This window comes from Enterobacter cloacae complex sp. XAL002, assembly GCF_049236805.1.
GTDB lineage: Bacteria > Pseudomonadota > Gammaproteobacteria > Enterobacterales > Enterobacteriaceae > Enterobacter > Enterobacter intestinihominis.
The window spans coordinates 1-111,836 of record NZ_JBMKJN010000017.1 but is presented as its reverse complement, the minus strand read 5'-3'; the positions used below and the strand labels follow the sequence as shown (position 1 = coordinate 111,836).

General features: G+C 56.3%; 102 protein-coding genes and 1 riboswitch. Of the genes, 47 read left to right on the top strand and 55 right to left on the bottom strand.

Going from position 1 to position 111,836, the window contains the following annotated elements; translation table 11 throughout:
• Window positions 1-111 precede the first annotated feature (111 nt).
• Window positions 112-615, bottom strand: coding sequence for a molybdopterin-guanine dinucleotide biosynthesis protein MobB (gene mobB, locus ACOT0L_RS16840; protein ID WP_421637267.1), 504 nt, complete (start codon window positions 613-615; stop codon window positions 112-114).
• Window positions 612-1,196 carry a molybdenum cofactor guanylyltransferase MobA gene (mobA, locus tag ACOT0L_RS16835; protein WP_058677722.1) on the bottom strand — a complete coding sequence of 195 codons (585 nt, stop codon included), beginning with the start codon at window positions 1,194-1,196 and terminating at the stop codon, window positions 612-614. Before mobA ends, mobB begins: the two co-directional genes overlap by 4 nt.
• Window positions 1,197-1,264: 68 nt before the next feature.
• Between mobA and ACOT0L_RS16830 the strand changes: the two genes are divergently transcribed.
• The 3 genes from ACOT0L_RS16830 to dsbA all read left to right on the top strand — a co-directional run bounded on the left by ACOT0L_RS16830 (window position 1,265) and on the right by dsbA (window position 3,247).
• A complete protein-coding gene (locus tag ACOT0L_RS16830) occupies window positions 1,265-1,534 on the top strand; it encodes a YihD family protein (protein ID WP_003861904.1) in 270 nt (89 codons plus the stop codon).
• Window positions 1,535-1,609: 75 nt separating this feature from the next.
• Window positions 1,610-2,596 (top strand): serine/threonine protein kinase, encoded by a 987-nt coding sequence (locus ACOT0L_RS16825; RefSeq protein WP_022649859.1) that lies wholly within the window; start codon window positions 1,610-1,612, stop codon window positions 2,594-2,596.
• A 27-nt stretch (window positions 2,597-2,623) separates the two neighbouring features.
• Entirely contained in the window at window positions 2,624-3,247 is a 624-nt protein-coding gene (gene dsbA / locus ACOT0L_RS16820; RefSeq protein ID WP_022649858.1) for a thiol:disulfide interchange protein DsbA, read from the top strand.
• Window positions 3,248-3,268: 21 nt separating this feature from the next.
• Here the strand turns inward: dsbA and ACOT0L_RS16815 are convergent, their stop codons facing one another.
• Entirely contained in the window at window positions 3,269-4,177 is a 909-nt protein-coding gene (locus ACOT0L_RS16815; RefSeq protein WP_022649857.1) for an acyltransferase, read from the bottom strand.
• A gap of 439 nt (window positions 4,178-4,616) precedes the next feature.
• Between ACOT0L_RS16815 and polA the strand changes: the two genes are divergently transcribed.
• Complete coding sequence (polA, locus tag ACOT0L_RS16810) at window positions 4,617-7,409, top strand: DNA polymerase I (protein WP_126503589.1); 2,793 nt, start codon at window positions 4,617-4,619, stop codon at window positions 7,407-7,409.
• 311 nt (window positions 7,410-7,720) lie between these two features.
• Here the strand turns inward: polA and yihA are convergent, their stop codons facing one another.
• Window positions 7,721-8,350 carry a ribosome biogenesis GTP-binding protein YihA/YsxC gene (gene yihA, locus ACOT0L_RS16805; RefSeq protein ID WP_003861913.1) on the bottom strand — a complete coding sequence of 210 codons (630 nt, stop codon included), beginning with the start codon at window positions 8,348-8,350 and terminating at the stop codon, window positions 7,721-7,723.
• A 191-nt stretch (window positions 8,351-8,541) separates the two neighbouring features.
• Here yihA and ACOT0L_RS16800 point away from each other — a divergent pair, with 191 nt between their 5' ends.
• The 3 genes from ACOT0L_RS16800 to hemN all read left to right on the top strand — a co-directional run bounded on the left by ACOT0L_RS16800 (window position 8,542) and on the right by hemN (window position 11,008).
• Window positions 8,542-8,769, top strand: a complete 228-nt coding sequence (locus tag ACOT0L_RS16800) for a hypothetical protein (RefSeq protein WP_022649855.1) — start codon at window positions 8,542-8,544, stop codon at window positions 8,767-8,769.
• 161 nt (window positions 8,770-8,930) lie between these two features.
• Window positions 8,931-9,446, top strand: coding sequence for a Der GTPase-activating protein YihI (yihI, locus tag ACOT0L_RS16795; protein WP_022649854.1), 516 nt, complete (start codon window positions 8,931-8,933; stop codon window positions 9,444-9,446).
• Window positions 9,447-9,634: 188 nt separating this feature from the next.
• Window positions 9,635-11,008 carry an oxygen-independent coproporphyrinogen III oxidase gene (gene hemN / locus ACOT0L_RS16790; RefSeq protein WP_022649853.1) on the top strand — a complete coding sequence of 458 codons (1,374 nt, stop codon included), beginning with the start codon at window positions 9,635-9,637 and terminating at the stop codon, window positions 11,006-11,008.
• A 100-nt stretch (window positions 11,009-11,108) separates the two neighbouring features.
• On the opposite strand, the gene ACOT0L_RS16785 is transcribed toward hemN, so the two are convergent.
• From ACOT0L_RS16785 to glnA, 4 genes are all read right to left on the bottom strand, one after another.
• The gene (locus tag ACOT0L_RS16785; protein ID WP_017382667.1) at window positions 11,109-11,219 is read right to left on the bottom strand and encodes a YshB family small membrane protein; all 111 of its coding nucleotides are present in this window, start codon (window positions 11,217-11,219) and stop codon (window positions 11,109-11,111) included.
• 111 nt (window positions 11,220-11,330) lie between these two features.
• The gene (gene glnG, locus ACOT0L_RS16780; protein WP_022649852.1) at window positions 11,331-12,743 is read right to left on the bottom strand and encodes a nitrogen regulation protein NR(I); all 1,413 of its coding nucleotides are present in this window, start codon (window positions 12,741-12,743) and stop codon (window positions 11,331-11,333) included.
• 11 nt (window positions 12,744-12,754) lie between these two features.
• Window positions 12,755-13,804: a nitrogen regulation protein NR(II) gene (gene glnL, locus ACOT0L_RS16775; RefSeq protein WP_003861923.1), complete on the bottom strand. Its 1,050-nt coding sequence runs from the start codon at window positions 13,802-13,804 to the stop codon at window positions 12,755-12,757.
• A 167-nt stretch (window positions 13,805-13,971) separates the two neighbouring features.
• Complete coding sequence (gene glnA / locus ACOT0L_RS16770; protein WP_003861925.1) at window positions 13,972-15,381, bottom strand: glutamate--ammonia ligase; 1,410 nt, start codon at window positions 15,379-15,381, stop codon at window positions 13,972-13,974.
• Window positions 15,382-15,758: 377 nt separating this feature from the next.
• Here glnA and typA point away from each other — a divergent pair, with 377 nt between their 5' ends.
• Complete coding sequence (gene typA, locus ACOT0L_RS16765) at window positions 15,759-17,582, top strand: ribosome-dependent GTPase TypA (RefSeq protein WP_022649851.1); 1,824 nt, start codon at window positions 15,759-15,761, stop codon at window positions 17,580-17,582.
• A 79-nt stretch (window positions 17,583-17,661) separates the two neighbouring features.
• Here typA and ompL read toward each other — a convergent pair whose 3' ends face one another.
• From ompL to yihU, 7 genes are all read right to left on the bottom strand, one after another.
• On the bottom strand, window positions 17,662-18,348 hold the full coding sequence (gene ompL / locus ACOT0L_RS16760) for a porin OmpL (protein WP_032622016.1): 687 nt from the start codon (window positions 18,346-18,348) through the stop codon (window positions 17,662-17,664).
• A 74-nt stretch (window positions 18,349-18,422) separates the two neighbouring features.
• Window positions 18,423-19,847 (bottom strand): MFS transporter, encoded by a 1,425-nt coding sequence (locus ACOT0L_RS16755; RefSeq protein WP_022649849.1) that lies wholly within the window; start codon window positions 19,845-19,847, stop codon window positions 18,423-18,425.
• Window positions 19,848-19,890: 43 nt separating this feature from the next.
• A complete protein-coding gene (locus tag ACOT0L_RS16750) occupies window positions 19,891-21,273 on the bottom strand; it encodes an MFS transporter (RefSeq protein WP_048966004.1) in 1,383 nt (460 codons plus the stop codon).
• Between the two features lie 45 nt (window positions 21,274-21,318).
• Window positions 21,319-23,343: an alpha-glucosidase gene (locus ACOT0L_RS16745; RefSeq protein ID WP_126503587.1), complete on the bottom strand. Its 2,025-nt coding sequence runs from the start codon at window positions 23,341-23,343 to the stop codon at window positions 21,319-21,321.
• A gap of 16 nt (window positions 23,344-23,359) precedes the next feature.
• Entirely contained in the window at window positions 23,360-24,601 is a 1,242-nt protein-coding gene (yihS, locus tag ACOT0L_RS16740) for a sulfoquinovose isomerase (RefSeq protein WP_022649846.1), read from the bottom strand.
• Window positions 24,602-24,615: 14 nt separating this feature from the next.
• Entirely contained in the window at window positions 24,616-25,491 is an 876-nt protein-coding gene (gene yihT / locus ACOT0L_RS16735; RefSeq protein WP_058677378.1) for a sulfofructosephosphate aldolase, read from the bottom strand.
• A gap of 17 nt (window positions 25,492-25,508) precedes the next feature.
• Window positions 25,509-26,399 carry a sulfolactaldehyde 3-reductase gene (gene yihU, locus ACOT0L_RS16730; RefSeq protein WP_045308727.1) on the bottom strand — a complete coding sequence of 297 codons (891 nt, stop codon included), beginning with the start codon at window positions 26,397-26,399 and terminating at the stop codon, window positions 25,509-25,511.
• A gap of 155 nt (window positions 26,400-26,554) precedes the next feature.
• Between yihU and ACOT0L_RS16725 the strand changes: the two genes are divergently transcribed.
• The 6 genes from ACOT0L_RS16725 (at window position 26,555) to fabY (ending at window position 31,299) form a co-directional block, all read left to right on the top strand.
• Window positions 26,555-27,451 carry a sugar kinase gene (locus ACOT0L_RS16725; RefSeq protein ID WP_126503585.1) on the top strand — a complete coding sequence of 299 codons (897 nt, stop codon included), beginning with the start codon at window positions 26,555-26,557 and terminating at the stop codon, window positions 27,449-27,451.
• Between the two features lie 34 nt (window positions 27,452-27,485).
• A complete protein-coding gene (locus tag ACOT0L_RS16720; RefSeq protein WP_023298924.1) occupies window positions 27,486-28,286 on the top strand; it encodes a DeoR/GlpR family DNA-binding transcription regulator in 801 nt (266 codons plus the stop codon).
• Window positions 28,287-28,404: 118 nt separating this feature from the next.
• On the top strand, window positions 28,405-29,004 hold the full coding sequence (gene yihX / locus ACOT0L_RS16715) for a glucose-1-phosphatase (protein WP_003861947.1): 600 nt from the start codon (window positions 28,405-28,407) through the stop codon (window positions 29,002-29,004).
• Window positions 28,998-29,879 (top strand): virulence factor BrkB family protein, encoded by an 882-nt coding sequence (locus ACOT0L_RS16710; protein WP_023298923.1) that lies wholly within the window; start codon window positions 28,998-29,000, stop codon window positions 29,877-29,879. The genes yihX and ACOT0L_RS16710 overlap by 7 nt, the downstream gene beginning before the upstream one ends.
• Window positions 29,876-30,313 (top strand): D-aminoacyl-tRNA deacylase, encoded by a 438-nt coding sequence (dtd, locus tag ACOT0L_RS16705; RefSeq protein WP_015569909.1) that lies wholly within the window; start codon window positions 29,876-29,878, stop codon window positions 30,311-30,313. Before ACOT0L_RS16710 ends, dtd begins: the two co-directional genes overlap by 4 nt.
• 44 nt (window positions 30,314-30,357) lie before the next feature.
• A complete protein-coding gene (gene fabY / locus ACOT0L_RS16700) occupies window positions 30,358-31,299 on the top strand; it encodes a fatty acid biosynthesis protein FabY (protein WP_022649838.1) in 942 nt (313 codons plus the stop codon).
• Between the two features lie 8 nt (window positions 31,300-31,307).
• On the opposite strand, the gene ACOT0L_RS16695 is transcribed toward fabY, so the two are convergent.
• Window positions 31,308-32,228, bottom strand: a complete 921-nt coding sequence (locus ACOT0L_RS16695; protein WP_126503583.1) for an alpha/beta hydrolase — start codon at window positions 32,226-32,228, stop codon at window positions 31,308-31,310.
• A gap of 199 nt (window positions 32,229-32,427) precedes the next feature.
• Here ACOT0L_RS16695 and ACOT0L_RS16690 point away from each other — a divergent pair, with 199 nt between their 5' ends.
• Window positions 32,428-32,670 (top strand): ribbon-helix-helix protein, CopG family, encoded by a 243-nt coding sequence (locus tag ACOT0L_RS16690; protein WP_023298920.1) that lies wholly within the window; start codon window positions 32,428-32,430, stop codon window positions 32,668-32,670.
• Window positions 32,671-32,672: 2 nt separating this feature from the next.
• Window positions 32,673-33,044: a type II toxin-antitoxin system VapC family toxin gene (locus ACOT0L_RS16685; RefSeq protein WP_080339264.1), complete on the top strand. Its 372-nt coding sequence runs from the start codon at window positions 32,673-32,675 to the stop codon at window positions 33,042-33,044.
• 39 nt (window positions 33,045-33,083) lie between these two features.
• Here the strand turns inward: ACOT0L_RS16685 and fdhE are convergent, their stop codons facing one another.
• The 4 genes from fdhE to fdnG are packed head-to-tail and all read right to left on the bottom strand — an operon-like array spanning window position 33,084 to window position 38,607.
• Complete coding sequence (gene fdhE / locus ACOT0L_RS16680; RefSeq protein WP_022649835.1) at window positions 33,084-34,013, bottom strand: formate dehydrogenase accessory protein FdhE; 930 nt, start codon at window positions 34,011-34,013, stop codon at window positions 33,084-33,086.
• Window positions 34,010-34,645, bottom strand: coding sequence for a formate dehydrogenase cytochrome b556 subunit (fdoI, locus tag ACOT0L_RS16675; protein WP_006808711.1), 636 nt, complete (start codon window positions 34,643-34,645; stop codon window positions 34,010-34,012). The genes fdhE and fdoI overlap by 4 nt, the downstream gene beginning before the upstream one ends.
• Window positions 34,642-35,544 (bottom strand): formate dehydrogenase subunit beta, encoded by a 903-nt coding sequence (gene fdxH, locus ACOT0L_RS16670; protein WP_003861960.1) that lies wholly within the window; start codon window positions 35,542-35,544, stop codon window positions 34,642-34,644. Before fdxH ends, fdoI begins: the two co-directional genes overlap by 4 nt.
• A 12-nt stretch (window positions 35,545-35,556) precedes the next feature.
• Window positions 35,557-38,607, bottom strand: coding sequence for a formate dehydrogenase-N subunit alpha (gene fdnG / locus ACOT0L_RS16665; RefSeq protein ID WP_087878250.1), 3,051 nt, complete (start codon window positions 38,605-38,607; stop codon window positions 35,557-35,559).
• Window positions 38,608-38,978: 371 nt separating this feature from the next.
• On the opposite strand from fdnG, the gene fdhD reads away from it, so the two are divergent.
• A complete protein-coding gene (gene fdhD / locus ACOT0L_RS16660) occupies window positions 38,979-39,815 on the top strand; it encodes a formate dehydrogenase accessory sulfurtransferase FdhD (protein ID WP_045308722.1) in 837 nt (278 codons plus the stop codon).
• Between the two features lie 114 nt (window positions 39,816-39,929).
• Complete coding sequence (locus ACOT0L_RS16655; RefSeq protein WP_003861966.1) at window positions 39,930-40,142, top strand: DUF1471 domain-containing protein; 213 nt, start codon at window positions 39,930-39,932, stop codon at window positions 40,140-40,142.
• A gap of 40 nt (window positions 40,143-40,182) precedes the next feature.
• Here ACOT0L_RS16655 and ACOT0L_RS16650 read toward each other — a convergent pair whose 3' ends face one another.
• Both ACOT0L_RS16650 and ACOT0L_RS16645 read right to left on the bottom strand, forming a co-directional pair.
• Complete coding sequence (locus ACOT0L_RS16650) at window positions 40,183-40,506, bottom strand: AzlD domain-containing protein (RefSeq protein WP_022649832.1); 324 nt, start codon at window positions 40,504-40,506, stop codon at window positions 40,183-40,185.
• Window positions 40,506-41,165, bottom strand: a complete 660-nt coding sequence (locus tag ACOT0L_RS16645) for an AzlC family ABC transporter permease (protein WP_003861971.1) — start codon at window positions 41,163-41,165, stop codon at window positions 40,506-40,508. Before ACOT0L_RS16645 ends, ACOT0L_RS16650 begins: the two co-directional genes overlap by 1 nt.
• A gap of 103 nt (window positions 41,166-41,268) precedes the next feature.
• Here ACOT0L_RS16645 and ACOT0L_RS16640 point away from each other — a divergent pair, with 103 nt between their 5' ends.
• The 4 genes from ACOT0L_RS16640 (at window position 41,269) to ACOT0L_RS16625 (ending at window position 46,381) form a co-directional block, all read left to right on the top strand.
• Window positions 41,269-41,817 carry a helix-turn-helix domain-containing protein gene (locus tag ACOT0L_RS16640; protein WP_023305101.1) on the top strand — a complete coding sequence of 183 codons (549 nt, stop codon included), beginning with the start codon at window positions 41,269-41,271 and terminating at the stop codon, window positions 41,815-41,817.
• A 17-nt stretch (window positions 41,818-41,834) separates the two neighbouring features.
• Window positions 41,835-42,830, top strand: a complete 996-nt coding sequence (locus tag ACOT0L_RS16635; protein WP_045308721.1) for a LacI family DNA-binding transcriptional regulator — start codon at window positions 41,835-41,837, stop codon at window positions 42,828-42,830.
• Between the two features lie 105 nt (window positions 42,831-42,935).
• On the top strand, window positions 42,936-45,059 hold the full coding sequence (locus ACOT0L_RS16630) for an alpha-galactosidase (RefSeq protein ID WP_126503581.1): 2,124 nt from the start codon (window positions 42,936-42,938) through the stop codon (window positions 45,057-45,059).
• Window positions 45,060-45,103: 44 nt separating this feature from the next.
• Window positions 45,104-46,381 (top strand): MFS transporter, encoded by a 1,278-nt coding sequence (locus tag ACOT0L_RS16625; RefSeq protein ID WP_126503579.1) that lies wholly within the window; start codon window positions 45,104-45,106, stop codon window positions 46,379-46,381.
• Here ACOT0L_RS16625 and rhaM read toward each other — a convergent pair.
• From rhaM to rhaB, 9 genes are all read right to left on the bottom strand, one after another.
• Window positions 46,369-46,683 (bottom strand): L-rhamnose mutarotase, encoded by a 315-nt coding sequence (gene rhaM, locus ACOT0L_RS16620; RefSeq protein ID WP_063138142.1) that lies wholly within the window; start codon window positions 46,681-46,683, stop codon window positions 46,369-46,371. The genes ACOT0L_RS16625 and rhaM overlap by 13 nt on opposite strands.
• On the bottom strand, window positions 46,680-47,828 hold the full coding sequence (fucO, locus tag ACOT0L_RS16615) for a lactaldehyde reductase (protein WP_003861980.1): 1,149 nt from the start codon (window positions 47,826-47,828) through the stop codon (window positions 46,680-46,682). Before fucO ends, rhaM begins: the two co-directional genes overlap by 4 nt.
• A gap of 135 nt (window positions 47,829-47,963) precedes the next feature.
• Entirely contained in the window at window positions 47,964-48,965 is a 1,002-nt protein-coding gene (locus tag ACOT0L_RS16610; RefSeq protein WP_126503577.1) for an ABC transporter permease, read from the bottom strand.
• On the bottom strand, window positions 48,962-49,966 hold the full coding sequence (locus tag ACOT0L_RS16605; RefSeq protein WP_126503575.1) for an ABC transporter permease: 1,005 nt from the start codon (window positions 49,964-49,966) through the stop codon (window positions 48,962-48,964). Before ACOT0L_RS16605 ends, ACOT0L_RS16610 begins: the two co-directional genes overlap by 4 nt.
• The gene (locus ACOT0L_RS16600) at window positions 49,966-51,468 is read right to left on the bottom strand and encodes a sugar ABC transporter ATP-binding protein (RefSeq protein WP_023305095.1); all 1,503 of its coding nucleotides are present in this window, start codon (window positions 51,466-51,468) and stop codon (window positions 49,966-49,968) included. The genes ACOT0L_RS16605 and ACOT0L_RS16600 overlap by 1 nt, the downstream gene beginning before the upstream one ends.
• 99 nt (window positions 51,469-51,567) lie before the next feature.
• Window positions 51,568-52,554, bottom strand: coding sequence for a rhamnose ABC transporter substrate-binding protein (gene rhaS / locus ACOT0L_RS16595; RefSeq protein ID WP_032626938.1), 987 nt, complete (start codon window positions 52,552-52,554; stop codon window positions 51,568-51,570).
• Between the two features lie 82 nt (window positions 52,555-52,636).
• Window positions 52,637-53,467, bottom strand: coding sequence for a rhamnulose-1-phosphate aldolase (rhaD, locus tag ACOT0L_RS16590; protein WP_022649818.1), 831 nt, complete (start codon window positions 53,465-53,467; stop codon window positions 52,637-52,639).
• Between the two features lie 121 nt (window positions 53,468-53,588).
• Window positions 53,589-54,848: an L-rhamnose isomerase gene (gene rhaA, locus ACOT0L_RS16585; RefSeq protein WP_022649817.1), complete on the bottom strand. Its 1,260-nt coding sequence runs from the start codon at window positions 54,846-54,848 to the stop codon at window positions 53,589-53,591.
• Window positions 54,845-56,314 (bottom strand): rhamnulokinase, encoded by a 1,470-nt coding sequence (rhaB, locus tag ACOT0L_RS16580; RefSeq protein ID WP_048965903.1) that lies wholly within the window; start codon window positions 56,312-56,314, stop codon window positions 54,845-54,847. Before rhaB ends, rhaA begins: the two co-directional genes overlap by 4 nt.
• Window positions 56,315-56,615: 301 nt before the next feature.
• On the opposite strand from rhaB, the gene rhaS (ACOT0L_RS16575) reads away from it, so the two are divergent.
• Entirely contained in the window at window positions 56,616-57,452 is an 837-nt protein-coding gene (gene rhaS, locus ACOT0L_RS16575) for an HTH-type transcriptional activator RhaS (protein ID WP_022649815.1), read from the top strand.
• Between the two features lie 73 nt (window positions 57,453-57,525).
• Window positions 57,526-58,374, top strand: a complete 849-nt coding sequence (gene rhaR, locus ACOT0L_RS16570) for an HTH-type transcriptional activator RhaR (protein ID WP_022649814.1) — start codon at window positions 57,526-57,528, stop codon at window positions 58,372-58,374.
• Here the strand turns inward: rhaR and rhaT are convergent, their stop codons facing one another.
• Entirely contained in the window at window positions 58,375-59,409 is a 1,035-nt protein-coding gene (rhaT, locus tag ACOT0L_RS16565; RefSeq protein ID WP_022649813.1) for an L-rhamnose/proton symporter RhaT, read from the bottom strand.
• Window positions 59,410-59,697: 288 nt separating this feature from the next.
• Here rhaT and sodA point away from each other — a divergent pair, with 288 nt between their 5' ends.
• Both sodA and yiiM read left to right on the top strand, forming a co-directional pair.
• Window positions 59,698-60,318, top strand: a complete 621-nt coding sequence (gene sodA, locus ACOT0L_RS16560) for a superoxide dismutase [Mn] (protein WP_003861999.1) — start codon at window positions 59,698-59,700, stop codon at window positions 60,316-60,318.
• A 66-nt stretch (window positions 60,319-60,384) separates the two neighbouring features.
• On the top strand, window positions 60,385-61,059 hold the full coding sequence (gene yiiM, locus ACOT0L_RS16555; protein WP_038416933.1) for a 6-hydroxyaminopurine reductase: 675 nt from the start codon (window positions 60,385-60,387) through the stop codon (window positions 61,057-61,059).
• 99 nt (window positions 61,060-61,158) lie between these two features.
• Here the strand turns inward: yiiM and cpxA are convergent, their stop codons facing one another.
• Both cpxA and cpxR read right to left on the bottom strand, forming a co-directional pair.
• Window positions 61,159-62,532 (bottom strand): envelope stress sensor histidine kinase CpxA, encoded by a 1,374-nt coding sequence (cpxA, locus tag ACOT0L_RS16550; RefSeq protein WP_022649811.1) that lies wholly within the window; start codon window positions 62,530-62,532, stop codon window positions 61,159-61,161.
• Window positions 62,529-63,227 (bottom strand): envelope stress response regulator transcription factor CpxR, encoded by a 699-nt coding sequence (gene cpxR / locus ACOT0L_RS16545; protein ID WP_003862004.1) that lies wholly within the window; start codon window positions 63,225-63,227, stop codon window positions 62,529-62,531. Before cpxR ends, cpxA begins: the two co-directional genes overlap by 4 nt.
• A 150-nt stretch (window positions 63,228-63,377) precedes the next feature.
• On the opposite strand from cpxR, the gene cpxP reads away from it, so the two are divergent.
• The 6 genes from cpxP to ACOT0L_RS16515 all read left to right on the top strand — a co-directional run bounded on the left by cpxP (window position 63,378) and on the right by ACOT0L_RS16515 (window position 69,500).
• Entirely contained in the window at window positions 63,378-63,884 is a 507-nt protein-coding gene (gene cpxP / locus ACOT0L_RS16540) for a cell-envelope stress modulator CpxP (RefSeq protein ID WP_023298904.1), read from the top strand.
• Window positions 63,885-64,037: 153 nt separating this feature from the next.
• The gene (gene fieF, locus ACOT0L_RS16535) at window positions 64,038-64,922 is read left to right on the top strand and encodes a CDF family cation-efflux transporter FieF (protein ID WP_023298903.1); all 885 of its coding nucleotides are present in this window, start codon (window positions 64,038-64,040) and stop codon (window positions 64,920-64,922) included.
• A gap of 184 nt (window positions 64,923-65,106) precedes the next feature.
• Entirely contained in the window at window positions 65,107-66,069 is a 963-nt protein-coding gene (gene pfkA / locus ACOT0L_RS16530) for a 6-phosphofructokinase (protein ID WP_003862009.1), read from the top strand.
• 208 nt (window positions 66,070-66,277) lie between these two features.
• Window positions 66,278-67,267 (top strand): sulfate ABC transporter substrate-binding protein, encoded by a 990-nt coding sequence (locus ACOT0L_RS16525; RefSeq protein ID WP_126503573.1) that lies wholly within the window; start codon window positions 66,278-66,280, stop codon window positions 67,265-67,267.
• 111 nt (window positions 67,268-67,378) lie between these two features.
• Window positions 67,379-68,122 carry a CDP-diacylglycerol diphosphatase gene (locus ACOT0L_RS16520; RefSeq protein WP_185817713.1) on the top strand — a complete coding sequence of 248 codons (744 nt, stop codon included), beginning with the start codon at window positions 67,379-67,381 and terminating at the stop codon, window positions 68,120-68,122.
• 73 nt (window positions 68,123-68,195) lie between these two features.
• Entirely contained in the window at window positions 68,196-69,500 is a 1,305-nt protein-coding gene (locus tag ACOT0L_RS16515; RefSeq protein ID WP_032103451.1) for an SLC13 family permease, read from the top strand.
• A 47-nt stretch (window positions 69,501-69,547) separates the two neighbouring features.
• Here the strand turns inward: ACOT0L_RS16515 and tpiA are convergent, their stop codons facing one another.
• Window positions 69,548-70,315 (bottom strand): triose-phosphate isomerase, encoded by a 768-nt coding sequence (gene tpiA, locus ACOT0L_RS16510; protein ID WP_003862019.1) that lies wholly within the window; start codon window positions 70,313-70,315, stop codon window positions 69,548-69,550.
• Between the two features lie 111 nt (window positions 70,316-70,426).
• A complete protein-coding gene (locus tag ACOT0L_RS16505; RefSeq protein WP_022649805.1) occupies window positions 70,427-71,023 on the bottom strand; it encodes a DUF1454 family protein in 597 nt (198 codons plus the stop codon).
• 112 nt (window positions 71,024-71,135) lie between these two features.
• Here ACOT0L_RS16505 and ACOT0L_RS16500 point away from each other — a divergent pair, with 112 nt between their 5' ends.
• Window positions 71,136-71,555, top strand: a complete 420-nt coding sequence (locus ACOT0L_RS16500) for a DUF805 domain-containing protein (protein ID WP_022649804.1) — start codon at window positions 71,136-71,138, stop codon at window positions 71,553-71,555.
• Here the strand turns inward: ACOT0L_RS16500 and fpr are convergent, their stop codons facing one another.
• The 4 genes from fpr to ACOT0L_RS16480 all read right to left on the bottom strand — a co-directional run bounded on the left by fpr (window position 71,556) and on the right by ACOT0L_RS16480 (window position 75,955).
• Complete coding sequence (fpr, locus tag ACOT0L_RS16495; RefSeq protein WP_022649803.1) at window positions 71,556-72,302, bottom strand: ferredoxin--NADP(+) reductase; 747 nt, start codon at window positions 72,300-72,302, stop codon at window positions 71,556-71,558.
• Between the two features lie 96 nt (window positions 72,303-72,398).
• Complete coding sequence (gene glpX / locus ACOT0L_RS16490) at window positions 72,399-73,409, bottom strand: class II fructose-bisphosphatase (protein WP_023307187.1); 1,011 nt, start codon at window positions 73,407-73,409, stop codon at window positions 72,399-72,401.
• 170 nt (window positions 73,410-73,579) lie between these two features.
• On the bottom strand, window positions 73,580-75,088 hold the full coding sequence (glpK, locus tag ACOT0L_RS16485; RefSeq protein ID WP_022649801.1) for a glycerol kinase GlpK: 1,509 nt from the start codon (window positions 75,086-75,088) through the stop codon (window positions 73,580-73,582).
• Between the two features lie 21 nt (window positions 75,089-75,109).
• Window positions 75,110-75,955, bottom strand: a complete 846-nt coding sequence (locus tag ACOT0L_RS16480) for an MIP/aquaporin family protein (RefSeq protein WP_022649800.1) — start codon at window positions 75,953-75,955, stop codon at window positions 75,110-75,112.
• Window positions 75,956-76,355: 400 nt separating this feature from the next.
• Between ACOT0L_RS16480 and zapB the strand changes: the two genes are divergently transcribed.
• Window positions 76,356-76,595, top strand: a complete 240-nt coding sequence (zapB, locus tag ACOT0L_RS16475; protein WP_022649799.1) for a septal ring assembly protein ZapB — start codon at window positions 76,356-76,358, stop codon at window positions 76,593-76,595.
• A 583-nt stretch (window positions 76,596-77,178) separates the two neighbouring features.
• Here zapB and rraA read toward each other — a convergent pair.
• From rraA to priA, 7 genes are all read right to left on the bottom strand, one after another.
• Window positions 77,179-77,664, bottom strand: a complete 486-nt coding sequence (gene rraA / locus ACOT0L_RS16470) for a ribonuclease E activity regulator RraA (RefSeq protein WP_015569946.1) — start codon at window positions 77,662-77,664, stop codon at window positions 77,179-77,181.
• Window positions 77,665-77,756: 92 nt separating this feature from the next.
• On the bottom strand, window positions 77,757-78,683 hold the full coding sequence (gene menA / locus ACOT0L_RS16465; RefSeq protein ID WP_088581795.1) for a 1,4-dihydroxy-2-naphthoate polyprenyltransferase: 927 nt from the start codon (window positions 78,681-78,683) through the stop codon (window positions 77,757-77,759).
• Between the two features lie 62 nt (window positions 78,684-78,745).
• Entirely contained in the window at window positions 78,746-80,080 is a 1,335-nt protein-coding gene (gene hslU, locus ACOT0L_RS16460; RefSeq protein ID WP_022649796.1) for an HslU--HslV peptidase ATPase subunit, read from the bottom strand.
• Between the two features lie 9 nt (window positions 80,081-80,089).
• On the bottom strand, window positions 80,090-80,620 hold the full coding sequence (gene hslV / locus ACOT0L_RS16455) for an ATP-dependent protease subunit HslV (RefSeq protein ID WP_022649795.1): 531 nt from the start codon (window positions 80,618-80,620) through the stop codon (window positions 80,090-80,092).
• Window positions 80,621-80,714: 94 nt separating this feature from the next.
• Entirely contained in the window at window positions 80,715-81,683 is a 969-nt protein-coding gene (gene ftsN / locus ACOT0L_RS16450) for a cell division protein FtsN (protein WP_017383099.1), read from the bottom strand.
• 92 nt (window positions 81,684-81,775) lie between these two features.
• Window positions 81,776-82,801, bottom strand: coding sequence for a DNA-binding transcriptional regulator CytR (gene cytR / locus ACOT0L_RS16445; RefSeq protein ID WP_022649794.1), 1,026 nt, complete (start codon window positions 82,799-82,801; stop codon window positions 81,776-81,778).
• Window positions 82,802-82,920: 119 nt separating this feature from the next.
• Entirely contained in the window at window positions 82,921-85,116 is a 2,196-nt protein-coding gene (gene priA, locus ACOT0L_RS16440; protein ID WP_023298897.1) for a primosomal protein N', read from the bottom strand.
• A 200-nt stretch (window positions 85,117-85,316) separates the two neighbouring features.
• Here priA and rpmE point away from each other — a divergent pair, with 200 nt between their 5' ends.
• Window positions 85,317-85,529, top strand: a complete 213-nt coding sequence (gene rpmE, locus ACOT0L_RS16435; RefSeq protein WP_003862040.1) for a 50S ribosomal protein L31 — start codon at window positions 85,317-85,319, stop codon at window positions 85,527-85,529.
• A 48-nt stretch (window positions 85,530-85,577) separates the two neighbouring features.
• Here rpmE and metJ read toward each other — a convergent pair whose 3' ends face one another.
• Window positions 85,578-85,895 (bottom strand): met regulon transcriptional regulator MetJ, encoded by a 318-nt coding sequence (gene metJ, locus ACOT0L_RS16430; RefSeq protein ID WP_006179183.1) that lies wholly within the window; start codon window positions 85,893-85,895, stop codon window positions 85,578-85,580.
• 275 nt (window positions 85,896-86,170) lie between these two features.
• Between metJ and metB the strand changes: the two genes are divergently transcribed.
• From metB to katG, 4 genes are all read left to right on the top strand, one after another.
• Window positions 86,171-87,331, top strand: a complete 1,161-nt coding sequence (gene metB / locus ACOT0L_RS16425; protein WP_017383102.1) for a cystathionine gamma-synthase — start codon at window positions 86,171-86,173, stop codon at window positions 87,329-87,331.
• Between the two features lie 2 nt (window positions 87,332-87,333).
• Window positions 87,334-89,766, top strand: coding sequence for a bifunctional aspartate kinase/homoserine dehydrogenase II (locus ACOT0L_RS16420; protein WP_126503569.1), 2,433 nt, complete (start codon window positions 87,334-87,336; stop codon window positions 89,764-89,766).
• Window positions 89,767-90,036: 270 nt separating this feature from the next.
• Window positions 90,037-90,927 carry a methylenetetrahydrofolate reductase gene (metF, locus tag ACOT0L_RS16415; protein ID WP_022649792.1) on the top strand — a complete coding sequence of 297 codons (891 nt, stop codon included), beginning with the start codon at window positions 90,037-90,039 and terminating at the stop codon, window positions 90,925-90,927.
• A 144-nt stretch (window positions 90,928-91,071) separates the two neighbouring features.
• Window positions 91,072-93,252 carry a catalase/peroxidase HPI gene (katG, locus tag ACOT0L_RS16410; RefSeq protein ID WP_058677363.1) on the top strand — a complete coding sequence of 727 codons (2,181 nt, stop codon included), beginning with the start codon at window positions 91,072-91,074 and terminating at the stop codon, window positions 93,250-93,252.
• A gap of 91 nt (window positions 93,253-93,343) precedes the next feature.
• Here katG and gldA read toward each other — a convergent pair whose 3' ends face one another.
• The 5 genes from gldA to argE form a co-directional block, all read right to left on the bottom strand.
• Complete coding sequence (gene gldA, locus ACOT0L_RS16405) at window positions 93,344-94,447, bottom strand: bifunctional L-1,2-propanediol dehydrogenase/glycerol dehydrogenase (RefSeq protein ID WP_023298894.1); 1,104 nt, start codon at window positions 94,445-94,447, stop codon at window positions 93,344-93,346.
• A gap of 12 nt (window positions 94,448-94,459) precedes the next feature.
• Entirely contained in the window at window positions 94,460-95,122 is a 663-nt protein-coding gene (gene fsa / locus ACOT0L_RS16400) for a fructose-6-phosphate aldolase (RefSeq protein ID WP_038416924.1), read from the bottom strand.
• A 128-nt stretch (window positions 95,123-95,250) separates the two neighbouring features.
• On the bottom strand, window positions 95,251-96,015 hold the full coding sequence (locus ACOT0L_RS16395; RefSeq protein ID WP_023298892.1) for a helix-turn-helix transcriptional regulator: 765 nt from the start codon (window positions 96,013-96,015) through the stop codon (window positions 95,251-95,253).
• A gap of 102 nt (window positions 96,016-96,117) precedes the next feature.
• The gene (gene ppc / locus ACOT0L_RS16390) at window positions 96,118-98,769 is read right to left on the bottom strand and encodes a phosphoenolpyruvate carboxylase (protein ID WP_022649787.1); all 2,652 of its coding nucleotides are present in this window, start codon (window positions 98,767-98,769) and stop codon (window positions 96,118-96,120) included.
• 306 nt (window positions 98,770-99,075) lie between these two features.
• Window positions 99,076-100,227 (bottom strand): acetylornithine deacetylase, encoded by a 1,152-nt coding sequence (gene argE / locus ACOT0L_RS16385; protein ID WP_015569956.1) that lies wholly within the window; start codon window positions 100,225-100,227, stop codon window positions 99,076-99,078.
• A gap of 88 nt (window positions 100,228-100,315) precedes the next feature.
• On the opposite strand from argE, the gene argC reads away from it, so the two are divergent.
• The 4 genes from argC (at window position 100,316) to oxyR (ending at window position 104,805) form a co-directional block, all read left to right on the top strand.
• Window positions 100,316-101,320, top strand: coding sequence for an N-acetyl-gamma-glutamyl-phosphate reductase (gene argC / locus ACOT0L_RS16380; protein ID WP_045623064.1), 1,005 nt, complete (start codon window positions 100,316-100,318; stop codon window positions 101,318-101,320).
• 6 nt (window positions 101,321-101,326) lie between these two features.
• Window positions 101,327-102,103 carry an acetylglutamate kinase gene (argB, locus tag ACOT0L_RS16375; protein WP_096216668.1) on the top strand — a complete coding sequence of 259 codons (777 nt, stop codon included), beginning with the start codon at window positions 101,327-101,329 and terminating at the stop codon, window positions 102,101-102,103.
• A 105-nt stretch (window positions 102,104-102,208) separates the two neighbouring features.
• Complete coding sequence (gene argH, locus ACOT0L_RS16370) at window positions 102,209-103,582, top strand: argininosuccinate lyase (protein ID WP_023307180.1); 1,374 nt, start codon at window positions 102,209-102,211, stop codon at window positions 103,580-103,582.
• A 305-nt stretch (window positions 103,583-103,887) separates the two neighbouring features.
• Window positions 103,888-104,805, top strand: a complete 918-nt coding sequence (oxyR, locus tag ACOT0L_RS16365) for a DNA-binding transcriptional regulator OxyR (protein WP_126503567.1) — start codon at window positions 103,888-103,890, stop codon at window positions 104,803-104,805.
• On the opposite strand, the gene sthA is transcribed toward oxyR, so the two are convergent.
• Complete coding sequence (sthA, locus tag ACOT0L_RS16360) at window positions 104,788-106,188, bottom strand: Si-specific NAD(P)(+) transhydrogenase (protein WP_003862057.1); 1,401 nt, start codon at window positions 106,186-106,188, stop codon at window positions 104,788-104,790. The genes oxyR and sthA overlap by 18 nt on opposite strands.
• Window positions 106,189-106,384: 196 nt before the next feature.
• Between sthA and fabR the strand changes: the two genes are divergently transcribed.
• Window positions 106,385-107,023 (top strand): HTH-type transcriptional repressor FabR, encoded by a 639-nt coding sequence (gene fabR / locus ACOT0L_RS16355; RefSeq protein WP_003862059.1) that lies wholly within the window; start codon window positions 106,385-106,387, stop codon window positions 107,021-107,023.
• Between the two features lie 9 nt (window positions 107,024-107,032).
• Window positions 107,033-107,392 (top strand): YijD family membrane protein, encoded by a 360-nt coding sequence (locus ACOT0L_RS16350; protein WP_017383113.1) that lies wholly within the window; start codon window positions 107,033-107,035, stop codon window positions 107,390-107,392.
• Window positions 107,393-107,482: 90 nt separating this feature from the next.
• Here ACOT0L_RS16350 and trmA read toward each other — a convergent pair whose 3' ends face one another.
• On the bottom strand, window positions 107,483-108,583 hold the full coding sequence (trmA, locus tag ACOT0L_RS16345; RefSeq protein ID WP_023298887.1) for a tRNA (uridine(54)-C5)-methyltransferase TrmA: 1,101 nt from the start codon (window positions 108,581-108,583) through the stop codon (window positions 107,483-107,485).
• A gap of 104 nt (window positions 108,584-108,687) precedes the next feature.
• A riboswitch (cobalamin riboswitch) is annotated at window positions 108,688-108,863 on the top strand.
• Between the two features lie 66 nt (window positions 108,864-108,929).
• Between trmA and btuB the strand changes: the two genes are divergently transcribed.
• Both btuB and murI read left to right on the top strand, forming a co-directional pair.
• Window positions 108,930-110,777 carry a TonB-dependent vitamin B12 receptor BtuB gene (btuB, locus tag ACOT0L_RS16340; protein ID WP_023330102.1) on the top strand — a complete coding sequence of 616 codons (1,848 nt, stop codon included), beginning with the start codon at window positions 108,930-108,932 and terminating at the stop codon, window positions 110,775-110,777.
• The gene (gene murI, locus ACOT0L_RS16335; protein ID WP_023298885.1) at window positions 110,722-111,573 is read left to right on the top strand and encodes a glutamate racemase; all 852 of its coding nucleotides are present in this window, start codon (window positions 110,722-110,724) and stop codon (window positions 111,571-111,573) included. Before btuB ends, murI begins: the two co-directional genes overlap by 56 nt.
• Window positions 111,574-111,836: the final 263 nt, after the last annotated feature.

Below are 111,836 nucleotides of genomic sequence, written 5' to 3'. Positions count from 1 at the left end.
GAACTGCCAGGCATCAAACAAGTGAAGAGGCCATCCGCAAGGATGGCCTTTTTGCGTTTGTACGTCGAAAAACGATAGGCCGGGTCAGGCGAAGCCGTCACCCGGCAGATCTCAGACTGCACACCACGCCAAAATAAACTCTGCAATCCCCTCCACATTATTCAAATCCAGAACCGGTACTTCCAGCGTCAACGCAGCGTCACTGGCCACAGCAATCACATGTTCATCCAGCGTTAACTCACTTACATCATGCCCGGCACCGTTTCTGAACAGCAGGATCTTCGCAACAGCCTCGTGCTTAAACCCCTCAACCAGCACCAGATCCAGCGTGGAATGATCCATCCGGCTGACAAGATAAGCGAGATCCAGCGGTGCGTCATCCGGAGTTTCTGTCATTAACGCCCAGCGCTGGTTACTCGCCACCATCGTTTGTGCAGCGCCAGCCTTACGCAGCTCATAGCTATCTTTCCCCGGCTTATCGACATCCATGTTATGGTGCGTGTGCTTAATCAATCCGGGACGAATACCTTTAGCGCAAAGTGCAGGTATCAGCTTTTTTAGCAGCGTAGTCTTCCCGGTGCCGCTCCAGGCAGAGATCGCTAATACGGGTATCATTTCTTCTCCTGCATCATCTGCAAATCTTTCGTCGTGTTTACATTCACAAACGCCGATTTCATGTCGCTGAAATCAACGGAATGCCCTCCTGACTGGCGCATAAATACCATGACGCGTCGCTCTCCTGCGGCCAGGTAATCTTCCAGCGCAGATATTAAAGAGCGATTAATCAATGCGATCGTCGGATGGTCGCGTTCGCCGTCGTGTACCCAGACGACGGGAGCACCCTCGCACCGCTGCACCAGACGTTCAACCAGACAGGACGGGATGAAGGGCGTATCACATGAACAAAAGAGAAACCACTCTCCATGCGACTGCTGCATAACGGAAAGCATTCCCGCCAGCGGGCCGGGGTAGTCCACAAGCTTATCCTGATAAACCGGATATCCACTGCGCTGGTAAATATCAACATGTCGGTTAGCGCTGATCGCCATCGACGACACCTGATTTGCCAGGGTATCAGCAACATGCTGCCATAAGGGGGTGTTGTTCAGGAGCTGAAGACCTTTATCTTTTCCGCCCATTCGCGTTGCCCTGCCTCCGGCAAGAACGACCCCGATGATTTCCTGGCATTGATTCACGAATATCGCCTCTTTTATTGTGGGATTGACCCTGCTAACGTGTCTCTCTAAATGAAAGGAGCACTACCATGAAATGTAAACGTCTTAATGAAGTCATTGAGCTTCTCCAGCCGGCCTGGCAAAAAGAGCCAGAGCTGAATCTGATGCAATTTTTACAGAAACTGGCGAAAGAGTCAGGTTTTGATGGCGAACTGGCAGACCTTTCTGATGACATCCTGATCTACCACCTCAAAATGCGTGACTCGGCTAAAGATGCTGTTATTCCTGGTATTCAGAAAGATTATGAAGAGGATTTTAAAACCGCATTACTGCGCGCCCGAGGCGTAATTAAAGAGTAAAAGCTTGTAAGCGGAGCCACCGAAATCGCCACAAGATGATATCCTGAATCATTCGTATAATTTCCGGATGATCGGATGAACGACCAGGCTTTTACTTTCCAGACACTACACCCGGATACCATTATGGATGCGCTGTTCGAGCAGGGTATTCGGGTGGATTCCGGGTTAACCCCTTTAAACAGCTACGAAAACCGTGTCTACCAATTTCAGGACGAAGAGCGCCAGCGCTTTGTCGTAAAGTTTTACCGGCCACAGCGCTGGTCCGCAGAACAAATTCAGGAAGAGCATCAGTTTGCCCACGATCTGCTGGATGACGATGTTCCCGTTGCGGCACCGCTCAAATTTAATAACCAAACGCTGCTGACCCATCAGGGTTTTTACTACGCGGTATTTCCGAGCCTGGGCGGAAGACAGTTTGAGGCAGATAATATCGATCAGATGGAATGGGTTGCCCGTTATCTGGGGCGCATTCATCAGACGGGACGTAAAAAATCGTTTGTTGCCCGACCGACGATTGGTGTTCAGGAATATCTTATTGAGCCGCGAGAGGTATTCGAAACATCGGCGCTGATCCCAAAGGCGCTTAAGGATAATTTCCTCACGGCGACCGATAAGCTTATTGATGCTGTAAAAGCCTGCTGGCGGGATGATATTACCGCTCTACGCCTGCACGGTGACTGCCACGCCGGGAATATTCTCTGGCGCGACGGCCCGCTATTTGTCGATCTTGATGACGCTCGTATGGGACCTGCGGTGCAGGATCTGTGGATGCTGCTCAACGGTGATAAAGCCGAGCAGCGCATGCAGCTTGAGACCATAATTGAAGCTTATGAAGAATTTAGCCCCTTTAATTCAGACGAAATTGCCCTGATAGAGCCTTTACGTGCGATGCGATTTGTTTATTATCTCGCGTGGTTAATCAGGCGTTGGGAAGACCCGGCTTTTCCCCGAAATTTCCCCTGGCTTACCGGGGAGGATTACTGGCGCAACCAGATATCCACATTTACCGAGCAGGTTAAGGTTCTACAGGAACCCCCTCTGCAATTAACGCCGATGTATTAATTGGACACACCCAGGAGAGAGTTAATCATGAAAAAAATTTGGCTGGCGCTGGCTGGTATGATTCTGGCATTTAGCGCAACTGCTGCGCAGTTTACCGACGGCAAGCAGTACATTACGCTGGACAAGCCTGTAGCTGGCGAGCCTCAGGTGCTGGAGTTCTTCTCCTTCTACTGCCCGCACTGCTACGAGTTTGAGCAGGTACTTCATGTTTCTGACAACGTGAAGAAAAAGCTGCCGGAAGGCACCAAAATGACGAAATACCACGTTGAGTTCCTTGGCCCATTGGGTAAAGATCTGACTCAGGCATGGGCGGTTGCGATTGCGCTGGGTGTGGAAGATAAGATCACCGCGCCTATGTTTGAAGCCGTACAGAAAACCCAGACCGTACAAACTACGGCAGATATCCGTAAAGTGTTTGTTGATGCCGGTGTGAAAGGTGAAGACTACGACGCTGCCTGGAACAGTTTTGTGGTGAAATCTCTCGTGGCACAGCAGGAAAAAGCTGCCGCTGACTTCCAGTTGCAGGGCGTGCCGGCGATGTATGTTAACGGTAAATACCAGGTAAATATGCGTGGTATGGACACCACCAGTATGGATATCTTCGTACAACAGTACGCTGATACCGTGAAACACCTGGTTGAGATGAAGTAACAAACATAAAGAAAACGCCGGTCATTGACCGGCGTTTTTGTATGAAGATTTTAACTCCGCTATCTGTTCGTCTTTCTCTTTCCAGAGTGTATTGAGCCAAAGCTGGAAACGACGTTTGAAGTTTTTATCGTTAACGTAATCACCGTGCAGTTCCGTATCGATGGGCAACAGATCAACGCGGACTACGATACGCGTCAGCTTGCCGCTGAGCATATCGTAGAACGGCGTCCTGTCGTTTTCCGGATAGCAGAGCGTTACGTTCAACAATTTATCAAACTGCTCACCCAGCACGTTGAGGGCCATTGCGATACCCGCTGCCTTTGGCGGCAACAGGTGCTGATACGGAGAGCGAGTCTGCTGGCGCTTCTCTTCGGTAAAGCGCGAACCTTCGACGAAATTAACTATGGTGGTGGGATGCGCGCGAAACTTCTCGCAAGAACGGCGCGTAGTTTCCACGTCCATACCGCGGCGTTCCGGATGACGAATCAGATAGCTGCGTGAATAGCGTTTCATAAACGGCATATCCAGCGCCCAGCAGGCCAGACCAATGAAAGGCACCCATGCCAGTTGCTGTTTCAGAAAGTATTTGTTCATCGGAATATGTTTGCGAAACAGCACGCACAATACAACGATGTCGGCCCAGCTGTGATGATTGCAGATCAGCAGATACCAGTTCTTTTTATTCAGCTTCTCGAGGCCCTGAACGTCCCACTTTAACCAGGGGTTCAGATACAACAGGATCGCCAGCCCTTCACACCAGCAGTACATCATAAAATTACAAAAAGCAGACACTGCACGCCATACCGGAGGGACGGGCAGCAGGAGCTTAATTATTCCGGCAACGATGATTGGCACAGAACAGGCGATGGTAACCAGAATAGTTAAAATGACGCTTAGCAATAAGGTTATCGCAGCGAGTATTTTCGACATAATGAATTTTTTCAGATAGTTAGCTGTAATTAAGCAGCCGGCTATCCGGTGCTGGGCGCCGATCTTATCAGATATTGGCCCAGACCAGGGCGCTTTCGCACGAAGAGGCTGCGGCTTTTCCTGCCATGCAGCGAAATTTTCTATATAGACAGGGTGCTTACGTCTTATATCCACATAGACTAAATAACCATCAGCGGGGTGGGATCTTAAGTGATCTAATTTCAACTAATTGATTTTATTTGATAAATAAGTTTTCAGTATCAGTTTTATAGAACTGTTATTCACCTGTATTAAAAATATGCACAAACTTATCCACAGTTTGTTTTTGCGAGCGATCTTCACGATCGCAAAATCTTTTTCTGTATAAAGCGCTAAAACCTGATGTTTTCATCCTTCTGTGGCATCCTTTACCCATAAATTAATTAAAGGCACGGACATTATGGTTCAGATCCCAGAAAACCCACTTATACTCGTCGATGGCTCTTCTTACCTTTATCGGGCGTATCATGCGTTTCCTCCTCTGACCAACAGCGCAGGGGAACCTACCGGCGCAATGTACGGCGTGCTGAATATGCTGCGCAGCCTGATTCTGCAATACCACCCAACCCATGCGGCCGTGGTGTTTGATGCGAAGGGGAAAACCTTCCGCGATGAATTATTTGAGCATTACAAATCTCACCGTCCTCCCATGCCTGACGATCTGCGTGCGCAGATTGAACCGCTGCACGCTATGGTCAAAGCGATGGGGCTGCCTTTGCTGGCTGTCTCGGGCGTTGAGGCTGACGACGTTATTGGCACCCTGGCGCGCGAAGCTGAAAAGGCTGGCCGCTCGGTGCTGATCAGTACCGGTGATAAAGACATGGCGCAGCTGGTAACACCTGGGATCACGCTGATTAATACCATGACCAATACCATTCTTGGCCCGGAAGAAGTGGTTGCCAAATATGGCGTGCCGCCAGAACTCATTATTGATTTCCTCGCCCTGATGGGGGATTCCTCGGATAACATCCCTGGCGTGCCGGGCGTGGGCGAAAAAACAGCTCAGGCACTGCTGCAAGGGTTAGGTGGGTTGGATACGCTGTACGCTGAGTCCGACAAAATTGCCGGACTTACCTTCCGTGGTGCAAAAACCATGGCCGGAAAGCTCGCCGATAACAAAGAGGTGGCTTACCTCTCTTATCAGTTAGCCACCATCAAAACCGACGTCGAGCTGGAGCTTACCTGCGACCAGCTTGAAGTGCAGGAACCCGCCGCTGAAGAACTGCTTGGCCTGTTCAGAAAATACGAATTTAAACGCTGGACCACGGATGTCGAAGCCGGGAAATGGCTTCAGGCGAAAGGGGCAAAAGCTGCGGCGAAGCCGAAAGAAACTATCGTTGTCGATGCCGAAGAGCAGGCAGAAGAAGAAGCGGCAGCGCTCTCATTCGATAACTATGAAACCATCCTTGAAGAGTCGCAGCTCGTCGCCTGGATTGAAAAGCTGAAAAAAGCACCGGTATTTGCGTTCGATACCGAAACGGACAGTCTCGATAACATATCTGCCAATATGGTAGGTCTGTCATTCGCGACGGAGCCGGGTATGGCAGCCTATGTTCCGGTAGCGCATGACTATCTGGATGCGCCGGAGCAGATCTCGCGCGAGCGCGCCTTAGAACTGCTGAAGCCGATTCTGGAAGACGAGAAAGCGCTGAAGGTCGGGCAAAACCTGAAGTACGACCGCGGTATTCTGCAAAACTACGGCATTGAGCTACGTGGTATCGCTTTTGACACCATGCTGGAATCTTACATTCTGGACAGCGTGGCGGGCCGCCATGATATGGATTCCTTATCCGATCGTTGGCTGAAACACAAAACCATCACCTTTGAAGAAATTGCCGGTAAGGGCAAAAATCAGCTGACCTTTAACCAGATCGCGCTGGAAGAAGCAGGCCGCTACGCCGCGGAAGACGCTGACGTCACGCTACAGCTGCATCTCAAAATGTGGCCGAAATTGCAGAAGCACGAAGGGCCGCTGAATGTTTTCCAAAACATTGAGATGCCGCTGGTGCCTGTGCTGTCCCGCATTGAGCGTAACGGCGTCAAAATCGACCCAACGGTGCTGCATAATCACTCTGGCGAGCTGGCGCAGCGCCTGACCGAGCTTGAACAGAAAGCGCATGAGCTTGCTGGAGAGGCATTTAATTTGTCGTCACCGAAACAGCTGCAAACCATCCTGTTTGAAAAGCAGGGTATTAAACCGCTGAAGAAAACGCCGGGCGGCGCGCCTTCAACCTCTGAAGAGGTGCTGGAAGAGCTGGCGCTGGACTATCCGCTGCCAAAAGTTATCCTGCAGTACCGTGGTCTGGCGAAGCTGAAATCGACCTATACCGACAAACTGCCGTTGATGATTAACCCTAAAACGGGCCGCGTACACACTTCCTATCACCAGGCTGTAGCGGCGACCGGGCGACTTTCGTCAACCGATCCTAACCTGCAAAACATTCCGGTGCGTAATGAAGAGGGCCGCCGTATACGCCAGGCTTTCATTGCGCCAGAGGATTATCTGATTGTCTCCGCAGACTACTCGCAAATCGAACTGCGTATTATGGCGCACCTGTCGCGTGACAAAGGCCTGCTGACGGCATTTGCCGAAGGGAAGGATATCCACCGGGCGACAGCTGCCGAAGTGTTTGGCCTGCCGCTGGACAGCGTGACAAACGAACAGCGTCGTAGCGCAAAAGCGATTAACTTTGGCCTTATTTACGGCATGAGCGCATTTGGCCTATCACGCCAGCTCAACATTCCGCGTAAAGAGTCGCAGAAGTATATGGATCTCTACTTTGAGCGCTATCCGGGCGTGCTGGAATATATGGAGCGTACCCGCGCGCAGGCGAAAGAGAAAGGCTACGTTGAAACGCTGGATGGCCGTCGTCTTTACCTTCCGGACATCAAATCCAGCAACGCCGCGCGCCGTGCTGGCGCTGAACGTGCTGCTATCAATGCCCCGATGCAGGGCACTGCGGCAGATATCATCAAACGCGCGATGATCGCCGTTGATGCCTGGCTGGAAAAAGAGAAACCGCGCGTGAAAATGATCATGCAGGTACACGATGAACTGGTATTTGAAGTCCATAAAGACGACCTGGAAAAGGTCTCTCAGAAGATCCATGAACTGATGGAAAACAGCATGAAGCTGGACGTTCCGTTGCTGGTGGAAGTGGGTAGCGGCGAAAACTGGGATCAGGCTCACTAAGCGTTATCGGAATAACGCGCGTTTTATGTAAGTAAGCAACATAAGTACGCGCGTTTTGTGACGATCATTAGAATTCCCTATGTAAAGAATGAAAAAAAACTACAAAAAGTGCTTTTTCAAGAGACAAAAAAAGAGTAGAGTTAACGACGTAGGGTACAGAGGTAAGATGTTCTATCTTTCAGACCTTTTACTTCACGTAATCGGATTTGGCTGAATATTTTAGCCGCCCCAGTCAGTAATGACTGGGGCGTTTTTTATTGCGGGAAGGAAAGTTTCGGGCGAAAAAAACGCGGTCATCGCCGCGCCTGTTGTTACTCTGCTTCCGCTTCTGTCGCCGGTTCCAGATCGTTAAACCAGCTGTCTAGCTTCTGTCGCAGTTTGTCCACACCCTGCTTTTTCAGCGAGGAGAACGGTTCAACCTGTACATCACCGTTGAATGCCAGCACCGCTTCACGCACCTTGTTCACCTGCGCCTTGCGCGCGCCGCTCGCCAGCTTATCCGCTTTTGTCAGCAGCACCAGCACCGCAATATCGCTTGCCACCGCCCAGTCAATCATCTGCTGGTCGAGATCTTTTAGCGGGTGTCGAATATCCATCAGCACCACCAGACCTTTCAGACACATGCGTTTTTCCAGGTATTCACCCAGCGCACGCTGCCATTTGATCTTCATCTCTTCCGGTACCTGCGCGTAACCGTAGCCCGGTAAATCGACCAGGCGTTTGCCTTCAGCCACTTCAAACAGGTTAATCAGCTGAGTACGGCCAGGTGTTTTTGATGTACGCGCCAGGTTTTTCTGATTGGTCAGCGTATTCAGGGCGCTTGATTTTCCCGCATTGGAGCGGCCAGCAAATGCCACTTCAATCCCTGTGTCTGAGGGCAGGTGGCGAATATCGGGCGCACTGGTGACAAAATGCGTCTGTTGGTAGTTCCAGGTAGTCACGTGGTCGTCTCCAAAAATCGTAATCTGCGGGGGATTATACCTGAATGCGGGCGAAAGGCTTTTCCCTTCGTCATTGACGTGTAAGTGAAAGCCCTACGGAATGTAAGAGATCTGCCCTTAAGCGTATGAGAAATTTAAGAGAAATCGCAGGCGCTAAAAAACTCAAAATATTAAAATTCAAAGAGTTATTAATGAGTAATTATCTGAAAATCCGGTTTAGTACCTTTTCGTTGCTTGTTAGTTTAAGAGAACAAGGTAAAGTGTGCGTCAAGGCGAGGATGCCAGCAGGAAAACGACTTAAGGATAAGGGTCAGGAGCGCCAGGAGGCGAAGACTCAGGATTGTCAGGACGACCGGCGCCTGGAGGCGTTTTTAACAGGAAACGGAACCGTATCACGGACGGTAGTAGCCAAGGGATAAACAGGGTTTGTTGAAGGCAAACAGGGAATGTCTGACCCGTTAAGGGTTGTGAGTCAGGAAAAAAGGCGACAGATTGCTCTGTCGCCTTTTTTCTTTGCTTGCTTTCTGCTAGATTTCGCCGCAATTCTATACTGAAGAAAACGACTTAAAGATAAAACATCATGAAAAAACCGACCTCCGCTGCGGGCGCGAAACGCCCTGCAAAAGCACGCCGCAAAACGCGCGAAGAACTGAATCAGGAAGCGCGCGATCGCAAACGCGATAAAAAGCATCGTGGCCATACTGCGGGTAGCCGTGCTAACGGTGGCGGTGCCGCAGGCGCTTCTGCAAAAGGCAAACAGCAGAAAGATCCTCGTATCGGCAGTAAAACTCCCATTCCACTGGGCGTGACAGACACGCCGGTCACTAAGCAGCACAAACCAAAGAGCGAGAAACCTATGCTTTCACCGCAGGCTGAGCTGGATATGCTGGAGAACGATGAGCGCCTGGATGCGCTGCTGGAACGTCTTGAAGAGGGTGAAACCCTGACCGCTGAAGAGCAGTCCTGGGTAGATGCCAAACTGGATCGCATTGATGAACTGATGCAGAAGCTGGGTCTGTCCTACGATGATGAAGAAGACGAAGAGGAAGACGAAAAGCAGGAAGATATGATGCGTCTGCTGAAAGGTGGAAACTAACATTTGCACCCGGCAGGTACACTCGTCCTGCTTATAACCCTTCCGGTTATATGTTATCTGGTGTGGTTATTCGTTAAACTACGGCGGTTGTCGCGGCGACAGAAGTGGCTGCGCACCCGAATGATGGCCCGCAACGGGACCAGAACGGGCCGCCGTATACGAACGCGACACCAACGGAAGGAGTGAGCATGTCTGTACCATCTATCGACTGGGATTTGGCCCTGATCCAGAAATATAACTATTCCGGGCCGCGTTATACCTCATACCCCACCGCGCTGGAGTTTTCTGACGCTTTCGGCGAGGCGGATTTTCAGCATGCTGTGGCGCGCTATCCCGAGCGCCCGCTGTCGCTCTACGTCCATATTCCGTTCTGCCACAAGCTCTGCTACTTCTGCGGCTGCAATAAAATCGTTACCCGCCAGCAGCACAAAGCCGATCAATACCTCGATGCGCTTGAACAGGAAATTCTGCACCGCGCACCGCTGTTTAAAGGCCGTCACGTCAGCCAGCTTCACTGGGGCGGCGGTACGCCAACCTATCTGAATAAAGCGCAGATCAGCCGCCTGATGGCGCTACTGCGCGGCAATTTCAGTTTTAACGACGACGCTGAAATTTCGATCGAGGTCGATCCGCGTGAAATCGAGCTGGATGTGCTGGATCATTTACGCGCCGAAGGCTTCAACCGCCTGAGTATGGGTGTACAAGACTTCAACAAAGAAGTACAGCGCCTGGTCAACCGCGAGCAGGATGAAGCGTTTATCTTTGCCTTACTCAACCATGCGCGTGAAATCGGCTTTACCTCAACGAATATAGACCTGATTTATGGCCTGCCGAAGCAGACGCCGGAGAGCTTCGCCTACACGCTTAAACGCGTGGCTGAGCTCAACCCGGACCGTCTGAGCGTCTTTAACTATGCGCACCTGCCGACGCTGTTCGCCGCGCAGCGCAAAATCAAAGATGCGGATCTGCCTTCCGCCCAGCAGAAGCTGGACATTTTGCAGGAGACCATCGCCTCGCTGACCGAAACCGGCTATCAGTTTATCGGGATGGATCACTTTGCCCGCCCTGACGACGAACTGGCGATTGCCCAGCGCGAAGGTGTTCTCCACCGTAACTTCCAGGGATACACCACCCAGGGAGATACCGATCTGCTCGGAATGGGTGTCTCCGCTATCAGCATGATTGGCGACTGCTACGCCCAGAACCAAAAAGAGCTGAAGCTGTATTACCAGCAGGTTGATGAAACGGGCAACGCGCTGTGGCGCGGCATTGCGTTAACGCGCGACGACTGCATCCGTCGTGATGTGATTAAGGCGCTTATCTGCAACTTTCGTCTCGAATTCCGCGAGGTGGAGTCGCAATGGGATCTGCAATTCAGCGATTACTTTGCCGAAGACCTGAAGCTTCTGGCGCCGCTGGCGAAGGACGGGCTGGTGGATGTGTCGGAGAGCGCGGTGGTCGTCACGCCGAAGGGGCGTCTGTTGATTCGTAATATCTGCATGTGCTTCGATGCCTATCTGCGCCAGAAAGCGCGTTTACAGCAGTTCTCGCGCGTGATTTAAGTTGCAATGCCGGGAGGCGCTTCGCTTACCCGGCCTACAACTCGCAACTATGTAGGCCGGGTAAGGCGAAGCCGCCACCCGGCTTTTCATCGACAGCTCGTTAGCTAAACAGCCCAACCAGTGCCGCACACAATACCGCCGCAACGGCAGTTTGTGGCGTGTGGCTTTCTGCTGCACCGCTCGAAAGCAAGGTCACTAATGATTCCAGCATGATGCACCCCTCCAGTTTCCGGGCACGATCATACAAAACTCATCGGAACAGTAAAGCGCAAAATAACGGCACTTTGCGCTCAATTAGTAACCTTTACACAGCGGAGTAAGATCACTCCATTCCCAGCTCTTTCAGCTTGCGCGTCAGGGTGTTTCGACCCCATCCCAACAGGCGAGCCGCTTCCTGTTTGTGGCCCTGGGTATGACGAAGCGCGGTGGTCAACAGCGTGCGCTCCATTTCAGGCTGGGCTTCAGAGAGCAAGTTTTGATGACCGGAACGCAGCGCGCGATCTGCCCACTGCGCCAGCAGCGTCGCCCAGCTATCCGGCAACGTATGTCCTGCGGTGCTCTCGGGCACGGTGGCTTCAAACAGTTCTGCCGGTAAATCCTGAATCAGCACTTCCTGGCCGGCGGCCATCACCGTCAGCCAGCGACAGGTGTTTTCCAGCTGACGCACGTTGCCCGGCCACGCCAGACGGGTGAGGGCGGCATCCGTTTCCGGATGAAGCTGCTTGGCTTCCACGCCCAGCTCGCGGGCCGCCACCTGCAGGAAATGGCGCGCCAGACGCGGGATATCTTCCCGACGCTCGCGCAGCGGCGGCAGGTGGACGCGGATCACGTTCAGACGATGGAATAAATCCTCACGGAATTTCCCCTCCTGTACGCGCAGCTCCAGGTTCTGGTGCGTCGCGGCGATAATGCGTACGTCCACCTTCACCGGCGCATACCCGCCCACGCGGTAAAACTGTCCATCTGCCAGCACGCGCAACAGTCGGGTCTGTACATCCAGCGGCATATCGCCGATTTCATCCAGGAAAAGCGTGCCGCCGTCAGCCTGTTCAAAGCGTCCCTGACGAATGGTATTGGCTCCGGTAAACGCCCCTTTTTCGTGGCCGAACAGCTCAGATTCAATTAAATCCTTAGGGATCGCTGCCATGTTCAGGGCGATAAAGGGGGCTTTCGCCCGCGGGCTGTGGCGATGCAGGGCGTGTGCGACCAATTCTTTACCGGTCCCTGATTCACCGTTAATCAAGACGCTGATAGACGAACGCGACAGACGCCCGATGATGCGAAACACGTCCTGCATGGCCGGCGCTTCACCGATGATGTCCGTCGTCGGTCCAAAGTCGGGGGCATTGCGGGGCTGCTGTTGCTCCTGATAGTGGCTGATAGCGCGCTCAACCAGCGCAACGGCTTCGTCGATATCAAACGGTTTTGGCAGGTAATCAAACGCGCCCTGCTGGTACGCGCTGACGGCAGCATCCAGGTCGGAGTGGGCGGTCATTATGATGACCGGAAGCATAGGGTGGCGCTGTTTGATCTGCTTTAAGAGCGCCAGTCCGTCCATTCCCGGCATGCGAATATCCGAGAGCAGAACGTCCGGCGTTTTGGTGGTGAGTGCGTCGAGCACCTCGCTGCCACTCTCAAACGTCGTGCAGCTTAATCCCGCTCCTGTGAGCGCGCGTTCAAGCACCCAACGGATGGAGCTATCGTCATCGACTACCCAGACTATCCCTCGTTGCATAAACGTCACCTTTATTTTTTAATCGGCAGGAAAACCGAAAACTCGGTATGTCCCGGCCAACTGGTAAATTCAATTTTGCCGGAGTGTTGGTCAATCAAATTTCGGGCTATGGATAACCCCAGCCCGGTGCCGCCTTCGCGACCGCTGACCATCGGGTAGAACAGGGTGTCCTGGAGATGCGGCGGGATCCCCGGTCCGTTATCTTCCACATCAATACGTGCTGCCAGACGATAACGTACGCCGTGCAGCGTCAACTGGAACGCGGTGCGGGTACGCAGAATAATTTCGCCACCCTCCGGGCCCAGCGCCTGCAACGCGTTACGCACAATGTTCAACAGCACCTGTTCAATCTGGTCCGGATCGTGCGCCAGCTCCGGCAGGCTTGGGTCATAGTCACGCACCAGCGTGACGTTATCCGGCAGCTCCATCGAGACGAGTTTCACCACCCGCTCCGCGACCTTGTGAATGCTTTCTGAAACGTGCATCCCTGGCTGCTGCGGCCCGAGCAGGCGATCGACCAGATTACGCAGACGGTCCGCCTGCTCAATAATGACGTTGGTATACTCCGCCAGGGCAGGGTCAGGCAGCGCTTTGGTCAGAAGCTGTGCCGCACCGCGTAAGCCGCCCAGCGGGTTTTTGATCTCATGGGCCAGCCCGCGAACCAGGTCGCGCGCCGCAATCTGCTGCGCATGCTGAAGCTGCTCCTGGCTGAGACGACGCTGGTTATCCATCGGCGCCATTTCCAGCAGAATCATGCCATCTGGCAGACGCTGTGCGGTGAGGGACAAAATATGCGAGCGTCCGTCAATCACCAGCGTCACTTCGTTATCGGTGAAGCCCTGACCCGCCTGCAAACTCTCCTGCATCAGGCCAATATTCAGCGAGAAATAGCTCAGCAGTTCCGGCAGCGGCGTGCCAAATAGTTTACGGGCGCTTTGGGCGAGCAGCTGCTGCGCCGCCGGGTTGGCGTAATGCACCGCCAGCTCGTCGTCGACCAGCAAAATACTGTTAATTAAAGAATTGAGGATCTGCCCAGCATCGGGCAGCGTGCCAGTTGCCATTCAGCAGTCTCCTGGAGTCGTTGCACTATTATAGTGCAGTATAGCGTTTTAGAGGTAAAAAGCGCGTGAGATCAGGTTGTTGGTGGAGAAAAAAGCCCATCCGAAGATGGGCTAAAGTTTCCACGGCAACGACTCCCGACGCGTATGCGCCGGGTAAAACAAATCAATTAAACGCTGTAGTACAGTTCGAACTCAACCGGGTGCGGCGTCATGCGAACGCGGTCGTTTTCTTCGGTACGCAGCGCGATGTAAGCGTCGATAGCTTCATCGGTGAACACGCCGCCAGCGGTCAGGAACTCGCGGTCTGCGTCCAGCGCCTGGAGGGCTTCTTCCAGAGAGCCGGCAACCTGTGGGATCTCTTTCGCTTCTTCTGGCGGCAGGTCGTACAGGTTTTTGTCCATGGCTTCGCCCGGGTGGATCTTGTTCTTGATACCGTCCAGACCGGCCATCAGCAGTGCTGCGAAGCACAGGTATGGGTTAGCCGCCGGGTCCGGGAAGCGCACTTCGATACGACGCGCTTTCGGAGACGCAACCACCGGGATACGGATAGAAGCAGAACGGTTACGGGCAGAGTACGCCAGCATTACTGGTGCTTCGTAGCCAGGGACCAGACGCTTGTAGGAGTTAGTGGTTGGGTTCGCCAGGGCGTTGATCGCTTTAGCGTGTTTGATAACACCACCGATGTAGTGCAGCGCCTGCTCGGACAGACCCGCGTACTTGTCGCCAGAGAACAGGTTAGTGCCGTTCTTGGACAGGGACATGTGGCAGTGCATGCCGGAACCGTTGTCGCCAAACATTGGTTTTGGCATGAAGGTCGCGGTTTTACCGAAACGGTGCGCAACGTTGTGTACAACGTATTTGTAGATCTGAATCTCATCCGCTTTTTTGGTCATGGTGTTGAAGCGGGTAGCGATCTCGTTCTGGCCAGCCGTTGCCACTTCGTGGTGGTGCGCTTCAACAACCAGGCCCATCTCTTCCATGATCAGACACATGGTAGAACGGATGTCCTGAGAAGAATCGACCGGAGGAACCGGGAAGTAACCGCCTTTCACGCCCGGACGGTGACCTTTGTTACCACCTTCGTACTTGGTGGAAGAGTTCCATGCGCCTTCGATGTCATCGATAGCGACGTGGGAACCAGAAATGGAAGCACCAAAACGGATGTCGTCGAACAGGAAGAACTCTGGCTCTGGCCCGAACAGAACGGTGTCTGCAATACCGGTAGAACGCAGGTACTCTTCAGCGCGTTTTGCGATGGAGCGTGGGTCACGGTCATAGCCTTGCAGCGTGCCAGGTTCCAGGATATCGCAGCGGATGATCAGCGTAGGTTCTTCGTAGAACGGGTCAATGAGCGCAGTGGTTGCATCTGGCATCAGAACCATGTCGGATTCGTTAATGCCTTTCCAGCCGCCAATGGAGGAGCCGTCAAACATTTTGCCTTCTTCAAAGAATTCGGCGTTCACCTGATGAGCAGGGATCGTGACGTGCTGTTCTTTACCTTTGGTATCGGTGAAGCGCAGATCAACAAACTTCACTTCATGTTCGTTCAGCATCGTCAAAACGTGTTCAGCGGACATACTTAACTCTCCAGATTGGTCATTGTCGTCGTGGTAACGAGGTCTTCAAATCGGCTGGGCTGCCATATTTTTACTGTATTTCTGTAAAGCGAAATCTGTGCCAACTTTTAAAACACCCCAAAAAGGCGTTATCATGCGCACCATAGTGCAGAAGGGCTGCACCACATTGGATTCGTTGCACCATTATAGTGCTTCAGTGTGAACATTGAGCACCATATTGGTGCAATTTACGTTAAAGTGCCCTTTTACCGCTCCGTGAAAGCGATCACAAAGCATCTCTGCAATACTTGTTTGCGGGGGATGTTTGTGATCCTGTTTTGTAGTGCGATTAATCCGTGTACAATAACGCGCTATTTCTAAATGCCTGAGGCAAAGTTGTGATCGAAAAATTGCGTAATATCGCCATCATCGCGCACGTCGACCATGGTAAAACTACCCTGGTTGACAAGCTGCTACAGCAGTCCGGTACGTTTGATGCTCGTGCCGAAACTCAAGAGCGTGTGATGGACTCCAACGATTTGGAGAAAGAGCGTGGGATTACCATCCTCGCCAAAAACACCGCTATCAAATGGAATGACTACCGTATCAACATCGTTGATACCCCAGGGCACGCCGACTTCGGTGGTGAAGTTGAGCGCGTGATGTCCATGGTGGATTCCGTGCTGCTGGTGGTTGACGCATTTGATGGCCCTATGCCGCAAACGCGCTTCGTGACCAAAAAAGCATTTGCCCACGGCCTGAAACCTATCGTTGTGATCAACAAGGTTGACCGTCCTGGCGCGCGTCCTGACTGGGTTGTTGACCAGGTCTTCGACCTGTTCGTTAACCTCGACGCGACTGACGAACAGCTGGACTTCCCTATCGTTTATGCGTCTGCGCTGAACGGTATCGCCGGTCTGGATCACGAAGACATGGCGGAAGACATGACTCCGCTGTACCAGACGATTGTTGACCGCGTTCCTGCGCCAAACGTTGACCTGGAAGGCACCCTGCAAATGCAGATCTCCCAGCTCGACTACAACAACTATGTTGGCGTAATCGGCATTGGTCGTATCAAGCGCGGTAAAGTGAAGCCTAACCAGCAGGTCACTATCATCGATAGCGAAGGCAAAACCCGTAACGGTAAAGTCGGTAAAGTACTGACTCACCTGGGTCTTGAGCGTATCGAGAGCGACATCGCTGAAGCGGGCGACATCATCGCTATCACCGGTCTGGGTGAACTGAACATCTCCGATACCATCTGCGATCCGCAGAACGTCGAAGCGCTGCCAGCCCTGTCCGTTGATGAACCAACCGTATCCATGTTCTTCAACGTCAACACCTCTCCGTTCTGTGGTAAAGAAGGTAAGTTCGTTACCTCTCGTCAGATCCTTGACCGCCTGAACAAAGAGCTGGTGCACAACGTTGCGCTGCGCGTTGAAGAAACCGAAGACGCTGATGCATTCCGCGTTTCCGGTCGTGGTGAGCTGCACCTGTCTGTTCTGATTGAGAACATGCGTCGTGAAGGTTTCGAGATGGCGGTATCCCGTCCGAAAGTTATCTTCCGCGAAATCGATGGCCGTAAACAAGAGCCGTTCGAAAACGTCACGCTGGACGTTGAAGAGCAGCACCAGGGTTCTGTCATGCAGGCACTGGGTGAGCGTAAAGGCGACCTGAAAAACATGAATCCAGATGGCAAAGGCCGCGTACGTCTCGACTACGTGATCCCAAGCCGTGGCCTGATCGGCTTCCGTTCTGAGTTCATGACCATGACCTCCGGTACCGGCCTGCTGTACTCCACCTTCAGCCACTATGACGACATCCGTCCTGGCGAAGTGGGCCAGCGTAACAACGGCGTACTGATCTCCAACGGTCAGGGTAAAGCGGTTGCGTTTGCGCTGTTCGGTCTGCAGGATCGCGGTAAGCTGTTCCTGGGTCACGGTGCTGAAGTTTACGAAGGCCAGATCATCGGTATTCACAGCCGTTCTAACGACCTGACGGTAAACTGCCTGACCGGTAAGAAACTGACCAACATGCGTGCGTCCGGTACTGACGAAGCGACGGTTCTGGTTCCACCGATCAAGATGACGCTGGAGCAGGCTCTGGAATTCATCGATGATGACGAACTGGTAGAAGTGACGCCTCAGTCAATTCGTATCCGTAAACGTCACCTGACCGAGAACGATCGTAAACGTGCTATGCGCGGTGCGAAAGAAGAGTAATTCGGTTATGCCGTAGGCCGGGTAAAGCGCAAGCGCCACCCGGCAACGAAAAGCCGCTGAGCGATCAGCGGCTTTTTTATTAGAAGGAATAACGTAACCCTAACCGAATCCGGTACTGCTCGCGGTTGTAATCATTCCATCGGTCCAGCCACTGGAGTTCGAAGTACGGCAGCCAGTTTCTGTCGATTTTATAGCTGAACTTGTTGGTAATTTCCCAGTGATGATCTTTGCCATTTTTGCTGTGGTAATCATTCACCCGCTGGAAAAAGTGCGGCTCAAAGGTGTAGAAAAACGCATCCGTCACTTTGAAATTCCAGTAGTTGGCGAATTCGTGCGTGTCGTTTTTATCCATCTGTCCGTTATAGTCCGGCGTATCGTAATTGTTATGGTTATAGCGATAGCGGAACGTCAGATTAAACCAGTCCGTAAATTTATAGTTAGTATCTAAATAGAGTGCTCCACCCGATCCTGCGCTGCTGTCGTTAATTAACCCGCCGGGCTGGAAGGTGAGTTTGTCGGTCGGTTTGAAGAGCGGATACCAACCCTCGATTTCGTTATAGCTGTGCTTCAGTTCGTCCCATTTCCCCACGTTATAAGCGTTGGTGAACATCAGCCCCGCGCCCATATCGAAGTTATAGCCCGCACGCAGGATCACCTCGTGCAGCTCAGAGGCCGTATTGTACGCTTCGCGCGTTTCGACATAGGCCCCGGCAAAAACCGGGCAGGACACAGACGACACGATCAGTACGGTGATGATTCTATTCATAATTTGTCCATGTATCAGGTACAGAAAGGCCTCCCTCCTGATTAACAGGAAGGACATATTGGCCGGATTTATAGTTATAAAGTGACTGCTGACGCTTTATTGTTGGTGGTTATCTCAGGGGTATTTGCTGTCTGTTTTTTCCGTTTTCCAATCTCCTCGATAATAAAGGCGAAGCGCGCTTCGTTGAGTTTATAAAACAGCCCCATGGTCACGGCAGCAACGATCGCCAGGCCGCACGGCCAGAGGAAAATCAGCTGACGCAAACCCAGCAGCGTGCCCGCGCTCTGCACGGCATGGGGAACGTAGCCAATCTGGGTCAGCATGATGCCGGGCAGAAAACCGGCGAGCGCAGCGGAGATTTTGCGCGAGAAGGTATAGCCGGTATACACCGACCCTTCGGCGCGAATCCCGGTTTTCCACTCGCCGTAATCAACCGTATCCGGCACCAGCGCCCAGTTCAGGCTGTTCACAAACGCCGTGCCGAAGAAGGCCATGCAGGAAAAGAGCACAAACAGCAGGGAGCTGGTCCCCCAGAAGAAATTCAGCACGTCGCCCACCGCCCACAGCGCCAGCCCGCCCAGATAGACCGGTTTCTTGCCAAAGCGCTTTACCGCACCGGGCACCAGAAACACGCCAATCAGAATGCAGCCCATGCTGAAAAAGCCCATCCACGACAGGAGATGCAGATCGTTCAGCACATACTGGGTGTAATAGACCTGAATCGCCAGCTTGATGTTAAACGCGGCGAGGGTACAGAGGTTGGCGATGCACAGCACCAGCAGCGGCGGATTGCGGAAAATTGCGCAGAATGATTTCAGAATGCCGGGCTTATGGTGATCGGGCGTAAGCTCGACGTAGCGCTCTTTCACCCCGCTGTAGCACCACCACATGCAGAACAGCCCCCCGGTGACGAACACCAGCGCGGCCACCAGATAGCCGAGTGAGGGCTGGCTGACGAACAGCGCCTGAATCGGCATAAAGCCGACGGTGCAGAGCAACAGTCCTACCGTTGCGCCGCCCTGACGCCACGCCGCAAGCTGCGCGCGCTCGTTCGGGTTTTTGGTGATGGCCGGAACCATTGCACCGTAGGCGCAGTTCATCAGGCTGTAGCAGAGGCCAAACATCATGAAGAGCACGGTGGCGAGGGCCGTTTTCACCGTCAGGCTAAAGTCGTTGGCCATAAACTGCGCCGTGGCCACCAGCGCCACCGGGACGGAGGCGTAGAGAATGAATGGCCGGAATTTCCCCCGCGCGCCGATATTACGCCGGGAGTCCAGCAGCACCCCGGTCAGCATGTCGGTAAACGCGGTAAAGAACTTGGCGACCAGAAAAATGATGCCGCCGTAGAACGCGGGCATGCCCAGCTCGTCCGTGTAAAACTTCAGCAGATACAGCGTGCCAATACAGAGCATCAGGTTCGAGCCAAAATCGCCCATCCCGTAGGCGCACTTCTCTCGCAGGCTCAATTTCAGGGTTAACGGATCAGTATTGTGTGTCATGGTCGATCCTCAAAGCGCCCCGCAGGGCGCTCAATCACGTCATTTATGCCGTACGTTTGCGCAGCTCAATTTCTTCCACGATGCGCACATACATCTTCTCGTTGAGGTTGTAGAAGCAGCCCATCGCCACGATGGTGATGACCGCCAGCAGGCTCGGGTAGATAAATATCAGCTGCCGCAGCCCTTCAACCGTGCTGGCGGATTGCACCACGTTGGGCACATAGCCAATCTGCGTAAGCATGATCCCCGGGAAGAAGCCCGCCAGCGCCTGCGATACCTTGCGGAAGAAGGTAAAGCCGGTATAGACCGTCCCCTCGGAGCGTACGCCGGTGCGCCACTCGCCGTACTCCACGGTATCGGAGACCAGCGCCCAGTTCAGGCTGTTCACGAACGCGGAACCGAAGAACGCCAGACAGGAGAACGCCACAAAGCTCACCGAGCCGCCGCCAAAGAAGTAGTTAAGCAGATCGCCTGCCACCCAAATTGCCAGCCCGCTGATATAGACCTTTTTCTTACCAAAGCGCCGCACCGCGCCAGGCATCATAAAGACGCCGATAAAAATACAGCCCATGCTGAAGAAGCCCATGTACGACAGCAGGATCGGGTCGTTCAGCACGTACTGCGTGTAGTAGACCTGAATGGCGAGTTTGACGTTAAAGGCACCCAGCGTGCACAGGTTAGCGATGCACAGGATAAACAGCGGACGGTTCCCGGCGATGGCGCGAAACGACTGCAACAGCCCCGGTTTCTGCGCCGGGTTAGCAGGTTGCGTCTCAACGTAACGCTCGGTTACGCCCTTATAGCACCACCACATAAAGAACAACCCGAACAGCGAGAAGAGGGTGGCGGCAAAGATGTAGCCAAGCTGGTCATTGCCCTCAATGAGGTTCATCACCGGGACAAAGCCCACCGTACAGAGCAGCAGGCCGAGCGTGGCGCCGCCCTGACGCCAGGCCGCCAGCGAGGCTCGCTCGTCCGGGTTTTTGGTAATGGCGGGCACCATCGCGCCATAAGAGCAGTTCATCATGCTGAAGAACAAGCCGTACAGCATGAACAGCACCGTTGCCATCACCGTTTTGCCGGTCATCTCAAACGGTGTGCCGACGAAGTTGGCAATCGCCAGCAGCGTCACAGGGAAGGCTGCATACAGCACGAACGGGCGGAATTTCCCTTTCGGGCCAATCTTGCGCCGGGAGTCGAGCATGATCCCGGTGCCCATATCGGTGAAGGCGGTAAAAAACTTCGCAATCAGGAAGATAATCCCCCCGTAGGTACCGGGCAGTCCCAGCACGTCGGTGTAGAACTTCAGCAGATACAGCGTGCCGATATCCAGCAGGATGTTAGAGCCGAGATCGCCCATCCCGTAGGCGAGTTTTTCTTTAAACGGCAGGCGCAGGGTTGCCGGGTCAGAAGTATGTTGACTCATTATTGTTCTCCGTCTGCCCGCAGGTTTCCCCGCGGGCGAGCCTTATCAGATATGACGTAAGGTGCTAAACAGATCTACCCATTCGCTTTGCTGGCGATAGAAGACCGGCGGTTTGCCGAGCGGGGCATCAACGGTCACGTCACCGCCCCGGCAGATTTCCCCCGTCCACGCATTGACCCAGTTGTCCTGCGGCAGATAGAGCGACCAGTCGCGGCGTCCCTCTTCATGAACCGGCGCCACCAGCAGATCGCGGCCAAACAGGTACTGGTATTTCAGCGTGTAGGCGCGCGCGTCGTCCTCGTAGTGCAGGAACAGCGGACGCATCACCGGCAGGCCGCTTTTCGCGTTCTGCGCAACCGCAGCTTTGATATACGGCTTCAGGGTGGTGAACACGGTGGTCATGCGCGCGAAGTGCGCGATGGTTTCGGCGTCGCCGTCGAACTGCCAGTTGTCGCCAGGGCGATTGCCCTCGTGGGTACGCATCATCGGCGTAAAGGCGCTGAAATCGCACCAGCGCAGCAGCAGCTCTTTGCTGCGCTTCATCTCGAACAGCGTCGTATAGCCGCCAATGTCGCTGTGGTGCAGCCCGTGCCCGGTCATCGCCAGAGACAGCGCCGCCGGTACGACGGACGCCAGACCGTCGTCCAGGCTCCAGTCGACGTTCTGATCCCCCGCCCACATCATCACCGAGTGCTTCTGGCTGCCGGTGTAGCCCGCGCGCATGAAGAACAGGATCTCCCCGAGCTTGCCGGTCTCCTCCAGTGCTTCGTAGTTACATTTCGCCCACAGGGCAGGCCAGGCGTTATGCATGATCTCCGCGCTAACGCCGTTGTGCAGGAAGGTATCGGTCGGCAGATATTCCCCGAAATCGGCCATCCAGCCGCCGCAGCCCAGTTCGATCAGGTTCTTTTTGATGACCTCTTTGTACCAGCCGTAGGCTGCCGGGTTGGTCAGGTCGATAACGCCTGCGTAGAACTCGCCGAACTCAACGTGGTAATCCTCGCCGTTGGCGTTTTTGGTCAGATAGCCGCGTTTCGCCGCCTCTTCGCAGAGATCTTTATCGCTGGCGACGTACGGGTTGATATAGGAGAGGAACTGCACGCCCTCCTGTTTCCACTGCGCAATCCGCTCATCAAGCTGCGGATAGAGCGCGCTGTTCCACTTCCAGTTCCACATCACGCGTTTGCCGAAGGAGGTCATCCGGATGCCGGACCAGTCCTGCGCCCAGATGCCGTTGACCTTCACGCCGCCCTCGCGCATGGCGTCGAGCTTCTGCTGACACACCTCGGTGCCACCCTGAATACCCAGCGTCACGCCGTCGTAAACCCAGTCCGGCAGTTCAGGCTGACGCCCCAGCAGGCCGGTCAGTTTTTCCAGCAGATCGACGTAGGTTTCTGCGCATTCGAAGCGCAGCGTGGCGTTATCTTCCCAGAACGCCAGCTCGTGGAAGTCCGGCGCGCTGAAGTCGAAGTTCATATAACAGCTGTTATCCACGTGGCAGTAGTACTTCTGGGTGCTCACGAAGGTAGGCTGCGGGAAGAAGGTCCAGTAGTAATCGCCGCCTGCGTTCTCTTTGCAGTCGGCCTGCCAGGTGACATAGGTCTGCTTATTGCGGCCCACGCCCTGCTCGCTGGTCCACAGCGGAAACGGCTTGCCGCGCAGATCGAAATACGAGAACTGCTCGCCGCAGCCGTAAATATGATCGTCAGGCTGAGCTGCCAGCCGCAGCCAGATGCGGTTATGGCTGGCGGCGTCATTTTTCAGCTTCAGCTCCAGACGGCCTTCAGCATCTACGCCCACCAGCAGTGTCGCGCTCACCGCGTCGCCGCGGGTAAAGCGGATTGCCCAGCCCGCGCTTTGCTGCGTAACGGTCGCGTTCGTCAGGGCAATCTTTTCGTTGAGCTTGTCTTTGATGCTGAAGTTGCCGCGAAACATCTCGATATCCGCCTCACCTGCGCCGATCCACAGGCAAGGGGCATCCGCAGAGTGGGATAAAATCAGACGGTCCTGCCAGCGCAGGGTAAAACCACTTTCGTTATTTTTCAGGTCAATATTGTGTAGGGTACGCATAAAAACTCCGTCTTTATTATTTGGCCAGGCTATCCAGTAATCCGGCGGCTACGGCAGGCGCTAAGCCCGGCGCCAGCGGCAGGCGGGGGATCACCAGGCAGTGCAGCAGATGGTAAATATCCTGCTTGCCGTCCCAGACTTTGGTGGTCACTTCGTTATTGGTGTCCAGCTCCTGCCACCATGAACCGTTTTCGTAATCCATCAGGTACTTGATGCAGTAATCCCACCACTTCTGATACCAGGCTTCGTACTGCGCCTCACCGGTGACGGTGTAGAGCGCGTAAGCCGTACCCATCGCTTCGACGATTGGCCAGCGCACGCGTTCGCGGACGATTGGCTTGCCGTCCCAGCCCACGGAGTAGACAAATCCATCGGCCCCGTCGGGTGCCCAGGCGTCCCGGATGGTGGCGTGGAACAGGCCTTTCGCATCTTCCAGCAGCCATTCCGGCGGGGTTTCAAAGCGCGCTTCCAGGGCGGCGCGCAGGTGCAGCATCAGGCGACCCCACTCAATCCAGTGCCCCGGCGTGCCGCCGTAGGCGCGGAAGCGGTGGGCGGGGTTATCGATGTTGTAGTCGCGGATCGGGTTCCAGTTGGTGTCGAAATGCTCGTTAACGCGGTACTCCCCTTTGCGCGCCACGTCGTGAATAATCACCGAGGCGATGCGCAGGGCGCGGTCGAGCCATTTACGGTCGTGGGTCACGTCATAAACGATCAGGAAGGCTTCCACGGCGTGCATGTTGGCGTTACCGCCGCGGTAATCTTCCGTTTTGCTGAAGGCTTCATCCCAGGACTCCAGGCACATCTGCTCCTGTTCGCTCCAGAAGTAGCGCTCAATCACCTCGATGGCGTCGTCCAGCAACTTGCGTGCCTGCGGATGGCCGGTGGTGACGGCGCTCGCCGCGCCCAGCAGGACGAAGAAATGCTGATAGCCCTGCTTGGACGCATCAATCACGCCTTCATCGTTTACGCAGGCGTACCAGCCACCGTGCTGCTTGTCGCGCAGCGGACCGTTCAGGGCATTAATGCCGTGCTCAACCAGGGCGTACGCACCAGGACGTCCCATGTTCGCCGCCACCGCGTAAACGTGCAGCATGCGGGCGGTGATCCACAGATGGGTGCCCATATCGCTACGCACCTGCCCGTTATTGCCCAGCCAGCCAAAGCCGGTCGGTACGGCGGCGTTTTTACCGAAATCGAGAATGCGGTCGGTCTCTTGTTCGAGCCAGCGGTTATGGCTCAGGGTGTTAAACCATTTCATGTTCGGATCCTTTCTTAACGGCGAGCCATCATTTCGTCGACGATCTCACCCAGACGCTGAAGTTTTGGTACGGAAATATCACGCAGCATCAGCTCGGTGTCCGGCAGGCCAATCACAGAGGACCAGACGGCGCGACCGGCTAAAAAGCCCGATGCCCCCGCCTGCATCGCCACGCTCACCGCGCGCGGGAATAACTTATCGTCCACGCCGGAGGAGAGGATCACCCACGGCATGGCGATGTTCTCGTGCAGCTTCTGCGAGGCCGCCAGCAGCTCCTGCTGCGTGCCCTTACCAAACAGCGGCATTTCCACTTTGTAGAGGTCGGCACCGCTGTCGCCCAGCTCTTTGGCCGCATCGATAATCGCCTGCTCGCGGTCAAACGCGGCGCCGCGGCGCGGTGGACGCACAACCGGCTCGATAATGCTCAACAGACCGTTATCGTGGCACAGCGTATTGAACGCTTTCACCATCTCCAGGCGCTGCTGCGGATCTTCATCGCTGCGCCACAGCACCAGCAGCTTCAGCGCCTTGCCGCCGTCGCGTTTGACCGCCTGCGCGTCAATGCTCTTATCGATCACCACGCTGTCGACCGGAATACCGTTCCCCGGAATAAACTCGTCGGCTGCCACAATCATCGCGCAGCTTTTGGCCACGGCCCGCTGCTCGACAATCTGGCGATAGCAGAACTGCTGGTCGACGAGAATGGCAGAGGCGTACGGCGACAGAATTTTTGCCGCGTTGACCTTAAAATCGGTCAGGTGCTGGTCGGTTACCGGTACCGGCGCGCCTGCCGCCGCAAACATCAGGCGCATCGCTTCGCGCTGATCCACGGCCAGCATCGCAAAACCGCCGGAAGGTCGGGTGATATCTTTCAGGGTGTACATCGTCATTCCTCAGTCCTTTCGTATCAGTGTGATTTTTTCAGCCCGGCAGATGCGCGAACCTGTTCAAGAATGGCTGTCCAGTCTTCGCGCCCGCGCCCGGCGGCGCGTGCCTGGTTGTAAACTTCGCGTGAAGCCGCGCCCAGCGGCATTGGGACATGCAGCTGGTTGGCCACGTCGAGGGCGATCCCCAGATCCTTATGCGCAAGGTCGATCATGAAGGCGGGTGAAAGATCCCCTTTCAGCACCTTGTTCGGCCATGACGTGGTGAAGTGGCCTTTGCCCGCAGGTGTGCCGCTCATCACCTTGAGCGCCACGTCAAAGGAGAGGCCAAGCGCTTCGCACAGTACGGCGGCCTCGGCGGAAAGGGCGTTCAGGGCGATGCTCATGTAGTTATTGATGAGCTTGACGCGGATGCCCATTCCCGGCCCGCCGGCGTTAATCAGTTCATTACCCATCGCCATTAATACCGGGATGGCGCGCTCAACCTGCTCTGCCGTGCCGCCTGCCAGCAGGAGCAGCGTACCGGCGATGGCATGGTCAGAGGTGCGTCCGACGGGCACGTCCATCAGGCTGAAGCCTTGCTCAGCCATGTCGCGGATCAGCGCGTCGGTTTGCAGCGGGTGAATGGTGGACATATCAATGACCAGCGCGTCGCGGGATAATCCTTCGCACACGCCGTGCTCGCCGAACAGCACGCTGCGCACCAGGTCGCCGTTTGGCAGCATGGTAATCACGAATTCCGCGTCCGTTGCTGCCTGTGCGGGCGTAGCCGCCGCCCGGGCGCCGCTCTCTACCAGCGCCTGAACCGCCTGCGGGTTCACATCAAAAACGTTAAGCTGGTGGCCCTGTTTCAACAGATTCTTCGCCATGGGCGCGCCCATCTGTCCTAAGCCGATAAATGCGATTGCTGACATGCCTCTCTCCTGTCACATCGTGTCAATTTTTGCGCGTTTGTAGTGTCTGTTTTTGATCGTATTTGTAATTTATAGTCAAAAAATTGACACGGGTCACTTTTTAAACATTTGGTGAAATTAAAATGAAGGCATCAGAAATCGCAGAAGGAATCACCATGACTCGCATCGTTTGTGTCGGCATTACCGTGCTGGATCGCATCTGGTATCTCGATGATTTACCGAAAGAAGGTGGGAAATATGTCGCAAAAGACTATACGGAAGTGGGCGGCGGCCCGGCGGCAACGGCGGCAGTGGCAGTCGCGAAACTGGGCGCGGAAGTGGATTTTATTGGTCGGGTGGGGGACGACGATACCGGCAGACGGTTGCTTGCGGAGCTGGAATCCCTGGGGGTGAACACCCGCTATACGCGCGTAGTTAAGGGAGCCCGATCGTCGCAATCGGCGGTGCTGGTGGACGCAGGTGGGGAAAGAGTGATTGCTAACTACCCCAGCCCCGATCTGCCCGCCGAGGCAGGCTGGCTGCATGAAATCGACTTCTCTCAGTGGGACATTGTCTTAGCCGACGTGCGCTGGCATGACGGGGCAAAACAGGCATTTACCCTGGCCCGTCAGCAGGGCGTTCCGACGTTGCTGGATGCGGATGTTACCCCGCAGGATATCGCGGAGCTGATCGCCTTAAGCGATCACGCGGCCTTCTCTGCGCCGGGACTGCGGCGTTTAACGCAGTTGGATGAAACAGAAGACGCATTAAAAAAAGCACAAATGCTCACAAATGGACATGTGTATGTTACGCAGGGGCGAGACGGCTGTTTCTGGCTGGAAAACGGCGCGCTATGTCATCAGCCTGGTTTTGAAGTGAACGTCATTGATACCACCGGCGCGGGCGACGTGTTCCACGGTGCGCTGGCGGTCAGCCTGGGGCAGAAATTGCCCGCCGCAGACGCCGTGCGTTTTGCCAGCGCCGTCGCAGCACTGAAATGCACAAAGCCCGGCGGGCGCGCGGGTATACCCGACTGTGATCAAACCCGCTCTTTTTTGTCACTTTTTGTATAAAATGCGGGGCGTGATGGTTTTCAGAGGACAGCCCATGAGCCTTACCGAACTGACCGGCAACCCGCGTCACGATCAGCTGCTGACGCTGATTGCCGATCGCGGCTATATGAACATTGATGAACTGGCGCAGCTGTTGGATGTGTCGACGCAAACCGTGCGCCGGGATATCCGCAAGCTCAGCGAGCAGGGGCTGATCACCCGTCATCACGGCGGCGCGGGCAGGGCATCCAGCGTGGTCAACACGGCGTTCGAACAGCGTGAAGTCTCGCTTACCGAAGAGAAACGGGCGATTGCCGAAGCGATTGCGGACTATATCCCGGATGGCTCGACCATCTTTATCACTATCGGGACGACCGTGGAGCACGTTGCCCGGGCACTGCTTAATCATAATCATCTGCGCATCATCACCAACAGCCTGCGGGTGGCGCACATTCTTTATAAGAACCCGCGTTTTGAGGTGATGGTACCTGGCGGTACGCTGCGCCCGCATAACGGCGGCATTATCGGGCCTGCGGCAACGGCGTTTGTGTCTGGCTTCCGGGCGGACTACCTCGTGACCAGCGTGGGGGCGATAGAGCACGACGGCGCGATGATGGAATTTGACGTTAACGAAGCCAGCGTGGTGAAAACCATGATTGCCCACTCCCGCCACATTTTACTGGCGGCCGATCATACGAAATACCACGCCTCCGCGGCGGTTGAAATTGGCAACGTGGCGCAGGCGACGGCGCTGTTCACCGATGAGCTGCCCGGCCCGGCGCTGCAAAGTCACCTAAAATCCAGCAAGGTTGAGGTTGTCGAAGTGAATTCCGGAGAAGAGCAGCAGGCTGGCTGATCGTCTTATGGCCCGATATTGCGATTCGGGCCTTTCCTTTCTCTAAGCTGAATCTGGCGCATAGCTAAACTTTCTCTTTCCCGCTACAGTTACTTTTCCACGGCGAAAGGAGATAAACATGCTTTATATCTTTGACTTAGGAAATGTAATCGTCGATATCGATTTTAACCGGGTGCTGGGCGCATGGAGCGATTTTAGCCGTGTTCCGCTGGCGACGTTAAAGCAGAATTTCGCGATGGGTGAGACTTTCCATTTGCACGAGCGCGGTGAGATCAGCGACGAAGCGTTCGCAGAGCGTTTCTGTCAGGAAATGGGTCTCTCGTTAAGCTACGAGCAATTTTCCCACGGCTGGCAGGCCATATTTGTCGCGATCCGCCCCGAAGTGATCGACATCATGCACAAGCTGCGCGAGCAGGGGCATCGCGTTGTCGTGCTGTCTAATACCAACCGCCTGCATACCACCTTCTGGCCGGATGAATACCCTGAAATTCACGCGGCGGCAGATAAAGTGTATCTCTCCCAGGAGATGGGGATGCGTAAACCTGAGGCGCGCATCTATCAGGCGGTATTGCAGGAAGAAGGATTCACGGCAGCGGATGCGGTCTTTTTTGACGACAACGCCGATAATATAGAAGGGGCTAATCAGTTAGGTATCACCTCCATTCTGGTGACCGGAAAAGAGACGATACCGAACTACTTTGCGAAGCAGTTATGCTAAAAACCGTTCATCAAAAAGCCAATCACCACACGCGCCCGCTGAGGGCGTGGCTGAAACTCCTCTGGCATCGCATTGATGAGGACAACATGACCACGCTGGCGGGCAATCTCGCTTACGTGTCCTTGCTTTCGCTGGTTCCGCTGGTGGCGGTGATTTTTGCGCTTTTTTCGGCGTTTCCGATGTTTGCCGATGTGAGCATGCAGCTTCGCCATTTTGTTTTCGCAAACTTTATTCCTGCCACCGGCGATGTGATCCAGAACTACATTGAACAGTTTGTCGCTAACTCCAGCAAGATGACGGCGGTGGGGGCGTGTGGGCTTATTGTTACCGCGCTGCTGCTGATGTACTCCATCGACAGTGCGCTCAACACTATCTGGCGGAGCAAAAAAGTCCGCCCAAAGGTCTATTCCTTTGCCGTCTACTGGATGATTTTAACCCTCGGCCCCTTGCTGGCGGGGGCGAGCCTGGCGATCAGCTCCTACCTTCTTTCGCTGCGCTGGGCGAGCGATTTAAACAGCGTGATCGATAACGTGCTGCGCATCTTCCCGCTGATTTTATCGTGGCTTTCGTTCTGGCTGCTTTATAGCGTGGTGCCAACTACGCGCGTACCCAACCGGGATGCCGTGGTGGGCGCGCTGGTCGCGGCGTTGCTCTTTGAGTTGGGCAAGAAAGGATTCGCGCTTTATATCACCATGTTCCCCTCTTATCAGCTGATTTACGGCGTACTGGCGGTGATCCCCATTTTGTTTGTCTGGGTCTACTGGACGTGGTGCATCGTCTTGCTTGGCGCCGAAATAACTGTCACTCTCGGGGTCTACCGCGAACTTAAAAAAGCAGCAGAAGCTGAAAAACAACAAGAAGCAGACCAACCATGATTGCATTGATTCAGCGCGTAACCCGTGCCAGCGTCACCGTGGCGGATGAGGTGACGGGTGAAATCGGCCCAGGACTTTTGGTGCTCCTGGGTGTCGAAAAGGATGACGACGAACAAAAAGCCAACCGCTTGTGTGAGCGCGTGCTGGGCTACCGCATTTTCAGCGATGCGGAAGGCAAGATGAACCTGAACGTTCAGCAGGCGGGCGGCAGCGTGCTGGTGGTGTCCCAGTTTACGCTGGCTGCGGATACCGAACGCGGCATGCGGCCGAGTTTTTCGAAGGGCGCGGCACCGGATCGCGCAGAAGCCCTTTACGAGTACTTTGTTGAGCGCTGTCGCCAACAGGACATGAATACACAAACCGGACGATTCGCTGCGGATATGCAGGTTTCGCTGGTGAACGATGGCCCCGTCACATTCTGGCTCCAGGTATGAGCCAACTGGCGGCCTGGCCGCGGGTAACAAGAGAGAGTACAGCTATGTATCACCTTCGAGTACCGCAAACGGAAGAAGAGTTAGAGGTTTATTACCATTTCCGCTGGGAAATGCTGCGCAAGCCACTGCATCAACCTAAAGGGTCTGAACGCGACGCCTGGGACGCGATGGCGCACCACCAGATGGTGGTTGATGAAGAGGGCAATCTGGTTGCCGTGGGGCGTTTGTATATCAATGCCGACAACGAAGCTTCAATCCGCTTTATGGCCGTTCACCCCTCCGTGCAGGACAAAGGCCTCGGAACGCTGATGGCAATGACGCTGGAATCCGTCGCCCGTCAGGAAGGGGTCAAGCGCGTCACCTGTAGCGCCCGTGAAGATGCCGTTGAGTTCTTTGCCAAGCTTGGTTTCGTGAATCAGGGGGAAATCACCGCCCCGCAAACTACGCCGATTCGTCACTTTTTGATGATCAAACCCATCGCCACCCTGGACGATATTCTCCATCGTGCCGACTGGTGCGGGCAGCTCCAGCAGGCGTGGTATCAGCACATTCCGCTCAGTGAAAAAATGGGCGTGCGTATTCAGCAATATACCGGGCAAAAATTTATTACCACCATGCCGGAAACCGGCAACCAGAACCCACACCATACCCTGTTTGCCGGTAGCCTGTTTTCACTCGCCACGCTCACCGGCTGGGGACTGATCTGGCTGATGCTGCGCGAACGTCATCTCGGCGGCACCATTATTCTGGCCGATGCCCATATCCGCTACAGCGCGCCGATCAGCGGCAAGCCGAGCGCGGTAGCTGACCTGGGTGCACTGGGCGGCGATCTCGACCGTCTGGCGCGTGGGCGTAAAGCACGCGTACAAATGCAGGTTGAGCTGTTCGGCGATGAAACGCCGGGCGCGGTGTTTGAAGGCACCTATATCGTTCTGCCTGCGAAGCCGTATGGCGCGTATGAAGAGGGCGGGAACGAGGAGGAGTAGTCTCCTTCTCACTCTCGCCCGGCATGGTTAATGCGCCAGGCAATATCTCGCATAACGTCTCGCGCTGACTGGCTAATTCCACCCAACTGGAAGAAGCCGTGAATTACACCCCGCCATCGTTGAGCGGTACACTTCACGCCTTGCTCCGTGAGGCGCTGATAAAGCGCCTCGCCTTCGTCGCGTAACGGATCATACTCAGCGGTAACAATATGGACCTTCGGCAGACCGCTAAAGTCGTTGCGCCACAGTGGGCTGACTTCAGGATGCTGACGGTAAGCTCTATCCAGATACATTTCATAGCCGCTCAAAAGGGTATCGCGAGTAATTACGTAGTCCATGCCATTGAGGGTATAGCTTTCAAAACTGGCCGTAGCGTCGAGCATGGGGTAGATAAGAATGAGCTGTGCGGGATCCCAGAGACCTTTGGCCTTAAGCCGCAATGACGTTACCAGCGCAAGATGCCCTCCCGCACTGTCTCCACAAAGTGTAATCCGGTTTTTATCCACACCTAATTGTTCTGCATTTTGCCAGACAAGATCTGCCGCTCTCTCTGCATCGTCATGCGCAGCGGGGAAGGTATGCTCGGGTGCGAGTCTGTACTGAACCGCAATGACCCGACAGTTACCGTAAAACGCCAGTTGGCGAAGCTGATTATCATGGGTTTCAAACCCACCGCTGACAAAACAACCGCCATGATAGTAGAGGGCACAAGGTAACGTTTCAGAGGCAATGACAGGCGAAAATAGCCGAAAGGTCATCTCCTCAAGAACAAGCGTTTCAACCTGGACACGAGTTTCTGTCTCCCCGGCCAGAGCTGTGCTGGCAACATACCCGGCTCTCCGTTCATCTATATTCTGCTTTCGCGAGGAAGGCCGCCCTGCTGCAATAAAATCTTGTACAAGCTTATCAATTCCCTTTTCCAGCGCCATGGTTACGTCCTCATGCTGTATTTATATACAGCTTTATAGCCTGGTTTACGAAAGATGAAAACAGAGGAATTTGAAGATATAAATGTCCTGGAAAGCGGCTCGCAAAATCGGTGAATGCCTTAACAATGTTCTTTAACCATGTCTTAATTATGGATATATTGCCTGAAAATTAACCGTGGATGATATACTAAGGTGATATATGAGTCTTTTGGCGGACCTTACTATGGGCAGAATACTGATCGATTTGTCTGATGACGTGATTCAACGACTGGATAACCTGAAGCAGTTGCGCAACCGGCCGCGCGCCGAACTGCTGCGGGAAGCCATAGAACTGTATCTCGACCAGCAGAATTCATCGGTTATCCGCGAAGCGCTTGGCCTGTGGGGAAATCAGCAGGAAGATGGGCTCGAGTACGAACGCAAGCTGCGTGAGGAGTGGTAATGATGGAGCACATGGCTGTGTTTGATACCAATATCCTCATCGATCTTTTTAATAACCACGTTGAGGCTGCGGATGCGATCGATCGCACAGCTTCGCATCGTGCCATTAGCCTCATCACATGGATGGAAGTAATGGTGGGCGCTCGCAGGCACGGTCAAGAAGCAAAAACGGCAGCCGTGATGGGGGCCTTTGAAATTATTGATATAACAAGGGAAATTGCTGAAAGAAGCGTATTACTTCGCGAACAGCACGGGATGAAGCTTCCTGACGCCATTATTCTGGCTACTGCTCAGAGCAGAAGCTGTCCGTTAATTTCGCGCAATACGAAAGACTTTTCGGGTATTGCTGGGGTCGTTTCACCTTACCACCTGTAGGCCGGGCAAGCGTGCGCCGCCCGGCATTCTCACAGGAGATTACTCCCCTTCCCCCGGGAACAGGAACGGGTTGATCGAGCTACGGGCGAAGCCCTCCTGCTCCATCTTCGCGTCCAGGATCAGCGAGGCGAGATCGTCGGCTACCGCTTCGACTTTCGGGTCTTTTTCCTGATACAGAATCTTCAGGTAGGTCCCGCAGTCGCCGCAGCTTTCTGCTTTCACCGCCGCGTCTTCGTTTTCCAGCGACCAATAGTTCAGATCGCGGGTCTGTTCGCAGTTGCTGCACTTGATGCGCACCACGTGCCACTCGGTTTCACACAGGTTGCAGTGCAAGTAGCGCAGCCCCTGCGTCGTACCAATCTGTACCATGCTGGAGACCGGCATTGAGCCGCACACCGGGCAAAACTGGCGCGCTTCGCCATATTCAGCGCGGGCTTTACCCGGGATCAGGCTCGCCATTTGCGCCCAGTAGAGCGACAGCGCAGCCCAGATGAACGGCGCTTTATCGCTGCTCACCAGCGAGAAGTCGGAGGCAAACAGCGCGCTCGCCATCTCTTCCAGCTCTTGCTCTGAGGCTTTTTCCAGGTTCTCAATGACCGCCAGCGCCGTGCCGCTCATTTCGGGCTTCAGCTCGGCAATCAGCGAATGCAGCAGCTTATGCCAGTGCTTGTCGCGCGGCAGAACGTGAATGTCCAGCGGCGGCTTGCCCTGCGCGTTGGCTTCTTTGATGCGTGCGGTCAGATCCATTTGCAGCGGGTGGTCGTATAGCACCACTTCCTGCGCATGGGCGACCAGCGCGGCAAAACGCAGAAAATCGCCCAGCGGGTTGTTCTCTGCCAGCTCGCGCAGACGCTCTGCGCGGCGGTTGTAGAGGTTCTTGAGTCTGGGGAACAACAACGGCGGAATATAATCCGCCGTGCGTTTCTCGCTCGACCCCAGCTCATCTTGCGGGATTATGCGAATACTCATTCAGATGACTTTTCCTGTTTCTGGCGGACTTCACGGTACCAGCGCGGGTGATGTTTCTTCGCCCACGTACTGGTTACCCATCCTTCCACCATCGCGGTAATGGTGCCTTTCACCCAAAGGGCGGCGTAGATATGCACCATGATAACCACAATTAACGCCACTGCGGCAAATGAATGCAGCATCAGCGCAAATCGGATCACCGGGATTGAGAAAGCAGGCGCAAAGTACGGACGCCAGATGATCACGCCGCTCACCAGCAACAGGACCAGGAAGATAATCGCCGCCCAGAATACGCATTTCTGGCCGAAGTTATAACGCCCGGTATCACCCACTTCCTCGTTGACGACGATCTTACGAATATTCTTCGCCCAAAAGATATCATCCCGATTGATTAGGTTATGGTGCCAGTAGCGGAAAAACATGATGATAAACGAGGCAAACATCACCACACCCACGAACGGGTGCAGGATGCGCGCCAGCTGCGGCGTGCCCAGTATCTGCATCAGCCAGTTGAAGGAGGGGAAGAAGAATCCCAGCCCGCTTATCGCCGCCAGCATGAAGCAGAAGGCGGTGACCCAGTGGTTGATGCGTTCCGGCGCGGTGTAGCGCACGATGGTGTCACGTTTTCTCATTTGCGCACCTCGTCTTTCTCTTCATGCAGGTTATCGTCTTCCTCTTCCGCGCGGTTCGGACCAACGCCGACGTAGTGGAAGATGCTCGCTGCAAAGGTGGCCGCAAAACCGACCGCGGCCAGCGGTTTCCAGATACCTTTCCAGAACTTCACGGTGGCGCTGATTTCCGGGTTCTCCGGCAGGCCATGGTACAGATTCGGCTTGTCGGCGTGGTGCAGCACGTACATGACGTGCGTACCGCCAACCCCGGCCGGATCGTACAGGCCCGCGTTATCGTAACCACGGGTTTTCAGCTCGCCCACGCGCTCTGCCGCCAGCGTTTTCATATCCTCTTTAGAGCCAAAGTGGATAGCGCCGGTTGGGCAGGTCTTCACGCAGGCTGGCTCCTGACCGACATTTACGCGGTCAACGCACAGCGTACATTTGTAGACGCGGTTGTCTTCCGGGTTCATGCGCGGCACGTCGAACGGACAGCCCGCGATGCAGTAGCCGCAGCCAATACACTGCTCAGACTGGAAGTCGACGATGCCGTTGGCATACTGAATGATAGCCCCTTCTGACGGACACGCCTTCAGGCAGCCCGGATCCGCACAGTGCATACAGCCGTCTTTGCGGATAAGCCATTCCAGTTTGTCGTTCTGTTCCACTTCCGAGAAACGCATTACCGTCCAGGACTTGGCGGTCAGGTCCGCCGGGTTGTCGTACACCCCGACGTTGTGACCCACTTCGTCACGGATGTCGTTCCACTCTGAACAAGCCACCTGACAGGCTTTACAGCCGATACAGGTGGTCACGTCGATAAGCTTCGCCACTTCCTGCTGGTGGTCCCGCGCCTGAGGCGCGGGCGTGAAACCGTTAGTCGCGGAACGACGGATAATGTCTTGAGATTGATAAGCCATAAGTCGTCTCCGTTACACCTTTTCCACGTTCACGAGGAAGGCCTTAAACTCCGGCGTCTGCGTGTTCGCATCACCGACGAACGGCGTCAGGGTATTCGCAATGAACCCTTTCTTCGCCACGCCCTCATAACCCCAGTGAATTGGGATGCCGATGGTATCCACCTGCTGACCATGAACGTTCAGCGTGCGAATACGCTTGGTCACCACCGCCTTGGCTTTGATGTAGCCGCGGTTAGAGGAGACCTTCACGGTATCGCCATGGGCGATGCCGAGCTTGCCCGCCAGCTTCTCGCCGATCTCCACAAACTGTTCCGGCTGCGCGATGGCGTTAAGCAGCGCGTGCTTGGTCCAGTAGTGGAAGTGCTCAGTCAGACGGTAAGTGGTGCCGACATACGGGAACTTGTCCTTTTTACCCAGCGCTTCAAAATCGCCCTTGAAGATACGGGCTGCCGGGTTAGAGACCACGTTCGGGTGCAGCGGGTTAGTACCCAGCGGCGTCTCAAACGGCTCATAGTGTTCCGGGAACGGACCTTCCGCCATCTTATCGATAGCAAACAGGCGCCCCATCCCTTCAGGCTGCATGATAAACGGCCCGACATCGCTGCCTGGTGCGGCAGTGCTGTAGTCCGGAATATCCACACCGCCCCATTTCGCGCCGTCCCACTTGAGTAGCTGACGCTTCGGATCCCACGGGTTGCCCTGCGGGTCAGCAGAGGCACGGTTATAGAGGATGCGGCGGTTAAGCGGCCATGCCCATGCCCAGCCCAGCGTATTACCGAGGCCCGACGGGTCGGCGTTATCGCGGTTGGCCATCTGGTTGCCTTTCGGCGTCCAGCTACCGGCAAAGATCCAGCAGCCGCTTGACGTCGTACCGTCGTCACGCAGGTGTGCGAAGGTGCTGAGCTGATCGCCTTTCTTCGCCAGCACGGTGCCGGTCGCCGGGTCGATAACGTCCGCCAGCGCCTTACCGTTGCTCTCCATGGCCACTTCTTCCGGCGCAGGGTTTTCCGGCGTCGAATAGTTCCAGGTCATGTTCAGCACCGGCTCAGGCGTTGCGCCGCCTTCAGCCGCGTACATTTTACGCAGGCGTAAGAAGATACCGGCCAGGATCTCGCCGTCGTTCAGGGCGATGCCCGGGGCGTCCGCACCTTTCCAGTGCCACTGCAACCAGCGGCCAGAGTTGACGATAGAGCCGTTCTCTTCCGCGAAGCAGGTGGACGGCAGACGGAACACTTCGGTCTGAATCTTCGACGGGTCGACATCGTTCGACTCACCGTGGTTCTGCCAGAACGTCGAGGTTTCGGTATTGAGCGGGTCAATTGTCACCAGGTACTTCAGTTTCGACAGAGACTCGACAACCTTGTTCTTGTTCGGGAACGACGCCACCGGGTTAAAGCCCTGGCAGATATAGCCGTTGACCTGGCCCTGGTGCATCATTTCGAAGTACTGGAGGACGTCGTACCCTTTGTCCCACTTCGGCAGCCAGTCAAAGCCCCAGCTGTTTTCCGCCGTCGCCTTGTCGCCGTAGAAGGCTTTCATCAGCGAGACGAAGAACTTCGGATAGTTGCCCCAGTAGTTTACCTGGCCTTCGAGCAGCGGTTTTGGCGTGCTGGCCGTCAGATAGGTTTGCAGGTCGGTCTGTTTCTCGCTCGGCAGGTTCATGTAACCCGTCAGGCTCTGAGACAGCAGGCCAAGGTCGGTCAGACCCTGGATGTTGGAGTGACCGCGCAGGGCGTTAACGCCGCCGCCTGCCATCCCCATGTTGCCGAGCAGCAACTGAACCATCGCCATGGTGCGGATGTTCTGCGCGCCGATGGAGTGCTGCGTCCAGCCGAGTGCATACAGGAACGACGCGGTCTTATCTTTGGCGCTGGTTTCGGCGATAAGCTCGCACACCTTCAGGAAGTCCGCCTTCGGCGTCCCACAGATGTTTTCGACAACCTCTGGCGTATAGCGGGACACGTGCTCTTTCAGCAGGTTCCACACGCAGCGCGGGTGTTGCAGGGTGGTGTCGCGCTTCGCAAAGCCGTTTTCGTCCAGCTCGTAGTTCCAGCTGGTTTTGTCGTACCTGCGTTTTTCGGCGTCATAACCGCTGAACAGGCCATCTTCGAAGTGGTAATCCTCACGCACGATCAGGCTGGCGTTGGTATAGGCTTCGGTGTACTCGCGGTTATATTTTTCGTTGGTCATCAGGTACAGCAATACGCCTGACAGGAAAGTGATGTCAGTACCTGAACGAATAGGGGTATAGAAATCTGCCACTGACGCTGTACGCGTAAAGCGGGGATCGATCACAATCAGCTTCGCGCCGTTGTGGATTTTGGCTTCCATCGCCCAGCGGAACCCGACAGGGTGCGCTTCAGCGGCGTTACCGCCCATCACCACAATAAGGTTGGCGTTCTTGATGTCGACCCAGTGGTTGGTCATCGCACCGCGACCAAATGTTGGAGCAAGACTTGCTACCGTTGGTCCGTGTCAGACACGCGCCTGGTTGTCGACCGCGAGCATACCGAGTGCGCGCGTAAATTTCTGGGTTAAATAGCCGGTTTCGTTACTGGACGCTGAAGCACACAGCATGCCGGTGGAGAGCCAGCGGTTAACGGTGGTGCCTTCGGCATTCTTCGCAATAAAGTTGGCATCGCGGTCTTCTTTCATCAGCTTAGCGATGCGATCGAACGCCTCTTCCCAGCTGATTTGTTGCCATTTGTCAGAGCCGGGAGCACGGTACTCAGGAAACTTCAGGCGGCTTTCAGAGTGGATAAAATCTACCAGACCGGCCCCTTTCGGACACAGCGCACCACGGTTGACCGGATGATCCGGATCGCCTTCGATGTGGAAAATAGATGCTTTGGCGTTTTTCGCACCGTCGCCGAGGCTATACATTAACAGCCCACAGCCGACGGAGCAGTACGTACAGGTGTTACGGGTTTCGCGGGTGCGCAGCAGTTTATACTGCCGAGTTTCCGCCAGCGCTACGCCGGGCGCAAAGCCCAGTGCCGCCGCCGTGGTGCCTGCCATACCGCCAGCGCAGATCTTAAAGAACTGCCTTCTGCTGACCTGCATGGGTCACTCCTTGGTTCATTACGACATTGCTATGTAGTTTTACTTTGCGGTTGAGAATTAACCGCAAAGGAGAAAAATTTGCGTTAATCCCTCATTTCTCCGAGGGATAAGCCCAGAATACCACAATGTCGGTACGCCTGTTCCAACGGCGTTAAAACAAAGTGAACGTATTATCACGGCATTGATTATAAAGTGTGATATCAATCACATTTCTCTCTGCGGATGTTAAGGGTGTGTAGCAGATGACCGGTTGCACCCCTCCGAATTGAGTAGGAGAATGGATGCTGAAAAGTTGATCCATACTATGCGTAAGGTCCGCTGTTTGTGGTGCAATAGCAGGCTCACTTCCGTGGTTGTTCAGGAATACCGTCGTGTTTAAACAAAACCGTGCTACCCACGCGTCGCCACTGCCTGCGGGCATTGTGGAACTGTCGGTACACAGACCGCCTCACATTTCACATGCCACGCCGGATTTTCTGGCGGAAGAGGTCCCTGTTGCCCTGGTTTACAACGGGATTTCGCATGTGGTGATGATGGCCTCGCCGAAAGATCTCGAGCTGTTCGCCATCGGTTTCTCCCTCTCGGAAGGCATCATTGCGCATCCGCAGGAGATCTACGGCATGGACGTCGTACCGGCCTGCAACGGTCTCGAAGTGCAAATCGAACTCTCCAGCCGCCGCTTTATGGGGCTGAAAGAGCGCCGCCGGGCGCTGGCCGGACGTACCGGCTGCGGCGTGTGCGGTGTTGAACAGCTTAACGATATCGGCAAACCCATTATCCCGCTGCCGTTCACCCAGACGTTCAATCTGGCGCATCTTGATCGGGCGCTTGTGCACCTGAATGACGTTCAGCCCATCGGCCAGCTCAGCGGTTGTACGCATGCGGCGGCGTGGGTATTGCCGTCGGGGAGCATTGCAGGCGGGCATGAAGATGTTGGCCGCCACGTCGCGCTGGATAAGCTGCTGGGCCGTCGCGCTCGGGAAAACAACGTCTGGCAGCAAGGGGCCGCGCTCGTTTCCAGCCGCGCCAGCTACGAGATGGTGCAAAAATCCGCCATGTGCGGCGTGGAAATTTTGTTTGCGGTGTCAGCGGCAACCACGCTGGCGGTTGAAGTGGCGGAGCGCTGCAACCTGACGCTGGTGGGGTTCTGCAAGCCAGGCAGGGCGACAATTTACACCCATCCGCAGCGATTAATTGTTAATCAGTAATTTTGAATGAATATAGCAAATCCTTCCGCTTTTAGTTGTTCATGATGAGGTCTAGTATTTATCTCATCAAGGCACGGTGCCTTATCTAAACAACTTAACGAAAGGGTTTATCTCATGAAAAGCATCAAAACTTTTGTCGCAGTAATCGCTCTGGCTACATCTTTCGGTTCTTTCGCTGCGCAGACTGTGACCGCATCCGCCTCTACACTGGACGGTGCAGAAGCTAAAATCGCCGCACAGGCTCAGGAAGCGGGCGCGTCATCCTACAAAATTACTCAGGCATTCACCGGTAACCGCGTACACATGACCGCTGAACTGAACAAATAATTTCGCAGTACCGTCGAAAGAGCGCCCCTGGGGCGCTTTTTTAGTTTATGCCCGCCAGACGCAGCAGCGCCGTCACCACCGCCGCCGCGACGATCACCACAATTAACGGCATTTTGCGCCAGGCCAGAAACACCGCGAACCCCACCCCCAGCACGCGCGCCATCCCGGCAAAATGGTCCCCTTCATAAAACGTTGTCGCCAGCGCGACGGAGAACAACAAAACGGTAGCCGCGTCTGAAAGCAGCGCCTGCGACCGTTCAGAAAGCGCCAGCCGGCTGCCGAGTTTTGCCCCGCCGAGACGCATCAGATAGGTTCCGGCAGAAAGAATGGCGATGCCGAGAATAAAGACCGTCATGTTTTCCATTATTTTTTCCTCGCGGCAAGGCCGAGCAAAGAGAGCAGCACCGGCAGGCCAACCGGCGCAAACGGTACGGCGGCCAGCGACAACACCGCGCCGCTACAGGCGCGGATCAGCGTGGTACGGTTTTTAAATGCCGGCACCACTAACGCCAGCAGGATCGCCGGGAACACCGCGTCCAGCCCGATGGTTTCCGGGTCTGGCAGTAGCTTGCCGACCATCGCCCCCAGCACCGCGCCCAGCGGCCAGATGATTGCCACGCCTAACCCGCACAGCCAGTAGGCCGCTTTACGCTGCTCGGCGGTTTTTTGCGACAGGCCAAACACCACGCTTTCATCGTTCATGATATGACAGCCCAGAAAGCTCAGGCCGCGCTTGCCCACCAGGTCACGCACCGTCACGCCGAACGGCACATGGCGCGCGTTTACCAGTAAACCGGCTGCGGCCGCCGCCAGCGGATTGCCGCCGCTCGCCACGATGCCGATGAACATAAACTCGGATGCGCCTGCCAGCACCGTGAGGGAGAGAACAAACGGCACCCACAGCGGGAAACCGTAGGCCATCGCCAGTGAGCCATAAGACATGCCGACCACGCCCACCGCGAGGCAGACCAGGACGATCGCTTTTATCGTGTCGCCTTTCAGGCAAGAGAGGTGATTCTTCATACCATTTTAGCCATATCGAACGTATTTCCATTATAATGAACGCATCAAAAACGTTTTACAAGACGAACGATTCGTTCGTTATAGAGAGAATGAGGCCGTTAGCATGACGCAGCCAATCAGCGTAATCGCCAGAAGCCTGGTGCGAGAACGCCTGCGAACCGGGCTTTCGCTGGCGGAGATCGCCCGCCGTGCCGGGATCGCCAAATCCACGCTTTCACAACTGGAGTCTGGCAACGGCAACCCTAGCCTGGAAACGCTCTGGTCGCTTTGCGTGGCGCTGGATATTCCGTTTGCCCGGTTACTGGAGCCGCAACAACCCGTCACGCAGGTGATCCGCCGCGGAGAGGGCACAAAAGTTGTCGCCGGGCAGGCGAACTACGAGGCGATTTTGCTCGCGGCGTGTCCGCCGGGGGCGCGTCGTGATATCTACCTGCTGCTGACTCAGCCGGGGGCAGACCGTATTTCCCAGCCGCATCCGCCAGGGTCGGTTGAGCATATTATCGTGACCCAGGGGCGGGCGATGGTCGGCCTGATCGACGCGGCGGAAGAGCTCGGCCCGGGGGATTACATTTGCTATCCCGCTGACCAGCCGCATATCTTTAAGGCGCTGGAGCCAGATACGCACGCGCTGCTGGTGGCGGAACAAAACTAAAGAAGATACGGAAAATCATGTCGCTTAAAGCCATTGCCAAAGAACTGGGGCTGTCTGTTACCACCGTCAGCCGCGCCCTCAACGGATATGACGACGTTTCTGCTGAGACGCGCGCCCGCGTGGAAGCGGAGGCCCAGCGCCGTGGCTACCGACCAAATACCTTTGCCCGTCGCCTGAAGATGGGCAAAATCGACGCCGTCGGGTTGGTGTTTCCGGTGCATCCTGTTCCGCTCAATAACAGCGTTTTTATGGACATGGTCGGCGAAATTAGCCACGAACTGGCGCGACATGAGATTGACCTGCTGCTCATCGCTGACGACGATCTGGCGGACAAACACAGCTATATGCGCATGGTGCAGAGCCGACGCGTGGATGCGCTGATAGTGGCGCATACGCTGGATCACGATCCGCGTCTTGAGCAGCTTCAGGCCGCCGGGTTCCCGTTCCTGGCGCTCGGCCGCAGCCAGCTGCCGCAGCCGTACGCGTGGTTCGATTTCGACAACTATGCCGGTACGTATCAGGCCACCCGCTGGCTGATCGAGAAAGGCCATCAGCGCATTGCGCTGCTGGGCGAAAGCAACAACCAGGCATTCATCACCCAGCGTCGCCAGGGCTTCCTGGACGCGCTGCGGGAAGCCGGTCTTTCCAGCGAATGGCTGCGCGCCATGCCCCCTTCGCGCCGCGTGGGGTATGCCACCACGCAAGAACTTCTCTCCCTGCCGCAGCCGCCCACGGCCATCATTACCGACTGCAACACTCACGGCGACGGCGCAGCGATGGCTCTGGCGCAGATGGGGCGCTTAACCGGTGAAAATGCCGTCTCGCTGGTGGTCTATGACGGTTTACCGCAGGACAGCATTGTCGATATCGACGTCGCGGCGGTGATCCAGTCTACCCGTCAGGGCGTCGGGAAACAGATTGCCGATATGGTGCGCCAGCTGATTAACGGCGACGACATTGATACGCTTCAGGTGCTCTGGCAGCCGGAATTTTCCCCAGGCCAGACGGCCTGATTACACCAAAAATTCAAAACTCGATCACAGATCCGAAACGTTGTGGTTTATATCCGAAACGTTTCGGATCAACACTCAGGACATCCCGATGACAGGAGATGTCCGATGCAAGATGCCATTTTTCGACTTGAAAGCAATACGGTTGACGTGGTGCTAAAAACCCATCCGTTCGCCGAAATTCTCTACTGGGGACCGCACCTTCACCACTTTTCGCCGCAGGATGTGCTGAGTATTGCGCGCCCGGTTGCTAACGGCAGGCTGGACGTCGACTCGCCCGTCACGCTGATGGCAGAGCTGGGGCACGGCCTGTTTGGTTCGCCCGGCATCGAGGGGCATCGCCAGGGGCTGGACGGTTCGCCTGTCTTCACCACCACAGGCGTACAACAGCAGGGGCAAACCCTGACGGTAACGGCGGAAGATAAACAGGCGGGCCTGCGCCTGACCAGCGAGCTGGTGCTGGATGCCAGCGGCGTACTGGTGGTGCGCCATGGGTTAACCAACCTGAAAACGCTGGCGTGGCAGGTGGATCGCTTTGCCGTGACGCTGCCGGTGGCCGAACGTGCGCAGGAGGTGATGGCCTTCCACGGACGCTGGATAAGGGAGTTTCAGCCGCACCGCGTTACGCTTGAGCACGACAGCTTCGTGATTGAAAACCGCCGGGGTAAAACCTCCCACGAACATTTCCCGGCACTGATTTCAGGTACGCCGTCATTCAGTGAAATGCACGGCCACGTCTGGGGTGTGCATCTGGGCTGGAGCGGCAACCACCGCCTGCGCGCAGAGGTGAAAACCGATGGCCGCCGCTATATGCAGGCCGAAGCGCTCTACCTGCCGGGTGAAATGGCGATTGAAGAGGGGGAAACGCTCTGGACGCCGCGCCTGTATGCCAGCCACTCCCCGCACGGGCTGAATGGCATGAGCCAGCAGTTCCACCGCTACCTGCGCGATAACGTTATCCGCTTCCCGGAAGATAAACCGCGCCTGGTGCATCTCAACACCTGGGAGGGGATTTACTTCGACCACGATCCGGACTACATCATGCGCATGGCCGACGAGGCCGCAGCGCTGGGCGTGGAGCGCTTTATCATTGACGACGGCTGGTTCAAAGGCCGCAACGACGACCACGCCGCGCTGGGCGACTGGTATCTGGACGAGAAAAAATACCCGAACGGCCTTAAGCCGGTAATCGATCACGTTAAACAGCTCGGCATGGAGTTTGGTATCTGGGTTGAGCCGGAGATGATTAACCCGGATTCCGATCTGTACCGCGCGCACCCTGACTGGGTGCTGGCGCTGCCGGGCTACGCCCAGGCGACCGGGCGACATCAGCTGGTGCTCAATCTTAATATTCCGCAGGCCTTTGATTATCTGGTCGAGCGCATGAGCTGGCTGCTGGGCGAACACGCGGTCGACTACGTGAAATGGGACATGAACCGCGAGCTGGTGCAGCCAGGGAACAAGGGCAAAGCCGCCGCCGATGCCCAGACGCGCCAGTTTTATCGCCTGCTGGACGTGCTGGGCGAGCGTTTCCCGCACATTGAGTTTGAATCCTGCTCCTCCGGCGGCGGGCGAATCGATTATGAAGTGCTGACCCGCTGCCACCGCTTCTGGGCGTCCGACAATAACGACGCGCTGGAGCGCAACACTATCCAGCGCGGCATGAGCTACTTCTTCCCGCCGGAGGTGATGGGGGCGCATATCGGTCATCATAAATGTCACGCTACCTTCCGCCAGCACAGCATTCAGTTCCGCGGACTGACGGCGCTGTTTGGTCACATGGGGCTGGAGCTGGATCCGCTCACCGTCGACGCGCAGGAGCGTGAAGGCTATCGACATTACGCCGCGCTGTATAAGCGGTGGCGCGAGGTCATTCATCACGGCACCCAGTGGCGCGTGGATATGCCGGACGCCACCACCCTGGCGCAGGGTATAGTGAGCGAAGACAAGACGCAGGGGCTGTTTTTGGTCAGCCAGCTCGCGATGCCGGATTACACCCTGATGATGCCGCTGCGCATGCCGGGGTTAGACGCCAGCGCGCAGTACCGCATCACGCTGCTCGATCACCCGAACATTCAGATTACGGGCGAGGGCGGGCACACCATGCGCAAGCTGCCGGCGTGGATGGACGCGCCGCAAACGGTAAGCGGTGAATGGCTGATGCAGGCGGGTATTGCGCTGCCAATTCTGGATCCGGAAACCGCCATTCTGATTGGTGTGGAACGCGTGTAAGGGTGACGGGCCGGGCAACCGGCCCTCCGTTGAGGATAAAAATAATGAACACAACAACCTGTACCCACAAAGACAACCCTAACTTCTGGATCTTCGGGCTGTTCTTCTTTCTCTACTTCTTCATCATGGCCACCTGTTTTCCGTTCCTGCCGATCTGGCTGTCGGACATCATCGGCCTGAACAAAACCCATACGGGGATTGTTTTCTCCTGCATCTCGCTGTCGGCCATTGCCTTCCAGCCGGTGCTGGGGGTCATTTCGGACAAGCTGGGGCTGAAAAAACACCTGCTGTGGATCATTTCGGTGCTGCTGTTCCTGTTCGCGCCGTTCTTCCTGTACGTCTTCGCCCCGCTGCTGAAAACCAATATCTGGCTGGGGGCGCTGAGCGGTGGGTTGTATATCGGCTTTGTCTTCTCAGCGGGTTCGGGGGCGATTGAGGCCTACATTGAACGCGTGAGCCGCAACAGCTTTTTTGAGTACGGCAAGGCGCGCATGTTCGGCTGTCTCGGCTGGGGGCTGTGCGCCTCAACGGGCGGCATCCTGTTCGGCATCGATCCGTCGTATGTTTTCTGGATGGGGTCGGCGGCGGCGCTGTTGCTGATGCTGCTGCTGATGGTCGCGAAACCGAAGCCCAACCAGACGGCGCAGGTGATGAATGCCCTGGGCGCCAATCAGCCGCAGATCACCGCTAAAACCGTGTTCAACCTGTTCCGCCAGCGCAGAATGTGGATGTTCATCCTGTACGTGATTGGCGTGGCCTGCGTATATGACGTCTTCGACCAGCAGTTTGCTACCTTCTTCAAAACCTTCTTCGCCACGCCGCAGGAGGGGACCCGCGCCTTTGGTTTCGCCACCACAGCGGGGGAAATCTGTAACGCGATCATCATGTTCTGCTCGCCGTGGATCATTAACCGCATCGGTGCGAAAAACACGCTGCTGATTGCCGGGGTGATCATGGCGACGCGCATTATCGGATCGTCGTTTGCCACAACCGCCGTGGAGGTGATTGCCCTGAAGATGCTGCACGCGCTGGAAGTCCCGTTCCTGCTGGTGGGGGCATTCAAGTACATCACCGGGGTGTTTGATACGCGCCTGTCGGCCACCATCTACCTGATTGGCTTCCAGTTTGCCAAACAGTCGGCGGCGATCTTCCTCTCCGCCTTTGCCGGAAATATGTATGACCGGGTCGGCTTCCAGGAGACGTACCTGATGCTGGGCTGCTTCGTGCTGGCGATTACGGTGGTGTCGGCATTTACGCTGAGTGGCAGGCGGGAGATTGCTGCCGCCTCGGGGGCAGCAGCGTTAACACATCAGTCCAGGTAAAACACCTCGTTCAGCGCCGAACTCACCGGGCTGTTATCCGGGTTCGACGGCATAACATCACCCATATATTTCCACCAGCGCTGGCAGACATCGGTGTTTGCCACCGCGTTCCAGCGCTCTTCCGATTCAATCTCCACCGTCGCAAACAGCAGGTTGCGAGCTTTGTCGAGATAGATGGCGTAGTGGTGCGCGCCGTGGGCTTTCAGTACCGCCTCCAGCTCAGGCCAGATCGGGTTGTGGCGACGTGCGTACTCCTCGTGCGCGTCCGGGTTTACCTGCATCACAAACGCTTTGCGGATCATAATGCCTCCAGGTACAGCTCGCGGACCTCATCGCGGCTGGCGGTACGTGGGTTGCACGGCGCGCACGGGTCAGCGAGCGCTTTATCCAGCCAGCCTTCAATATCGGCTTTGGTGACGCCGAGCTGGCTAAATCCGGACGGAATGCCGACCCGGGCGCTCAGATCGCGAATCGCCTGAATGGCGGACATGCTGGCCGCTTCGTCGCTCATGCCGCGCGTGTCAACGCCCATCGCCTGCGCCACACGGGCGAATCGGGCGACCGCGTTCGGGCGGTTAAAGTTTTCGATGATCGGCAGCAGGATGGCGTTGCACACGCCGTGCGGCAGGTTGTGCGTCGCGCCCGGCTGGTGCGCCAGAGCATGCACCAGCCCCAGCCCGGCGCTGTTAAACGCCATGCCCGCCAGATACTGCCCAAAAGCCATCTGCTCGCGCGCTTCCAGGTTGTGACCGTCGTCGACCGCTTTCGGCAGCCAGAGGTTGATCAGACGAATGGCTTCCAGCGCGTTGGCATCGGTTAGCGGGTGTGCGCCCACGGAGACGTAAGCTTCAATGGCGTGGGTTAGCGCGTCCATGCCGGTTGCGGCGGTTACGGAGGCCGGAATATCGAGCATCACGCTGGCATCGTCCACGGCGATATCCGGGATGATGTTCGGGTCGATAATCACCTCTTTCACCTGCCGCGCGGCGTCAATGATCACCGCGTTGCTGGTCATCTCCGCCGCCGTGCCTGCGGTGGTGTTGATCGCCACCAGCGGCACGCCCGCGTTTTTCACCTTGCCGACGCCGGAATAATCGGTTGACGGGCCCGGGTTGGCGGTGAGGATTTTTATCGCCTTGGCGGTATCAATCGGGCTGCCGCCGCCAAAGGCAATCAGGTAATCACACTCCGCATCCTGATATGCCGCATAGCCTTTTTGCACCAGCGCTTCCGTCGGATTCGGGAATACTTCATCGAACAGGTGATACGACATCTGATGGGCGTCGAGCGCGGAAAACAAACTGTCGAGCAGGCCCAGCTTCACCAGCTGGCCGTCGGTGACAATCAGCGCTTTTCCCCACTGCTTGTTTGCCACCAGATTGACCATATCGCCGATCGCGCCCGCGCCGTGCAGGCTGATTTTGGGGAGTGCCAACATAAAGCTCATGATAATTCTCCTTAATATGCTTTTGAGGTAATCCGTTCCCCTCACCCTAACCCTCTCCCCGGAGGGGAGAGGGGACTGCTTGGTGCGGCTTTTCACCCTCTCCCCTCAGGGGAGAGGGCAGGGGTGAGGGGCAATTTAATTCCGTCTTCGCAGCATCATCCGGCGGGTAATAATCGGCAGCGAAATCACCACGATCAGCATCGCGCCGATAATCACCGACATCACAATGCCGGGCACGTTGAGCAGGCTCAGGCCGAAGGTCACCAGCCCCATCAGGAAGGCGGCGATAATCACGCCCACCATGCTGCCGGACCCACCGAGAATATTGACGCCGCCGAGCACCGCCATCGTCACCACCGCCAGCTCCCAGCCCATCGCGATGGTCGGGCGGGTGCTGCCCAGACGCGAGGTAAGCAGCACCGACGCCAGGCCGGACATCAGCCCAACCAGCGCGAAGAGGATCAGGTTGTGGCGCTTCACGTTGATGCCGGAGTACCACGCGCCGGTCGGGTTGTTGCCGATGGCGTAGGTGCGGCGGCCAAAGTTGGTGCGGTGCAGCACAAAGGCAAACAGAGCGGCCAGCACGATAAACAGCGCGAATTCAAACGACAGCGCGCCCCAGACGTAGCCCTGGCCGAACCAGGCGAAGCTCTCAGGGTAGCTGTTCAGCGCCTGGTCCCCGAGCAGAATGTAGGTGATCCCGCGGTACAGGCTCATGGTGCCGATGGTGATGACGATGGACGACAGGTTAAAGCGCGTCACCAGAATGCCGTTGAACAGCCCGCACAGTAGCCCGACGCCTAATCCGACGCAGATCAGCAGCGGCGTATCGACGCCCGCCGCCGCGCAAAAGCCCATCACCGTGGAGCTGAGCGCGATGGTGGAGGCTACCGACAGGTCAATTTCCCTGGCAATAATCAGCATCGCCATCGGCAACACGATGATCGCTTTTTCGGTGAAGTTGAACGTCGCGTCGGAGAGGTTCCAGATATTGAGAAAGTAGGGTGAGGCGAGCGCGTTCACCACGAACACCGCCAGCGTCACCGCCAGCAGGAAGCCCTCCCAGCACAGCAGACGCTGGAAGATGCCCGGCGCAGAAGTGGGTTTGATTGCTTCAGATGTCATCATTTTGCTCATGATTTCACCGCCAGTTTCTGACGTGCCAGCGCCGCATCGCGCAATATCAATCGGCCTTTACGTTTATTGCCGCGCTCGTTCAGCAGCACCGCTATCACAATTACCGTGCCGGAAATCGCCATCTGCCAGAACGGGGAGACGCCGATCACCGGCAGGGCGTTGTTAATCACCCCGAGGAACAGTGCGCCAAACAGACAGCCGAGCACGCCCCCGGTGCCGCCCATGGTGCTGATCCCCCCAATCACACAGGCTGCCACCACCTGCAATTCAAAACCGTTAGCGACGTCAACATACGCAACGGCAAAGCGCGATATCCACAGGTAGCCGCAGAACCCGGCCAGCAGACCGGAAAGGCAGAAACTAATGAACTGCATTTTTCCGGCGTTGATCCCGGTGTAGTATGCTGCCGTGGCATTTCCGCCTGCGGTGTAGAGCGCTCGTCCGGTGCGGCTGTAGCGCAGGAAGTAGCCCACCAGCAGCAGCGCGGCGATGGCGCACCAGCTCAGCACCGGCAAGCCCAGCACTGACGCACGTGGCAGGCCGAGGAAATCTGTACCCATCTGGTTTGAGTTCACCCAGCCGCCGCCGGAGAGCAAAAAGATCATTCCGCGGTAGATGCTCATAGTGCCGAGCGTTACCACAATCGCCGGAATGCCCAGCTTCCACACCAGCAGACCGTTTATCGCGCCCATCAGCAGCCCAAGCACGCTGGCAAGGATCAGCAGCGCCCAGACGGGCACGTCCGGGTAATGGAAATTAATCAGGGCGACAATCATCCCGGTCAGGGCCAGATTGGCCGCCATCGACAGGTCGATGCCTTTCGTGAGCAGCACCATCATCTGCCCGAGCGCGAGGACGATCAGAATGGCGGTGTCGTTAAACATCTCCACCAGGTTGCCCGGCGCGATAAACGATGGCACGCGGCTGCCAATGGCGACGATCATCAGGATAATCACCGCGCCCAGCAGGGCTTCGCGGTGTTTTAAGAGTGAGCTAAGCATTATGCCGCCTCCTGTTTTGCACCGCTGGCGGCGCTGACGATGGTTTCCGCCGTCGCGTCTCCCGCCTGGTACTCGGCCACCATCAGCCCCTCGTGCATGACGATAATGCGATCCGCCATGCCCATCACTTCCGGCAGTTCGGACGAGACCATAATTACCGCCAGCCCCTGACTGACCAGCTCGGACATAAACTGATGCACGGCTGCTTTTGAGCCGATATCGATGCCTTTTGTCGGCTCATCGAGGATAATCACGTCAGGGTGCGTCGCCAGCCATTTGCCGATCACAACCTTTTGCTGGTTGCCGCCAGAGAGGGTCTCCACCGCCTGCTTCCAGCTGAAGGCTTTCACTTGCAGGCGTTTGGCGTATTCGTCCGCCAGCTTCCATTCACGGTCGTCATGCAGCACACCGTTCGGATTGAGCTTGCTGAGCTGAGGCAGGCTGATGTTCTGGGCAATCGGCAGGGCGATAATCGCCCCCTGTTTCTGTCTTTCTTCCGGCACGCAGACGATACCGGCTTTGATCGCATCCGCAGGCTGGCGGAAGCGCCGGGGCTGTCCGTTGAGGATAATTTCCCCGGACGATGGCCGCGTGACGCCGGAAAGCGCCTGCATCAGCTCGGTACGCCCGGCCCCCACCAGCCCGTAAAAGCCGAGGATTTCTCCTTTACGCAGGGAGAACGAGATATGCGCAAACTCGGTCGGATGGCAGAGGTTTTTCACCTCCAGCACCGTCTCGCCTTTTTCGCAGTCTATTTTAGGGAAAGTTTGGGTAATGGCGCGCCCGACCATCATCGACACCATGCGCTCCTCGGTGATCTCATTTATTGCACCTGCGCCGACGAACGCGCCGTCGCGCAAAATAGTGTAGTGATCGGCCAGCTCAAAAATCTCGTCGAACTTGTGGGAAATAAACAGGATGGCTTTGCCCTCCTGCTTTAAGCGCTCCACAATCTGGTAAAACTCGAGGATTTCATGCTGCGACAGCGCCGCCGTCGGTTCATCGAGGATCACCACCTGCGCCTCAAACGACAGCGCGCGGGCAATCGCCACCATGTGACGCTGGGCGATGCTCAGGGTTTTCAGCGTCGCGCGCGGGTCGATTTGCACTTCCAGCCGCGTGAGGATCGCCTGCGCCCGGCGGTGCATTTCCGGCCAGTCGAGCTTTTTCAGGAAGCCTTTGTGAAGGTACTGACCGACAAAAATATTCTCGGTGACCGAGAGTTCATCAAACAGCACGGTTTCCTGGTGAATGGCGGTGATGCCCATTTTATGCGCCGACTCCGGCGTCGGGAGATGAACGGGGATCGCTTTATAGAGAATTTCGCCCTCGTCGGGCTGGTAAATGCCGGTCATCACTTTGACCAGCGTCGACTTGCCCGCGCCGTTTTCGCCGATAAGCGCCGTCACTTTGCCGGGCCACAGCGCAAGCTGCACGTTCTCAAGAGCACGCACGCCGGGGAACACCTTGGTGATGCCAGAAAGCTGTAGCAATGGGGTCATGATAGTTCTCCTGGACAGAGGAATTTGTAGGGCGGGTAAGCGGCAGCGCCACCCGCCTTTTGCCGGATGGCGCTACGCTTATCCGGCCTACAAATTGCATCAAAAGATTTTCGAGAACTTATCAATATTGCTGGCATCGTAGACGAACGGCTCGGCCATCGCGCCGTTGCCGTCAGCATCCAGCTTCACTTTGCCCAGTCTGCCCATGCTGGCCTCACCTTTCTTGGCCGTGCCTTTCACCAGGTCATCCGCCAGGTAGGTTGCCGCATAGCCGAGGTCAATCGGGTTCCAGATGGCAAAGCTCTTGCTCGCGCCGGACTTCACCGCGCCCGCCATCTCGGACGGCAGGCCTAAACCGGTGACGTACACTTTGCCAATCTTGCCCTGGTCCTTCACCGCCTGCGCAGCGGCCACAATGCCCACGGACGATGGCGAAACAATCACTTTCAGTTCGGGGTAGGTTTTCAGCAAGCCGACCGCTTCGCGGTAGCTTTTGTCAGAGAGATCGTCTCCGTAGGCCACGGTCACCAGATTGACGGACGGGTACTTCGGCAGCACCTTTTTCATCTCCGCAATCCATGTATTCTGGTTGGTGGAGGTTGGCGTGGCGCTCAGCACCGCCACGTCGCCCTTCTCCACGTTCAGCGCTTTCAGCGCGTCGGCGGCGAGCTTCACGTTGGTTTCGCCAATCAGGGCATTATTGGACGGGTTGAGGTGGATCTGGCGTCCGGCTTTCGCCACCCCGGAGTCCCACGACACAACCTTAATGCCGCGCTGCATCGCTTTTTTCAGCACCGGCACGACGGCGTCCGGATCGTTCGCGGAAATCGCGATCGCATCCACGCCCTGGGCGATCAACCCGTTCAGCACCTCGATCTGCGCTTCCGCCGTGGTGGTGGTCGGGCCGGTATAAATCACTTTCACATCGCCTAACTCTTTGGCCGCCTCCTGCGCGCCGACGTTCGCTGCCTCGAAGAATCCATTTCCTAAGGACTTCGCCACCAGGGCGATTTTCACTTCTGCTAAAGCGGAACCGGACAACGCCAGAGCGGCAACGGTGAGGATCAAGCTTGCTTTTATTTTCATTGCTTTTACTCCACTGACTTGAGTTAGTTGTAGGGATTGCAGGTGGTTTTCGCCCCGTCTCAATGAGCGGGGCGCGATGTTGTTATTGGTACAGATCTAACGCCGACTGCATGGGGGTGACGCCAAAGCGTTTGCCCAGGGCGATCAGCTCTTCCCGGGTGATGGTCTGCTTCATGCCGCCCATGGAATAGACCTTCACCAGCACTTCCGCGGATTTCTCGGCGGTGTCGATCAGGCCGAAGGTTTCATCCAGCGTCGGGCCGCTGCCGAAGACGCCGTGGAACGGCCACAGCACCAGTGAGTGCTTCTGCATGTCCGTTGCGGTCGCCTGGCCGATTTCGTCGGTGCCCGGCACCATCCACGGCAGAATGCCGACGCCGTCCGGGAACACCACCAGACACTCGGTACTGCCTTCCCACAGTTTGCGAGTGAAGAAATCAGAATTATTTTCCAGCACGTAGGTCAGGGCGATCAGGTTGGTGGCGTGGCAGTGCATGATCACGCGGTCCTTGCCATTGGTCGCCTTGATGCGCTCGCAGTGGGAGAGGAAGTGCGCCGGCAGTTCAGAGGTAGGCACCGCGTCGTCCGTTAGCCCCCACAGAATGTGGTAGCCCGCGCCGTCGCTGTCCACTTTCACCACGCCAAGGTTGGCCTGCGGGTCGAGCTGGACGTTGCGGAAGAACTTCCCGGAACCGGTGACGATAAACGGCGTGTTGGCGAGCAGCGGCATCGGCTGGCTCAGGGCGATATAGCGCGGCTTCTGGTGGAAATCGGCGGCAAATGGCTCAATATCCGCGTCGTCCAGGCGTAGCGTCAGGTTGCCGCCGTTGCGCTCATCCCAGCCTTTGAGCCAGGCGTCAGAGGTGGCTTTGATCATGCCCTGGACGAACCAGGAGGTGGTGATGGTCTGCATAGTTTTCATTTCCAGTTATCGCGGTGAGGTTGAACCCCTCACCCTAACCCTCTCCCCAAAGGGGAGAGGGGATGGTTTGCTCCCTCTCCCCTTTGGGGAGAGGGCAGGGGTGAGGGGGCTGTTACCCGCGCTGACTCAACACGTCTTCCTCATATGCCCGCACGTTGTCCAGCCACTGGCTGCCCGCAGGCGCATCGTGACGCTGGCAGTACATCTCCCACACCGCCTGCCACGGCAGGGATTTCTGCTCTTCCAGCAGCGCCAGGCGCGCGGTGTAGTCGCCGTTTTCTTCCAGCTGTTTCAGGGCGGCGACAGGCTCCAGCAGCGCGCGCAGCAGGGCTTTCTTCATGTTGCGGGTGCCGATAACCCACGCCGCGATGCGGTTGATGGAGGCGTCGAAGAAGTCGAGGCCAATGTGTACGCGGTCAAAGAGGTCGTGGCGGATGATTTCGCTGGCAATGGCCTGGGTTTCGTCATCCAGCAGCACCACGTGGTCGCTGTCCCAGCGCACCGGGCGGCTGACGTGCAGCAACAGACGCGGCACGTAGAGCATGGCGGCGGAAATTTTGTCGGAGATCACCTCGGTTGGGTGGAAGTGGCCGGCATCCAGGCACAGCGCGGTCTGGCGGCTGGTGGCGTAACCCATGTAGAACTCGTTTGAGCCCACGGTGTAGCTCTCTGCGCCAATGCCGAACAGCTTGCTTTCGACGGCGTCGATGTGGTGCGCCGGGTCCAGTTTTTCGCTGATAGCTTCATCCAGCGCGGCCAGCAGACGCTGACGCGGGGCCAGTCGGTCTACGGTGATGTCTTTCATGCCGTCCGGGATCCAGATATTCATTACCGACGGCGTGCCAAGCTGCTCGCCGAAATACGCCGAGACGCGGCGGCTGGCTTTGACATGGTCGATCCAGAACTGGCGGATTTCGTCGTTGGCGTGCGCAAGGGTAAACCCGTCCGCGCTCAGCGGGTGCGAGAAGCAGGACGGGTTAAAATCCAGACCCAGCCGGTTGGCCTTCGCCCACTCCACCCAGTTCTTAAAGTGTTCCGGTTTGATTTCGTTACGCGCGACCGGCTCGTCGGATTCGAGATAAATGGCGTGCAGGTTCAGGCGCTTTGGCCCGGGGATCAGGCTCAGCGCCAGCTCCAGATCCGCACGCAGTTCGGTGGCGTTGCGCGCTTTGCCCGGGTAGTTACCCGTGGCCTGAATACCTCCCGTCAGGGAACCGCCCGGGTTCTCGAAACCGGCGACGTCATCACCCTGCCAGCAGTGCATGGAGACGGGCAGACGGTCGAGCTGGCGCAGCGCCTCTTCGACATCCACGCCGACGGCGGCGAAACGCTGTTTAGCCAGGTCCCAGGCTTGTTCAAGTTGAGTGGTCATGCGCAAAGCTCCTTAGTCAGTCGTTTTTGCTGAAACTGCGCCCGGTAGCGGGCAATTTCATGGCAGGGATGGGGGGTGAAGGTAGTCAGGCTGTTATTCGCCGTCACCACCGAACGGAAATCGTCGACGTTTGAAAGTTCGTCCAGGGTCATCAGCTGAATGCCGATATTGCCGAGCGTGGAGGCTTCAATCGGACCTGCCACCACGGTAATGCCGCAGGCATCCGCGCAGAGCTGGTTCAGCAGCTGGTTCTGGCAGCCGCCGCCCACGATATGCAGTTGTGTGAACGGTTTGCCGCGAAGGTCAGCCAGCTCGCTCAGGATGTCGGCATACAGCAGGGCGAGGCTGTCAAAAATGCAGCGTGCCAGCTCGGCGGAGCGGGAAGGTACTGGCTGCCCCGCTTCAAAACAGGCGGCCTGGATTTCGGCGCTCATGTGCACCGGGTTGATAAAGCGATCGTCGTTCGGGTTGATCAGGAAGGTGCAGGCCTTCAGCGTTTCGGTTTCCGCGATAAGCGCGGGCAGGTCGGTGATGGCCTGCTCTTTCAGCACCCGCTGGAGCAGCCACAGCCCCATGATGTTCTTCAGCACCCGGTAGCGGCCTTCGGCACCGCCTTCGTTGGTGATGTTCGCCGCCATCGCGGCATCGCTGGTGTACGGGGTTTTGCTCTCGAAGCCCATCAGCGACCAGGTGCCGGAAGAGAGATAGGCCGCATCTTTGTCGGCGAGCGGCGAGGCAATGACCGCGCTCGCGGTGTCGTGACTGGCGACGGCGACAACAGGGATTTCATTCCCCTGCGGGCAAAGCCAGTGACCGATCACATTGCCCGGATGGGTTGGCGCGCCGAACCAGGACGGCGAGGCGCCCGTCCAGGCCAGCAGATGTTCATCCCAGTTATCGGTGTTGATGTTGACCAGCTGCGTGGTGGTGGCGTTGGTGTATTCCCAGTTCATATTGCCGGTCAGACGGTAGCTTAAGTAGTCCGGGATCAGCAGCGCATGCGCCACCTTTTCGACCAGCTCAGGCTGTTGCTCAACCAGCGCACGTAGCTGATACAGCGTGTTAAACGGCAGGAACTGGATGCCACTGCGACCATAGATGTTCTCCTTGCCAAGCTGTGCGATGGCGTGCGCCATCAGCCCATCGGTGCGGCTGTCGCGGTAGGAGACCGGCAGGCCGACGCGTTCGCCGTGACTGTCCAGCAGCACGTAATCCACACCCCAGGTATCAATGCCGATACTGTCGATGCGAATACCGTCTTCGCAGACGTTGTGAAGTCCGGTGCGGATCTCTGCTTCCAGGGCGTCGATATCCCAGGTAACAAAACCGTCCTGTTTTTGCAGGCAATTGGCGAAACGGTGCATTTCGCGAAGCGTAAGGGTGTGCAGGTCGCAGTCCCAGGTGGCGAGCATTACACGGCCGCTGGATGCGCCTAAATCGACAGCCACACAATGGCGAAAAGTCATGGTCGGGTCCTTTCTTAAGTCATTAGCGAGGAGTGTAAGAAAGGGAAGAAATAGCCACCTTCTCGCCACTGACAGCCCAAATCTCGCGCTGGCAAGAAAGCAAAGATGAACGTGAGGGAGTTCACAGTTTCCAGTAATCGCGGGGTTTGCAGGCAGTGTGACGCTGACCGCATTTCCCGATCTTTCCGCCTGTTTCTTGAAAAACCGGCAGCTTTTGCGCGGTTTGCTGTCAAAAATTTAAGGTGAGCGGGGAAGGCCTTAATTACTATTTTGAGAACTTTTCTCATTGGTAGAGGCCGTTATGACCGTACTGCACAGCGTCGATTTTTTTCCTTCGGGGGCTTCGCCGGTTGCGATTGAGCCACGGCTGCCTCAGGCTGCGTTCCCGGAACATCATCATGATTTTCATGAAATTGTGATTGTTGAGCACGGAACGGGCATCCACGTGTTTAATGGTCAGCCGTATACCATCAGCGGCGGTACGGTGTGCTTCGTGCGCGATCACGACAGGCACCTGTATGAACATACCGATAACCTGTGCCTGACCAATGTGCTCTATCGTTCTCCGGATGCGTTTCAGTTTCTCTCCGGGCTGAATCAGCTGTTGCCGCAGGAGAAGGACGGCCACTACCCGTCGCACTGGCGGGTGAATCAGTCCACGTTGCAGCAGGTGCGTCAGCTGGTAAGCCAGATGGAGCAGAGCGAGGATGGACAGGAGACGCACGCCATTGCTACCCGCGAGATGCTGTTTATGCAGCTGCTGGTGCTGCTGCGGCGCAGCAGCCTGGTGGAAGGGCTGGAAAATAACGACGCGCGCCTGAATCAGCTGATGGCATGGCTGGAAGATCATTTTGCCGAAGATGTCTGCTGGGAAACGCTGGCGGATGACTTTTCGCTCTCGCTGCGCACGCTGCATCGTCAGCTCAAGCAGCATACCGGGCTGACGCCGCAGCGCTACCTCAACCGTCTGCGCCTGATCAAAGCGCGTCACCTTTTAAGGCACACGGATGAAAGCGTCACCGATATCGCCTATCGCTGCGGTTTCGGCGACAGTAACCACTTTTCAACGCTGTTTCGCCGGGAATTTAGCTGGTCGCCGCGCGATATCCGTCAGGGGAAAGACGCGTTGCTTCAGTAACGCGAGGGCAGTCACCGTTTTTTTACCGCAGAAAGGCTAATAATGTCCGGTTATTCGCCGTCGAGGTTGTGGTGTGGCTGCTCAGTTAATTCTTCGTAAAGATGATTTTTTTGCCTCCGCGAGTCAGGCCGTCGCGGTGGCGGACCGCTATCCGCAAAACGTCTTTGCCGAGCATACCCACGAGTTCTGCGAGCTGGTGCTGGTGTGGCGGGGCAACGGCCTGCACGTCCTCAACGACCGTCCCTACCGCATCACGCGCGGAGACCTGTTCTACATCCGCGCCGAAGATAAACATTCTTACGCCTCGGTTAACGATCTGGTGTTGCAGAACGTCATCTACTGCCCTGACAGGCTTAAACTGAATGTCGACTGGGCGGGCAATATCCCCGGTTTACATGATGCCAGAGGCGAACCGCACTGGCGCTTAAGCAGCAACGGCATGGCTCAGGTGCGCCAGACGATTTCCCAGCTGGAGCAGGAGAGCCAGAAGAGCGATCCGGTGGCAAACCAGATGTCGGAGCTGCTTTTTGCCCAGCTGGTGATGACCCTGAAGCGCCATCGTTACGCTACGGATAATCCCTCTGCCACCACGCAGGAAGCGCTGCTGGATAAGCTCATCACCCGGCTTGCGGGCAGTCTTAACAAGAGTTTCGTGCTGGAAAAATTCTGCGAGCAGGAGCAGTGCAGCGAGCGCGCGCTGCGCCAGCAGTTCCGCACCCAGACGGGGATGACGGTAAACCACTATCTGCGCCAGCTGCGCATCTGCCACGCTCAGTATCTGTTACAGCATACGGAGCTGATGGTGAGTGAAGTGGCGATGCGCTGCGGCTTTGAGGACAGTAACTACTTTTCGGTGGTGTTTAACCGTGAGGTGGGGATGACGCCGGTTCAGTGGCGTCATCGCAGTCGAAAGGCAGCGTAATCAGTTCGCCATGCCGAGGCCGACGATATTGGCCGCAATGATAATCACCACGCAGCCCAGGCTCAGCACGCCAACCGGACGACGCCCGGCGTTGTTCCACTCTTTCAGCACCAGCCCAACCAGCCCGCCGCACAGCACGTAGAAGCTCATGTGCAGCATCCAGCTCATGTAGTCATACTGCGCCGGAATACTGGCGTGACCCCAGGCGTAAAAGAAGAATTGCAGATACCACATCAGACCGCCGAGGGCGGAAAGCAGGACGTTGGTGACGATCAGCGGTTTTGCCAGCGAGAAGTCGGCTTTTACCGACAGATTCTTCACTTTTGCCAGACGAATGAAGCAAAAGCCGAGGTTTACCAGTGCGCCGCCGCCCATGATCACCACGTAGCTTGGCAGGGCAACGTACAGCGGGTCGACGCCCAGCGCCGCAGCGGCGTCGTGCATCGGTTTGGCGGCGTTCATCGCGAACGACATGCCCGCCGAGAAGACGCCGCACATCACCGCCAGTAGCAGCCCTTTCTTCAGGTTGAACTCTTCGGCTTTGATGCCCATCTTGCGTTCTTTCAACTGGCCCGCGCGGGTGACAATTCCCACGCCGATCACCGCTACCAGCACGCCCAGCAGCGTCATTCGCCCACCCTGGGTGTTGATCAGCACATCGAAGTTGCCGTTGAGGATTGGCGTCATCAGGGTGCCAACAATCAGCGTAATGCCGATCGCGATGCCAATCCCCATCGACATTCCGAGGTAGCGCATGGTGAGGCCGTAGTTGATATTACCGATACCCCACATCGCGCCGAACAGGAATACCGGCAGCAGGGTGGAGGCGTTGAAGGAGGAGAAGTAGCCCCAGAAATCGGGCAGCAGCATGGCGCTGATTGTCCACGGCAAAATCAGCCAGGACACGGTACCGCCAACGGACCACATGGTTTCCCATGACCAGCCTTTCACCTTTTTAAACGGGGCATAGAAACAGGCTGCACTGGCCGCGCCTATCAAATGCCAGAAGATACCCATCGTAATCGCATGATTCATTTTTACATCCTCATCGTTTTTATAGCCGGAGGCTTCCCGCCGACTTGATGAGTGTAAAAATTAGGCGGTTTGGGAACCTTCAGAAGGTTGCCGCACTTTTGTTTTGAATGGCAATCAGCACGTTAACCGCGTGAGCAGACTCACAATTCCTTCATTTCTCAAAAACCGAATAACCTTATAAAAACTACGGCATTGATAATCATTTTCAATATCATTTAATTAACTATAATGAACCAACTGCTTACGCGGCATTAACAGCTGTGCCGCCCGACAATAATGGAGAGGATTATGAGTTATACACTGCCATCCCTGCCGTATGCCTACGACGCACTGGAACCGCATTTCGACAAGCAGACGATGGAAATCCATCACACTAAACATCACCAGACCTACGTGAATAACGCGAATGCTGCGCTGGAAAGCCTGCCAGAGTTCGCTAATCTGCCTGTTGAAGAGCTGATCACCAAACTGGACCAGCTGCCAGCAGACAAGAAAACCGTGCTGCGCAACAACGCGGGCGGTCACGCTAACCACAGCCTGTTCTGGAAAGGCCTGAAAACCGGCACCACCCTTCAGGGCGACCTGAAAGCGGCTATCGAGCGTGACTTCGGTTCCGTTGACAACTTCAAAGCGGAATTCGAAAAAGCCGCTGCAACCCGTTTCGGCTCTGGCTGGGCGTGGCTGGTCCTGAAAGGTGACAAACTGGCGGTCGTTTCAACCGCAAATCAGGACTCCCCGCTGATGGGTGAAGCTATCTCTGGCGCATCCGGCTTCCCAATTCTGGGTCTGGACGTGTGGGAACACGCTTACTACCTGAAGTTCCAGAACCGTCGCCCTGACTACATCAAAGCCTTCTGGGATGTAGTGAACTGGGACGAAGCAGCAGCGCGTTTCGCCGCTAAAAAATAAGGTTGCATTGACGCCTGTGAGAAGCGAGTCTGATGACTCGCTTTTTTTGTATCTGAAGGAGTGGAGATGCATTACCCGGTGAATGTGTTTACAGGCAAGGTAAGGGAGTACGAAGGCAGTCGCCCGAGCGCTATCGCCAAAGTGCAGGTCGACGGTGAGCTGACGCTTACCGAGCTTGGTCTGGCGGGCGACCAGCAGGCCGAAAAGAAAATCCACGGCGGGCCCGATCGCGCGCTGTGCCACTATCCGCGCGAGCACTATCAGCACTGGAAAACCGAATTTCCTGAACAGGCGGACCTTTTCGTCGCCCCCGCGTTTGGCGAAAATCTCTCAACGGAAGGGCTGACGGAGAAGAACGTCTTTATTGGCGATATTTATCGCTGGGGCGATGCTCTGATTCAGGTCACCCAGCCGCGCTCGCCGTGCTTCAAACTTAACTACCATTTTGGCATTCAGGATATGTCGGCCCAGCTGCAAAACGCGGGTAAAACCGGCTGGCTGTATCGCGTTGTGCAGGCGGGACAGGTTTCGGCGGATGCGCCGATTGAGCTGGCTTCGCGCCTGAGTGAGGTGTCGGTATTCGAGGCCTGTGCCATTGCCTGGCATATGCCGTTCGACGATGAACAGTTTCACCGCCTGCTGTCAGCGGCAGGATTATCCACCAGCTGGACCAGAACGATGCAGAAGCGGCGGATAAGCGGCAAGATCGAGAGCAGTTCGCGGAGATTGTGGGGGAAATAATTGCCCCTCACCCCGGCCCTCTCCCCAAAGGGGCGAGGGTGAAAAGACCGCACCGAGCCGTCCCCTCTCCCCTATGGGGAGAGGGTTAGGGTGAGGGGATTACGAACGCTTATACAGCGGCAGCCACAGCGTTAGCCGCAGCCCGCCCAGCGGGCTGTCATCGGCTTTCACCCAGCCACGGTGCTGCTGCATGGCGGTTTCAACAATCGCCAGACCCAGCCCCGTACCGCCAGATTCACGGTCGCGCGCCTCGTCGGTACGGTAGAACGGACGGAAAATCTGCTCGCGATCTTCCGGGCTGACGCCTGGACCGTCGTCGTCCACGATGATAGTGATCCCGTCTTTATCCACCGAGAACGCCACTTCAATCTTCGTGTGCGAGTAGCGCAGGGCGTTACGCACGATATTCTCCAGCGCGCTTTCCAGCGTGTTGGGGTTACCGTAGAGCGGCCACGGGCCCGGCGGGAAGTTGACGGTGAACGATTTGCCCATCTGCTCCGCTTCGAACGCCGCGTTGTCCAGCACCTCATGCCAGAGGTGATTGGCTTTCACCGTTTCGCTCACCAGCGCGTTTTTCTGCTGATTGCGCGACATCACCAGCAGATCGTTGATCATGCTGTCCAGGCGATGCGCTTCCGTCTCAATACGCTCCAGCTCTTTGCTCTCACCGCTGCGACGGCGCAGCAGGGCGGTACCCAGCTGTAAACGCGTGAGCGGCGTACGCAGCTCGTGGGAGATATCCGACAGCAGACGTTGCTGGGCCGTCATCATTCGATCAAGCGCGCTCACCATCTGGTTAAAACTGGTTCCGGCGGCCAGGAACTCCTGCGGCCCGGATTCCAGCTCCGGATGCTGCCTCAGGTTGCCCTGCGCCACTTCGTCCGCCGCATTTTTCAGCTTACGCGCCGGTTTCGCCAGGCTCCACGCCAGCCATAACAGCAGCGGGGAACTGACCAGCATCGTGACAATCAACAGCAAAAGCGGACGGTCAAACAGCAGGTTGATAAAGTCGGACTGTGAACTGCTCGCAGGGCGAATCAGATAGAGCTGGTAATTGTCTTCCCCATCCCGCACCGAGAAAGGACCGACCATCTCTACCCGACCATATTTCTTTTTCTGTGGGTGATCGGCATTATCCGCCTGGCCAATAAAGTTGCGGATAATCTGCATTTCATTGCGATCGGCCCCAATCACGCGGCCTTCACTGGTGACCAGTAAAAGACGTTGTCCGGGGGGCGCCCACTTGTCGATAGCGCGAAACAACCTGCGCCACCACATTAAATCGTTCGGCGGATCGTTTGCCAGCTCCGCTTCCACGTGCTGCTCGATCATCACGCCCTGACGTTGCTCGCTGTCGAGTAGCTCCGTCATCTGGCGTGAGTCGAGTTTTGGCAACATCAAAACGAGCATTAAAACCAGTGCCAGCGTCAGCCAGAAGATGGCGAAGATGCGGGCGGTTAAGCTGCCTATCATGAAGCGGAAACCATCAGATAACCGCGACCACGCAGGGTTTTAAACCAGGGGTGACCGTCTTTACGTTCTGGCAGCTTACGGCGCAGGTTCGAGATATGCATATCGATGGCGCGGTCAAACGGGGTGAGGCGTTTGCCCAGCACTTCCTGGCTCAAGTGTTCACGCGACACCACCTGGCCGAGATGCTGCGCCAGCAGATACAGCAGGGTGAACTCGGTGCCGGTTAGCTCCAGCGTTTCACCGTCGAAGCTCGCTTCCTGGCGGCCCGGGTTCAGGCTCAGGGAGTCCACTTCCAGCGTAGGTGAGCTGTTGTCGGTATTCTGCTGCTGCTCGCTCCAGTGAGAGCGGCGCAGGATCGCGCGAATACGGGCCACCAGTTCACGGTCGTTGAACGGCTTAGGTAAATAGTCATCCGCACCCAGCTCAAGGCCGAGTACGCGGTCAAGCTCGCTGCCGCGCGCGGTCAGCATAATGACGGGGGTCTGGTGTGTCTGGCGAAGCTCTTTCAACGTATCAATACCGTTTTTCTTCGGCATCATGACGTCGAGCAAAAGTAAATCGATGCTGTCGTCAAGGAGACTCAGCGCCTGTTCCCCATCGTGGGCAACCAGGACGTTGAAACCTTCCATGTCGAGCAACTCCTTTAAAAGAGATGTGAGCTCTCGGTCATCATCAACTAACAGGATTTTATTCATTGTTTAAATACCTCCGAGGCAGAAATTACGACATCAAGGCTATCTAATCCATGACTTTACGTTGTTTTACACCCCCTGACGCATGTTTGCAGCCTGAATCGTAGACTGTCTCTCGTTGAATCGCGACACGAAAGATTTTGGGAGCAAGTGATGCGCAAAGTTACCGCTGCCGTCATGGCCTCAACGCTGGCCTTCTGTGCGTTTAGCCAGGCTGCTGTAGCTATCAACAGCGATAACGGTTCCTCAGTAGAGGGCGCAACGCAGCACAGCAGCCAAAGCCATATGTTTGACGGCATAAGTTTAACCGAACATCAGCGTCAACAGATGCGAGATCTGATGCAGAGGGCACGACACGACCAGCCCCCTGTTAATGTTAGCGAAATGGAGACAATGCATCGCCTTGTCACCGCAGAAAATTTTGACGAAAGCGCTGTACGCGCTCAGGCAGAAAAAATGGCGCAGGAACAGGTTGCCCGCCAGGTAGAAATGGCGAAGGTTCGCAACCAGATGTTCCACCTGCTAACGCCCGAGCAGCAAGCGGTTTTGAATACCAAACATCAGCAACGTATGAACCAGTTGCGTGAGGTTGCACGGATGCAGCGAAGCTCAGATATGACGCTTTTCAGTAGCAATAGCAGTACCCGTAGTAACCAGTAAACCCTGTTTTCCTTGCCATAGACACCATCCCTGTCTTCCCCCACATGATGTGGGGGTTTTTTTTGCCCATCGTTCAGTGTTGTTAACGCTTTATTCATCCTTTCACTCCACCACCATCCGTTATACTAGCGCCATGGCATGACAGGAGTGTTTATGAATCAATCCTATGGACGGCTGGTAAGCCGGGCCGCAATAGCCGCGACGGTGACGGCGTCGTGTTTGCTGATCATTAAAATTTTCGCGTGGTGGTACACCGGGTCGGTTAGTATTCTGGCGGCGCTGGTGGATTCACTTGTGGATATTGCCGCCTCGCTGACCAACCTGCTGGTGGTGCGCTATTCGCTGCAACCGGCAGATGAAGAGCATACGTTTGGCCACGGCAAAGCGGAATCGCTGGCCGCGCTGGCACAAAGTATGTTTATTTCTGGCTCCGCGCTTTTCCTGTTTTTGACCGGCATTCAGCATCTTATTTCGCCTTCTCCGATGAACGATCCGGGCGTTGGTGTGGTCGTAACCGTAGTTGCACTTATAAGCACACTTGTTCTTGTAACGTTCCAGCGCTGGGTTGTACGCAAAACACAAAGCCAGGCTGTACGGGCCGATATGCTTCATTATCAGTCTGATGTTATGATGAATGGGGCAATTCTTATTGCGCTCGGTCTGGCCTGGTATGGCTGGCATCGTGCCGATGCGTTGTTTGCGTTAGGGATAGGGATCTATATTTTATACAGCGCGTTGCGGATGGGGTATGACGCGGTACAGTCGCTTCTTGACCGTGCGCTTCCGGATGCAGAACGTGATGAAATTTATGCCATCGTGACCCACTGGCCTGGCGTCAGTGGTGCTCACGATCTTCGTACGCGGCAGTCAGGGCCGACCCGCTTTATTCAGATTCATTTGGAAATGGAAGACAACCTGCCACTGGTTCAGGCGCATATGGTCGCTGAACAGGTGGAGCAGGCGATTTTGCAGCGTTTCCCTGGGTCAGACGTCATTATTCACCAGGATCCGTGCTCTGTCGTCCCCAGGGCGTTTTGAGCTTTCGTAATTCGTTGTAAAAAAGTGAGCCAGACCAGCATTTTGTGGATAAATTACCACCATATGGCCTGACCTGAATCAATTCAGCTGGAAGGGATTGATATACTATTTGCAGTATTCGACGGTTGAACAGTTTCTTCCGGCAGCAGATTTCAATTTTGCATTCCTAAGTTCAGAGGTAGTCATGATTAAGAAAATCGGTGTGTTGACAAGCGGCGGTGATGCGCCGGGCATGAACGCGGCAATCCGTGGGGTTGTCCGTGCAGCGCTGACGGAAGGTCTGGAAGTTTTTGGTATCTATGACGGTTACCTGGGTCTGTATGAAGACCGCATGGTTCAGCTCGACCGCTACAGCGTGTCTGACATGATCAACCGTGGCGGTACTTTCCTCGGTTCCGCGCGCTTCCCGGAATTCCGTGACGAACACATCCGTGAAGTGGCTATCGAAAACATGAAAAAACGGGGTCTGGATGCGCTGGTGGTTATCGGCGGCGACGGCTCGTACATGGGTGCAAAACGTCTGACTGAAATGGGCTTCCCGTGCATCGGCCTGCCTGGCACCATCGACAACGACATCAAAGGCACTGACTACACCATCGGTTACTTCACTGCGCTGGGTACCGTTGTGGAAGCGATTGACCGCCTGCGTGACACCTCTTCCTCTCACCAGCGTATTTCCATTGTTGAAGTGATGGGCCGTTACTGCGGTGACCTGACCCTGGCAGCGGCCATTGCCGGTGGCTGTGAGTTCGTGGTAGTTCCGGAAGTAGAGTTCAGCCGTGAAGATCTGGTCGCAGAGATCAAAGCCGGCATCGCGAAAGGTAAGAAACACGCCATCGTTGCTATCACCGAGCACATCTGTGACGTTGACGAGCTGGCGAAGTACATCGAAACCGAAACCAAACGCGAAACCCGCGCGACCGTTCTGGGTCACATTCAGCGTGGCGGTTCCCCAGGCCCGTACGACCGTATCCTGGCGTCCCGCATGGGTGCGTATGCGATCGAGCTGCTGCTACAGGGCCACGGCGGCCGCTGCGTCGGTATTCAGAACGAGAAACTGGTTCACCATGACATCATCGACGCCATTGAAAACATGAAGCGTCCGTTCAAAGGTGACTGGCTGGACTGCGCGAAAAAACTGTACTGATCGGCTCTGTTGCCCGGTGGCGCTGCGCTTACCAGGCCTACAAAAGCACGGATCGTAGGCCGGGTAAGGCGTAGCCGCCACCCGGCTTTATTGTGCCCATCCTTTTTTTATTCCTCCACGTTATAGCCAATCTTTTTTTATTCTTTAATCATCGGTTAGCTTTCTGGCACGCTGCATTCATCAAAACACTACACAAGAGAGCCGGGCGATGAATAAATGGGGCGTGGGGTTAACATTATTGCTGGCATCGACCAGCGTTCTGGCAAAGGACATTCAGTTACTGAACGTGTCGTACGATCCGACGCGTGAACTGTACGACCAGTACAACAAAGCTTTTGCGGCGCACTGGAAACAGGAAACCGGCGATAACGTGGTGGTTCGCCAGTCTCACGGCGGTTCAGGTAAGCAGGCGACATCGGTGATCAACGGCATTGAAGCCGATGTGGTTACCCTGGCGCTGGCTTATGACGTAGACGCGATCGCGGAGCGTGGCCGTATCGACAAAAACTGGATCAAGCGCCTGCCGGACAACTCTGCGCCATACACCTCGACCATTGTCTTCCTGGTGCGCAAAGGCAACCCGAAACAGATTAAAGACTGGAACGACCTGATTAAGCCGGGCGTGTCTGTCATCACGCCGAACCCGAAAAGCTCCGGCGGCGCACGCTGGAACTACCTGGCGGCCTGGGGCTACGCCCTGCACCACAACAACGGTGACCAGGCTAAAGCGCAGGAATTCGTGAAAGCGCTGTTTAAAAATGTCGAAGTGCTGGACTCCGGCGCGCGCGGCGCAACTAACACCTTCGTCGAGCGCGGTATCGGCGACGTGCTGATTGCCTGGGAAAACGAAGCCCTGCTGGCGACCAACGAGCTGGGTAAAGACAAATTCGAGATTGTGACCCCGAGCGAATCCATCCTGGCTGAGCCGACCGTCTCCGTCGTCGATAAGGTTGTTGATAAGAAGGGCACCAAAGCGGTGGCGGAAGCCTACCTGAAGTACCTCTACTCACCGGAAGGGCAGGAAATTGCGGCGAAAAACTTCTACCGCCCGCGCGATGAGGCCATCGCGAAGAAATACGAAAACGCCTTCCCGAAACTGAAGCTGTTCACTATTGATGAGGTTTTTGGCGGCTGGACCAAAGCGCAGAAAGAGCACTTCTCTAACGGCGGCACCTTCGACCAGATCAGCAAGCGCTAAGCGTTTTACAAAGAACGACACGGTAACCCGGTGTGAGAAATCCGCCGGGTTTTTTATTTGGTCATCATTTTGCGTTACTCTTTTGCCTCTATTGAAAACAGGGAACGCGTTGTGAAAAAAATTATCTTACTGATTCTGATCGTTATCGCCCTTGCCGCAGGCGGCGTGTACTGGATGAAAGCGGGTAATCCGAATGCGTTGCGTCATATCGTTCTCGACCAGTGTGTGCCCAACCAGCTGCATAACCGTAACCCGGCACCGTGTGCGCAGGTGAAGCCAGATGCGGGCTACGTGGTGTTCAAGGACCGCAACGGACCGCTGCAATACCTGCTGATGCCCACGTACCGTATCAACGGCACCGAAAGCCCGCTGCTGACTGAGCCGCAGACACCGAATTTCTTCTGGCTGGCATGGCAGTCTCGTCATTTTATGAGCATGAAACGGGGAGCCGACGTGCCTGACAGCGCCGTTTCGCTGACCATCAACTCCCCGACCGGGCGCACGCAGAACCATTTTCATATCCACATCTCCTGCCTGCGCCCGGACGTGCGCGAGAAGCTGAATGCGTCGCAGGGGCAAATCAGCACCCAGTGGCTACCGCTTCCGGGCGGGCTGGAAGGGCATAAGTACCTTGCCCGTCGGGTGACGGAGAACGAACTGGTGCAGCGCAGCCCGTTTATGATGCTGGCGGAAGAGCTGCCGGAAGCGCGCGACCATATGGGACGCTTCGCGCTGGCGATGGCGCAGCAGTCAGACGGCTCGTTTGTATTGCTGGCGACAGAGCGTAACCTGCTTACCTTTAACCGCGCGTCGGCTGAGGAATTGCAGGATCATCAATGCGATATCCTGAAGTGACCCCACCATAAATAGCATTTACTCGCCCTGCCTGTCGCCGTAGACTTGCTGAAAAATTCTACAGGAGACAGGTATGTCGCTCTGGTTAACGCATCCTCTGCTGCTTCCCTCGCTGATCGTCGGCGTCACCATCGTGCTGTGGGCGACGTCGCTGTTGCCGGAATTTATCACCGCGCTGCTGTTCTTTACGGCGGCGATGACCGCCAGAATCGCCCCGCCGGAAGTGATCTTTGGCGGCTTCGCTTCATCTGCCTTCTGGCTGGTGTTCAGCGGCTTTGTGCTGGGCGTGGCGATTCGGAAAACCGGCCTGGCGGACAGGGCCGCCCGGGCGCTGTCGGCAAAGCTTACCGACTCCTGGGTGCTGATGGTGGCAAGCGTTGTGCTGCTGAGCTATGCCCTGGCATTCGTGATGCCGTCGAACATGGGACGTATTGCGCTGCTGATGCCGATTGTCGCCGCGATGGCGAAGCGGGCCGGCATTCCTGATGGCTCGCGGGCCTGGTTTGGCCTGGCGCTGGCGGTCGGGTTTGGCACCTTCCAGCTCTCGGCCACTATTTTGCCCGCTAACGTGCCAAACCTGGTGATGAGCGGCGCGGCGGAAGGCTCATACGGTATCCACCTCAACTATGTCCCGTATCTGCTGCTGCACACGCCGGTGCTGGGTATTCTCAAAGGCCTGATTCTGATTGGCCTGATCTGCTGGCTGTTTCCCGGCAACCCAAAACCGGCGAAGGATCTCGCGCCATCGGAACCGATGGGGCGTGACGAAAAACGACTCGCCTGGCTGCTGGCGGTGGTGTTGACGATGTGGGTAACGGAGAGCTGGCACGGCGTGGGCCCAGCGTGGACAGGGCTGGCGGCCTCGGTCATCGTTATGCTGCCGCGCATCGGATTTATCACCGGCGAGGAGTTCTCGGCGGGGGTGAATATGCGCACCTGTATTTACGTCGCGGGTATACTCGGGCTGGCCATTACGGTGACGCAGACCGGTATCGGTGCGGCCGTAGGCGAGGCGTTGCTCCATATCATGCCGCTGGATGCAGACCGCCCGTTTACCAGCTTCCTGGCGCTGACGGGGATCACCACGGCGCTCAACTTCATTATGACCGCCAACGGCGTTCCGGCGCTGTACACCACGCTGGCGCAGAGCTTCTCCGACGCGACCGGCTTCCCGCTGCTGTCGGTGATCATGATTCAGGTGCTGGGGTATTCCACGCCGCTGCTGCCGTATCAGGCGTCGCCGATTGTGGTGGCGATGGGCTTAGGGAAAGTGCCTGCGAAGGCGGGGATGCTGCTCTGCCTGGCGCTGGCGATTGCGACGTATCTGGTACTGCTGCCGCTGGATTATTTGTGGTTTAGCGTATTAGGACGTTTGTAGTGGTTTTGTAGGGCGGGTTAGCGAAGCGCCACCCGCCCCAAAGGCAATTACGCCTGCTTAGCCGCTTCTGCCGCTTTAACGATCACCGCGAAAGCGTCTGCTTTCAGGGATGCGCCGCCAACCAGCGCGCCATCGATGTCTGGCTGGGTGAACAGCTCAGCTGCGTTTGATGCGTTAACGGAACCGCCGTACTGGATGATGACCTGCTCAGCCACTTTCGCGTCTGCTTTTGCAATGTGGTCACGGATGAACTTGTGCACCGCCTGTGCCTGCGCTGGAGTTGCAGATTTGCCGGTACCGATCGCCCAGACTGGCTCGTAAGCGATAACCGCGCCTTCGAACGCTGCCGCGCCCTGGGTTTTCAGCACAGCGTCGATCTGACGTGCGCACACTTCTTCGGTTTTACCCGCTTCGTTTTCTGCTTCGGTTTCACCGATGCACAGAACCGGGATCAGACCCTGCTCTTTCAGCACAGCGAATTTCTTCGCGATGAACTCGTCAGATTCTTTGTGGTAGGTGCGACGCTCAGAGTGGCCGATGATGATGTATTTCGCGCCGATGTCTTTCAGCATTTCAGCGGAGGTTTCACCGGTAAACGCGCCAGACAGGTTAACGTCAACGTTCTGCGCGCCCAGAATGATGTGGCTGCCGTCAGCGGCACGTTTAGCCAGATCCAGGTACATATCCGGCGGAGCGATAGCAACCGCGCAGCCGGTCACGCCAGCCAGCTCTTTACGCAGGTTAGCAACCAGTTCGTTTACCATGTGGCGGCTGCCGTTCAGTTTCCAGTTACCCATCACTAAAGGATGTCGCATTTCAATTCTCCACGCTCAATAAGCGAATTAAGGAATATGGCCACCCTTAAGGGCAGCATGGTCTGTGAATCAGTATAGAGATTTTCCCTCGAAAGGCTTTGCTTTTTGTCATTAATTCGCCCCCTCGAGTGCGTCTGATAGGGCCAGCTTAATCGGTTCAACCGCGAAGGTCAGCCCCTTTTCGCCGTTATCTGCGACGACATAGCGAACGGCACCTTCCGTATCGGCGTAATAGCGTTTGTTTTTCCCGGCGGTAAGCAGTTTTTGCAGCTTTTGCTGGCTTTGCGCTTTCGTGAAGGTGGGAGTAAAGGCGCGCAGAATAGCGCTCATATACTCCAGCGCTTTCGCTTTCGCCGCTTTCTGCTCTGGGCCCTGAATCGGCAGCCAGGTGATCTGCATGCTTTTGATTTTTAACGTTCCGCGCTCAAGGGCAGTGGAAGCATATAGATTCTCGTTAATTTTGCTGGCAGCGCGGGTCAGGGTTGGCGTATCGCGGGCACCGTCAATCGCACGGAACTCCCCCAGCGCAAGCGAGGGGTTTTCTTTATTGAAGGCTTCGCGGAACTGGCTGATAGATTGATCGAAAGAGGGGGCGCCCGCCAGAAGGTAGGGGGCGGTGACCGGGGAAGCCGGTTCCGCGGCGTGCAGAGAAAAACTGGCGCTCAGCATCGCTAAACACAAATAAAGAGAGTGTGCCGAACTTTTCATCAACATTGCCCCTGGCCGTTATTGCCCATGATTAAAACGATATCTGGTCGGCTTGTCAAAAGGTCACAACTCCAGGGTAAAATGCGGGCTAAACAATAATAAGGAACCTTACATGACCATACAGCAGTGGTTGTTTTCATTCAAAGGGCGTATTGGACGCCGTGACTTCTGGATCTGGATGGCAGCGTGGGTTGTCGCCATGCTGCTTCTGTTTTTTGTTGCCTATAACGCCTGGCTGAGCACGCAAACTGCGGCTTTTGCGCTGGTCTGTTTACTGTGGCCAACCGCCGCCGTGGTGGTGAAACGTCTGCACGATCGCGGTCGCTCCGGCGCTTGGGCTTTTCTGATTATTCTGGCGTGGATGCTGGTGGCGGGGAACTGGTCAATGCTGCCCTCCATCCTCCCGTGGGTGGTGGGCAGACTGCTGCCGACGGTTATCTTTGTGATGATGGTTGTCGAACTGGGTGCGTTTATTGGCACCCAGAGCGAGAACAAATACGGAAAAGATACCCTTGAGGTGAAGTACCGCTGATCACCAGTAGTGTTCGGCGGTCATATGGCCCGGTCGGCGGCGAAGGTGTTTCGTCATCTGCCGGGTATCCTTCAGCAGTTGCTGCGTATCGCGCACCATCTGCGGATTACCGCACAGCATCACATGGCTGGTTTCGGTATTCATCGGTAAACCCACCGCCTCTTCCAGCGCGCCGCTTTCAATCAACGCCGGAACGCGGCCGGTTAACGAGCCAGCTGCGGTTTCGCGGCTGACCACCGTCTGAATTTTTAACTTCCCGCCATATCGCTGTTCCAGCGCCTGCATCTGCGGCAAATAGCTCAGGTCTGCGGCGTAGCGCGCGGCGTGGACCAGCACGATATTCTTAAAGCGCTCCAGATCTTTGCCGTACTCCAGGATAGAGAGATACGGGCCGATGGCCGTGCCGGTCGCCAGCATCCAGAGCGTGTCACAGTCGGGGATTTCATCCAGCACGAAGAACCCCGCCGCGTCGGAGACAATCTGCACCTCATCGCCCGGTTTCAGCGCGGCGAGGCGCGGGCTGAGCTTACCGTCCGGGACGGTGACCAGATAGAACTCGAGATCCGGGTTATCAGGCGCGTTAACGTAAGAGTAGGCGCGCTGTACGCGTTCACCGTCGATATCCAGCCCGAGCTTGGCAAACTGCCCGGCGGTAAACGGATGAACGGGAGCGTGCAGCGTGAGGCTAAATAGCGCATCGGTCCAGAACTGTACCTTTGTGACTTTACCTGTTACCCAGTCCGCCATGATCTTCTCCTGTGCTGTTTCTCTCTTCTATCTTCCGTACTTGTGGGAAATATTTCCAGCCCATTCGGGCCGGAAAGCTCTATCGATCAAACGGTTTTACAGAATGTGCGTCTGTACGTCCGGGTCTTTGCGGTCGAGATAATGAATGGACTGAATGCGGCGAATGGTGCGGGATTTGCCGCGGATCAGCAGGGTTTCAGTGGTGGCCATGTTTCCCTTGCGGGTGATGCCATCCAGCAGATCGCCTTTGGTGATGCCGGTTGCGGAGAAGACCACGTTATCGCTGCGAGCCATCTCGTTCAGCGCGAGCACTTTATTGGCCTCGATGCCCATCGCCGCACAGCGCGCCAGTTCGTCTTCACCAATGCGAAGGTTCTCGTCGCTGTCGCCTTTGACCTCATGGCGTGGCAGCAGACGCGCCTGCATATCGCCGTCCAGCGCGCGGATCACTGCCGCAGAGACCACACCTTCCGGCGCGCCGCCGATGCCGTAAAGCACGTCGACCTCGCTGTCCGGCATGCAGGTCAGAATAGAGGCGGCAACGTCGCCATCAGGAATGGCAAATACGCGCACGCCGAGTGCTTGCAGATAAGCGATGGTGGCGTCGTGGCGCGGTTTCGCCAGGATGGTCACGGTGAGTTCGTTGAGCGGTTTACCCAGCGCCGCTGCGATATTGCGCAGGTTGGCATCCAGCGGCAGGCTAAGGTCGATAGCGCCTTTAGCACCAGGACCGACAATCAGTTTTTCCATGTACATATCTGGCGCGTTGAGGAAGCAGCCCTTATCGCCCACCGCCAGCACCGCCAGCGCGTTGGCCTGGCCCATCGCCGTCATGCGCGTGCCTTCGATCGGGTCGACCGCGATATCCACCGCATCGCCTTTGCCCGTCCCGACTTTTTCACCGATGTAGAGCATCGGGGCTTCGTCGATTTCGCCTTCGCCAATGACGATAGTGCCATCGATATTGACCTGATTAAGCACAATGCGCATGGCGTGGACGGCTGCGCCGTCTGCGGTATTTTTGTCGCCACGGCCCAGCCACTTGTAGCCTGCGAGGGCGGCAGCTTCGGTGACGCGGGAAAACTCGATAGCAAGTTCACGTTTCATGAGGTACTCGTACAATCAAAAGGAATTGCACGAAGTTTATCACAGAGTGGGGAGGGGGAGGGGTGGTGCGGTCTGAGCCCCTCACCCCGGCCCTCTCCCCAAAGGGGAGAGGGTGTTTTAAGTCCCCTCGCCCCAAAGGGGAGAGGGTTAGGGTGAGGGGTGAGTCTGTCTTACTCGTCGTGCTCTTCCCATGCCAGGGCACGTTTCACCGCTTTCTTCCAGCCGCTGTAGCGGTAGTTGCGCTCGGTGGTTTCGATGCCTGGACGGAATTCGCGTTCGATCACCGCTTTTTCCTGAAGCTCGTCGAGGTTTTGCCAGAAGCCAACCGCCAGACCTGCCAGATACGCCGCGCCCAGCGCCGTCACTTCTCGCACCTCAGGACGTTCAACGCGGGTACCCAGAATGTCGGACTGGAACTGCATCAGGAAGTTGTTGGCTACCGCACCGCCGTCCACGCGCAGGGCGTGCAGACGAATGCCGGAGTCCGCCTGCATCGCTTCCAGCACGTCGCGCGTCTGGTAGGCGATGGATTCCAGGGTCGCACGAATAATGTGGTTTGAGTTCACACCGCGCGTCAGGCCGAAAATCGCGCCGCGGGCGTACGGATCCCAGTACGGTGCGCCCAGACCGGTAAACGCTGGCACCACGTATACGCCGTTGGTGTCTTTCACTTTGGTCGCGAAGTATTCGGAGTCAAACGCATCGCTGATCAGCTTCATCTCGTCGCGCAGCCACTGAATGGAGGCACCCGCCATGAATACCGCCCCTTCCAGGGCATAGTTCACTTCACCGCGTGGGCCGCAGGCGATGGTGGTCAGCAGACCGTTTTCTGATTTCACCGCTTTCTCGCCGGTGTTCATGAGCATAAAGCAGCCGGTGCCGTAAGTGTTCTTCGCCATCCCTTCCTTGACGCACAGCTGGCCGAACAGCGCCGCCTGCTGGTCACCGGCAATACCGGCGATAGGAATACGGGTGCCGCCTTTACCGCCGATGTTGGTCTGGCCGTATACTTCTGAAGATTTGCGCACGTCTGGCAGCATCGCACGCGGAATGTCCAGCGCGTCCAGCATCTTGTCATCCCACTCCAGAGTGTTGATGTTGAACAGCATGGTGCGCGAGGCGTTGGTGTAGTCGGTGACGTGAACGCGTCCCTGAGTCATCTTCCAGATAAGCCAGGTATCGACGGTGCCAAACAGCAGCTCGCCGCGTCGTGCACGCTCGCGTGAACCTTCCACGTGATCGAGGATCCACTTCACTTTGGTGCCGGAGAAATAGGGGTCAATGACCAGACCGGTTGTACTGCGCACGTACTCTTCCATTCCGTCGCGCTTCAGTTTTTCGCAGATCTCTGAGGTGCGGCGGCACTGCCAGACAATGGCGTTGTAGATGGGCTTACCGGTTTCGCGCTCCCAGACAACGGTGGTTTCACGCTGGTTGGTGATACCGATAGCGGCAATCTCGTCAGAACTGATGTCGGCTTTCGCCAGCACTTCCACCAGCGTGGAGCTTTGTGACGCCCAGATCTCCATCGGGTCGTGTTCAACCCAGCCTGGACGCGGATAGATTTGCTCAAATTCGCGTTGAGACACGCTGACAATGTTCGCGTCATGATCCATTACGACAGCGCGGGAGCTGGTAGTGCCCTGGTCGAGCGCAACGATATATTTTTTTTCGGTCATGGTATGTGTCCCGTAGTCAGATTACAGCGAAGCTTTTTGTTGTGTGGTGGAAGTCGACTCTTTTTCCTCTTCCACACAGGTGTCGCACGGTAAGTGGCGACCAATTAATTTGCGATAGCCGAATGCGCCCAGCGCCGCCCCTACGATTGGCCCGAACAGCGGAACCAGGAAGTAAGGAATGTCTTTGCCGCCGGTAAAGGCGACATCGCCCCATCCTGCAAAGAAGGCGAAGGTTTTTGGACCCAGGTCACGCGCCGGATTCATCGCAAAGCCGGTCAGCGGACCCATTGATGCGCCAATTACCGCAATCAGAAGGCCAATCAAAAGTGGTGCCAGCGGGCCGCGCGGAATGCCGTTTCCGTCGTCGCCCAGCGCCATAATGACGCCCATCAGAATAGCGGTAATCACCATTTCAACTGCGAACGCCTGCACAAAATTAATATGCGGATTCGGATACGTTGAGAAAATGCCTGCCAGATCCAGACTTTCGACACTGCCACGCACCATATGATGCGTCTGTTCGAAGTCGGTGAAAAGATTGTAATAAAGCCCGTAAACTAACGCCGCTGCGCAAAAGGCGCCGGCAAATTGTGAAATGATGAAAGGGACAACTTTGCGTCCGTCAAAGCACGCGAATAGCCACAACGCGATGGTCACCGCCGGGTTAAGATGTGCGCCGGAAACCCCTGCGGTCAGGTAGATGGCCATCGCCACGCCCAAACCCCAGATAATACTGATTTCCCACTGACCAAAACTGGCACCTGCCACTTTCAGTGCAGCGACACAGCCTACTCCGAAGAATATCAACAACCCGGTACCCAGGAACTCGGCAATGCACTGGCCTTTTAAGGTTGATGTCTGACTCATAATCGGAATCCTGCAAAAGAGTAATGTTTATTGTTTGCGTGACCGCCCGTGACAGCCACGATGCCCTGTAGACATAGTGTTAATTTATCGTTAACGAGCACAAACGAGAAATATCGAAATCAAAATGTGTGGTCTGTGTCAATAAAATGAGCGTTTTCGCGCCATAAAGCGCGTTTTTGCACCAACGGTATAATGTGAGCTGAATCATTTCATTAACTAAAGAGTTAACAATTTAGGGGTATATGCCGCGAACGCACCAGGACCAGACCTAAAAGTGTTGCAAACCGCGATCTGCGCGGTGTGTCGCTGGACACAGAGCGCCGCGCTCCATACAATCGACGGTATATGTCGTGCGCGTTTACGTTAAAGCGTCGCCTTGCAATTCAGGAGAGGTAGCATCATGTCTTTAGAAGTGTTTGAGAAACTGGAATCGAAAGTACAGCAGGCGATCGACACCATCACCCTGCTGCAGATGGAAATTGAAGAGCTGAAAGAGAAAAACAACTCCCTGTCCCAGGAAGTTCAGAATGCTCAGCACAGCCGTGAAGAACTGGAGCGCGAAAACAACCAGCTGCGCGAACAGCAGAACGGCTGGCAGGATCGCCTGCAGGCACTGCTGGGACGTATGGAAGAAGTTTAATTCCGGTGGGGTTAACTGATTAGGCCGGGTAAGGCGAAGCCGCCACCCGGCTTTTTTATGGTTTTCGCTAACCGATATCAAACCATAAAAAAGGCCGCCTGAGGCGGCCTTAACGCTACTTGTCCTGCGCTGTCGTAGCAAAAGCAACAAACCCAACAGGTTCATCGCTCTTTACAACGAGTACGCTGGCGACAATGAACGCGATACATAAATAGCGTTTCATTATGCGGTCCCTGCAGCTAACCGCTCCACCGTTCACCACCGGTGATAAGTCGGTGGACACAAGCCCGGTTAAAGGTTGCTTTACGGTTGTGAATACACCTTTCCCTTGACCGATGCCCATTTGCGAGATGGCGGAAAGGGACACAGCATCATAATGAGCAACAGCTGCGGAGTTAAGGTTTCCACACATAATTAGGAATTCATAAAGGGTCGACAGGGGTTACCTGAGGAATGAATCAGGGTAAGATAAAAATCCTGGTTAAAGGTTGCAATATCACCCAACGGACCGCGAATCCCGAGGGACAAAAAAACCGCCACATTGCTGTTGGCGGTTTTTTTATGCATCTCGCTTACCGATTAACTACTCAATATCCAGCGCATCCTCAGAAAGGATAATGCCGGTATTGTCAGCATAAAGGTGGTCGCCCGAGAAGAAGGTCACGCCGCCGAAATTGACGCGCACGTCGCTTTCGCCGATGCCGTCGCCCGCTGCGCCTACCGGTATGGCCGCGATGGCCTGAATCCCGATATCCAGGTCTTCGAGATCGTCCACCTGACGCACGGAACCGTACACCACAATGCCTTCCCACTCGTTCTGGACGGCAATTCCCGCCAGTTCAGCATCAATCAATGCACGGCGCACGGAACCGCCGCCGTCGACCACCAGAACGCGGCCACGGCCGTTCTCTTCGAGCAGATCGTACAGCAACCCGTTGTCCTCGAAACATTTCACCGTGATGATTTGCCCGCCAAACGACGACCGTCCACCAAAGTTGGAGAACAGGGGTTCAACGACGTTGACATCTTCCTGGTAGATGTCACAAAGCTCGGAGGTATCGTATTTCATAGGTTTAACGCTCTGTTGCTGCGAATGTGTTCAGTATATCGTGCGAAATGCCTTGTTGGCAAAATCATCAATTGTTAATTGATATTTGTCAGCTAACTCAGCGTCTGGCTTAAGACAATCCCGATGACGAACAGCAGGTTAGTCAGCAACGCGCCTTTTACCGTGCGCTCCAGCATCGGCGGCATGGCAGCCGGGCTGAGTTCACGCATGACATAGCGGGCCTGCTTAACCAGCAGCGGTGCGGCGAGCACAAACAGCCAGCCCCACAGGCTGTGCAGAGAGATCAGATTGAACAGCGCCAGGCAGACCAGCGCGCCGATGAGCAGGCAGGCGTGATAGCGGCGGGCATTCACCGGGCCCAGACGCACGGCCAGCGTGTTCTTACCGTTCTCACGGTCGCTGTCGATGTCGCGCAGGTTATTGATATTCAGCACCGCCGTCGCCAGCAGACCGCAGGCGGTCGCGGGCAGGAACAGGGCGGGGATCACCGTATGCGCCTGCAAGTACCAGCTTCCCATGACGCTCAGCCAGCCGAAGAACACCAGTACGGAGATGTCGCCCAGACCAATATACCCGTAAGGACGCGTCCCGACGGTATAGGTAATTGCTGCAATAATGGCGAGCAAGCCCAGCACCAGGAAGCCAATGAAATCGCTGGTGGTTTTCGAGGCGACCGTCACCAGCGCCAGGCCGGACAGGCAAATCAACACCACGGTGATAATCAGCGCCCGCTTCATCTGTGCCTGGGTAATCACCCCTTTTTGCATCCCGCGCAGCGGCCCGATACGATCAGGTTTATCGCTGCCTTTTACCGCATCGCCGTAATCATTGGCGAGATTAGAGAGGATTTGCAGTAGCCCGGCGGTGACAAGCGCCAGACCAGCCACCAGGGGATCGAAATGCCCCTGCCACCAGGCAAGTGCGGTACCGACGATAATGGCGGCAAAAGCCAGAGGAAGCGTTTTTGGACGCAGACTTTCGAGCCACGCCTGCGTACGGCTGATATCAGTCATAGTTATTTAGCCAATAAAAATGGGGGCCATAGCCCCCATCAACAGTGATGAAAATGCATTGAACGCGATTATAGAATAAAACGGCTCAGATCTTCATCTGCCACTAACGCATCCAGGTGTTTGCCCACATACTCTGCGTCAATGGTAATGGTTTGACCGTTAAGGTCGCTCGCATCGTAAGAGATATCTTCCACCAGGCGTTCCAGCACGGTGTGCAGACGACGCGCACCGATGTTTTCGGTGGTTTCGTTGACCTGCCATGCGGCCTGAGCGATGCGTTTGATCCCATCGTCGGTGAACTCGATATTCACGCCTTCGGTCGCCATCAGCGCTTTGTACTGTACGGTCACAGAAGCGTTTGGCTCAGTCAGGATACGTTCGAAATCTTCAGTGGTCAGCGCCTGCAGCTCAACGCGGATTGGCAGACGACCCTGCAGTTCCGGAATGAGATCGGATGGGCTGGCAACCTGAAACGCACCTGACGCGATAAACAGAATGTGGTCAGTTTTCACCATGCCGTGCTTGGTAGAGACGGTGCAACCTTCCACCAGCGGCAGCAGGTCGCGCTGAACGCCTTCGCGGGAAACATCCGGGCCGGAGCTGTTGCCGCCGCGCTTACAGATTTTGTCGATTTCGTCGATAAACACGATACCGTGCTGCTCAACCGCGTCGATAGCGTCCTGTTTCAGCTCTTCCGGGTTAACCAGCTTCGCGGCTTCTTCTTCAATCAGCAGCTTCATCGCGTCTTTGATTTTCAGCTTACGCGCTTTCTGTTTCTGCCCGCCCAGGTTCTGGAACATGGACTGCAACTGGCTGGTCATCTCTTCCATGCCCGGAGGGGCCATGATTTCAACGCCCATTGGCGCGGCAGCGAGATCGATCTCAATCTCTTTGTCGTCCAGCTCGCCTTCGCGCAATTTTTTGCGGAATGCCTGACGCGCAGCAGAAGGTTCAGGCTGCTGTTCAGCCTGTCCCCAGTTATTTTTTGCCGGTGGGATCAGCACGTCGAGAATACGCTCTTCGGCCATCTCTTCGGCGCGATAGCGGTTTTTCTCAATCGCCTGGACACGCACCATCTTAATCGCTGAATCGGTCAGATCGCGGATGATGGAGTCCACTTCTTTACCCACATAGCCCACTTCGGTGAACTTGGTGGCTTCAACTTTGATGAACGGCGCGTTAGCCAGTTTGGCCAGACGACGGGCGATTTCGGTTTTACCCACCCCGGTCGGGCCGATCATCAGAATATTTTTTGGCGTCACTTCATGGCGGAGCTCTTCGTCGAGCTGCATGCGACGCCAGCGGTTACGTAGTGCGATAGCCACGGAGCGCTTGGCGTTGTCCTGGCCGATAATGTGTTTGTTCAGTTCGCTGACAATTTCGCGTGGGGTCATTTCAGACATGGGCGATCCTTACGCTTTGGAGGTCAATTCTTCGATGGTGTGATTGTGGTTGGTATAGATGCAGATATCACCTGCAATATCCAACGCTTTCACCGCGATATCGCGCGCGTTCATGTCGGTATTTTCCAACAGCGCACGGGCTGCGGCCTGGGCGTACGGGCCGCCAGAGCCGATGGCAATCAGGTCGTTTTCAGGCTGAACCACGTCGCCGTTACCGGTGATGATCAGCGAGGCGTTTTCGTCAGCCACGGCCAGCAGTGCTTCGAGCTTGCGCAGCATGCGGTCGGTACGCCAGTCTTTTGCCAGCTCAACGGCGGCTTTCACCAGATGACCCTGATGCATTTCCAGTTTGCGTTCAAACAGTTCAAACAGCGTGAAGGCATCAGCCGTGCCGCCTGCGAAACCGGCGATCACTTTGTCGTTATAAAGACGACGTACTTTCTTCACGTTGCCTTTCATGACGGTATTACCCAGCGTGGCCTGGCCATCACCGGCAATTACCACCTGGCCGTTACGGCGTACACTTACTATTGTTGTCACGAGCAGACCCCCTGGTTACAGATTCGGGAAACAGAAGCCCTGAGCCTGTGCTCAGGGCTGAATTAAATGATAGATGGGGGGGATTTTGGGGGTTTCAACCCCCGGAGGCGAGTCGAATGCAGTTTGTGTGGCCAGCCACTTTCAAACGGGAAATGGTGCCGTCTGCGTTTTCTTTGCCTTTGACCGGTCCAATCACCACGCGATTCCAGCCGTTATTGGTGGTAATGCGTGAGTCAAATCCTTCAAATGCCAGCTGAGCTCGCACCGTTTCTGCCTGCTCAGCGCCTTTAAACGAACCGCACTGAACCATCCAGCGGCGTTCATCTTTTTTCTCAGCCGTCTGCTTTGGTGCCTCGGTCTCTTTAGTGACCGGCGCAGCCTGCTGCGTTTTTGGCTGTTGCGCAGTGGTATGTGCAGGCGTCTGCAACAGATCCTGATACGGCTGTGCTGTTTGCTTCTGCGGCTGGGCTTTCGGCTGCTGCTGAACAGGCTGCGTTTGTACAGTACGCGTCTGCTGCTGCGGTTGTGTACGCGGCTGTTGTACCGGCTGCGTCTGCGTCCACTGCTGCTGTTGCGTTTGCTGCTGTGCCTGACGCTGGCGCTGCAACGTTTGCTGACGCTGCGCCGGGGTTTGTTCGTTCCACGGTACTTCGTTCAACTGCGTAGGCTGCTGGCGCATGTCCGCCTGCATCTGAGCGAGCAACTGGCGCTGTTCGTCCGTCAGCTGATCGGCATTCTTCACTTCACCCCCGGCAGAAGGCTCGGTAGGCGCACGTACGCCAGGCTGGCGGCTTTCCAGCTCTTTAATGTAGCGCCAGCGCTCTTCAGGCTTCGGAGGAAGGCCGTTGCCGACGACCTTGTTACCCTGAAGGGCTTCAGACTCTTCTTTTTTATGATGCGTAATGAAGTAGAGGCCGCCAATAAAGGCCACCAGCACAGCCGCAGCAATGGCGACCATGGCTGGGGAGACAGCAGACAGGCTACGTTGCTTGCTTTTTGAACTACTCTTTTTGCGTCGCGAAGGTGCCGGCTGGCCGCGACGTACATAATCTCGTTGTGCCACTATCGTTTCGCTGTATTTATTCGTTCGTCAGCCCGCCATGTTACTTAAGCGACGGGGCTTTGACCAGATAAGGGTGTCGAAAGGTATTTACTTTAAGTTAATGCCTGGGTAGAGCCGCGCACAATCAGCTCACAATCCAGTAGTCGTGACCCACTGCTAACTGTTTGACCGTGCAGCTGATCCAGCAAAAGCAGCATCGCTTCCCGGCCAATGTCATACCGCGGCTGCGAAACAGTCGAAAGCGGCGGATCGCAAAACTCCGAAAGCGAAATATTATCAAAACCGATTATCGACAGGTCCTTTGGCACGCGCAGGCCGTGACGTTTGGCGTAGGATAACGCCCCCAGCGCCATCACGTCGCTGTGGCAGAAGACCGCGGTAGGCGGTTCTGGCAAGGCAAGCAATTTTTCCAGCGCCTGCCCGCCCGCTTCAAAGGTGAAATCACCGCGCGCAATGTAGTGCGGATCGACAACAGCCCCGGTACGGCGAAGCGCCTGAACGTAGCCCTGCAACCGGTAATGACACAGCGGCATCTCTTCTGGTCCGGCAATACAACCGATACGCTTATGCCCCAGCTCCTGAAGATAGTTCACGGCGTTGAACGCGGCGGTGAGGTTATCGATATGAACGGTCGGCAGCTCCAGCTCCGGCGCGAATTCGTTCGCCATGACCATTGGCGGTAAATTGCGCTGTTCTTCAATGCTGGCATCAAACGGCAGGCGTGAGCCAAGCAGCAGCATGCCATCAATCTGCTTGGTGATGATCAGGTCGATGAACGTTTTTTCCTGCTGGTTCTGGTGGGCACAATCACCAATCAGCACCAGATAGCCCTGGGCGGCGGCCGTGACCTCAATGCCGCGGATGATTTCGCTGAAGAAGGGATCGCAGATGTCCGGCACGATCACCAGGATGGTGCGGGATTCGTTGCGTTTAACGTTGCGCCCCATGGCTTGCGGGAAATAACCGACCTCAAGCGCCGCCTTTTCAACCCGGTTTCGGGTCGCCTGGGAGACTTTGTCAGGGTTCATCAATGCGCGGGACACGGTTGCTGTTGAGACTTGTGCTTTCTCGGCAACGTCTTTCATGGTCGCCGAGGCAACCTCTTTCCTGGACTTCAACGTCTTCTCCTCGCCTGAACACCGAACTGCGGACCGCACCATTTTTACAGATAGTTAATGGAATCGGTTACAGAATTTTCATAAAAAGTGTGAGGCGCATTAAATTTTTCGATCCGTCTTCAGCCTTCAATCGGATCGACGTCCAGAACCCACTTCACTTTTCGCGCTTCCGGCAGGGTATTAATCAGCGCCAGCGTGCCGCTGACGATCTGCTGTAAACGGATACGCGAAGGGTGCTGAAGTAAGAGTTGCCAGCGGAAACGGCCGCCGCGTTTCGGGGCGAGCGCGGGTACCGGGCCTAAAATCCACAGCTGATTATCCACCAGTGGGCTGGCCTGCAGGAGATTTCTCAGCTGTTGCAGGAACAGCGGCGCCTGCTGATTGTTATGATCTTCCGCACGGATGATGACGTGGCTGGTCCACGGAGGAAGCTGCATCGTCTGACGTTCGGCCAGCGCCTGGTCCGCGAAGGCGTCATAGCCTTTGTGCAGCAGCGTTTGCAGCAGCGGGTGCTCAGGATGGTGCGTTTGCAGCACTACTTCGCCCTGCTTACCCGCTCGACCGGCGCGACCAGCAACCTGGGTATAAAGCTGTGCGAAACGCTCGGCGGAGCGAAAATCCGCGGAGAACAGCGCGCCGTCGACGTCCAGCAGGGCGACCAGCGTCACGTCCGGGAAGTGATGCCCTTTCGCCAGCATTTGAGTGCCAATCAGGATGCGCGCGCCGCCGCGATGCACTTCCGCCAGCTGCTGCTCCAGCGCCCCTTTGCGGCTGGTGGTGTCCCGGTCGATACGCGAGATGGGTACATCCGGGAAGAACGGCGCCAGCGCCTGTTCGAGCTGCTCCGTCCCCAGACCCACCGGCACGATGTGCGTTGAGCCGCAGGACGGGCACTGACGGGGTACCGGACGCTGGCTGTCGCAGTGGTGGCAGCGTAAATGGCGCTGAGCCTGGTGGAAGGTGTAGTAGTGATCGCAGCGCGGGCACTCGGCAATCCAGCCGCAGTCGTGGCACAGCAACGCAGGCGCGAAGCCGCGGCGGTTCAGAAACAGGATCACCTGGTTGCCCGCCTGCAAATGTTGGCGCATGCGGTTAATCAGCGCAGGCGCTAACCCGGCCTGCACCTGCTGGCCTTTCAGATCCAGCACATGCTGAATGGCCGGACGGGCATTCCCCGCGCGGCGCGTCAGGCGCAGCATGTGGTATTTACGCTGGCGAACGTTGTGCAGCGTTTCAAGCGCGGGGGTGGCGGACCCCAGAATAATGGGGATTTGCTCGCTGTGGGCGCGGTACACGGCTAAGTCGCGGGCGTGATAGCGCCAGCCTTCCTGCTGTTTATAGGAGCTGTCATGCTCTTCATCGATCACGATAACGCCGAGATTTTTAAACGGCGTAAAGAGTGAGGAACGGGTGCCAATCACAATCGCCGCTTCGCCGTTTTTCGCTTTCAGCCAGGCGCTGAGGCGCTCGCTGTCGTTCAGGCCGGAGTGCAGAACCTCAACGGGCGCATTAAAGCGTTCACGGAAACGGGCGATGGTTTGCGGCGTCAGGCCGATTTCCGGCACCATTACCAGCGCCTGTTTACCCTGCGCGAGCACATTTTCCAGTACGCTCAGATACACTTCGGTTTTACCGGAGCCGGTGACGCCCGCCAGCAGCCAGGCGGAGAAACGATCGGCGGCGCTGTGAATCGCGCCCACAGCGGTGGCCTGCTCGGTATTCAGACGCAGGCGATCGCCCGAGACGGAAAAGCCGTCGCGCCAGTCGTGAAGGGCAGGTGCTTCGCTGGCCAGCTCGCTCAGCCCTTTCTTCCTTAATGCCTGCAACGCGGTTTCGCTCACCTCGAGCTCGTCGACCTGATGGCGCCAGATTTTCCCCTGGCGTAGCGCGGCCAACGCCTGCTGTTGTTTTTGCGAGCGCTTCAGGCTGTTAATGTCGACCGCCTGACCCTGCTCGGTGGCAAACCAGTACCACATTGGCGCATGGCTGGCGCGCTTACCCTGACGCAGCATAATCGGCAGGGCGTGGAACAATACGTCGCCAATAGGATGGTGATAATAATCTGCCGCCCACAACAGCAGTCGCCAGGTGCTGTGAGAGTAAACAGGTTCATCGTCCAGCACTTCAACGATCGATTTCAGCTCGGTAAGCGGCAGCTCGCTTTTATCGCTGACGGAGACGACGATCCCCACGCGCTGCTGTTTACCGAACGGCACGGTCACGCGACAGCCCGCTTTGGCGCTCATGCTGTCGGGCAGCAGGTAGTCAAAGGTGCGGGGAAGCGGAACGGGCAGGGCAACGTGAGCGACGGGCATCGAATCTTCCTGACTTGAAAAGTGGCGCGTTAGTATACACATTAGTGAAAGCGGCGTGCGGATCAGTTTGCATACGTTGGTTAAATTCTGTATGATTCGCCGCCTTTGGTGTACTTTACGCCAAAGAACTTACATTCAACATCGCGTGGTGTCTGGCGTTAGGGCTGGAAGAGCGACGCGGCCTTAACTGAGGTTCTCCCATGAAAAAAGATATTCACCCGAAATACGAAATGATTACTGCAAACTGCTCTTGCGGTAACTCTATCCAGATCCGCTCTACCGTGGGTCACGATCTGAACCTGGACGTGTGCGGCAAATGCCACCCGTTCTACACTGGTAAGCAGCGTGATGTTGCAACCGGTGGCCGTGTTGACCGCTTCAACAAGCGTTTCAGCATCCCGGGCGCTAAATAAGTTTCCCGAAAAAAAGGCACCGCAAGGTGCCTTTTTTGTATCCGCTTATCAGTATTCCCACGTATCCGGGTCGATACCCAGTTCACGCATGATCACCTTCGCCTCTTCTGGAATTTCGTCACTGCGCTCTTTGCGCAGATCGTCATCGTTCGGCAACGGTTGGCCGGTAAACGCATGCAGGAACGCTTCGCACAGCAGTTCGCTATTGGTGGCGTGACGCAGGTTGTTCACCTGACGACGCGTACGTTCATCGGTGAGGATCTTCAACACCTTCAGAGGAATGGACACCGTGATTTTCTTGACTTGCTCACTCTTCTTACCGTGCTCAGCGTATGGGCTGATATATTCGCCGCTCCATTCAGCCATGAGATACCTTTAATCCTCTCAGTCATTAATCTAAAGGTGCAAAACCGGTAACCATCAGTTTTGAACCGTAATCTTTCGTAGTTTACCGTAGAGACGATACCGAGGCACGGATATTGCCGCTGTAGCGTGTCCTAAAGCATATAATTTTAACGGCTATTTGCGCATTGCTCAATCTATACGCAAAGAAGTTTAGATGTCCAGATGTATTGACGTCCATACTTTCAATGTTTACTCTGGTGCCTGACTTTTCACCTCATTCGCCAGGAAGCCTCACCATGACGCGTAAACAGGCCACCATCGCAGTGCGTAGCGGATTGAATGATGACGAGCAGTACGGCTGCGTTGTCCCGCCAATTCATCTCTCCAGCACCTATAATTTCACCGGATTTAATGAACCTCGCGCGCATGACTACTCGCGTCGCGGCAATCCTACGCGTGACGTTACCCAGCGCGCGCTGGCGGAACTGGAAGGCGGCGCAGGGGCGGTATTAACCAATACCGGCATGTCTGCCATTCACCTGGTAACCACGGTGTTCCTGAAACCTGGCGATCTGCTGGTGGCGCCGCACGACTGCTACGGCGGCAGCTATCGTCTGTTTGATAGCCTGGCGAAACGTGGCTGCTACCGCGTGTTGTTTGTCGATCAAAACGACGAACAGGCGCTGAAACAGGCGTTAGCCGAACAGCCGAAGCTGGTTCTGGTGGAAAGTCCAAGCAATCCATTGTTGCGCGTAGTCGATATTGCGAAAATTTGTCAGCTCGCAAGGGATGCGGGAGCGATAAGTGTAGTGGATAATACGTTCCTCAGTCCGGCCCTTCAGAACCCACTGGCACTGGGTGCCGATCTGGTGTTGCATTCATGCACGAAATATCTGAACGGCCATTCTGACGTGGTAGCGGGTGTGGTGATTGCCAAAGATCCTGATGTTGTCACTGAACTGGCATGGTGGGCCAATAACATTGGCGTCACCGCGGGCGCGTTCGACAGCTATTTGCTGCTGCGCGGTATCCGCACCCTGTCACCGCGTATGGACGTGGCGCAGCGTAATGCCCAGGCGATCGTGGATTTCCTGAAAACCCAGCCGCTGGTGAAGAAGCTTTATCACCCGTCGCTGCCGGAAAACCAGGGGCACGAGATTGCCGCGCGCCAACAGAAAGGATTTGGCGCGATGTTAAGTTTTGAACTGGACGGTGACGAGCAAACGCTGCGTCGCTTCCTGAGCGGGTTGTCATTGTTTACGCTGGCGGAATCCTTAGGGGGAGTAGAAAGCTTGATCTCCCACGCCGCAACCATGACGCACGCAGGTATGGCACCCGAAGCACGTGCCGCCGCCGGGATTTCCGAGACGCTGCTGCGTATCTCGACCGGTATTGAAGATTCTGAAGATTTAATTGCCGATCTGGAAAATGGCTTCCGGGTCGCAGCCAAGGGGTAATCATGAGTGTGATAGCGCAGGCAGGGGCGAAGGGTCGTCAGCTGCACAAGTTTGGTGGTAGTAGTCTTGCTGATGTGAAATGTTATCTGCGTGTCGCAGGGATCATGACCGAGTATTCACAGCCGGGGGACATGATGGTTGTCTCTGCGGCGGGCAGCACCACCAACCAGCTGATTAGCTGGCTGAAACTGAGCCAGACCGATCGCCTCTCTGCGCATCAGGTGCAACAGTCCTTACGTCGTTACCAGAGTGAACTGATTGCCGGTTTGCTGCCTGCGGACGTGGCGGACGGGCTGATAAGCGCCTTTACTCACGACCTTGAGCGTCTGGCAGCTCTGCTGGACAGCGGCATTACCGATGCGGTGTATGCGGAAGTGGTTGGCCATGGTGAAGTGTGGTCTGCGCGCCTGATGGCCGCCGTGCTGCAACATCTTGGCGTGGAAGCCGCCTGGCTCGACGCGCGTGATTTCCTGCGTGCCGAACGCGCCGCACAGCCGCAGGTGGACGAAGGGTTGTCCTACCCGCTGCTGCAACAGCTGCTGGTGCAACATCCGGGTAAACGTATTGTGGTGACCGGCTTTATCAGTCGCAGCAACGCAGGTGAAACCGTACTGCTGGGCCGTAACGGCTCTGACTACTCGGCAACGCAGATTGGCGCCCTGGCGGGCGTGTCCCGCGTCACCATCTGGAGCGACGTGGCCGGTGTCTTCAGCGCGGACCCGCGCAAAGTAAAAGATGCCTGCCTGCTGCCGCTGCTGCGTCTCGACGAAGCGAGCGAGCTGGCGCGTCTGGCGGCACCAGTGCTGCACGCGCGCACGCTACAGCCGGTTTCCGGCAGCGACATCGACCTGCAACTACGCTGTAGCTACACGCCGGATCAGGGTTCCACTCGCATCGAGCGCGTGCTGGCATCCGGTACGGGCGCGCGCATTGTCACCAGCCACGATGACATCTGCCTGATTGAGTTCCAGGTGCCTGCGGGCCAGGATTTCAAACTGGCGCACAAAGATATCGACACCATCCTGAAACGTGCCCAGGTGCGTCCGCTGGCCGTTGGCGTGCATAACGATCGCCAGCTGTTGCAGTTCTGCTATACCGCTGAAGTGGTGGACAGCGCCCTGAAGATTCTGGATGAAGCGGGACTGCCGGGCGAGCTTCGCCTGCGTCAGGGACTGGCGCTGGTGGCAATGGTGGGCGCGGGCGTCACCCGTAACCCGCTGCACTGCCACCGCTTCTGGCAGCAGCTGAAAGGGCAGCCGGTGGAGTTCACCTGGCAGTCGGAAGAGGGCATCAGCCTGGTTGCCGTTCTGCGCAAGGGGCCAACCGAAAGCCTGATTCAGGGCCTGCACACCTCCCTGTTCCGTGCGGAAAAACGCATCGGCCTGGTACTGTTCGGGAAAGGGAACATCGGTTCCCGCTGGCTGGAGCTGTTCGCCCGCGAGCAGGTCACGCTTTCGGCGCGTACCGGATTTGAGTTTATTCTGGCAGGCGTGGTGGACAGCCGCCGCAGCCTGTTGAACTACGAAGGGCTGGACGCCAGTCGGGCGCTGGCCTTCTTTAACGATGAAGCGGTTGAGCAGGACGAAGAGTCGCTGTTCCTGTGGATGCGCGCGCACCCGTACGACGATCTGGTGGTGCTGGACGTTACCGCCAGCGAGCAACTGGCCGATCAGTATCTGGATTTTGCCAGCCACGGGTTCCACGTCATCAGCGCCAACAAGCTGGCAGGCGCGAGCAGCACTGATAAATATCGCCAGATCCACGACGCGTTCGAAAAAACGGGTCGTCACTGGCTGTATAACGCCACCGTTGGCGCAGGTCTGCCGGTTAACCATACCGTGCGCGATCTGATTGATAGCGGCGACAGCATTCTGGCGCTGAGCGGGATCTTCTCCGGCACGCTCTCCTGGCTGTTCCTGCAATTTGACGGTACCGTGCCGTTCACCGACCTGGTGGATCAGGCGTGGCAGCAGGGCTTAACCGAGCCGGATCCGCGCGTCGACCTTGCCGGTAAAGACGTGATGCGCAAGCTGGTGATCCTGGCGCGTGAAGCGGGCTACGACATTGAGCCTGGCCAGGTTCGCGTTGAGTCTCTGGTGCCTGCGGGCTGCGAGGAAGGATCTGTCGATCACTTCTTTGAGAACGGCGACGAGCTGAACGAGCAGATGGTGCAACGTCTGGAAGCGGCAAACGAGATGGGCCTGGTGCTGCGTTACGTGGCGCGCTTCGAGGCGAACGGTAAAGCGCGCGTGGGCGTGGAGGCGGTACGTCCTGAACATCCGCTGGCGGCGCTGCTGCCGTGCGATAACGTCTTCGCCATCGAAAGCCGCTGGTACCGCGATAACCCGCTGGTGATCCGTGGCCCGGGTGCGGGGCGCGATGTGACCGCCGGAGCCATTCAGTCCGACATTAATCGCCTGGCTAAGCTACTGTAACCCCTCACCCTAACCCTCTCCCCTTAGGGGAGAGGGGACTGCTCGGTGCGGTCTTTCCCCCCTCGCCCCTTTGGGGAGAGGGCTGGGGTGAGGGGCCTTCTCACCCCCCATCATGAATCCCCTTCATCTTCCCTGAACAAACCTCACCGTTAATGTTGATTATTTCTGTTGACGTCATCCCGCTTTTCCGTCATTTTTACATCTGGACGTCTAAACGTATAGAAGTTCACAACACAACAAACAATGACACGCGAAAGATAGAGGTAAGGTATGAGCTTTTTTCACGCCAACCAGCGGGAAGCCCTGAATCAGAGCCTGGCCGAAGTAAACGGCCAGATTAACGTCTCTTTTGAATTTTTCCCGCCGCGCACCAGTGAAATGGAGCAAACCCTGTGGAGCTCTATCGATCGCCTGAGCAGCCTGAAGCCGAAGTTCGTCTCCGTAACCTACGGCGCCAACTCCGGTGAGCGTGACCGCACGCACAGCATCATTAAGGGCATTAAAGACCGAACCGGTCTGGAAGCGGCACCGCACCTCACCTGTATCGACGCCACCCCTGATGAACTGCGCGCGATTGCTCAGGACTACTGGAACAACGGCATTCGTCATATCGTTGCCCTGCGCGGCGACCTGCCGCCGGGGAGCGGTAAGCCGGACATGTACGCCACCGATCTGGTTGCCCTGCTGAAAGACGTTGCTGACTTTGATATTTCCGTTGCCGCTTACCCGGAAGTTCACCCGGAAGCGAAAAGCGCCCAGGCGGATCTGCTTAACCTGAAGCGTAAGGTGGACGCAGGTGCCAATCGCGCCATTACTCAGTTCTTCTTTGATGTGGAAAGCTATTTACGCTTTCGCGACCGCTGCGTCTCAGCGGGTATTGATGTCGAAATCATCCCTGGCATTCTGCCGGTCTCGAACTTCAAACAGGCGAAGAAATTCGCGGATATGACCAACGTGCGCATTCCGCTGTGGATGTCCAAAATGTACGAAGGTTTGGACGATGACCCGGAAACACGCAAGCTGGTGGGGGCCAATATCGCGATGGATATGGTGAAGATTTTAAGCCGTGAAGGGGTGAAGGATTTCCACTTCTATACGCTTAACCGCGCGGAGATGAGTTACGCCATTTGCCATACGCTGGGTGTCCGCCCGGCGTTATAAAGTAAAAATCCCTCATAAAGTGAGGGTTTTTTACTCGAACAGAAAGTTAAAAGGTATTAGCTATCGAATCTGTGGATTAATTCAACTATCTCTTATCGCTAGTGGTGTATATCGTAACGGTAACACTGTAAAGGGAGCATAGCGATGAGCATGTCAGACGAGACCAATAACGCGGCATCCGCCGGCAAATGTCCGTTCCACCAGGGCGGCGTCGATCACAGCGCGGGTGCAGGTACCGGCAGCAAAGAGTGGTGGCCTAAACAACTCCGCATCGATTTACTTAATCAACACTCCAGCCGTTCAAACCCTCTGGGTGAAGACTTCGACTACCGCAAAGAATTCAGTAAGCTCGACTATTCCGCCCTAAAGGGCGATCTCAAAGCACTGTTAACCGACTCACAACCGTGGTGGCCTGCCGACTGGGGCAGCTATGCGGGCCTGTTTATCCGTATGGCCTGGCACGGTGCGGGTACCTATCGCTCCGTTGATGGTCGCGGCGGTGCCGGTCGCGGTCAGCAGCGTTTTGCGCCGCTGAACTCCTGGCCTGATAACGTCAGCCTGGATAAGGCTCGCCGCCTGCTGTGGCCAATTAAGCAAAAATACGGACAAAAAATCTCCTGGGCCGACCTGTTTATCCTCGCGGGTAACGTGGCGCTGGAGAACTCCGGCTTCCGCACCTTTGGTTTCGGTGCCGGGCGTGAAGACGTCTGGGAACCGGATCTGGACGTGAACTGGGGCGATGAAAAAGCCTGGCTGACTCACCGTGACCCGGAAGCGCTGGCGAAGCGCCCGCTGGCCGCCACAGAAATGGGCCTGATTTACGTTAACCCGGAAGGGCCAAACGCCAGTGGTGAACCGCTGTCTGCGGCGGCGGCGATCCGCGCTACCTTTGGCAACATGGGCATGAATGACGAAGAGACCGTTGCGCTTATTGCAGGCGGCCATACGCTCGGTAAAACGCACGGTGCAGGCGAAGCCACGCACGTGGGCACTGACCCTGAAGCGTCGCCTATTGAAGCGCAGGGCCTGGGCTGGGCCAGCACGCACGGCACCGGTATTGGCGCTGACGCCATCACCTCCGGGCTGGAAGTTATCTGGTCTCAAACCCCAACCCAGTGGAGCAACTATTTCTTCGAGAACCTGTTCAAATACGAATGGGTGCAGACGCGTAGCCCGGCGGGCGCAATTCAGTTTGAAGCCGTGGATGCGCCGGAAATTATGCCTGACCCGTTCGACCCGTCGAAAAAACGCAAGCCAACCATGCTGGTCACCGACCTGACGCTGCGTTTTGATCCGGAATTCGAGAAAATTTCCCGTCGTTTCCTGAACGATCCGCAGGCCTTCAACGAAGCCTTTGCGCGCGCGTGGTTCAAGCTGACCCACCGCGATATGGGGCCAAAAGCGCGGTACATCGGCCCGGAAGTACCGAAAGAAGATCTGATTTGGCAGGATCCGCTGCCTCAGCCGGTGTTCCATCCGACGCAGGAAGATATTGAAAGCCTGAAAGCGGAAATCGCGGCCTCGGGTCTCTCCGTGAGCGAGCTGGTTTCCGTGGCCTGGGCGTCGGCATCGACCTTCCGCGGCGGCGACAAGCGTGGCGGCGCTAACGGCGCGCGTCTGGCGCTGGCACCTCAGCGCGACTGGGACGTTAACGCCGCGGCGGTACGGGCATTACCGGCTCTGGAAGCGATCCAGCGCACCACCAACAAAGCGTCACTGGCCGATATCATTGTGCTGGCGGGTGTCGTGGGCGTTGAGCAGGCGGCGAAAGCGGCAGGCGTTTACGTCAACGTACCGTTCACTCCAGGTCGTGTGGATGCGCGTCAGGATCAGACGGATATCGAGATGTTTAACCTGCTCGAACCGATTGCCGACGGTTTCCGTAACTATCGCGCACAGGTGGATGTGTCCACCACGGAGTCGCTGCTGATCGACAAAGCCCAGCAGTTGACCCTGACCGCGCCGGAACTGACGGTATTGATCGGCGGTTTGCGCGTGCTGGGTGCAAACTTCGATGGCAGCAAGAATGGCGTGTTTACTAACCGCGAGGGCGTGCTGAGCAACGACTTCTTCGTCAATCTGCTGGATATGAACACCCAGTGGAAAGCGACCGACGACTCAAACGAGCTGTTTGCCGGTAGCGATCGCGCCAGCGGGGAAGTGAAATATACCGCCACCCGCGCCGATCTGGTCTTCGGTTCCAACGCTGTCCTCCGCGCGCTGGCCGAAGTTTACGCCAGCAGCGATGCACAAGAGAAGTTCATCCGCGACTTCGTTGCCGCATGGGCGCGAGTGATGGATTTGGATCGGTTTGACGTGAAGTAACCCTTGTGCCGGGTGGCGGCTACGCCTTACCCGGCCTACAAATTAAAGTGCCATGTAGGCCGGGTAAGCGCAGCGCCACCCGGCTTTTCTATTACTCCCACTCCTGCAAGAATCGCTGTCCATACTGGTCCGCCACCAGCAGCGCCGCATAGACCTGATCCGGCGTTACGCCGCCAGGCATGTTGTGAATGGTTTCCCCTTCGGCACAGGACGCCTCCGCGATCAGCCGCATTTTAGCCGGAATATCCTCTTTGATATTCAGCTGCGCCAGCGTAATTGGCAGCCCGACGCTATGGCACAGCGCCGCAACGGTTTCGATTTCTTCTACCGGCGCGTTCTCCAGTACCAGTTGCGTCAGCGTACCAAATGCCACTTTTTCACCGTGGTAGAAATGGTGCGCATCCGGCACCGCCGTCATGCCATTGTGAATGGCGTGTGCCGCCGCCAGCCCGCCACTTTCAAAGCCCACGCCGCTCAGATAGGTGTTGGCTTCAATAATGCGTTCCAGAGCAGGCGTCACCACGTGTTGTTCCGCCGCCAGCATCGCTTTCTCGCCCTCTTCAACCAGCGTGTTGTAGCACAGCTCAGCCAGCGCTAACGCTGCCTGCGTGCACTTGCCACCCGCCATGGTCGTGGCGCCGCTGCGCGAACAGGCGCGCGCTTCAAACCAGGTTGCCAGGGCATCGCCAATCCCGGCGGCCAGCAGGCGCGCAGGTGCGCCCGCCACCACCCTGGTATCGACAATCACCATGTTCGGGTTGTGCGGCAGCATCAGGTAGCGATCGAACTCGCCGCTGTCGGTATAAATCACGGAAAGGGCACTGCACGGCGCATCGGTGGAGGCAATGGTCGGGGCAATAGCCACCGGCACGTCCATAAAGTGCGCCAGCGCTTTGGCGGTATCCAGCGTTTTTCCGCCCCCGATACCCAGCACCGCCAGGCAGTCGGTACTGTCGGCCAGTTTTTTCAGGCGATCGATTTCATTTTGCGAACATTCGCCGCCAAACGGTGCAATTTCGGCATGGAGTCCGGCTTTTTTAAAACTCTGACGCAGGGTTTCTTCGGCAAAACCCAGCACAAATTTATCGCCTACCACCAGCCAGCGAGCCGCCAGCGGCTTCAGGTAGTCGCCGAGACGAGTAAGAACATCAGCGCCCTGGATGTACTTCCCCGGCGATTGAATGATACGGTCCATAACATTTCTCCCTTAGAGGTTGAGGTTACCAAACGCGTTTTTCCAGTCCTGCTCGAACTTCTCTATGGCTGACTCTACCGCTGGCGTGCCGAGCATTTGTTGCGCTACGTCTAAGGGAAGCGTGATTGCCTCACATCCTGCCAACAGGCAATCCAGCGCCTGGCGCGGCGTTTTAAAGCTGGCAGCCAGCACCATGCTCTCTGGCGCATGCTGTTCCAGCAGGGATTGCAGTTCCTGTACCGTGCGAATTCCGTCACCGCCCTGCGCATCGACGCGGTTTACATACGGTGCGACATATTTCGCTCCTGCCAGCGCGGCCAGTAACCCCTGAGCGGCGCTGTAAACGGCGGTTCCCAGCGTGGTAATTCCCTCTTTCTTCAGCGTTTTAATCGCGATGAGCCCCTGTGCAGTGACGGGAATTTTTACCACGATGTCCGGCAGGGCATTGTTCAGCCGTTTTGCTTCCGCCACCATTCCTTCGGCGTCGCGGCTCATGGTTTGGGCAAACAGCCTGCCCTCCGGGCCGATAGCCTGCTGCAGGCGCGGCAACACCTCCCAGACAGATTCGCCGCTGGCGGCTACGATGCTTGGGTTGGTGGTCACGCCCGCAATGGGAAAAATGCGCGCCAGGCGTTCAACTTCTGCCACGTTGGCGGTATCCAGGTACAGTTCCATTATTTTTCCTTAAGTCAGAAAGGTTGAATAAAGGATACGGCGCACCCAGTCGCGGCGAATACAGGTCAATTTTGCCAAATACTGGATAAATGTAATGTCCCTGGCGAAGTGAGAGAGCGATCACAATGCTACTTTTTGGCGATCAGCTGGCTGTGATACTGGCGTCGATATTCGGAAGGGGAACGTTCAGTGTGCTTGCGAAAGAGACGGCAAAAGTAGTTACTGTCCGTAAATCCGCAGCTTGCAGCGATATCTTTGATTTTAAACTCGTAGCCTTTAAGAAGCTGACGCGCGTGCTCGAGGCGTGTTTGCGTAAGATATTCGTTGAACCCCACGCTGCCTGTTTTTTGAAAAAGATGAGAAAGGTAGTTCGGTGAAATATAAAACGCCTGCGCCACCGATTCACGGGTCAGTGCAGAGGCGTGATGTTCTTCGATGTAGTGACGAATCGCTTCAAATAATGCACGGCTGCGGCTGGCGGTATGGATATCGCTGCCCAGCAGATCGCGACAGTGGCTGAGCAAACTTAATACCACCAGTCTGGCCGTTTCCCGATCGTCTGGCTGCATTTGCAATTCAGCGAGCGTCTGCAAAAGGAATGCGCCCACTCGCGGCCCGCGTCTGGCAACCTGTTGCTGTTGCAAAAGCGTGTTGTCGCGCTCGAGCTGAAGAGTCAGTTGTTGCTTGCCGAAGCTAATGTTGAGCGAAAAGGCGGGTTGAAGCGGAATATTACCGGATGAAAAAAATAACGCTTCGCAGGCCGTATCAAAGCTAAGCACGAGGCAAGGTGACGTTCGGGGGAGCGGTTTAGCCGAAGGGGGGAAATGCACCTGACGCAGCGGCAAGGTGCCGTTGATCAGGTCATTCAGGATGTGGGGGATATCGTGGTGCATGGTGTGGATACCAGGGTATTGCCCGGCGACGCTGGCGCTTGCCGGGCCTAAGAAAAGCCTATTGTAGGCCGGGTAAGCGTAAGCGCCACCCGGCAAAACCGATCAACCGGTGTTACGCATCCCCGCCGCAACGCCCGCAATCGTCACCATCAGCGCCTGTTCAACGCGCGGATCCGGCTCTTTACCTTCCTCTTCCGCCAGACGCGAACGGTGCAGCAGTTCAGCCTGTAAAACGTTCAGCGGGTCGGTGTAGATGTTACGCAGTTGGATAGACTCGGCGATCCACGGCAGGTCTTCCATCAGGTGGGAGTCGTTAGCGATATCCAGCACCACTTTGATGTCGCCTTCCAGCAGCTCGCGTAGCTCTTTACCCAGCGCCCACAGCTCGGGTTTCACCAGACGCTGATCGTAGTATTCCGCCAGCCACAGGTCGGCTTTCGAGAAGACCATCTCCAGCATGCCCAGACGGGTAGAGAAGAATGGCCAGTCGCGGCACATGGTTTCCAGTTCGCTCTGCTTACCGTCTTCCACCACTTTTTGCAGCGCCGCACCGGCACCCAGCCAGGCTGGCAGCATCAGACGGTTTTGCGTCCAGGCAAAGATCCACGGAATGGCGCGCAGGGATTCAACGCCGCCAGTAGGACGACGCTTGGCCGGGCGCGAGCCGAGCGGCAGTTTACCCAGCTCCTGCTCAGGCGTGGCTGAGCGGAAGTAAGGCACAAAGTCTTTGTTTTCACGCACGTAGCCGCGATACAGATCGCAGGAGATGTCAGACAGCTCGTCCATAATCCGGCACCAGGATTCTTTTGGCTCCGGCGGCGGCAGCAAGTTGGCTTCCAGGATCGCACTGGTATAGAGCGACAGGCTGCTGATGGTCACTTCCGGCAGGCCGTACTTGAAGCGGATCATCTCGCCCTGCTCGGTCACGCGCAGTCCGCCTTTCAGGCTTCCTGGTGGTTGGGAGAGCAGCGCCGCGTGTGCAGGCGCACCGCCACGACCAATTGAACCGCCGCGTCCGTGGAACAGGGTCAGTTCAATACCGGCTTTTTCGCAGGTTTTAATTAGCGCATCCTGCGCCTGATACTGCGCCCAGGAGGCTGCCATCACGCCCGCATCTTTCGCGGAGTCGGAATAGCCAATCATCACCATCTGCTTGCCCTGAATAAAGCCGCGATACCAGTCGATGTTCAGCAACTGGGTCATCACGTCGTTGGCGTTGTTCAGGTCGTCGAGAGTCTCAAACAGCGGTGCTACCGGCAGAGCGTAGTCGATGCCCGCTTCTTTCAGCAGAAGGTGAACGCCCAGCACGTCGGACGGGGTCTTCGCCATGGAGATCACATAGGCGGCCACCGATCCTTTCGGCGCATCCACGATCGCTTTACAGGTGTTGAGCACTTCGCGGGTGTCATTGCTTGGCTCCCAATTGCGCGGCAGCAGCGGGCGCTTGGAGTTCAGCTCGCGGATCAGGAACGCCTGTTTGTCGGCTTCGGACCAGCTTTCATAGTCGCCAATGCCGAGATAGCGGGTCAGCTCGCCCAGCGCTTCGGTATGACGGGTGCTTTCCTGACGGACGTCGATACGCACCAGCGGCACGCCGAAACACTTCACGCGGCGCAGGGTGTCGAGCAGCTCGCCATTGGCAATGATGCCCATCCCGCAGGCCTGAAGCGATTTATAACAGGCGTACAGCGGTTCCCAGAGCTGTTCGTTCTGGCTCAGCAGACCTTCCGGCTTCGGCAGGCGCTGGCCTTTCAGGCGCGCTTCCAGCCAGGCCTGCGTGGCCATCAGCTGACCGCGCAGTTTTTTCATCAGGAAACGGTACGGCTCACTGGCACCTTCTTCACCGGCCAGCGCGCGCAGTTCCGGCGTCGCTTCTACCATCGACAGCTCGGAGATCAGCACCTGAATATCTTTCAGGAACAGATCGGTTGCTTTCCAGCGGCTTAACAACAGGACATGACGGGTGATTTCCGCCGTCACGTTCGGGTTGCCGTCGCGGTCGCCGCCCATCCAGGAAGTGAAGCGAACCGGCACAAAGTCGACCGGCAGGCGATAGCCCAGATTTTCTTCCAGCTGTTCGTTCAGCTCGCGCAGGTAGTTTGGCACCCCTTCCCACAGGCTGTTTTCCACCACCGCAAAGCCCCATTTGGCTTCGTCGACCGGGCTTGGGCGATGCTTACGAATTTCATCGGTGTGCCAGGACTGAGCAATCAGCTGGCGCAGGCGGCGCATAAGCTGGTTACGTTCGTAGTCGGCAATGTCTTTGTTATCCAACTGCTTCAGACAGTTGTTCACTTCCACCATTTTGTGGATCAGCGTACGACGCGTGATTTCGGTTGGGTGTGCGGTCAGCACCAGCTCCAGCGAAAGGGATTCCACCGCTTTTTTGATGGTCGCTTCGTTGAGGTTGGGCTGGTCTTTGAGTTTACGAAGGGTGCGGGCAATGACTTCCGGGTTGCTGGCCGCTTCGCCTTTTGGCGAAATGCTGTGGTATTGCTCAGCGGTGTTTGCCAGGTTCAGAAACTGGCTGAAGGCGCGGGCAACGGGCAGTAGCTCATCATTAGAGAGGTTCTGCAAGGTGGTGAGCAGCTCCTGACGATTGGCCTCGTTACCGGCGCGGGAAGATTTGGACAGCTTGCGGATGGTTTCAACACGGTCGAGGATGTTCTCCCCCAACGCATCTTTGATGGTATCTCCAAGCACTTTGCCGAGCATACTGACATTACTACGCAACGCGGAATATTGTTCGTTCATAAAAACCCAGTCACCCCATCATTTTTGTTTATGCCCAGGCGAAAATTTTCTGGACATTATTTTGTCATCTCCCTTTATAAAGCCACGTAAAACCCCCGTCGTCAATTGCTGCGAAAACGGTTCAGCAGATGAATAAATGCGGGCAATTTACGAAATTTAATTCGTATTGCGTCAGATAAGAGATGCTTATGGGAATGTGACGGAGATCGCGGGATTTACTCCCCTCACCCTAACCCTCTCCCCAAAGGGGAGAGGGAACTTGAACACCCTCTCCCCTTTGGGGAGAGGGTAGGGTGAGGGGCCGTTTTAATGCCAGCAGAAGTGATGCACAACCTGGGTAATGAGTTCGCGGGTGGGCTTGATGAAGCGGGTTTCGAGATATTCGTCCGGCTGGTGGGCCTGGTTGATGGAGCCAGGGCCCAGAACCAGCGTCGGGCACAGGGTCTGAATAAACGGCGCTTCGGTACAGTAGTTCACCACGTCGGTTTTCTCCCCGAGCAGTTTTTCCACCACCTGAACCAGCTGGTGGTCAGGCGGGCATTCGTAGCCTGGAATCGGCGGATGCAGTTCGGAGACCGTCAGACGTCCCGGCCAGCGCTCGCTGACCGGGGCCAGCGCTTCGTTCAGTAAGCCATCCAGATCGCTCAGCGTCATACCCGGCAGAGGACGGATATCCATATGCAGTTCGCAGCAGGCGCAGATACGGTTGGACGCATCACCGCCGTGCAGGCTGCCGAGGTTCAGCGTCGGATACGGCACGGTGAACGCCTCGTAGTGATAGCGCTCTTTCAGATCGTCGCGCAGGGTCATGATGCGGCCAATCGCGTCATGCATCAGCTCAATGGCGTTCACGCCGCGCGCCGGATCGCTGGAGTGACCAGACTGGCCCAGCACGCGCACTGCGGTAGAAATATGGCCTTTGTGCGCCCGAATCGGTTGCAGAGAGGTAGGTTCACCGATGATCGCGCAGTCCGGGCGAATCGATGTGTTTTCAGAGAAATACCGTGCGCCCGCCATGCTGGTCTCTTCATCGGCGGTCGCCAGAATGTAGAGCGGCTTTTTCAGCGTTGTCACGTCCACGTCACGCAGCGCGTCGAGGATAAAAGCAAAGAAGCCTTTCATGTCCGCCGTGCCGAGACCGTAGAGCTTGTTGTCGTGCTCTGTCAGGGTGAACGGATCGCGGGTCCAGCGGCCATCGTCAAACGGCACGGTGTCAGTGTGACCAGCCAGCAGCAGGCCGCCAGCGCCATGTCCGGTGCTGGCGAGCAGGTTAAATTTGTGACGTGTTCCGGGGACGGGCTGAACCTCAACGTTAAACCCAAGATCGCTAAACCAACCCGCCAGCAGATTGATTAAAGACTCATTGCTTTGATCCAGCGCTTCTTCCGTTGCGCTGATGGACGGTGTGGCAATCAGGGCGCGGTAAATCTCGATAAATGGCGGTAAGTTCATTTTCATTGTTGACACACCTTAGGTCGTGATAGTATCAATATTCATGCAATAAATGTGAATAAAAATACATTAACGTTGAGCATAAAGGAACCCGATGTTGAATACGCTGATTGTAGGCGCTAGCGGTTATGCGGGCGCAGAGCTTGTAAGCTACGTGAATCGCCACCCACATATGACCATAACCGCTTTGACCGTGTCAGCGCAAAGCAATGATGCCGGAAAGTTAATTTCCGATTTGCATCCACAACTTAAGGGCGTGGTTGATTTGCCTTTGCAGGCCATGTCTGACATCAGCGAGTTTACCGACGGCGTTGACGTGGTGTTTTTAGCCACCGCACACGAGGTCAGTCACGACCTGGCGCCGCAGTTTCTGGCAGCCGGTTGCGTGGTCTTCGATCTCTCCGGCGCGTTTCGCGTTAACGACAGCGCGTTCTACGAAAAATATTACGGCTTCACCCATCAGCACCCGGATCTGCTCGAAAAAGCGGTGTACGGCCTGGCGGAGTGGAGCGCAGATAAACTGAAAGAAGCGAATCTGATTGCCGTGCCTGGCTGTTACCCGACGGCGGCGCAGCTCTCCCTTAAGCCACTGATCGACGCGGGTCTGCTGGATCTTGACCAGTGGCCGGTGATCAACGCCACCAGCGGCGTGAGCGGCGCCGGGCGCAAGGCCGCGATCTCCAACAGCTTCTGCGAAGTGAGCCTTCAGCCGTATGGCGTGTTTAATCACCGTCATCACCCTGAAATCACCACCCATCTGGGCGCGGAGGTGATCTTCACCCCGCACCTCGGTAGCTTCCCGCGCGGGATCCTCGAAACCATTACCTGCCGCCTGAAGCCGGGTGTGACCAAAGAACAGGTGAGCGAAGTCTTCACGCAGGCGTATGCGGATAAACCACTGGTGCGTCTGTATGACAAAGGCGTACCAGCGCTAAAAAACGTGGTCGGCCTGCCATTCTGCGACATCGGCTTTGCCGTGCAGGGCGAGCACCTGATTGTGGTCGCCGCAGAAGATAACTTACTCAAAGGCGCTGCCGCACAGGCAATGCAGTGTGCAAATATTCGTTTCGGCTTCCCTGAAACGCAGGCTCTTATTTAAGGTGTGATGATGAACCCATTAATTATCAAACTCGGTGGTGTACTGCTGGACAGCGAAGAAGCGCTGGAGCGCCTGTTTACCGCGCTGGTGAACTATCGTGAATCACATCAACGTCCGCTGGTGATTGTCCACGGCGGCGGCTGTGTGGTGGACGAGCTGATGAAAGGGCTCAACCTGCCGGTGATTAAGAAAAATGGCCTGCGCGTCACGCCTGCCGACCAGATTGACATTATTACTGGTGCGCTGGCGGGGACGGCGAACAAAACGCTGCTGGCGTGGGCGAAGAAGCACCACATCGCGTCCGTTGGTCTCTGTCTGGGCGATGGCGATTGCGTGAAAGTGACCCAGCTCGACGAAGCGCTTGGCCATGTTGGACTGGCGCAGCCAGGTTCGCCTAAGCTGATTAACACCCTGCTGGAAGGTGGTTTCCTGCCGGTGGTGAGCTCAATCGGCGTGACCGAAGAGGGCGAGCTGATGAACGTCAATGCGGACCAGGCGGCGACGGCGCTGGCGGCCACGCTGGGCGCAGACCTGATCCTGCTCTCCGACGTGAGCGGTATTCTGGACGGCAAAGGCCAGCGCATTGCGGAAATGACCGCCGCAAAAGCCGAACAGCTGATCGATCAGGGCATTATCACCGACGGCATGATCGTTAAGGTGAACGCGGCGCTGGATGCCGCGCGCACGCTGGGTCGTCCGGTGGATATCGCCTCCTGGCGTCACGCGGAGCAACTCCCGGCGCTGTTTAACGGTACGCCGATTGGTACGCGTATTCTGGCTTAAGATTCTGTGCCGGATGGCGCTTCGCTTATCCGGCCTACGTGAATTTTGTAGGCCCGGTAAGCGCAGCGCCACCGGGCAAAAATATCATCATTAAGGAAATTCGTTATGGCACTTTGGGGTGGGCGTTTTACACAGGCAGCGGATCAGCGGTTCAAACAGTTCAACGACTCTTTGCGCTTCGACTACCGCCTGGCCGAACAGGATATTGTCGGCTCTGTGGCCTGGTCCAAAGCGCTGGTGACCGTGGGCGTGCTGACCGCAGAGGAACAGCAGCAGCTGGAAGAGGCGCTGAATAATCTGCTGGAAGAGGTGCGTCTGGATCCGCAGCAAATCCTCCAGAGCGATGCCGAAGATATTCACAGCTGGGTGGAAGGCAAACTTATCGACAAAGTCGGCCAGCTGGGTAAAAAGCTCCATACCGGGCGTAGCCGTAATGACCAGGTGGCGACCGACCTGAAGCTGTGGTGTAAAGAGACCGTCGGCGAACTGCTGGCGGCGAATCGTCAGCTGCAGAGCGCGCTGGTGGACACTGCGCAGAACAATCAGGATGCGGTGATGCCGGGTTATACCCACCTGCAACGCGCACAGCCGGTGACCTTTGCGCACTGGTGTCTGGCCTACGTTGAGATGCTGGCGCGTGATGAGAGCCGTTTACAGGATACCTTAACGCGTCTGGACGTCAGCCCGCTGGGCAGCGGCGCGCTGGCCGGTACGGCTTATGAAATCGACCGTGAGCAGCTGGCAGGCTGGCTGGGCTTTGCTTCCGCCACCCGCAACAGCCTGGACAGCGTCTCTGACCGTGACCATGTGCTGGAGCTGCTGTCGAATGCCTCTATCGGGATGGTGCACCTGTCGCGCTTTGCCGAAGACCTGATCTTCTTTAACTCTGGCGAAGCCGGGTTTGTGGAGCTGTCCGACCGTGTGACGTCCGGCTCCTCCCTGATGCCGCAAAAGAAAAACCCGGATGCGCTGGAGCTGATCCGCGGTAAGTGTGGCCGCGTGCAGGGCGCGCTGACCGGCATGATGATGACCCTGAAAGGGCTGCCGCTGGCATACAACAAAGATATGCAGGAAGACAAAGAGGGGCTGTTCGACGCGCTCGACACCTGGCTGGACTGTCTGCATATGGGCGCGCTGGTGCTGGACGGCATTCAGGTGAAACGTCCGCGCTGTCAGGAAGCGGCGCAGCAGGGCTATGCTAACTCTACCGAGCTGGCGGACTACCTGGTGGCGAAAGGCGTACCGTTCCGCGAGGCGCACCATATTGTGGGTGAAGCGGTAGTGGAAGCGATTCGTCAGGGTAAAGCCCTTGAAGAGCTGGCGCTTGCCGACCTGCAGAAATTCAGTGCGGTTATTGGGGAGGATGTCTACCCGATTCTGGCCCTGCAATCCTGCCTGGATAAGCGTGCGGCGAAAGGTGGAGTCTCGCCGAAGCAGGTAGCGCAGGCGATTGCGGACGCGAAAAACCGGTTGGTTTGATTTGTGCGGGCTGGTGCCCTCACCCCGGCCCTCTTCCACAGGGAGAGGGAGAAAAACGGAGCCTGGCTTAGTGCTGGGCTTTTTTATACGCAAAAAAAAGCGGACCACGGGGTCCGCAAAAGTTCACGTTGGCTTTAGTTTTTCGAGTTTTGAGAGAAACTCGCTGACGGTGCGGGGTCGTTTTGGGTCAAACACGTGCCGCCTCGTCTATGTGATGTATTATTCAACAGAATGCTTGATAGGGATAATCGTTCGTTGCTATGCTATCTATCGCCATGAACTATCGTGGCGACGGAGGATGAATAATGAATATTCGTGATCTTGAATACCTGGTAGCGTTAGCTGAGCATCGCCATTTTCGCCGCGCGGCAGACTCCTGCCATGTCAGCCAGCCAACGCTGAGCGGTCAGATCCGCAAGCTGGAAGATGAGCTGGGCGTGATGCTGCTGGAGCGCACCAGTCGTAAGGTACTGTTCACGCAGGCAGGTCTGCTGCTGGTGGATCAGGCGCGCACCGTACTGCGCGAGGTCAAAGTGCTCAAGGAAATGGCAAGCCAGCAGGGGGAGGCGATGTCCGGCCCGCTGCATATTGGCCTGATCCCAACCGTTGGCCCGTATCTGTTGCCGCAAATCATTCCGCTGCTGCACCAGACGTTCCCGAAACTCGAAATGTACCTGCATGAAGCGCAAACCCATCAGCTGCTGGCGCAGTTAGACAGCGGCAAGCTCGACTGCGCGATCCTGGCGCTGGTCAAAGAGAGTGAAGCCTTTATTGAAGTACCGCTGTTCGATGAGCCGATGATGCTGGCGATCTATGAAGATCACCCGTGGGCGAACCGCGATCGCGTGCCGATGGCCGATCTGGCCGGAGAAAAGCTGCTGATGCTGGAAGACGGCCACTGTCTGCGCGATCAGGCGATGGGCTTCTGCTTCGAAGCGGGTGCAGATGAAGATACCCATTTCCGCGCAACCAGCCTGGAAACGCTGCGTAACATGGTCGCGGCGGGAAGTGGCATTACGCTGCTGCCTGCGCTGGCCGTGCCGCGCGAGCGTAAGCGTGATGGCGTGGTCTATCTGCCGTGTATTAAGCCAGAGCCGCGTCGCACGATCGGCCTGGTTTATCGTCCGGGTTCACCGCTGCGCAGCCGCTATGAGCAGCTGGCAGAGGCCATCCGTGGTGCAATGGATGGCCATTTCGACAACACGTTAAAACAGGCGGTTTAAGCCGTTCAGCGCAGCTACCCGATAGGCTTCCGCCATGGTCGGGTAGTTAAAGGTGGTGTTAACGAAGTACTCGATGGTGTTGCCACCACCTTTTTGCTCCATGATCGCCTGGCCGATATGAATGATTTCCGCGGCACGTTCACCAAAGCAGTGAATACCGAGGATCTCTTTCGTCTCGCGATGGAACAGGATCTTCAGCGTACCCACGCTCATCCCCACAATTTGTGCGCGCGCCAGGTGTTTAAACTGGGCACGACCCACCTCGTAAGGCACCTTCATGGCCGTCAACTGCTGCTCGGTTTTGCCGACAGAACTGATTTCCGGGATGGTGTAGATGCCCGTCGGGATGTCCTCGATCAGATGCGCCGTCGCTTCACCTTTCACCAGCGCCTGTGCGGCGATGCGGCCCTGATCGTAAGCAGCGGAGGCCAGACTTGGGTAACCAATTACATCGCCCACCGCGTAAACGTGCGGCAGCGCAGTCTGGTACATGCTGTTGACCTTGAGCTGACCGCGGCTGTCGGTTTCAAGCCCGATATTCTCCAGCTGCAATGAATCCGTGTTGCCGGTACGGCCGTTGGCATACAGCAGGCAGTCCGCCTTCAGCTTCTTACCAGATTTCAGGTGCATGATCACACCGTCGTCGCAGCCTTCGATTTTCTCGTACTCTTCGTTGTGGCGAATCACCACGCCACTGTTCCAGAAGTGGTAGGAGAGGGAATCTGACATCTCCTGATCGAGGAACGCCAGCAGCCGGTCGCGGGTGTTGATCAAATCAACTTTGACCTCCATTCCCCGGAAAATCGACGCATATTCACAGCCAATCACGCCCGCGCCATAGATGATCACATGGCGTGGCTCGTGGTGCAGGCTGAGGATGGAGTCGCTGTCGTAAATGCGTGGATGAGAGAAGTCCACGTCTGCCGGATGATATGGGCGCGATCCGCAGGCAATCACAAATTTTTCAGCGGTGAGCGTCTCAACCGAACCGTCGTGGCACTCCAGCGCCAGGGTGTGTTCATCCACAAAATGCGCGTTACCCTGCAGAATTTCACAGTGGTTGCGCTCATAGAAACCCTGACGCATGCGCGTCTGCTGGTTAATGACCGTGTCTGCGTGATTCAGGATATCGGCAAAGGAAGAACGAAGAAGTCGGGAGTGGTCGCTGTAAAGAGGGTTCTGGTTAAATTCGATAATGCGGCTAACGGCGTGGCGGAGGGCTTTCGAAGGGATGGTGCCCCAGTGGGTGCAACCGCCGCCGACATTATGGTAGCGCTCAATAACCGCTACTCTGGCTCCCTGTTTTACCAGACCCATAGCAGCACCTTCGCCGCCGGGGCCGGAACCAATAACTATTGCGTCGTAATCGTAGGAATGTGGCATGGCAAGGCTTACCTGTTCTTATACATAAAAGCAACAGAATCATAACATCATTGCCTGGGTAACCCAATTATCGTTGTGCTTTTTTCGGGCAGTGGAGCACAAACCGCGCGTAAACAATCATTCACAAAGCCAGGTAAACAGATTAATTTTATTCTCTGGTATAGTGCCAACGGGCCTTTGGAAGGATTCAACTATCGTGATGGGCGTAAGAGCACAACAAAAAGAGAAAACCCGGCGTTCGCTGGTGGAAGCCGCATTCAGTCAACTGAGTGCTGAGCGGAGTTTTGCCAGTTTAAGCCTGCGCGAAGTGGCGCGCGAGGCCGGGATTGCGCCAACGTCCTTCTATCGTCATTTCCGTGATGTGGATGAACTGGGCCTGACCATGGTCGACGAGAGCGGTTTGATGCTGCGCCAGCTTATGCGTCAGGCGCGTCAGCGTATTGCCAAAGGCGGCAGCGTGATCCGCACCTCCGTGTCGACATTTATGGAATTTATCGGCAATAACCCTAACGCGTTTCGCCTTTTGCTGCGCGAGCGCTCTGGCACGTCGGCGGCGTTTCGTGCCGCCGTCGCGCGTGAAATTCAGCATTTCATCGCGGAACTTGCCGACTATCTTGAACTCGAAAACCATATGCCGCGTGCGTTTACTGAAGCACAGGCCGAGGCGATGGTGACCATTGTTTTCAGTGCGGGTGCCGAAGCGCTGGATGTCAGCATTGAACAACGTAAGCAACTCGAAGAGCGACTGGTATTGCAGCTGCGGATGATTTCTAAAGGTGCGTACTACTGGTATCGCCGTGAACAAGAGAAGTTGGCACATCAAAACGATGAGTGAAGGTGAGTAATGAAACAGTCAGGTCAGGATAAAGGAACGCTGTTGCTGGCATTGATCGCTGGCTTATCCATCAATGGTACGTTTGCGGCGGTTTTCAGCTCAATTGTACCGTTCTCGATTTTCCCGATTATCGCGCTGGTGCTGACGGTGTATTGCCTGCATCAACGTTATCTGAACCGCACCATGCCGGTTGGGTTACCGGGGCTGGCCGCAGCCTGTTTTATTCTGGGTGTACTGTTGTACAGCACCGTGGTGCGTGCAGAGTATCCGGATATCGGTTCTAACTTCCTGCCTGCGGTGCTGTCTGTGGCGCTGGTGTTCTGGATTGGCTCGCGCATGCGTAGCCGCAAGAGCCAGTTACCAGAGTAAAGGGTTTTGTCATTGTAGGCCGGATAAGCGAAGCGCCATCCGGCTTTTTTGGCAGGTGGCGCTTCGCTTACCTGCCCTACAAGGCCCACATTACTTCGCCGTGAGCAGTACGCCGCACTCCATATGGTGCGTATATGGGAACTGATCGAACAGCGCCAGACGTTCAACCTTGTGCGTCTGGCTTAATGTTTCCAGATTCTTGCACAGCGTCTCCGGGTTACAGGAGATGTACAAAATACGCGGGTACGCCTGCACCATCTTCTCGGTTTCGCTGTCCAGGCCACTGCGCGGCGGATCGACAAAAATTGTCTCACACTGGTAGCTCTTCAAATCAATCCCTTGCAGGCGGTTAAACTCACGTACGCCGTTCATCGCCTGGGTAAACTCTTCTGCCGCCATACGAATGATCTGCACATTATCAATATGGTTAGCGGCGATGTTGTACTGCGCGGCGGCCACCGACGGTTTGGCGATTTCCGTCGCAAGCACGCGTTCGAAGTTACGCGCCAGCGCCAGCGAGAAGTTGCCGTTACCGCAGTAGAGCTCCAGCAGATCGCCCGTCGACCCTTCCGTCGCATTCAGCGCCCACTCCAGCATCTGCACGTTCATTGCCGCATTCGGCTGGGTGAAGCTGTTCTCCACCTGACGGTAAACCATCTCTTTTCCTGCCACCGGCAAACGCTCGTCGATGTAATCCTGGTCCAGCATGATTTTGGTTTTGGTCGCGCGGCCAATCAGGTGCACGTTGATGTTCTGCGCGCGCAGCGCATCGCGCAGGGCTTCTGCCTGCTCGCGCCACTCGTCGGTCAGCGCTTTGTGATAGAGCAGAGAGACAATGGCCTGATTGCTTTGGGTGGTCAGGTAGTCAATCTGGAACAGCTTGTTGCGCAGCACCGGATTAGTGCGCACACCGTCGATCATCAGCGTCATTAGCTGGTTGATAAGCTCACTCGCCGCCGGGAAACTGTCTACGCGAATCCGGGATTTCGTCTGCTGATCGAAAATGATGTGGTACAGGTCATCGCCATCGTGCCAGATGCGAAACTCAGCGCGCATACGGTAGTGGCTGACCGGAGAACGAAACACCTCGGGAACGGGCGCGTTGAAAGGCGTCATCATACTTTGCAGGCGGACAACTTTTTCTGCCAGCTGTGCGTCGTACTGTTCTGTCGGGAGGTGTTCGGGGGTCATGATGCGTCCTGAGTGATAAAGAATTACGCGGGGATTGTAGGGATTGTGCAGTGGATGTCCAGATTTAATGGCTAATAGCTATCTGGACATCTATACGTGTCTAATTGTAGCATTCTGTTTCCGGCCTCCTGAGAGTGAAAAGGGAATCCAGTGCAAATCTGGAGCTGACGCGCAGCGGTAAAGACTGGCGGGATGAGAGTTGTAGACACTGTGAAAACGGGAAGTCTTCATCCGTATAACGCCACCCAGCCCGAAGACCTGCCGGGATCACGTCGCATTTGGTTTCATCATCGCGTGCTATCGATGAGGCCTGCGGCATCCTTCTTATATTGTGGATGCTTTAACAATGATTAAAAAAGTATCGCTGTTGACGGCGTTTTCCGTCACGGCATTTTCGGGCTGGGCGCAGGAAAGCGCCGACTCGTTGGTGGTGACAGCAAACCGTTTCGAACAACCTGAAAAATCTGTTCTGGCTGCGACTTCTGTCGTGACGCGGGCCGATATCGACCGCTGGCAATCCACCACGGTTCTGGATGTCATGCGTCGCCTGCCTGGCGTAGATACGGCACAAAATGGCGGGATGGGGCAGCTCTCTTCTCTCTTTATACGCGGTACGAACTCCAGCCATGTCCTGATTCTCGTCGATGGGATCCGCCTTAACCAGGCGGGCGTCACGGGGTCGTCCGATCTCAGCCAGTTTCCGATCTCCCTGGTGCAGCGCATCGAATATCTTCGTGGACCGCGTTCGGCGGTGTACGGCTCGGATGCGATCGGTGGTGTAGTCAACATTATCACTACGCGTGCGAAGGATGGCACAACGCTGAATGCTGGCGTTGGGACACACGGCTTCCAGAATTATGGTGGCAGCACCCAGCAAACATTGGGTGAAAGTACGCGCGTTACGCTGGCGGGGGATTACACCTACACAAAAGGCTTTGACGTCGTTGCTGACGGTAATAACGGCGGCCTTGCCCAGACCGATCGCGACGGCTTTATGAATAAAACGCTCTACGGCGCACTGGAGCATGCTTTCTCTGAGCAATGGAGTGGTTTCGTTCGCGGCTATGGTTACAGCAACCGTACCGCCTATGACGGCTATTACAGTTCATTTACCCCTGATGTGCTGGTTGATACCCGCCAACTCTATAGCCAGACCTGGGATGCCGGATTGCGGTTTAACCGGGATGTTTTCCATTCACAGTTGCTCTCCAGCTACAGTCACAGCAAAGACTACAATTACGATCCGCACCTTGGACGCTATGACTCCACAGCAACCCTGGATGAAATCAAACAGTACAATGTTCAGTGGACCAACTCAGTTGACGTGGGACATGGCAACATCGGCGCGGGCGTTGACTGGCAGAAACAGAGCACCGAGCCGGGTACCAACTACGTAACCAACGCCTATGACCTGCGTAACACTGGCGTCTACCTGACTGGGTTGCAGCAGTTTGGAGATTTCACTCTGGAGGCGGCAGCCCGCAGCGATGACAACTCTCAGTTTGGTCGCCATGGTACCTGGCAAAGTAGCGCAGCCTGGGAGTTCGTTGACGGTTACCGCTTCATAGCCTCTTATGGCACGGCCTATAAAGCGCCGAATCTGGGTCAGCTCTATGGCTTCTACGGCAATACCCATCTTGATCCTGAAGAGAGCAAGCAGTGGGAAGGGGCGTTTGAAGGCCTGACGGCAGGCGTAAGCTGGCGCGTATCCGGCTATCGTAATGACGTTGATAATCTCATCGACTTCAACAATAACCTGCAGCAATATTACAACGTCGGCAAAGCACGCATTAAAGGTGTAGAAGCGACAGCGTCGTTTGATACGGGTCCGTTGACGCATACTGTGGGCTACGACTATGTGGATGCCCGCAATGCGGCAACCAATCAACTTCTGGACCGTCGTGCTAAACAGCAGGTGAAATATCAGCTTGATACGCAGATCTATGATGTTGACTGGAGCCTGACGTATCACTATCTCGGCACGCGCTACGACACCGACTTTGGAACCTATCCGTCAGAGAAAGTTAAAATGGGCGGCGTCAGCCTGTGGGACGTCGCGGTTTCATATCCTGTCACCTCACATCTCACAGTTCGTGGTAAAATAGCCAACCTGTTCGATAAAGATTACGAGACAGTTTATGGCTACCAAACTGCAGGACGGGAATACACCTTGTCTGGCAGCTACACCTTCTGATCCGCGTCCCACCGTGCTGGTGTTTGATTCCGGCGTCGGTGGGCTTTCGGTCTATGATGAGATTCGGCAGCTCCTGCCGGATCTCCATTACATCTACGCCTTCGATAACGTCGCGTTCCCGTATGGGGAAAAGAGTGAAGACTTTATCGTTGAGCGTGTGATTGAAATCGTCACCGCGGTACAAAAGCGCTATCCCCTGGCGCTGGCGGTTATTGCCTGTAATACGGCAAGCACGGTCTCTCTTCCTGCCCTGCGCGAAAAATTCCCGTTCCCGGTTGTGGGCGTTGTCCCGGCAATCAAACCTGCGGCGCGTCTGACGGCGAACGGTATCGTGGGGTTGCTGGCGACACGCGGTACGGTAAAACGTCCTTATACGCGAGAGCTTATTGAGCGCTTTGCCAATGAATGCCAGATCGCCATGCTCGGCTCCGCGGAGCTGGTGGAAATGGCGGAAGCGAAACTGCACGGCGAGACGGTATCGCTTGAAGAGCTGCGTCGCATTCTGCGTCCATGGCTGCGGATGCAGGAACCACCGGATACGGTTGTTCTCGGCTGCACCCATTTCCCGCTATTACAGGAAGAGCTGTTAAAGGTTTTGCCTGAAGGGACCCGGCTGGTGGATTCCGGTGCTGCGATTGCGCGTCGGACGGCCTGGCTACTGGAGCACGAGGCGCCGGATGCGAAATCAGCGGATGCGAACATCGCTTTCTGTATGGCGATAACAAAAGAAACCGAACAACTTTTGCCCGTTTTACGTCGTTATGGCTTCGAAACGCTCGAAAAACTGGCGCTGTAGCACGGTTTTGAGCAAAAAAGAGACGGTTGAACGTTTTTTTTCAAAGAGGGGTTGTCAACGTCTGAGAACTCCCTATAATGCGCCTCCACTGACACGGAACAACGGCTTACAAGCCGCCGGGACAGCGGGGTTCAGAGATGAACGCCAACAGAGAAAAGTGAAAATAATTGCTTGACTCTGAATGAGGAAAACGTAATATACGGGACCTCGCAACGATGAGCTGAAAGCCGCGTTGCAACTGCTCTTTAACAATTTATCAGACA

Coding starts and splice junctions, on each gene's coding strand:
- mobB (WP_421637267.1), bottom strand. CDS start 615: ATGATACCCGTATTAGCGATCTCTGCCTGGAGCGGCACCGGGAAGACT.
- ACOT0L_RS16830 (WP_003861904.1), top strand. CDS start 1,265: ATGAAATGTAAACGTCTTAATGAAGTCATTGAGCTTCTCCAGCCGGCC.
- ACOT0L_RS16825 (WP_022649859.1), top strand. CDS start 1,610: ATGAACGACCAGGCTTTTACTTTCCAGACACTACACCCGGATACCATT.
- dsbA (WP_022649858.1), top strand. CDS start 2,624: ATGAAAAAAATTTGGCTGGCGCTGGCTGGTATGATTCTGGCATTTAGC.
- ACOT0L_RS16815 (WP_022649857.1), bottom strand. CDS start 4,177: ATGTCGAAAATACTCGCTGCGATAACCTTATTGCTAAGCGTCATTTTA.
- polA (WP_126503589.1), top strand. CDS start 4,617: ATGGTTCAGATCCCAGAAAACCCACTTATACTCGTCGATGGCTCTTCT.
- ACOT0L_RS16800 (WP_022649855.1), top strand. CDS start 8,542: ATGAGTAATTATCTGAAAATCCGGTTTAGTACCTTTTCGTTGCTTGTT.
- yihI (WP_022649854.1), top strand. CDS start 8,931: ATGAAAAAACCGACCTCCGCTGCGGGCGCGAAACGCCCTGCAAAAGCA.
- hemN (WP_022649853.1), top strand. CDS start 9,635: ATGTCTGTACCATCTATCGACTGGGATTTGGCCCTGATCCAGAAATAT.
- ACOT0L_RS16785 (WP_017382667.1), bottom strand. CDS start 11,219: ATGCTGGAATCATTAGTGACCTTGCTTTCGAGCGGTGCAGCAGAAAGC.
- glnG (WP_022649852.1), bottom strand. CDS start 12,743: ATGCAACGAGGGATAGTCTGGGTAGTCGATGACGATAGCTCCATCCGT.
- glnL (WP_003861923.1), bottom strand. CDS start 13,804: ATGGCAACTGGCACGCTGCCCGATGCTGGGCAGATCCTCAATTCTTTA.
- glnA (WP_003861925.1), bottom strand. CDS start 15,381: ATGTCCGCTGAACACGTTTTGACGATGCTGAACGAACATGAAGTGAAG.
- ompL (WP_032622016.1), bottom strand. CDS start 18,348: ATGAATAGAATCATCACCGTACTGATCGTGTCGTCTGTGTCCTGCCCG.
- ACOT0L_RS16755 (WP_022649849.1), bottom strand. CDS start 19,847: ATGACACACAATACTGATCCGTTAACCCTGAAATTGAGCCTGCGAGAG.
- ACOT0L_RS16750 (WP_048966004.1), bottom strand. CDS start 21,273: ATGAGTCAACATACTTCTGACCCGGCAACCCTGCGCCTGCCGTTTAAA.
- ACOT0L_RS16745 (WP_126503587.1), bottom strand. CDS start 23,343: ATGCGTACCCTACACAATATTGACCTGAAAAATAACGAAAGTGGTTTT.
- yihS (WP_022649846.1), bottom strand. CDS start 24,601: ATGAAATGGTTTAACACCCTGAGCCATAACCGCTGGCTCGAACAAGAG.
- yihT (WP_058677378.1), bottom strand. CDS start 25,491: ATGACGATGTACACCCTGAAAGATATCACCCGACCTTCCGGCGGTTTT.
- yihU (WP_045308727.1), bottom strand. CDS start 26,399: ATGTCAGCAATCGCATTTATCGGCTTAGGACAGATGGGCGCGCCCATG.
- ACOT0L_RS16725 (WP_126503585.1), top strand. CDS start 26,555: ATGACTCGCATCGTTTGTGTCGGCATTACCGTGCTGGATCGCATCTGG.
- ACOT0L_RS16720 (WP_023298924.1), top strand. CDS start 27,486: ATGAGCCTTACCGAACTGACCGGCAACCCGCGTCACGATCAGCTGCTG.
- yihX (WP_003861947.1), top strand. CDS start 28,405: ATGCTTTATATCTTTGACTTAGGAAATGTAATCGTCGATATCGATTTT.
- ACOT0L_RS16710 (WP_023298923.1), top strand. CDS start 28,998: ATGCTAAAAACCGTTCATCAAAAAGCCAATCACCACACGCGCCCGCTG.
- dtd (WP_015569909.1), top strand. CDS start 29,876: ATGATTGCATTGATTCAGCGCGTAACCCGTGCCAGCGTCACCGTGGCG.
- fabY (WP_022649838.1), top strand. CDS start 30,358: ATGTATCACCTTCGAGTACCGCAAACGGAAGAAGAGTTAGAGGTTTAT.
- ACOT0L_RS16695 (WP_126503583.1), bottom strand. CDS start 32,228: ATGGCGCTGGAAAAGGGAATTGATAAGCTTGTACAAGATTTTATTGCA.
- ACOT0L_RS16690 (WP_023298920.1), top strand. CDS start 32,428: ATGAGTCTTTTGGCGGACCTTACTATGGGCAGAATACTGATCGATTTG.
- ACOT0L_RS16685 (WP_080339264.1), top strand. CDS start 32,673: ATGGAGCACATGGCTGTGTTTGATACCAATATCCTCATCGATCTTTTT.
- fdhE (WP_022649835.1), bottom strand. CDS start 34,013: ATGAGTATTCGCATAATCCCGCAAGATGAGCTGGGGTCGAGCGAGAAA.
- fdoI (WP_006808711.1), bottom strand. CDS start 34,645: ATGAGAAAACGTGACACCATCGTGCGCTACACCGCGCCGGAACGCATC.
- fdxH (WP_003861960.1), bottom strand. CDS start 35,544: ATGGCTTATCAATCTCAAGACATTATCCGTCGTTCCGCGACTAACGGT.
- ACOT0L_RS16655 (WP_003861966.1), top strand. CDS start 39,930: ATGAAAAGCATCAAAACTTTTGTCGCAGTAATCGCTCTGGCTACATCT.
- ACOT0L_RS16650 (WP_022649832.1), bottom strand. CDS start 40,506: ATGGAAAACATGACGGTCTTTATTCTCGGCATCGCCATTCTTTCTGCC.
- ACOT0L_RS16645 (WP_003861971.1), bottom strand. CDS start 41,165: ATGAAGAATCACCTCTCTTGCCTGAAAGGCGACACGATAAAAGCGATC.
- ACOT0L_RS16640 (WP_023305101.1), top strand. CDS start 41,269: ATGACGCAGCCAATCAGCGTAATCGCCAGAAGCCTGGTGCGAGAACGC.
- ACOT0L_RS16635 (WP_045308721.1), top strand. CDS start 41,835: ATGTCGCTTAAAGCCATTGCCAAAGAACTGGGGCTGTCTGTTACCACC.
- ACOT0L_RS16630 (WP_126503581.1), top strand. CDS start 42,936: ATGCAAGATGCCATTTTTCGACTTGAAAGCAATACGGTTGACGTGGTG.
- ACOT0L_RS16625 (WP_126503579.1), top strand. CDS start 45,104: ATGAACACAACAACCTGTACCCACAAAGACAACCCTAACTTCTGGATC.
- rhaM (WP_063138142.1), bottom strand. CDS start 46,683: ATGATCCGCAAAGCGTTTGTGATGCAGGTAAACCCGGACGCGCACGAG.
- fucO (WP_003861980.1), bottom strand. CDS start 47,828: ATGAGCTTTATGTTGGCACTCCCCAAAATCAGCCTGCACGGCGCGGGC.
- ACOT0L_RS16610 (WP_126503577.1), bottom strand. CDS start 48,965: ATGAGCAAAATGATGACATCTGAAGCAATCAAACCCACTTCTGCGCCG.
- ACOT0L_RS16605 (WP_126503575.1), bottom strand. CDS start 49,966: ATGCTTAGCTCACTCTTAAAACACCGCGAAGCCCTGCTGGGCGCGGTG.
- ACOT0L_RS16600 (WP_023305095.1), bottom strand. CDS start 51,468: ATGACCCCATTGCTACAGCTTTCTGGCATCACCAAGGTGTTCCCCGGC.
- rhaS (WP_032626938.1), bottom strand. CDS start 52,554: ATGAAAATAAAAGCAAGCTTGATCCTCACCGTTGCCGCTCTGGCGTTG.
- rhaD (WP_022649818.1), bottom strand. CDS start 53,467: ATGCAGACCATCACCACCTCCTGGTTCGTCCAGGGCATGATCAAAGCC.
- rhaA (WP_022649817.1), bottom strand. CDS start 54,848: ATGACCACTCAACTTGAACAAGCCTGGGACCTGGCTAAACAGCGTTTC.
- rhaB (WP_048965903.1), bottom strand. CDS start 56,314: ATGACTTTTCGCCATTGTGTGGCTGTCGATTTAGGCGCATCCAGCGGC.
- rhaS (WP_022649815.1), top strand. CDS start 56,616: ATGACCGTACTGCACAGCGTCGATTTTTTTCCTTCGGGGGCTTCGCCG.
- rhaT (WP_022649813.1), bottom strand. CDS start 59,409: ATGAATCATGCGATTACGATGGGTATCTTCTGGCATTTGATAGGCGCG.
- sodA (WP_003861999.1), top strand. CDS start 59,698: ATGAGTTATACACTGCCATCCCTGCCGTATGCCTACGACGCACTGGAA.
- yiiM (WP_038416933.1), top strand. CDS start 60,385: ATGCATTACCCGGTGAATGTGTTTACAGGCAAGGTAAGGGAGTACGAA.
- cpxA (WP_022649811.1), bottom strand. CDS start 62,532: ATGATAGGCAGCTTAACCGCCCGCATCTTCGCCATCTTCTGGCTGACG.
- cpxR (WP_003862004.1), bottom strand. CDS start 63,227: ATGAATAAAATCCTGTTAGTTGATGATGACCGAGAGCTCACATCTCTT.
- cpxP (WP_023298904.1), top strand. CDS start 63,378: ATGCGCAAAGTTACCGCTGCCGTCATGGCCTCAACGCTGGCCTTCTGT.
- fieF (WP_023298903.1), top strand. CDS start 64,038: ATGAATCAATCCTATGGACGGCTGGTAAGCCGGGCCGCAATAGCCGCG.
- pfkA (WP_003862009.1), top strand. CDS start 65,107: ATGATTAAGAAAATCGGTGTGTTGACAAGCGGCGGTGATGCGCCGGGC.
- ACOT0L_RS16525 (WP_126503573.1), top strand. CDS start 66,278: ATGAATAAATGGGGCGTGGGGTTAACATTATTGCTGGCATCGACCAGC.
- ACOT0L_RS16515 (WP_032103451.1), top strand. CDS start 68,196: ATGTCGCTCTGGTTAACGCATCCTCTGCTGCTTCCCTCGCTGATCGTC.
- tpiA (WP_003862019.1), bottom strand. CDS start 70,315: ATGCGACATCCTTTAGTGATGGGTAACTGGAAACTGAACGGCAGCCGC.
- ACOT0L_RS16505 (WP_022649805.1), bottom strand. CDS start 71,023: ATGAAAAGTTCGGCACACTCTCTTTATTTGTGTTTAGCGATGCTGAGC.
- ACOT0L_RS16500 (WP_022649804.1), top strand. CDS start 71,136: ATGACCATACAGCAGTGGTTGTTTTCATTCAAAGGGCGTATTGGACGC.
- fpr (WP_022649803.1), bottom strand. CDS start 72,302: ATGGCGGACTGGGTAACAGGTAAAGTCACAAAGGTACAGTTCTGGACC.
- glpX (WP_023307187.1), bottom strand. CDS start 73,409: ATGAAACGTGAACTTGCTATCGAGTTTTCCCGCGTCACCGAAGCTGCC.
- glpK (WP_022649801.1), bottom strand. CDS start 75,088: ATGACCGAAAAAAAATATATCGTTGCGCTCGACCAGGGCACTACCAGC.
- ACOT0L_RS16480 (WP_022649800.1), bottom strand. CDS start 75,955: ATGAGTCAGACATCAACCTTAAAAGGCCAGTGCATTGCCGAGTTCCTG.
- zapB (WP_022649799.1), top strand. CDS start 76,356: ATGTCTTTAGAAGTGTTTGAGAAACTGGAATCGAAAGTACAGCAGGCG.
- rraA (WP_015569946.1), bottom strand. CDS start 77,664: ATGAAATACGATACCTCCGAGCTTTGTGACATCTACCAGGAAGATGTC.
- hslU (WP_022649796.1), bottom strand. CDS start 80,080: ATGTCTGAAATGACCCCACGCGAAATTGTCAGCGAACTGAACAAACAC.
- priA (WP_023298897.1), bottom strand. CDS start 85,116: ATGCCCGTCGCTCACGTTGCCCTGCCCGTTCCGCTTCCCCGCACCTTT.
- rpmE (WP_003862040.1), top strand. CDS start 85,317: ATGAAAAAAGATATTCACCCGAAATACGAAATGATTACTGCAAACTGC.
- metJ (WP_006179183.1), bottom strand. CDS start 85,895: ATGGCTGAATGGAGCGGCGAATATATCAGCCCATACGCTGAGCACGGT.
- metB (WP_017383102.1), top strand. CDS start 86,171: ATGACGCGTAAACAGGCCACCATCGCAGTGCGTAGCGGATTGAATGAT.
- ACOT0L_RS16420 (WP_126503569.1), top strand. CDS start 87,334: ATGAGTGTGATAGCGCAGGCAGGGGCGAAGGGTCGTCAGCTGCACAAG.
- metF (WP_022649792.1), top strand. CDS start 90,037: ATGAGCTTTTTTCACGCCAACCAGCGGGAAGCCCTGAATCAGAGCCTG.
- katG (WP_058677363.1), top strand. CDS start 91,072: ATGAGCATGTCAGACGAGACCAATAACGCGGCATCCGCCGGCAAATGT.
- gldA (WP_023298894.1), bottom strand. CDS start 94,447: ATGGACCGTATCATTCAATCGCCGGGGAAGTACATCCAGGGCGCTGAT.
- fsa (WP_038416924.1), bottom strand. CDS start 95,122: ATGGAACTGTACCTGGATACCGCCAACGTGGCAGAAGTTGAACGCCTG.
- ACOT0L_RS16395 (WP_023298892.1), bottom strand. CDS start 96,015: ATGCACCACGATATCCCCCACATCCTGAATGACCTGATCAACGGCACC.
- ppc (WP_022649787.1), bottom strand. CDS start 98,769: ATGAACGAACAATATTCCGCGTTGCGTAGTAATGTCAGTATGCTCGGC.
- argE (WP_015569956.1), bottom strand. CDS start 100,227: ATGAAAATGAACTTACCGCCATTTATCGAGATTTACCGCGCCCTGATT.
- argC (WP_045623064.1), top strand. CDS start 100,316: ATGTTGAATACGCTGATTGTAGGCGCTAGCGGTTATGCGGGCGCAGAG.
- argB (WP_096216668.1), top strand. CDS start 101,327: ATGATGAACCCATTAATTATCAAACTCGGTGGTGTACTGCTGGACAGC.
- argH (WP_023307180.1), top strand. CDS start 102,209: ATGGCACTTTGGGGTGGGCGTTTTACACAGGCAGCGGATCAGCGGTTC.
- oxyR (WP_126503567.1), top strand. CDS start 103,888: ATGAATATTCGTGATCTTGAATACCTGGTAGCGTTAGCTGAGCATCGC.
- sthA (WP_003862057.1), bottom strand. CDS start 106,188: ATGCCACATTCCTACGATTACGACGCAATAGTTATTGGTTCCGGCCCC.
- ACOT0L_RS16350 (WP_017383113.1), top strand. CDS start 107,033: ATGAAACAGTCAGGTCAGGATAAAGGAACGCTGTTGCTGGCATTGATC.
- trmA (WP_023298887.1), bottom strand. CDS start 108,583: ATGACCCCCGAACACCTCCCGACAGAACAGTACGACGCACAGCTGGCA.
- btuB (WP_023330102.1), top strand. CDS start 108,930: ATGATTAAAAAAGTATCGCTGTTGACGGCGTTTTCCGTCACGGCATTT.
- murI (WP_023298885.1), top strand. CDS start 110,722: ATGGCTACCAAACTGCAGGACGGGAATACACCTTGTCTGGCAGCTACA.